Here is a 115343-nt window from a genome sequence, read left to right as displayed (position 1 = left end):
GCAGAGAACGTTTCCCGATTCGTGGCGTCATCGAATCTCGACGACGGTGCCCAACGGCAGGGTGAGCAGCAGGTCCATCGCGACATCCGGAACTCGAATGCATCCGTCGCTGGTCTCGGTGCCGAACGGCGTCTCGTCCGGCCAGCCGTGAATGGCGACGGTCGCGGGACCATCCGCATAGGTGTCGAGAACCTCGGAATGCGTGCCCAGCGGCAGGGTGTACCGACTGAATTCGCTGACCGTCTCCTCGATGGAGGCAAGGAGGAATGTGCGGCCGAGCGGAGTCGGGGCCTCGGAACTGCCGACCCCGACCGTCCACCGGCCGATCTCGGTGCCGGACTCGACGACGGCGAGGGAGAACTCGTCGACGTCCACGATGACCCGGAATGCGTTGGTCGCCTCGGTCACCGTTCCGTCGGCCGAGGTCACCCAGCCGGTCGAATTGCTCGGCCGCGACGGCAGCAGGACGTGGTACCAGTCGTCCTCCTGCTCGATGACCGGCAGCCAGGTCGGTGAGCCGAGCTGTGTGGCTGGCAGCCTCGCGATCACCTCGCCGTCCTGGGAGTCGTAGACGGGAAGTTCGTCCTCGGGATGGATCACGAGGTCGCCGCCGGAGTCGGCGGGAGCGGCGTCGCTCGGTGCCGAGTCGACGACGCCGAAGGTCGTGGCCTCGGGGAGGGCGGCCAGGCCTGCCAGATCGACGGTCTGCCTGGCGGGCGGGGGCGCCTCGGCTCCGTCGTCGGTCGCGTCTCGGCCGCAGCCGGTAGCGAGGAGGATCATGGTGCCTACTGCGCAGATCGCGAGCAGTCGATTCCGGAATGCGGTCTGGCCGCGTGCGGCGGTCGTCATCGTGGTGGCTGATTCCTTTCTTCGGACTCGGCGGGTGCGACTTGATTCCGTTGCACTTCGCGCCGATCGGCGCTGCCGCCGTTCGAGTGGCGTTCCGGTATTGCCTGCGCAGACCCGGCCGGTATCTGCTGCGCGGCGAAATCGATGCACCACTCGGCGATGTCGACTGCGTTCTCCGGAGCCGCAGGATCACGGTGCGGTGACCGGGCAGGACATCGCCAGGGAGCGAAACATCCCTCGGTCGCCGGATCAACCACGCGGCGTGTACGACGAGACGGGGGTGACCTGGGCCGACGATTCATCGTCGCAGGTGACGCGAAGTCGGCTATTTCACTCTTTGGGGCGACATTCCTCAAGTCCCGTCGGTGAAATTCGGTGAAAATTGACCCGATTCACTTCGACTGTCTGTTATCAAAATACCGGGTGTAACTCGATTCAGGTGACATCTCTCACTTGTTCGAGGGGTTGACCAGGGCGTCGACGATGCGGGTCCGGCTCCAGTGTGCCGTCGAGATCGAGCCACGGGCCGCTGCGCTGGCCGGACCGTCGATGCCGCCGGCGGCGGACGATCGCCCGCCGCGAAGGGCCTGACCTCCTGTCGAGGCCGTTCGGTGCGCGGTGGCGTCGTCGAGGCGTGTCGCGGATGTCGTTCCCACGATCTGGGCCGTCCGCCCTAGCCGCCCTGGACCGCACGGCGGTTCGCGTCGACCGCCCGGTCAGGCCTCCTGCGGCGGCGTGCCGCCGAGTCGGAGAGTGAGCTCCGCAGCCGTGCGAAGGACCTCCTCGGCGAGCTCCGGCCAGGTCTGACCGCAGGGGGACTCCTGCTCGCAGACGTGCCGGATCGTCACGCTGATCGAGGCCACCGGCCTGCCGCCGTGGTCGAACACCGCCGAGGCGACCGAGGCCCACGACTCGGTGATGTACCCGTCCTCGACCGCCCAGCCCTGCCTGCGCTCCGTCGCCAGCAGCCTGCGCAGACTCGGCAAGTCCCTCGGCCCGCGCCCGGTGCGCTGGACGAAGCTGGCGGTGCCGGGGAACAGCGCCCGCACCTGGGGGGCGGGCAGATGGGCGAGTATCGCGCGGCCCGAGGCGGTGAGTTCGGCGGGCAGCCGCACTCCTACGTCGGTGACCAGGGTCTGCGGCCGGGCGGGTTGTTCCTTGGACAGGTAGACGGCCTGCGCACCGTGCAGGACGCCGAGGTGCGCGTTGTGCCCGACCTGGTCGGCCAGCCGCCGCAGCAGCGGTCGGGCCAGCCGTTCCAGGGGATCGTGTCGGAGGTAGGCCGAGCCCAACTCGAAGGCCGCCACGCCGAGCCCGTATCGGCGCTCCTCCGGCAGATGACTGACGAAACCGGTGCGGATCAGCTCTTCGAGCAGGTGATACGTCGTCGAGCGCGGCAGATCGAGTGCCCTGGCGATCACTGCGGCCGAGGTCGGCGTGGCCCGGCGGGCGAGCAGGCCCAGCACGGCCAGCCCGCGACGCAGGGCGGGAACGTCACTGCTCTCTCCCATCCCGTCCCCCCGTGCTTGTGCCTCGTCGTGCTCGTTCACATCATCCGTCTGACTAGCGGCGACGCGACAGTCTGACATCTCAGACGGAGTCATGGCCTGTCGGCTTGGGTCGTGGCGCCGCACCCGCTGTGATGGGGAGATGACGCAACCGATTGCGGTGGGTGTCGAGCCGCTCACCCGCGAGCAGATCGTCGCCGTCGCCAGAACGGGCGCAGGCGTGCGACTCACCGAGGCGGCCCGCACGGCGGTGAACGCCGCCCGGGCGCATGTCGAGGCGCTGGCGGCGGCGCCGAGGCCCACCTACGGCGTCTCCACCGGCTTCGGTGCGCTGGCGACCCGGCACATCCCGCCGGACCGGCGGGCCGACCTCCAACGGTCGCTGGTGCGTTCCCATGCTGCGGGCGCGGGTGCTCCGGTGGAGCCCGAGGTCGTGCGGGCGATGATGCTGCTGCGGCTGGGCACGCTGGCCGCCGGGCACAGCGGCGTCCGGTCGGAGACGGTGGACGCGCTGGCGGCGCTGGTGAACTCGGGCCTGACCCCGGTGGTGCACGAGCACGGCTCGCTGGGCTGCTCCGGCGACCTCGCACCGCTGGCCGCCGTCGCATTGACGCTGCTGGGGGAGGGCGAGGTTCACGACGCGGCAGGCCGACGGCGGCCGACGGCCGAGGCGTTCGCCGAGCACGGGCTGCGCGCGGTCACGCTCCGGGAGAAGGAGGGCCTGGCACTGACCAACGGCACCGACGGGATGCTCGGGATGCTGGTGCTGGCCGCCGCCGACCTCGCCGCCGCCCTGGACGTCGCCGACGTCACCGCCGCGATGAGCGTCGAGGCGCTGCTGGCCACCGACCGCGTCTTCGCCCCCGAGCTCCAGACCCTGCGCCCGCATCCGGGCCAGGCCCGCTCGGCCGCCCGGCTGACCGCGCTGCTCGCCGACTCCGAGATCGTGGCCAGCCATCGCGGCCCCGACTGCAATCGGGTGCAGGACGCCTACTCGCTGCGCTGCGCCCCGCAGGTCCACGGCGCCGCTCGCGACACCCTGACCCACGCCGAGCTGGTCGCCGACCGGGAGCTGGCCTCGGTCATCGACAACCCGGTGGTGCTGGCCGACGGCCGGGTGGAGTCCAACGGCAACTTCCATGGCGCCCCGGTGGGCTACGTGCTCGACTTCCTGGCCGTGCCCGTCGCCGACGTCGCGAGCATGGCCGAGCGCCGCACCGACCGGCTGCTCGACGTGCACCGCTCCCACGGGCTGCCGCCGTTCCTGGCCGCCGATCCCGGTGTCGACTCCGGCTACATGATCGCCCAGTACACCCAGGCCGCCGTGGTCTCCGAACTGAAGCGCCTCGCGTCACCCGCTTCGGTGGACTCCATTCCCAGCTCGGGAATGCAGGAGGACCATGTGTCCATGGGCTGGTCGGCGGCCCGCAAGCTGCGCAGAGGACTGGACGGACTGCACACCGTCCTGGCCGTCGAGCTGCTCGCCGCCGCCCGCGCACTCGACCTGCGCGCACCGCTGCGGCCCTCCCCGGCGACCGGCGCCGCCGTCGCCCTGCTGCGCCGCCACGTCCCCGGCCCCGGACCCGACCGCCACCTGGCCCCCGACATCGCCGTCGCGCGGGAACTCGTGACCTCCGGCGCATTACTGGACGCCGTCACGCCGCATCTGACCTGACGTCGTCGATGCGCACCGAGCCGCACCACGTCTGAACAGCCGTTTCAGCCGTTCGTCGATAGGAGTTCTCTTCGTGACCACCGGACCTCGCACCGTCCGCGCCGCCCGAGGCACCACGCTGACCGCCAAGAGCTGGAACACCGAGGCGGCGCTGCGGATGCTGTGCAACAACCTTGATCCCGACGTGGCCGAGCGGCCCGACGACCTCGTGGTCTACGGCGGCACCGGCAAGGCCGCCAGAAACTGGGCGAGCTTCGACGCCATCACCCGCGAGCTGACCACCCTTGCCGACGACGAGACGCTGCTCGTCCAGTCCGGCAAGCCGGTCGGCGTGCTGCGCACCCATGAGTGGGCGCCTCGGGTGCTGATCGCCAACTCCAACCTGGTGGGCGACTGGGCGAACTGGCCGGAGTTCCGCAGGCTGGAGCACCTCGGCCTGACGATGTACGGGCAGATGACCGCAGGATCGTGGATCTACATCGGCACCCAGGGCATCCTGCAGGGGACCTACGAGACCTTCGCGGCCGTCGCGAACAAGCGGTTCGGCGGCAGCCTGGCGGGCACGCTCACCCTCACGGCCGGTCTGGGCGGGATGGGCGGCGCCCAGCCGCTGGCGGTGACGATGAATGACGGCGTCGCGCTGGTCGTGGAGGTCGATCCGGAGCGGGCCCGTCGCCGGGTGGAGACCCGATACCTCGACGAGATCGCCGAGGACGTCGACGACGCCGTGGCCAGGGTGCTCGCCGCCAAGCGTGCGCGCCGGGCGCTGTCGGTCGGTCTGATCGGCAACGCCGCCGAGGTCTTCCCCGAGCTGCTGCGTCGCGGTGTGGAGATCGACATCGTCACCGACCAGACCTCCGCGCACGACCCGCTGTCCTACCTGCCCAAGGGCGTCGAGCCTGCGGACTGGGCGGACTACGCCGAGCGCAAGCCGGAGGAGTTCACCGACCGGGCGCGGGCGTCGATGGTCGACCACGTCGCCGCGATGGTCGGTTTCCAGGAGGCGGGCGCGGAGGTCTTCGACTACGGCAACTCCCTCCGGGGCGAGGCCAGGATCGGCGGCTACGAGCGCGCCTTCGACTTCCCCGGCTTCGTTCCCGCCTACATCCGCCCGCTGTTCGCGGAGGGACGCGGTCCGTTCCGCTGGGCGGCCCTGTCCGGCGACCCGGCGGACATCCGGCGCACCGACGAGGCCATCCTGGAGCTGTTCCCGGACGACAAGCCGCTAGCCCGCTGGATTCGGATGGCTCAGGAGCGGGTCGAGTTCCAGGGGCTGCCCGCCCGAATCTGCTGGCTGGGCTACGGCGAACGTCATCTGGCGGGACTCCGGTTCAACGAGCTGGTCGCCTCCGGCGAGATCAGCGCGCCGCTGGTGCTGGGGCGGGACCACCTGGACTCCGGCTCGGTGGCCTCGCCGTACCGGGAGACCGAGGGCATGGCCGACGGCTCCGACGCGGTGGCCGACTGGCCGCTGCTCAACGCGCTGATCAACACGGCCTCGGGGGCCACCTGGGTGTCGATCCACCAGGGCGGCGGCGTCGGCATGGGCCGGTCCATTCACGCGGGCCAGGTGACGGTGGCCGACGGCACCGAGCTGGCCGCGCGCAAGATCGAGCGGGTGCTCACCAACGACCCGGGCATGGGCGTGCTGCGGCACGTCGACGCCGGATACGAGCGTGCCGAGCAGGTGGCGGCCGAACGCGGACTGCGCATCCCGCTGTCCGACGTCGAGTGATCCGCCCCGGTGCCCGCCTTCGCCTGCGGCGGGCGGGCACCGGGCTTCGCCTGCCGTGACGGCGACTCCGGGTGATCATGAATTTCCCGCCGTCGCGTCCGGTCCTTCTTGATCATCACTCTCCGGTGGTCGATTCCGTTGCGAAACTCCGCTCGGTCATCGTTGATCTTTATCGCCGCGCGCTTCGGTGACCTGCTTTCGTGATCCTCGGAATTCATCGACTCGGAATGCTCGACCCAATTATCTTGGATGGTGATCCAGGCTGCGGGGGTGTGATGGGTGGCGTAGGCGAAGCAGTGCGGACGCCGAACGAGGCGTCTACCGGTTCCTTCGTGCCCCGGGGAACTCCCGGAAACTCGCCAGGATCTCCATCTGGGGCGCGATCTTCGACTTCGAATGGGAGAGGACCGATGAGATGTCCGATCACTATGAGGTCTTCTTCGACGCGGCGGGTACCGGCCGTTCCCTCGAGGAGGTCGCTCGACTGGTGTCGACGGCCGTCGACATCCCACTCCAGCGTGACGACGACCCGGATCGGGAATACTGGGCGGAACGCGACGGCGTCTTCTTCGATCTCTACTCCGATCACGGGATGGAGGACGACGCGGGAATTCCCTTCGAACGTATGCCGTATTCACTCACACTGCGCAGCGGGACGTCGGGACTCGACCGGCAACGAGTGATCGCCGAGCAGGTCTTCGACCGATTGTGCGCCGAAGGGCTGCGGCCGGTCTATCTGGTCTGGGGCATCGAGAAGATCATCCGACACGCCGACTGACTCGACTTCCGCACGGTGGGCCGAGCGAGCGCGCCATGCCGTGATCCCGACAGGAGTCGTGTCCGATGCCGTGCCGAACGTCCCTGCCCGCAGCCTGCCCAGCAGGCTGACCGTCGAGGCAGACCGTGCCACGCGTCGCTCCTCCTCCGATCGCCGCCCGAACTCGTGAATCTTCTCCGTCAGATCTTCGTCATAACGGGCGAAGAGGCTCGTCCCATCAGCGGAACCCGCAGGATCTCCGGCCTCGCAGTCGAGCGCCCGAGGACCTGATCGCCGCGAGACGAACGGAGAACCCGCCGATGACCCAGCACGATCACGCGTTCCCCGCAGGCAGGAGAGCCTCCGACGTGATCGCAGGCCCGGCGCCGTCGCCCCGCGTCGCAGGCGACTCGTCCGGACGCGCCCGGCCCGGTCGTGCGGAGTTCGGCGTGGCCTCGGTGGGGCGGCCGGTGGGTCCGCAGGACTCCTCGGCGCGTCCGCTGCCGCCACGGCCGTTGCCACCCCGGCCGACCCCGCCGCGTCCCACGGCGCCGTGGCCGAGATCCGCCGCCGACGTCGAGCGCCGACGTCCGGCGCCGGGCACCGTCGACGAGGCGCTGGACGCGCTCACCCGACGTCGGTTCATCGCCTCTCGTGCGCCCGGCGATGACCAGGTGCCCTTCACCCTGCTCTACACCTACGGCTGGCCGGGACACGTCGACGCCGTCCACCTGCGTGCCGAGGACGACGCCACGGCCGTGCGCTTCCGGTCGTCGAGCTGCTGCGGTGCGGGACCGCCGCTGCTCGGCGAGGACGACCTGGTGTGGCGATGCGAAGGCGACTTCCTCACCGTGGTCGGCGAACTGATCGAGCTTCCCGAGCCGGGGGATCGCGGCGCACCCGAGCGTGCCCTGCGCGTCCCCAGCGGACTCTGGATTCCCCGGACCGCCGACGCGCTCACCTTTCACCGAGGGGCCGCCGCACCCGCAGGATGGGCTCCCCGGCCCGCCGAGGTCCGCTAGCAGACACCTCGGCACTCCAGGTCCGAGAACGCGCTGATCCCCGGCCGTTCGACCTCGGACTCTCCCTGGACCACTCCGAACGCGAGTCGGACCTGCCCCCGGTCCGGCCCGCGCGACCAGCAGGCTGCCGAACGGAGGTGACCACAGCGACAGTGATCGTCCGACAGGGATGAGCCTCGGCGGTCGCGGTCTCGCACCGAGCGCGCCTTCGGTGCGGGCCGCGCCCGCTGAGCACCCGACGCGGCCCGCGACGCCTCGTCGGCAGGCCGCCCAGCCGCCGCCTGCGCGCTTCCGACCGTGTATCGGCCGCTCACCGGGAGTCATGTGGTGTCGTAAGGGGGAAGTACCCGCCCCACTCGGGACCAGGAGGCCGCCACCATGTCCGGCTCGCCGCACCCAACGCCGCCGCCCGCCACTCCGCCGACGCGGGCCACCGCCACCGGTCTGCTGGCCGCCATCGCCGACGTCGGAACGGACCGACGCCGGGGCGGCTTCTCCCGGCACGGCTACGACGATGCCGAACTCGACCTGCGCGCGTGGTTCGTCGAACAGGCTCGACGACGTGATCTCGACGTCCGCACCGACCGCAACGGCAACATCTGGGCGTGGTGGGGCGAACCGGGACCGGACGCCGTCATCACCGGCAGCCACCTGGACTCCGTGCCAGGCGGCGGCGCGTTCGACGGGCCGTTGGGCGTGGTCAGCGCGCTGGCGGCGGTCGACGAACTGCGCGCTAAGGGCTTCACGCCGCGCAGGCCGTTGGCGATCGTCGTGTTCGCCGAGGAGGAGGGCGGCCGATTCGGCGTCGCCTGCCTCGGCTCACGGCTCCTCGCAGGCACCATCGACCCGGCGCAGGCCGCCGCGCTGCGCGACCCCGACGGCGTGAGCCTCGGCGAGGCGATGGCCGCCGCCGGAGTCGACCCGACCCGGCTCGGCCGGGACGACGAGGCACTGGCTCGGATCGGCTGCTTCGTCGAGCTGCACGTGGAGCAGGGGCGCGGACTGATCGATCATGCCGCGCCCGTCGGCGTCGCCTCGTCGATCCTGGCGCACGGCCGCTGGCGGTTCTCCTTCACCGGGGAGGGCAACCACGCGGGCGCCACGCCCATCGCCGATCGACGCGACCCGATGCTGCCCGCCGCCGGACTCGTGCTGGCCGCGCGTCGGATCGCCGCCGAGGTCGAGGGGGCCAGGGCGACCGTCGGCCGCCTGGTGCCTAATCCGGGCGGCACCAACGTGATCGCCTCCGCCGTCGATCTGTGGCTCGACGCCCGAGCCGAGGACGACGCCCGGACGAGGACCGTCGTCGAACGGATCCGGGACGCCGCGGCGGAGGTGGCCGAGGCCGAGGGCTGTGCGGTGCGGATCACCGAGGAGTCCTACGGCGACACCGTCCACTTCGACCCGGCCCTGCGGGACGACCTCGCCGCCGCGTTGGGCGGTGTCCCCGCGTTGCCGACCGGGGCAGGTCACGACGCGGGAGTCCTGGCCGCGCGGGTGCCCACGGCTATGCTCTTCGTGCGCAACCCGACGGGGGTGAGTCATGCCCCCGCCGAACATGCGGAACCCGAGGACTGCGAGGACGGCGTGCAGGCACTGACCACTGTCCTGGAGAAGCTCGCATGATGCGTTGCTGGGCGCCGTACGCACTGGTCGGCGGCGATGCTCCGCGCGTCGAGTGGGGCGTGCTGCTGGAGATCGCCGACGGCCGTTTCCACACCGTCCGTCCGGGGGTCGCGGCCCCGCCGGACGCGGCCCGGCTCAGCGGGCTCGCCGTCCCCGGGCTGGCCAACGCCCACTCGCATGCCTTCCATCGCGCGCTGCGCGGTCGGACGCACGTCGGCGGCGGGACCTTCTGGACGTGGCGCAAGCAGATGTACGCGCTGGCCGAGCGGCTCAACCCCGACAGCTACTACCGGCTGGCCCGTGCGGTCTACGGCGAGATGGTGCTGGCGGGTGTCACCAGCGTCGGTGAGTTCCACTACCTGCACCACGACATCGGCGGCATCCGCTACGACGACCCCAACGAGATGGGGCTGGCGCTGGTCGCCGCCGCCAGGGACGCCGGGCTGCGGATCACCCTGCTGGACACCTGTTACCTGGCGGGCGGCTTCGGCAAGCCGTTGGAGGGCGTCCAGCTGCGCTTCGGCGACGTCGACGCCGACGGGTGGGCGGTGCGAGCCGAGGCGCTGCTGGCCCAGCTCACCGATCGACCCGGCGTCGACCCCTATCGCGTGCGGATCGGCGCGGCCGTCCACTCGGTGCGCGGGGTGCCTGCCGAGGCGTTGAGCGTCGTCGCAGGCTGGTCACAGCGATTCCGCGCGCCGCTGCACGTCCATCTGTCGGAGCAGCGTGCCGAGAACGACGCCTGTCACGCGGCGCACGGCGTCACCCCCACCCAGCTCCTCGCCGACCACGGGGTGCTCGGTGAACTGACCACCGCCGTGCACGCCACGCATCTGAGCGTCCCCGACATCGCGCTGCTGGGCTCGACCGCCACCGGCGTCTGTCTGTGCCCCACCACCGAGCAGGACCTCGCCGACGGCATCGGCCTCGGCCGCAACCTGCTGGACTCGGGCTCGCCGCTGTCGCTCGGCAGCGACGGACACTCGATGATCGACATGTTCGCCGAGGCCAGGGCCGTGGAGATGCACGAGCGACTGCGGACCGAGACCCGAGGTCACTTCAGCGCCGAGGAGTTGTGGACCGCCGCGACGGCGGCGGGACACGCTTCCCTGGGATGGCCGTCCACCGGGGTGATCGAGACGGGGGCGCGCGCCGATCTGGTGACCATCGACCTCGACGGCGTCCACCTCGCGGGCATCGAGCCGAGTGCGGCGATCTTCGCCGCGACGGCCGCCGACGTCCGTGACGTGATCATCGAGGGCAGACAGATGGTGCAGGACCGCACCCACCTCACCCTCGGTGATCCGGCCGCCCTGATGCGCGAGGCGATCGAGGAGCTGCGGCGATGACCAGCACCCTGATCACCGGCATCGGCGAGCTGACCACCAACGACGACGAACTCGGCAGACTCGCCTCCTCCGCATTGGTGCTCGACGGCGACCGGGTCGCGTGGGTCGGCTCCGCCGCCGGGGCGCCCGAGGCCGACGAGCGTCTCGACGTGGCGGGTCGGGCCGTGCTGCCCGGCTGGGTGGACAGCCACACCCACCTCGTGTTCGCGGGCGATCGCACGGCGGAGTTCGAGGCCAGGATGGCGGGGGAGGCCTATCGGGCGGGCGGCATCGCCGTCACCGTGGCGGCGACCCGCGCGGCCACCGACGCGGAGCTGGCCGCCGGACTTCGGCGGCATCTGGCGGAGGCCGCCGCGCAGGGCACCACCTGCGTGGAGACCAAGACCGGCTACGGACTGACCGTCGCCGACGAGGTCCGAGCGGCCCGGATCGCGGCCGAGGCGGCCGACGAGGTCACGTTCCTCGGCGCGCACCTGGTGCCGCCGGGCGCCGACGCCGAGGAGTATCTCGACCTGGTGTGCGGCCCGATGCTCGCCGCCGTGGCGCCGCATGTCCGCTGGGCGGACGTGTTCTGCGAGACCGGCGCGTTCGACGAGGAGCAGTCGCGGCGGGTGCTACGGGCGGCGGCGGCACACGGCCTCGGCCTGCGGGTCCACGGCAACCAGCTCGGGCGCGGGCCCGGCGTGCGACTTGCGGTGGAGGTGGGCGCGGCCAGCGTCGACCACTGCACGCATCTCGCGGACTCCGATGTCGCGGCATTGGCCGACTCGGCGACGGTGGCGACCCTGCTGCCCGCCTGCGACCTGTCCACCCGGCAGCCGCTGCCGCCCGCCCGACGGCTGCTCGACGCGGGCGCGACGGTGGCGCTGGCCTCGAACTGCAATCCGGGGTCGTCCTACACGTCCTCGATGGCGTTCTGCGTCGCGACCTCGGTGTTGCAGATGGGACTGAGCGTCGAGGAGGCGGTGCGGGCCGCCACCTGGGGCGGCGCGCGGGCCCTGCGGCGCGAGACCGGTGACGGTGCGGTGGGCGTGCTGCGTCCCGGCGCCCGAGCCGACGTCCACGTCCTCGACGCGCCCTCGGTGACGCACCTGGCCTATCGGCCGGGAGTCCCGCTGACCCACGCCGTATGGCGGGCGGGCGAGCGGGTGCGCTGACCCGGCCGGGCGCTTGCCGTCGGTGAGCCGCCCGCCGCCCGCGAACGCCTGCGGAGATGTCTCGGCGACCTCGGGCGCACGAGAGATCGCCCCGCCGCCGTCTGTCGCAGACCGGAGCCGGGCGCCGTGCCGGTGCACTCGTGATCAGTTCGTGGGAGAGGCCTCGGAGCCCTGAGGTCGTCACGACCCCCCGTCTGCCGTCGCGTGATCCGAATGCGCCAAGATCGGACGCACGCGGAGAGTGAGGGGGCATGTCGTGACGGTGATGGAGGTGGTCGAACGGCTCCGGCGCGCGCATGAGCTGTTGGGTGAGGCATGGCGGGCCGTCGAGCGGGCGGAGGAGGCGCTCGTCGAGGGGGACTCGCTCTTCGCCGTCGTCACCACCGGTTCGACCCGGCCTGAGGTCGTGGGGGCTGCACAGTGCGCTGCGGCGGCGCTGGAGGATCTGCGACGCAGTACGGGGGCCATCGGCGGCGCTTAGGACATCCTCGATCGCTATTGCCTGGCCATCGCCGGGCACGGGATCGCCGGGCACCGGGTCGCCGACGACGCACTGACGGCGGCACGGCCGACGGGAGCCACCGAATCCGCCGACCCGGCACAAGTGACCGACACCGATGGCCGCAGCCACGATCCCGGTTCCGCAGCTCCCGTCGGCGACGCCGCCGCCCACTACGCCGACTGGGTCGCCGAACTCCGACTCCACGGCACCAGGATCAACCCGAAGAAGATCATCCGGATGACGCGTCTCCGCGACGGTCGCATCGCCTGGCTGGAGATCGGGTCGAAGACGGCGGGGCTCGCGCACATCCTCGAACCTGCGAAGGTCGACAACTTCGAAAGACTGGGCACCCCGCGAGAACGCATCGTGGATCTCGTGTTCACCGTGATCGAGCGTGGGAGGTTGATCGGCTATCACGGTGCGGACCGGCCCGTTTACGAGATCGTGATCGACGGCAGTACGCGCCGGGTGGCGGTCGACGTCTCGAAGAACGGATTCATCGTCGGTGCGCACCCTGTGGGACTGAGAAGGAAGGTTCGACCGAATCGTGACCGAAGGAACTTCCGTGAGCTATGACGTCACCCTGCTCGTGGGATACGGCGAATATCCCTTCTACTACGACCATCCGCGAGATGAGACCACCGACCACAGCATCGAGGAGGCGGGTGAGGACCTGGGGTTGAGTGCGGAGCTGGTTCGGGAGTTGTGGGTGTGGGACGACGAGTTCCAGCAGACCTATAACCCGATCGACGGACGCCGCTCGGCCTTCCCCGCCGCCGAGGCGGAACGGTCCTGGGTGGAGCGGGGCAGGGGGCTGGCTGAGCGGGTCGGGCGGGAGTCTGCGGTGATCGCGCGGATCGAGTATCGGGGTTTCGGCGGCGTCGCCCCCGGCACCTGCGTGTTCTGACGGCCCGTCGCGGAGACCATCTGGCGAGAGGCGTCGCCGCACCGGGCGAGGACGCCGACGCGCTCAGTCCTCGTCGTCGGAGTCGTCGCGGGCCAGATAGGTGGCCAGGCGCTCGACGGCGTCCTCGAATTCGGGGTTGCCGTCCACGAAGGCGCGGAGGCGGTCGGCAAGCCAGGACAGGGTGACCGACTCGTCACCGCGACGTTCCTCGAGTTCCTCGATGCCTCTGTCGGTGAAGTACAACGCTGCCTCCGGCAACGGGTGGGGGATACGGGGAATCGGTTCTGCGGCGTAGCAGAGCGGGCGGGCCGAACGACGCAGGCGCAGCCTGCCGGAGCCGCCACAGCCACCCGACAGCCGGACCGCACCGTGGTCAGGCGACTCGTCGACCGGCGAGGCAGTCACCTCGGCCGGACACAGAACCGGGCCGCGCCGAGGAGTGCCCGACGCGACCCGGTAAGCCTAGACCGGCGACTGATCAGCTCAGCGCGGTGTCCAGGATCTCCTTCTGCTCCACCTCGTGGACCTTGTTCGAGCCCGCCGACGGCGCGGCCATCGCCCGCCGCGACACGCGCTTGAGGCCCGACAGCCGCTCCGGAAGCAGATCCGGGAGGTTCAGGCCGAGGAACGGCCAGGCGCCCTGGTTGGCGGGCTCCTCCTGGACCCAGCGGATGTCCTGTGCGTTCGGGTACCGCTCCAGCGCCGCCGCCAGCTTGCGCCTCGGCACTGGGTAGAGCTGCTCCATCCGCAGGATCGCCGTGTCGGTGAGGCCCCGCTTGAGCCGCTCGGCGTTCAGCTCATAGGAGATCTTCCCGCTGCACAGCAGCACCCGCGTCACCGCGTTCGGGTCCTTCACCGTCGGGTCGTCCAGCACCGACTGGAACTTGCTGCCCTCGGTGAAGTCGGCGAGGTCGCTCACCGCCGCCTTCAGCCGCAGCAACTGCTTGGGCGTGAAGACCACCAGCGGCCGGTTCACCCCGTCGAGGGCGTGCCTGCGCAGCAGGTGGAAGTAGTTCGCGGGCGTCGACGGCATCGACACCGTCATCGAGCCCTCGGCGCAGAGTTGGAGGAACCGTTCGATTCGCCCGGAGGTGTGGTCCGGCCCCTGCCCCTCGTGGCCGTGCGGCAGCAGCAGCACCACGTCGGAACGCTGCCCCCACTTCGCCTCACCGGAGGAGATGAACTCGTCGATGATCGGCTGCGCGCCGTTGACGAAGTCGCCGAACTGCGCCTCCCACAGCACCAGGGCATCGGGGTTGGCCACCGAGTAGCCGTACTCGAAGCCCAGGGCCGCGAACTCCGACAGCGCCGAGTCGTAGGCCATGAACCGGGCCTGATCCTCGGCCAGGTTCTGGAGCGGGATGTACTCCGCGCCGCTCTTCTTGTCGATGATCGCGGCGTGCCGCTGTACGAAGGTGCCCCGGCGGGTGTCCTGACCCGAGAGCCGGACGAGCCTGCCTTCCTTGACCAGCGAGCCGAGCGCGAGCAACTCGGCGAACGCCCAGTCGACGGCGCCTTCGCGGGCCATCTTCCCGCGCCGCTCCAGCACCGGCTTCACCCTGGGATGCGGGGTGAAGCCCTCCGGCAGTTCGGTGTGGGCATCGGCGATCCGAATGATCGTCTCCGCGCTGACCGAGGTGTTGAGCTTGGCGGGCACGAGCTGCTCGGACTCCACCGAGGGGCTGGCGGTCGGTGGGTGCTTCTCCAGCTCCCGCACCTCGTTGAAGACGTACTCGAGCTGGCTGGCGTAGTCGCGCAGCGCCTTCTCCGCGTCCTCCACGGAGATGTCTCCCCGGCCGATCAGCGACTCGGTGTAGGTCTTGCGGACGCTGCGCATCGTGTCGATGACGCTGTACATCTTCGGCTGGGTCATCGAGGGGTCGTCGCCCTCGTTGTGGCCGCGACGCCGGTAGCAGACCATGTCGATCACGACGTCCTTGCCGAACGCCTGCCGGTACTCCACCGCCAGCTTCGCCGCCCAGACACACGCCTCGGGGTCGTCGCCGTTGACGTGGAACACGGGGGCGCCGATCATCTTCGCGACGTCCGTGGAGTACTGGCTGGACCGCGAGTGCTCCGGGGCGGTGGTGAAGCCGACCTGGTTGTTGATGATCACGTGCAGCGAGCCGCCGGTGCGGTAGCCGCGCAGCAACGACAGGTTCAGCGTCTCGGCCACCACACCCTGACCGGCGAACGCGGCGTCGCCGTGCAGCAGGACCGGGAGCACGGTGAACCCGTTCTCGCCCTTGTCGATCATGTCCTGCTTGGCGCGCACGATGCCTTCCAGCACCGGGTTCACCGCTTCGAGGTGCGAGGGGTTCGAGGTCAGCGACACCGTGGTCTCGCCGTCGCCGAACATCCGGAAGTACTTGCCCTCGGCGCCGAGGTGGTACTTCACGTCGCCGGAGCCGTGCGCCTGTCCGGGGTCGAGGTTGCCCTCGAACTCGCGGAAGATCTGCGCGATCGGCTTGCCGACCACGTTGGCCAGGACGTTGAGCCTGCCTCGGTGCGGCATGCCGATGACGACCTCGTCGAGCTCGTGCTCGGAGGCCTTGTCCAGGACCGCGTCCAGCAGCGGGATCACCGTCTCGCTGCCCTCCAGCGAGAACCGCTTCTGCCCGACGTACTTGGTCTGGAGGAAGGTCTCGAAGGCCTCGGCGGCGTTGAGCTTGGACAGGATGTACTTCTGCTCGGCGGCGTCGGGGTGGCGGTGCGGCACCTCGACGAGCTTCTGCAGCCACTCCCGCTCGTCCGGCTCCAGGATGTGCATGTACTCCACACCGACGGTGCGGCAGTAGGAGTCGCGCAGCACCCCGAGGACGTCCCGCAGCTTCATCCGCTCGCTGCCCGCGAAGCCGCCGACGGCGAACTCCCGGTCCAGGTCCCACAGCGTCAGCCCGTGCGACAGGATGTCCAGGTCGGGGTGGCGCCGCTGCCGGTAGTTCAGCGGGTCGGTGTTGGCCATCAGGTGGCCTCGGGTGCGATAGGCGTCGATCAGCTCCAGCACGCGGGCGGTCTTGTCGACGGCGCCCTCGGGGATGTCGCTGACCCAGCGCACCGGCTCGTACGGCAGCCGCAGCGACGTGAAGATGTCGTCGTAGAAGCCGTCCTCGCCGAGCAGCAGCTGGTGGACCCGCCGCAGGAAGTCGCCGGACTCGGCGCCCTGGATGATCCGGTGGTCATAGGTCGAGGTCAGCGTCATGATCTTGCTGATGCCGAGCTTGACCAGCGCCTTCTCGCTGCTGCCCTGGAATTCCGCCGGGTACTCCATCGCACCGACGCCGACGATCGTGCCCTGTCCCGCGGTCAGCCTCGGCACCGAGTGATTGGTGCCGATGGTGCCCGGGTTGGTCAGCGAGATCGTGGTGCCTGCGAAGTCGTCCGCCGTGAGCTTGCCGGTCCTGGCCTTGCGGATGATGTCCTCGTAGGCCTGCCAGAACTGCAGGAAGGTGGTGCCCTCGCAGCCCTTGATGGACGCGACCACCAGCGAACGCGAGCCGTCCTTGCCGGGCAGGTCGATGGCCAGGCCCAGGTTGACGTGCTCCGGGGTGACCACGGTCGGCTTGCCCGCGGTCTCGGCGTAGAAGCGGTTCATGCCGGGGAAGCTCTCCAGCGCCCGGACGATCGCGTAGCCGATGAGGTGGGTGAAGGAGACCTTGCCGCCCCGCGTCCGCTTCAGGTGATTGTTGATCACGATGCGGTTGTCGAACAGCAGCTTCGCGGGCACTGCCCGCACGCTCGTCGCGGTCGGGACCGTGAGCGACTGCTCCATGTTCTTGGCGATGGCTGCCGCAGCGCCGCGCAGCGGCTTGCGCTGCTCGCCCGCCGGCTTGTCGTCCTTGTCCTTGACCGGAGTCTTGGTCGCGGCCTTCTGCGGGGACGGCTTGCCGGTCGGCTGCGTCGCGGTCTGCGTGGAAGAGGCGGTAGTCGAGGTCGCTGTGCTCATCGTCTTCTGCGAGTCGGTGGCGGCGGGACTGCTCTTCGCCGCTGCGGGAGTCGTCGTCTTGGGGGTTGTCGTCGCGGGGGTTGCGGGCGCCGTCGTCGCGACCTGCTCTCGCTGTCCGTTCCGCTGTGCGGACGCGGCCTGCTGCCCGGTCTTCGTCTGGGTGGTGGTACCCGTCGATGAGGTCCCGCCGACCTGCTCGGCTGACTCTCGGCCGTCTCGTCCCGTCCGCTGGGTGGGCTTGTAGTCGGCGAAGAAGTCGTGCCACGCGGGGTCTACTGATGACGGGTTGGTGAGGAACTGCTCGTACATCTCCTCGACCAGCCACTCGTTAGGGCCGAACTGTGACGCAGGGGTGCTGCTGGACACGGCTCCCGTTCGCCTCGATCCGTCTGCTAGGGGTTATTGAGACACTGTTCCTAGGCTAATCCTCCCAAAGATGTGGTTGTTACAAGACTGGTGCATGCACCCGACGACTCCGTCACAGGATCGATCACTGTATCGATTCTGCACCGTCGACGTCTCACGGGGTGACTGACTGGTCTCGGTCCGCGACGGCGTTCGCCTTCCACAGCCTGGCGTACCGGCCGCCCCGATCGAGCAGCTCGTGATGCGTGCCTCGCTCGACGATCCGCCCCTGGTCGAACACGTAGATCCGGTCGGCCTTGGCCGCCGTCGCCAGTCGGTGTGCGACGACGAAGGTCGTCCTCGTCGCGGCCAGCCGGTCGTCGGCGGCGTGCACGACGGCCTCGGTGGCCGGGTCGAGCGCGGCCGTCGCCTCGTCCAACAGCAGCAGGTCGGGCTGGACGAGTTCCGTCCTGGCCAGCGAGACCAGCTGGCGCTGCCCTGCCGACAGGCTGCCGCCGCGTTCCCCGACCTCTTGGCGGAAGCCCCTCGGCAGCGACTCGATCATCGGCAGCGCGCCCACCGCCCGTGCCGCCGCCTCGATCTCGGCCTGCGTGGCGGCGGGCCGCCCGTAGCCGATGTTGTCCGCGACCGTCCCGCTGAACAGATGGGGCTCCTGCGGCACGACGCCGAGGTGACTGCGATAGTCGATCAGCCCGTGATCGCGGATGTCGACCCCGTCGACGAGGATGCGGCCCTCCTCCGTCTGGTAGAACCGCCCGAGCAGCTTGACCAGCGTCGACTTCCCCGCGCCGGTCGCGCCCACCAGCGCCACTCGCTCGCCGGGACGGACCCGCAGGGACACGCCGTCCAGTGCCTTGCGGTCCGCGCCGGGGTAGGCGAACCCGACGTCGACGAACTCCACCTCGCCCCGCAGCCGCTCGGGCACCGGCAGCGGCGTCGAGGGCTCCGGCACCGACGGCGGTGTTCGCAGCAGTTCGCGGATGCGCCGCAAACCCACCTTGGCCTGCTGATACAGGTCGAACACGCTGGACAGCTGCTGCACAGGGCCGAAGAGCAGCCGCAGGTACAGCAGGAACGCCAGCAGGATGCCGGGACTCAGGCTCCCCTCGGCCACCGCGAACGCGCCGACGCCCAGCACGGCCACCTGCGCCACGTCCGAGAGCAGCGCGACGAACGGGAAGAAGACCGCGATGTAGCGCTGCGCCCGCAGCCTGGTCGTCCGGTAGGTGTCGCTGCGGGCGGCGAAGTTCGCCGCCGAGCGCGACTCGCGGCTGAACGCCTGCGCCACCCGCACGCCCGAGACGTTCTCCTGCAGGTCGGCGTTCACGGCGCTGACCTGCTCCCTGGCCTGCGTGTAGGCCCGCGACGACAGTCGCTGGAAGATCACGGTCGCGAGGATCAGCACCGGCAGCGGCGCCAACGCCACGACGGCTAGGGACGGGTCGGTGATCAGCAGTGCGCCGATGATGCCGAACAGTGTGAGCAGACTCACCACCGCGCCGGCCAGTCCGGTCTGGAGGAACTGGGACAGGGCGTCGACGTCGGTGGTCATCCGCGTCATGATCCGACCGGCCTGCTCGCGCTCGTAGTAGTCCAGCCCGAGCCGTTGCAGATGAGCGAACGTCCGCACCCGCAGCAGATAGAGCAGGGTCTCGCCCGCCTTGGCGGCCACCACGGTCTGGAACGCCACGGTCAGCCAGGAGACCACCACGATCACCACCCCGCCCGCCGTCGCCCACCACAGGGCGGACGCGACGCGGTCGGTGACCCCGGAGTCGACGCCGTAGCGGAAGAGGCTCGGCAGGACCACCGAGGCGATCGCGTCCAGGCTCACCAGCAGGATCGCCAGCGCCAGCGGGCCCCGCACCGTCCGCAGCAGCCTGCGCAGTCGGAAGTTCGGGTCGGGCGCGGTGGGGTCCTCCTCCCGTAGCCGAGGCTCGTCCCGGACCGGCGGCAGCCGATCCACCTGGGCGAGCAGCTCCGGTGTCGGGACCATGCCGCCGAACAGGGACGACGAGCCGCCCGCCGCGCGCATCCCGCCCCGGACGGCGCCGCTCGACCGTCCGGCCGCACCCGAGGTCGAGAAGTCGGTTCCGGTGAGCTGGGCGGATCGGGCGGCCTCCTCGGGTTCGGTCTGCGGCCACAGGGCGGCGGTGACGCCCGGCGGGCTCTGACGGCTCGCCGTCTCCTGCCCGGCCCGCTCGGTGGTCGACCCGTCCCGCCCGGCCTGATCCGGGGCGGACTCGATCGCGGCGCCGTGGGCCAGCAGCGAGCGGAACAGCGGGCAGCGCGCGAGCAGCTCCTCCTCGGTGCCGACGTCGACCACGCGGCCGCGATCCAGCACCGCGATGCGGTCCGCGAGAGACAGGCTCGACCGGCGGTGGGCGATCAGCAGCGTCGTGCGCCCGGCCGTCACCGAGCGCAGCGTGTCGTGGATCGCCGCCTCCGTCACCGCGTCCACGGCGGACGTCGCGTCGTCGAGCACCAGGATTCTCGGATCGGTGAGCAGTGCGCGAGCCAGCGCGATGCGCTGACGCTGGCCGCCGGAGAGCGAGAGGCCGCGCTCACCCACCCGCGTCTCGTACCCGTCTGGCAGCTCCTCGATGAACCCCGCCGCCTCCGCCGCGAGCGCGGCGGCCCTGATCTCCGCGTCGGTGGCGTCCGGCCTGCCGTAGGCCAGGTTGGCGCGCACGGTGTCGGAGAAGAGGAACGCCTCCTCGAAGACCACGCCGATCGAGCCGCGCAGCGAGGCCGTCCGCAGCGCACGGACGTCCTGTTCCTCCCCCGGGGCGCCGATGCGGACCCGACCGTCGTGGACGTCGTAGAAACGAGGCAGGAGTAGGGAGACGGTGGACTTGCCCGACCCGGCCGGGCCGACCACCGCCAGCGTCTCGCCGGGTTCGATCCGCAGCGAGACGCCGTCCAGGACCGGATCCTTCCGGGTGTAGCCGAACCGGACGTCGCGGAGTTCGACGGCCAGCCCGCCCGCAGGCAGGTCCACCGCGTCCGGGGCCTCGGTGACGTCGGGCTGCGAGTCGATCAGCTCGTAGACCCGTTCCACCCCGGCCCTGGCGAGTTGGGCGCTGACCAGCAGGCTCGACAACATCCTGGCCGGGCCGACGAGGCCGACCATGTAGGTGGTGAAGGCGAGGAAGGTGCCGAGGGTGATGTCGCCGTTCATCGCCAGCCAGCCGCCGACGCCGAGCACGCCGACCTGGCCCAGTGCGGGCAGCGCGGCGAGGGTGGCCGCCGGGCGCGCGGTCAGCCTGGCGGCCCGCATCCGATCCCCGAACAGCCGCCGCGCGGTGCCCTCCAGCGTGGCGACCTCACGCCGTTCCTGGCCGAAGCTCTTCACCACCCGGACCCCGGTGACCGTCTCCTCGACCTGCTGCGCCACCTCGGATGCCCGCTGCTGTGCCGCCCAGGTGGCCGGATAGAGCACCCGTCTGGTGCGCAGGGACTCGATGAAGACCAGCGGCAGGACGACCAGCGCCAGCAGGGTCAGCAGCGGGGAGAGCCAGACCATCACGCCCAGCGAGACGACCGCGAACACCAGCGATCCGGTGGCCAGCGGGACCATCGACAGCAGCGAGTTCACCAGCTGGAGGTCCGAGATCGCCCGCGAGGCGATCTGTCCGGTGCGGATGCTGTCCTGGTTGCCGCCGTCGAAGCGGGTGACCGAGGCGAACACCGCCTGGCGGAGGTCGTGCTGCACGTTCAGCGCGAGCCTGCCCGCCTCGTAACGCCGAACGAAGGCGGTGCCGAACCGCAGAAGGCCGAACACGACCATCACGCCGAGGATCAGCCAGAGCCCGTCGGTGCGCCCCGCCACCGCCCCGTCGACCGCCTCGCGGGTGAGCAGGGGGATCAGTGCCTCAAGGCCGACTCCGACGACGGAGGCGATGAAGGACAGGAGCACGGTCCGGCGATGGCGCCAGCATGCGGTGCTCAACCGCCGCAGCCAACCGGGGTCTGCGGATCCGCTTCGGTTCTCCGAGGTGGCGCTCGGCGTGAGGGGAGGCACTGATCCAGATTAGGTCCAGACCGGTGCCTCCCACCCGTTCACCGCTCGTCATCACCCGTCCACGAGTCGCACCGGGGGCCGGGCGGCGAACCACGACGTCGATCACGAGGGGTCGACCCCGCCCGGCCCGGTCGACATCGAATCCGACGGACGCGGTTCACCGAGTCGACATCGGGATCAGCTGACGTCCCTACGGTTGTTCGCCAGCATCCCGAGCAGCAGGAACACGGCGCACCAGACGACGAACACGAGTCCGGAGACCCACCACTGCGACGCCATGTCCGTGAAGGCCTGTGCCTCCGGGACCTCGCTGTTCAGCTGATCCATGTCGCCCGCCTCCGGCACGCTCGCGAAGAGCTGCTGAAGACTCAGCGAGATCGCGAGACCGAAGAGCAGTGCCGAGGCCGAACCGCCCGGCAGGTAGTTGGCGACGCCGTCGACGCCCATCTCGGCGAAGAGGGTGGCGATCAGGCCCTCGCCGAGCAGGACGACGAGCACCAGGGTCAGCACCACGCCCGCCTGGTTGGTCATCAGCGCGCCGAGGCCGAGGCCGAGCACGGCCCACAACGCCATCACCACCACGGCGACCAGACTGATCAGCAGCCAGACGCCGATGTCGGGGAAGTCGCGGAAGCCGGAGCCGATGCCGGCGCCGAGCGAGCCGAGGATTACCGAGGTGAGCCCGTACAGGGCGCCCATCGCGGCGTAGACGATCACCTTCGCGGTGAGCACCAGACTGCGCGAGTCCGACACGAGGAACGTGGTGGTGATCGTCTTGTGGCGGAACTCGCCCGCCATGCCCAACGCACCGAAGATGCCTGCGAAGAGGCCGGTGGCCACCAGACCCGTCGTGAAGGTCATCGAGGTGAACAGGCTGGTGAAGCCGGAGATGCCTTCCAACTCCGCTTCCGGAACCTCGGTGGTGAGCGCCGAGCCGAACATGCTGCCCGCCGTGCCGCCCAACAGGGACAGCAGGAAGCAGAGCAGACCCGCCGGGATCAGCAGTCCCCACCACAGGTTGGTGGTGAAGATCTTGCGAATCTCAGACTGGATGAGCCTGTTCATCAGTGGTTACCCCCGGACCCGTCCGACTGCCCCTGGTCGCCGGGCGGCTGCTCGTACGGATTGTGCTGCGGCGGACCCGCCTGATACGGCCCCTCTTGCGGCGGACCCTGCTGGTACGGCCCCTCTTGCGGCGGACCCTGCTGGTACGTGCCCTCCTGCTGGTACGTGCCCTGCGGGCCGCCGGGCTGCTGATAGGGGTTCGGCTGATAGGGATTGGGCTGATAGGGATTGGCCGCCGGGAATCCACCGCTGCCCGGCGGTGGGCCCCAGCCGGGCGGGGGTGGCTGATGCGGCTGATGCGGCGGCGCACCGAAGCCGGGGGCGCCGGTGTACTGCCCGCTGGTCATCTCCAGGAACAGCGACTCCAGGTCGACGTGCTCCTCCTGGATGCCATAGATCGCGACGCCCGCCTTCAGCGCCAGGTCGGCGACCTGCTTCGGACTGACCCCGCTGACCGCGAGCCGCCCGTCCGGAGTGCTCTCGATGTTGCCGTGGCCTGCCTCCTGCAACGCGCCGACCAGCTTGTTGAGGTCGTCGGCCTGCACGAGGACGCGGCTGGGACGCTGGGCGCGGAGCTGGTCGATCGAGCCGTGGTACATCGACTGACCTCGGCTGATGATCACGACCTGATCGACGGTCTGCTCAACCTCGCGCAGCAGGTGGCTGGAGATCAACACCGTCCGACCGCGCGAGGCGAAGTCGCGGAGGAAGCCGCGCAGCCAGGCGATGCCCTCGGGGTCCAGACCGTTCGACGGCTCGTCGAGGATCAAGATCTGCGGATCGCCGAGCAGCGCGGTCGCCAGTGCGAGCCGCTGCCGCATTCCCAGCGAGAAGCCCTTGGTGTTGCGTCGCCCGGCCTGATGCAGGCCGACCAGACCGAGGACGTCGTTGACGACTCGGTCGGGCGCCCCGATCGCGGCGGCGAAGCTGCGCAGGTGATTGAGGGCTGTCCGCGTCGGATGGAAGCTCTGGGCCTCCAACACCGCGCCGACCACCCTGGCGGGATTGCCGAGCTGCTCGAAGGCACGCCCGTTCACGGTCGCCAGGCCCGCAGTCGGGCGCACGAGCCCGAGCAGCATGCGCAGCGTGGTCGTCTTGCCCGACCCGTTGGGGCCGAGGAAGCCGGTGACGGTGCCGGGCTCCACCGTGAAGCCCAGATTCTGTACCGCTGTGACCGGCCCGAACTGTTTGGTCAGGCCTTGCACAACGATTCGGCCGGTGCCGTCGTGCACATGTCCTCCCCTGACGTAGGGATGTCAGGCGTCATCCTGCCTCATCGGCCAGAACGGCATCGGACGCTTCGACAGAAACCGATCGGCGGGCTTCGAGATCGGGACGAGGAAGATCATCCGAATGCTGCCGTGGACCGGCTGACGGTCAGGGACCGTGCGGGGAGAGCCTGCGGATCAGCGGCGAGGTGCGCTCGACGACCTTCGCGCGATGAATCGGGCCCGCGGCCGCAGCCGAGAGGCTCCCGTGTGCGGTGTCGCCTGCGGAGGCGGAGGCGGCGTCGGCGGCGACCGTCCGGTCTGCCTCGACAGGCGGAACGGTGGTGCCCCCGACCTCGGCGATGCCGGGCGCGCCGTGGTTCGGCTCGTTCGGTGCGCCCCGGCCGGTCGTCTCATTCCCGGCGGCGGCCGTCTCGCGGCCTGCGGCGCGGGCGAACGTGCGCGACAGCGGTCGCCGTCGTTTCCCGTGCGTGTCGCCGTCACCGATCAGATGTCGGTGGGCCAGCAGCCAGACCTTGCACGGCCAGCGCCGCCGTCGCCAGCCGGACGGGCAGGCGCGGCAGCGGCCGTCCTCGTCCGGCTGATGCACGGTCAGCAGCAGCCGCCAGCCGTCTGCCAGCCGTTGCAGCTCGGCGCGGGCCAGTGGCGCCAGGATGTCGACGTCCTCGCGTTCCGCAGCCTCGTCGAGCATCGTGAGCCGGGCGAGCACCGCATGCCTGAGTGCCTTCTCCGTGGCGCTCATGGGCGACGATTCCCGGCCGTCCTGGCCGCGCGGTCCAGTGTGCTGCGCAGCCGCCGCGTCTGGCGGGCGGACATCACCGCGCCTGCGCCGGGCGGCGAGATGACGGCGATCTCGGAGCCCTCGACCAGTACCGTGACCGAGCGGTCTCGGCCGAACGGGTCGTGGCAGGCGACCCACCAGGCTCGCCCCTCGTCCGTGGGGTCGGTCTCGGTCGAAGGATCACCGGGCCGACCCTGCGCCGCGCGCCCCTCCTCGGCCCGGTCGGCCGTGTCGAGTCGGCAGCCGCAGTCGGCGTCGGGTTCGGCGTCGGGTTCGGCAGGCAGTGCCGCCGCAGGCGCCGCACCGGTCGCGGGCGACTGATTCGGCAGCGGCGAGGGCGCCTGTCCCCCGGTTGAGTTATCCACCACATCCATCGTCGGGACATCGGCGATGACACCCGGTTACTTCACCCCTGTGCAGAAAAATTCACCCGTTTGCCCTACTGATTCTGGGCTGAACGGGGCTTTCTCGGCCGAGATCACGATTTCCGCCCGGTCCGGCTCGGCTTTCGGGCTTCGGTGGGCTTAGACTGGTGTCGGCGGCTCGCTCCCGGTGACCCCCAGGCTGGTTGAGCGGGCCGCCCCTACGCGTTCCTCATCTCATCATCCGACCGCCGTCGCGGCTTTCGTCCGCAGGCGTTCCTCGACACCGCGCCGCCTGGCGGCTGATCGCCGCCGGGCCACGCGACCGTCGCGCCACGCTGTCGGGCCCGGCTGGCCCCACTGGCCCGGCTGGTCGTCTCGAGCCCGACGACGGCGACTCAGGTCCTCGACGTGCCGAGGACCTCGACGAGGTCGGTGCGCTCCATCGAGTGCGCCTCGGCCACCGCTTCGTTGATCAACGCCCCCTCGTGCACGGTCAGGCCGCCCGCCAGGGCCTGATCCGCCGCGCAGGCCGCCCGCCAGCCCTGATCTGCCAGCTTCGTCACGAAGGGCAGCGTGACGTTGGTGAGGGCGTGGGTGGAGGTGTGGGGGACGGCGCCGGGCATGTTGGTGACGCAGTAGAAGAGGGAGTCGTGCACACGGAAGGTGGGGTCGTCGTGGGTCGTCGGGCGGGAGTCGGCAAAGCAGCCGCCCTGGTCGATCGAGATGTCGACGAGGACGGAGCCGGGCCGCATCCGGGCGACGAGGTCGTTGTCGACGAGCTTGGGGGCCTTGGCGCCGGGGACCAGGACGGCGCCGATCACCAGGTCCGCCTCGGTCACGGCCTGGGCGACCGTGTAGCTGTTGGCGGTGATGGTGCGCAGCCTGCCCCGGTAGTCGCGGTCGATCTCGCGTAGCCGGGCGACGTTGGTGTCCAGCAGTTCGACGTCGGCCTGCAGACCGACGGCGATGCTCGCCGCATTGAGACCCGCGACCCCGGCCCCGATCACGACGACCCGTGCGGGCGGCACCCCCGGCACGCCGCTGGGCAGGATGCCCCGTCCGCCCGCCGGGCGCAGGAGGGCGTTGATGCCCACCATCGGGGCCAGCCTGCCCGCCACCTCCGACATCGGTGCGAGCAGCGGCAGCGTGCGGTCCGCGCTCTGCACGGTCTCATACGCGATGCCGGTCACCCCGGAGGCGAGCACGGCCTCGGTGAGCGAGCGGCTCCCGGCGAGATGCAGGTACGTGAACAGCACCTGATCGCGGCGCAGCCTCGGGTACTCCTCCGGGAGCGGCTCCTTGACCTTCAACACGAGCTCGCCCTGCGCCCAGACCTCCGCCGCGGAGTCGACGATCTTCGCCCCCGCCGCCGAGTAGTCCGCGTCGGCGATGCCCGAGCCACTGCCCGCCTGGCTCTCGACGAGCACCTCATGGCCTCGACCGGTCAGCTCATGGACGCCTGCCGGGGTGAGGGCGACCCGGTACTCGTGGTTCTTGATCTCACGGGGAACGGCGATCTTCATGGTCGATTCCTTCCATTCCGTCTCAAGCGGTGCGGGTGGCGATCCTGCGGCGGTGGCCGCAGCGTGCGGCCACGATGCCGCCTCGCCTGCCTGCGTGTCATCGTTCCCGCAGCACGGATGATCAGCGAATCCTTAGTCCTGGGCGGACAAGGGGCCGGATCCAGGTCGACCCCAATGACGCACCGTGAGTTGCGTCACCAGTGCGAGTCGCACCTCGGGGTCAGTCAGATCGATGTCGGTCACACCGTGGAGTCGTTTGAGCCGATAGCGCAGGGTGTTGGGATGGATGCCGAGTTCGGCGCCCGCCTTTCTCGGGTCTCCCGGATGCCGCAGCCAGGCGTACAGGGTCGCCAGATGATGGGTGCCGTGCCGAGCGTCCTGCGCCGCCAGCTCGCGCAGCGGGCCCAGCTCGTCGAGATCGACCCTGGCCGCCGCCGAGGCGAGCCGGTGCAGGACGAGCGCGGACCAGGACTCCTCCCAGACGGCGACCACCCCCGGCAGCAGCCCGGCGCGCAACAGGCCCAGCAGCTCAGCTGCCTGTTCCCGCGACCGTGACAGCTCGCCCGCCTCGACGGCTGTTCCCACCGCCAGCGCCACCGGGTTCGCGGGCTCCAGCGGCGAGTCGCGCAGGGCATCATGCCCGCTGCCGCCCGCCCGCTGGGCGATCACCGCGTAGAGCACCCCGCCGAGTTCCGCGACCACCGGGGCCCGGCCGATCCCCCTGACGAGGTGCTGTCGCATGGCCAGCCGCGCACCTTCTGCCGCAGGCGACCCCGGGGCCGCTGGCGTCGCCTGCGGGCCTGCCGCGTCGATCGCGACGACTCGATGCCGTCCGGAGTCGCAGCCCAGCTCGGCGGCCGCCGCCCGCCAGCCCTCGCCGCCGTGCAGCAGCAGCCGCACCTGCTCGGTGTGTCGTGCCGAGTCGGCGTCGACCGTGGCGCGCCACCGCAGCAGCCGCAGCGCCACCACCGGACCCGCGTCCGCGAAGGCCAGTGCACGCTCGGCCGTCACCGGACCCGGCACGACCGCCCACATCGAGCCGAGCAGCTCGCCGCCCATCCGGATCGGCACGATCAACCGGGGCAGCGTGCCGTCGGGCTGCGCGGGCACGAAGACCGTGCTGCGACCTCGGCTGAGCTTGCGGAAGACTCCTCGAGATCGGAACCTGGCCAGGACGTCGTTGGGCACCCGCCTGCCCATGATGGTGGCCACCCGCGCCGGGTCTGTCCGATCCTGCCGCGCCGAGTACGCCACCACCCTGGACTGAGCGTCCTCGATCGTGACCGGCGCGTCGACGATCGCCGCCACGACGTCGGCCAGGGTGAAGAGGTCGCCCGCCGCGGCGCCGTGATCGCCTCGGGGCTCGGCGACCTCGGAGTCCGACAACGCCGCCGCGTCCAGGACGGTGCGCAGCAGCCAGGTCACCTGAGCCCAGGCCGCATCGGAGGACACCTCCACCAGCGCGGTGCCCAACCGCTCGGCCAGCGCGCGCAGTTCCGGGTCTGCCGCGAGCGGCGGCTTGAGCAGCACCCCGGCGGCATGGTGTTCCGCGCAGGCTCGGACCAGGGCCGAGGCCCCGGCCGCCGCCGTCACCGCGACGCCCAGCAACAGCTCGCCGGCTCCCGGACTCGGCGCGTCGCCGGGCTCGACGATGACCACGTCCGCGACCTGGCGGCCGAGGCCGGTCGCCGACCTGGACCGCAACAGCGTGGCGCCCATCCGGTCCACCACACCCGATACCGTGATCATCCGGCCTCCCGCTTCGCCGCCACCAGCCGCCACACCCCGGCGGTGGCCTCGCGTCGGCCCCCACCCGGTCGCCGAGGCACCGCCGCCGACGACTGCCCCGGACCGTGGTCGGGGCGAGTGGTTCCCGGCGGGTGCGCAGGCAGTAGGAAACCAGGCCTGCGGTCGCCTCGGGGCCGAACCGCGACGATTCACCCGGCGCGGACGCGGTCGAGGACCCGTTCCGGGCCGGGAACGGCGGATTCGACCCGTCTCGGCTCGGAGAACGGCGCCTGCCCCGGCGCGGTCCGCGCCCGCAGCCCGCTGGTCCACTGCGACGGCGGCGGTGCCGGACGCGCGACCTACCTGGCGAGCAGGTCGCGAAGGGCACGGACCACCTCGGCGGGGCCCTCCTCGGCCATGAAGTGCCCGCAGGACACCGTCTCGTGCGTCAGGTCCGAGGACCAGGCACGCCAGCGGCTCACGGCGTCGAAGCCGAGCGCCGCTCCCCAGTCCTGTTGCAGCACGGTGACGGGCATCCGCAGCTGGTTGCCTGCCTCGCGGTCGGCCTCGTCGTGCTCGACGTCGACGGTCGCCGAAGCCCGATAGTCGGCGACGATGGAGGGGATCGCCGCGCGGGCTGCCGCGAGGTAGGCGGCACGGACGTCGGCGGGGATCGCCGTCGGATCGGTGGCCCACTCGTCGAGGAAGTGTCCGAAGAAGGCGTCCGCCGCGCCGCTGATCATGGCCTCCGGCAGGCCCGGCGGCTGCGCCATCAGGTAGAGGTGAAAGCCGACCGAGGCGGAGGCGCCGTGCATGACGTCCCACATGTCCAGCGTCGGCAGGACGTCCAGCGAGGCAAGGTGCGTGATCTTGTCGGGGTGGTCCAGCCCGGCGCGGATGGCGACCAGCGCACCCCGATCATGACCCGCCAGTGCGAAACGGTCCTGCCCGAGCGCCTCGGCGAGCGCGACGACGTCGGCGGCCATCGTGCGCTTGGAGTAGGTCTGCCCGTCGGTGTCGACGGGCTTGTCGCTGTCGCCGTAGCCGCGCAGGTCGGGACAGATCACCAGGTGATCGGCGGCCAGGTCGGCGGCGACGTGCCGCCACATCAGGTGAGTCTGGGGGAAGCCGTGCAGGAGCACGACGGGGCGACCCGAACCGCCCACGGCGACGTTGAGCGTCACCCCGTCGGCGACGGCCACCTGCTGCCGGGTGAAACCGGTGATCTGCGGTGTCATGTCGAATCCCTTCTAACCTGTTCGCTCGTACGAAGGCACCCTCTCGGCCCTCGATCAGCGGCCGATCAGCCGCGATCAGTGCCGGATCAGCCGCCGACCCGGCCGCCCCGCCGAGGGGCGCCGGGGCGGCTAGGTTGGGCGGCGATGGTGACTTTCGGGGTGCTCGGCCCGTTGGAGGCCGCGAACCAGCAGGGGCCGGTCGACCTCCGTGGCCTGCGGCATCGCGCGGTGCTGGCCCGGCTGCTCGTCGCCAGAGGCCGGACGGTTCCGGTCACCTGGCTCATCGACGATCTCTGGACCGACCCGCCCGCCGGGGCGCTCGGTGCCGTCCAGACCTTCGTGGGAGCGCTGCGCAAGGCCCTGGAGCCCCAGCGCCCCGCTCGGACCCCGTCCCGGCTGCTGGTCACGTCGTCGCCCGGTTATGCGCTGCGGGCCGAGCCGTCGGCGGTGGACGCCTGGCGTTTCGAGCGCGCAGTCGTCGAGTCCGCCGCGCTCCTCGCCGACGGCCGGGCCGCCGCGGCCCGCGTACTGCTGAACGAGGCGCTCGGACTCTGGCGAGGGCCTGCCTACGCCGAGTTCGCCGAGCAGGACTGGGCGCGTGGCGAGGCGAGCAGGCTCGGGGAACTGCGCCTGCTGGCCGTGGTCCGCCGCGCCGAGGCGGCCGTCGCCTCGGGTCGGGCCGCCGAGGCGGTGCCCGATCTCGATGCGCACGTCGCGGAGCATCCGCTGCGGGAGGACGGCTGGCGACTGCTCGCGCTGGCGTTGTATCGAGCAGGGCGCCAGGGCGATGCGCTGGCCGCGCTGCGCCGGGCCAGGGAGACGCTGCGCTCCGAACTCGGCGTGGACCCCGGCGAGGACCTGCGACGGCTGGAGTCGGACATCCTCGCCCAGGCGCCGCACCTCGACGCTCGGCCTCACGGGGCGGCTCGTCCCGGTCCTCCGTCACACCCCCGCACCTCGGCCCCGGCGGCGCCGCCGACCGAGGAGACACCCGGCCCCGGCCTGGCGTCCGTCGGCGAGCCGCATCCGGCCGAGCCTCCGTTCGTCGGCAGGTCCGCCGAGCTGGCCGAGCTGATCGCGACCTCGGCGGCCGTCGCCGAGACCGGCCTGCCGCGCCTCGTGCTGCTGTCCGGAGAGGCGGGCGCGGGCAAGACCGTGCTGGCCCGGGTGCTGACCGCCCGGCTCGCCGCCCTCGGCTGGACCCACGCCTGGGGTGCCAGTCCGGAGCAGCGCGGCGCCCCGTCGGCCTGGCCGTGGACGCAGGTGCGCGCGGGCCTCGTCCAGGCAGGGCACGGGGCCGCGTTCGGCGACGGCCCGGTGGCCGAGGCGGGCTCCGCCGTCGCGGATGCCGCTGCCCGCGCACACGCCGCCACCGGCCACGCCGAGCAGGCAGAACCCGACCCCGACGTCCTCGGCCTCGCCATCGGGGACCCGCCCGCCGCCTGGCCGTCGCCCCCGTCCGCGGCCGACGATCCCGTCTCGGCCCGATTTCATCGCCATCGCGCGATCGCCGCCTCGACCAACCGCATCGCCGCGAACGGACCGGTCCTGCTGGTCTTCGACGACCTGCACTGGGCGGACGAGGAAACCCTCGCCCTGCTGACCTCCTTCGCGGCTGATCGCGACCTCGGCCCGGTGCTGATCCTCGGCACGTACCGGTCGACCGAGATCACCGGCGCCCTGACCGAGGCGCTGGGCCGCGCCGCCCGCAGCGAACCGATCCGGATCTACCTCGGCGGGCTGACCGAACCACAGGTACGCGAGCTGATCTCGGCGGTCACCAGCCGCGAGCCGTCCGCCCGCGACGCGCAGCTGATTCATCGCCGCAGCTCCGGCAACCCGTTCTTCGTGCGCGAACTGATCCGCCTCTGGGAGGGCGACACCGGTGCGCAGGCAGGAGTCGGCGCGGACCCGAGAGATCGGGCGGCGCTCGCGGTGCCCGCAGGAGTGCGGGACGTCATCCGCCACCGGCTCACCAGACTTCCCGAGCAGGCGCGGACCCCGCTGCGGCAGGCCGCGATCATCGGGCTCGAGGTCGAACTCGACGTGCTGACCTCTCTCGTCGGGGACGAGCAGCTGGTCCTGGACTCGGTCGAGTCGGCGCTGCTGGCGGGCTTCCTCGTCGAGCTGGACGCCGACCGGGTGTGGTTCGCCCACGCGCTGGTCCGCGAGGCGCTCTACGAGGACGTTCCTCGTGCGCGCCGGGCAGCCTGGCATGCGGCCGTCGCCGAGATCATCGAGGCGACCCGCCCCGGCGCCGTGGAGACGATCGCCTATCACCTCCTGCGAGCGGGCGGCCGGGTGCCCGCAGCCCGGACGGCGCGGTACACCCGCGCCTCGGCGCTCCGGGCGGAGCAGCGTCTCGTGCCGCACGAGGCGGCCCGGTGGTGGCAGGAGACGGTCACCGCCCTGGACCGCGCGGACGGCGACCCCCGCGATCGACTCACGGCCGTCATGGGCCTCGTCAAGGCGATGGCGGTGACCGGCGACCTGGGGTCCTCCCGCAGGCACCGTGCCGAGGCGATCGACGTGGCGGAGCGCCTCGGCGATCCGCTGCTGACCGCAGAGGTGATCGGCTCCTTCGACGTGCCCGCGATCTGGACGGCCAACGACGACCCCGCGTTGTCGGCGTCGGTCACGGCCGCCGCCGAACGCACGCTGCCGGTCCTGCCCGCAGACCGGGTCGTCGAGCGGGCTCGCCTTCTGATCACCATCGCGATGGAGCGTCGCGCCGACGCCGGCCCACGCGGAGAGGAGGCGGCGCGGGAGGCCGAGACCATCGCCCGCCGTGTCGGCGATCCCGCTCTGCTCGCCTACGCCCTCAACGGCCGTTTCATGCAGGCCTTCCGCCGAGCGGGCCTGGCTCCGCAGCGCGCCGCGATGGGCGAGGAGCTGCTCGCGCTCGCGGCGAGCCACGACGGACTGGTGACCTTCGCGGTGCTCGGACACCTGATCCTCATCCAGGCCCGTGCCGCCCTCGCCGACCTCGACGCCGCCGACCGACACGCCGCCGAGGTCGATCGGCTCGCCGAGCGCTACGAACTCCCGCTCGTCGGCGTGTTCACCGAGTGGTACGCCGCCCTCCGGCTCGCGGTGACCGGCGAAGCGGCGGAGGCCGGGGCCGCCTACCGTGCCGCCGCCGCCCGGCTGACCGGCAGCGGGATGTCGGGCCTGGAAGACGGCCTGCTCCCGTTCGCCCTGCTCAGTCTCAGCGCCCCGGCCGTGCCGTCGGACCTCGCCGACGTCGACTGGGGCCCCTACGCGGGCTGGGCCCGCCCGCTGACCGCGTCCACCGACGGAACGCGGGGCGGTGCCGAGGGCTCTCGGACGCTCGACGTCGCAGGCAGGGTGCCGGACTCCCCACCCGATCTGCTGTTCGAGGCGCGTACCTGCCTGCACGCCATGATCGCGATCAGGGCAGCCGACCGGCCGACGATGGCACGGCTCTATGAACGACTGCTCCCGGCTGCAGGAGAACTCGCGGGGGCAGGCAGCGGGCTGCTCACCCTCGGCCCCACCGCACAACACCTCGGTCACCTCGCCGCCGCCCTGGGACAGGTCGAACGGGCAGCAGACCACTACCGACAGGCACACACGATCGCGACCCGCGCCCGATCACCGCGCTTCACCGCCGCCGCCCTCGCCGCGCTGAACCGCCTGAGAGCCTGTCCTTGATCCTCCTGGAGTCGTGAGCGGAGATCAGCGTGGCTGAGCTGCCAGGCGGAGGAAGGAGGCATAACGAAAGTGATGTTGACTGACGACAACGCCGCAGATCGCCGCTGCCTGCCCCGCGCAACAGGAAAGTGGGGATCGAAGACAGGCTCTGAGCGTCGGGACCTGAGCACGGGCCGACTCGGGCAGCGGCAGGCGGCGCCCAGCGCGCGACGTCGGCACCGCCTCGTGCGTGCTGCGCCGCTGCCGGGTCTGCGGTTGTCTCGTGATGCGGGTGTTCGGCCGGTGTGGACTCGCGGGTGGCGGCCGGCCGCATGATGCCGTCTCCCGCCGCCTGCGAATCCGGTGTGCCGTGCCCACGTCGTTCGCGGCGCGTCACCAGACCTCGTGCCCGGTCCGCCACCGCCTGCGGAGGCCACCGTCTGCGGAGGCCACCGTCTGCCCGGCGCGCGGCCGGTGCCTTCCGGCGCCGAGCCGACGGTTCGACCGGCGCCGGAAGCCCGCCGTCGCCGCTACGACTCCGCAGACCGCTCGATGGCGTCCTCGCGTCTCGAGGCCGCGCGTCGCCCTACCCGAGGGGAGATCAGATCAGGATGATCCAGCCCGCCCCGAGCAGCCCGAGTAGCACCGTCGCGAGCGTGAACAGCAGGGGGAGCCTGCCGCTGGGCAGCGGCTCGGCACGGTGCAGCCGCTCCGTCGTCCGGCGATAACGCCGCAGCGTCAGCACCAGGAGTGCGCCCACGCCTGCCGCGCACAGCGCCGCCAGCATCGACGCGGCAGGCACGCCGACGCCCGCCACCAGCCGGACCAGCGCGAGCGCCAGGATCACGAAGGCCAGTGCGGTCCGGCGCCAGGACAATGCCGTCCGCTCGGCCTGTGCGAGATCCCACACCTCGTCTCGAGGACGTGCGGTCATCGGTTCGCGACCAGCACGACGACGATGAACACGCCGAACACCAGCGTCACGCCCACCAACAGCACGCCCGCGGACAGGGCGGGCAGCGGCGCGCCCGTGCGCAGCGCCCGCTCGGCCGACATCCATCGGAGCAGTCCGAACACGCTCATCGCCATTCCGGTCAGCACGAGCCCGACGGCCAGCACCAGGTACGACGTCTGCTCCGGTGCGAGGACGTCCAGCCCGACACCGCCCGCCGTCAACGCCATCGCGGTCCGCAGCCAGGCGAGGAAGGTGCGCTCGTTGGCCAGGCTGAACCGGGGATCTGGCTCCGCGCCGACCCCGTACACCCGGCGGGGCCAACGCTGCCGCTGTCGTCCCATGCAGGTCACGGTAACGCCGCCTGCCCACTGCGCCCGCCTCGGACCGGGGCCTGCCGTGACGGCGGAGCCTGGTCGACTAGCGTGGCGGCAGTGAGTCACGAGGTGAGCGGGCCGGAGCGCGCCGTCAGCGTCTGGAGTCCGTCGCTCGTCTGGCTGCTGGCGGGCACGCTGGCGGTCTTCCCGAGTTTCTTCCTGCTGCTGTCGGTCGTCCCGCAGTACGCGACCGAGGGCGGCGCGGGTCCGTTCGGCGCGGGCGCGGGAACCGGTGTGTTCATGCTCGCCACCGTCGTTCTCCAGCTCTTCATGCCTCGGATGCTGGCTCGCTTCGGCTACCGGCGGATGCTCGCGGCGGGGGCGGTGCTGCTCGGCGCCCCGACGGCGCTGCTCGTGCTGTCCGCCGAGCTCGGCGTCATCCTGCTGGTCTCTGCGGTTCGCGGACTCGGGTTCGGAATCGTCACCGTGGCCTTCTCGGCGCTGGTCGCCGAACTGGTGCCGCCGTCGCGGCGGGGGCAGGGTGCCGGCCTGTACGGCGGTGCCGTGGGCATCGCAGGCGTCGCAGGGCTGCCGCTGGGCGTATTGCTGGCGGATCAGGCGGGCTATGCCTCGGTGTTCCTGCTGGCAGCCGTGCTGCCCTTGCTGTCTCTGGCGGCCCTGCCCGCGATGCGAGCGCCCGCACCCGCCGTCGACACCCGCCGACGCGGCGTGCTGCGCGGCCTGCTCGACGGCGATCTGCGTCGACCCTTCCAGCTGCTGCTCGCGTTCTCACTGGCCTCGGGCGCCGTGGTCACCTTCGTGCCGCTCGCTGCGGCCGACGTCGCCGGACTGGCCTCGCTGGCCCTGCTCGTCCAGCAGGTGTGTGCCGCAGGCTCGCGCTGGGTGGCCGGACTCGCCGGGGACCGATTCGGCAACGGACGCCTGCTCCTGCCTGCCGTGCTCGCCGGGGTGGCAGGGCTGGCCGTGACGGCGTGGACGGGCGGTCCGCTGCTGCTCATCGGCATGGTGCTCTTCGGTCTCGGGTTCGGGGTGGCGCAGAACGCGACGCTGGTGGTCATGTTCCACCGCGTCGACCGGCAGGAGTTCGGCTCGGTGAGCACGCAGTGGAACATCGCCTTCGACGCGGGAACCGGCCTCGGTGCCGCGATGATCGGGATCGTCGTGCAGTACGCGGGCTTCGCGGCGGGCTTCGCCGTGGCTGCGGCGCTGCTGCTGGCCACCGTCGGCGGCGCGATCCACGACCGCGCGGCGCGGTGAGCGGCCGCGGGTGACCGTTGCTGCGGCGACGCCTGCACGATGACGCCCGCCCGCACTCCGCTGAGCAGCTTCTCCCGGCCGGTACGGCCGTCGCCGGTGCAGGCTCGAGACGCCCGAGACCCGTGCCGGAACGCCGTCGGGCGGCCCCCGATAGGAGGCCGCCCGACAGCGGGTTCCACGTCGTCGCGTCAGAAGGCGAAGATCTCGCCGGTCTCGGCGGCGAGGACGCACTTGTTCGAGTACGTGCGCTCGATCGCGACCGGCTTGCCCTCGACGGTCCCCGTCGCGGTCACGGTGTGCGGCTGGTAGATCATCGTGCAGATCTCCTGGTTCGCGATGCCCTCGAACCGGTCTCCCACCAGCTTCAGATCGCTGCACGCCGTGGCGGGGTCGGGGTGGTTGCCGCCGTCCGGGTCGCAGGTGAGCACCGCGCTGCGGCGTCCGGTGGCGTCCTGATCGGCGGCGAGCGGGTCCTGGCTGATCGTCAGTGTCAGGGTGGTGGGAATCTGCGCGTCGGTCGTGTCCGCCGCCGGGGCGCCTCCGCTCGGGTCGGTGGCGCCGGTCAGCACGGAAGCGGCGGCGAACATCGCGCTCGCGACGAGGTGATGCCAAGACATGGTTGAGATCCTCCTGGGAACAGATCATGCCGACGGGGTAGGAAGGGTCTACCCGGTTGATCGCAGCAGTCGCCAGGAGCGCGACAATTATTGCCTTATCGGGTATCACTCGATAGTGAATCACCACTCAGCGTGCCGAGAATGGCCCGTGATCTCCCTGAGATTTCTGAATGGTGATCACTCGAAGTGGTGATCTGTCACGAGGAAATGATGCAGGAGAGCAGGTCGATCAGAGCGCGGTCGTCTCCGCGCTGAGCCAGTCGAGATAATCCTCGTCACCGCCGATGATCGGCGTCGCGATGATCTCGGGCACCTTGTAGTCATGCTGCGCGCGAATATGCGCCGTCACCGCGTCCAGGCGGGCCGTGGTCGTCTTGATGACGCACTGCCATTCCTCGTCGAAGGAGACCTGGTTGTTCCAGCGGTAGACGCTGCGGACCGGGCCGACGATCTGGACGCAGCCCGCGAGCCTCGCCTCGATGATCCCGGCCGCGAGGCGATCGGCTTTCTCCTGGCTGTCGATGGTCGTCACGACCTGGCAGTACACCGACGTCTCCGCGTCGTCCGGCGCCTGAGCGGGCCGGGTGTCAGGGGAGACCGTGGCCGAGGGGGAGGCAGGCTCGGGTATCGACATCGGGCTCAACTCGCTTCCGGGTTCGCGGTTCGCCAGGGCCCCTCTTCCTACCAAGCGAACGCCGCCACCGACAGCGCGAGACAGCGATAGGGCGCCGGATCGAGTCGATCCAGCGCCCTACCGGGTGGTTCGTCGTGCGAGCTGGCAGCGACGCGGACGGCGTCATCAGCTCTCGGGGCCTGTCTGTGAATCCCTGCTGTCGGAGTTGCGCGGGCAGGCGTGGCGAGCTGCGGCGTCGTCGGCCTGGCAGCTCGTCCACGCTGCTCCCCGCTCACGAGGGATCGGGACCAGAGACGGGCTCTCAGCGACCGGCGTGCGGCGCACCCTTGCCCGCGTGGCCGTGGTGGCCGTGGTGGTGCTTCTTGCCGTGGTCGTCGACGAGCACGGTCGTGTTGCCGATGTCGTCGGTCTGCGGCGCGTTGGTGCAGTCGTTGATCTGGGGCGAGAGCACCGGGATGATGACGCCGATGACGGCGGCGACGTTGTTGCCGCAGAGCGACACCGGAACGGCGCTGATCTGGTTGTCGTTGATCGCATTGACGCCGTCGCTGTCGACGGTGTCGGCGAACGCGGCCCCGCTGCCGAGCGACAGGACACCGAGGGCGGCGCCAGCCGCTGCGCTGACGATCCGTGCGGAAGTACGCATGGTGTGCACCTTTCGAAAACCAGAGGGTGAAGGGCGGTCGGCGCACGCGGCTGGATGCACGCGGTGCCGGTGTCCGGAGTTGGTCACGTGAAGATGTGCTGGTCAGGGGCTACCTGGCCGAGCGGGAGTGCGTCGAGAAAGCGACGCACTCCCGCCAATTCATCGAGACGACACTCAGTCCTTGAGGACGAGCTTGTTGAAGAGGTCGTCGGTCTGCGGCGCGTTGGTGCAGTCGCTGATCTGGGGCGAGAGCACCGGGACGATGACGCCGATGACGGCGGCGACGTTGTTGCCACAGGCCTGGATCGGCACGGCGCTGATCTGGTTGTCGTTGACCGCGTTGACGCCGTCGCTGTCGACGGTGTCGGCGAACGCGGGCGCACCCAGCATCATCGCGCCGAGGGTGGCGCCTGCGGCGGCGGTCAGGACGCGTGCGGAGGTACGCATAGGTGACACCTTTCTAAGGCGGTGAGGGGGAGGTGGTCCGCAGCCCGGCAGTGATTGGCCGCCCGGCTGCGGACCGGTGGTGTGACTGGTGAGCGTCAGACGGCGAGTCGAGTGCTTCTCAGCCGTCGCCACTCGGTGGAGCGGTTGTCTCAGATTGTGATCGGTGCGGAGTCGGGGTCAGCCGAGATCGGCGAGCCGCCCGCCCACACCGCAAGGTGATGCCTGCGACTCTCAGTCGACGATGAAGGTCTCGTTGAAGAGGTCGTCGATCTGCGGCGCGTTGGTGCAGTCGTTGATCTGGGGCGAGAGCACCGGGATGATGACGCCGATGACGGCGGCGACGTTGTTGCCGCAGAGCTGCACCGGAACGGCGCTGATCTGGTTGTCGTTGATCGCGTTGACGCCGTCGTTGTCGATCGAGTCGGCGAACGCGGGACCACCGAAGGCCAGCGCGCCCAGTGCGGCTGCGGCGGTGGCGCCTGCGAGGCGGGTAGAGGTACGCACGGTGTGTGCCTTCCGTCGTTGCATCTTTGACAAGAAACACTTTCCGAGAGCGATGTCCGGCGGTAAGTGCAATGAGCATTCTGCCCCATCAACCTCCCGATATTGACCGTCTGCGGGCCTGTAAGCCCATTTACACCTCATAGAGTGAATCAGCTTTGAATCGCTTTGCGGTCGGCCAGTCCCCTGGCTATGGGGACGGGTCGTGGTGGATCAGCCGGAAAAGGAAAAGGGAAACCAAGGCAGGGGTACACCGAAATGGTGTACCCCTGCCTTGGTGATATGAGGATGTGTGCCCCGCAGCCCGCCGTATTCGAGTGAACCGGCGGCGTGCGGGTCGTGATGAGCCGACGATACCCGGACCGAGATCGATCAGATGGGCAGCGTGCCGGTGATCGTCTGGGTGAGTCCGCCGAGCGGGGCGGCGGCCGCCGGGGCCTTGGGCGCAGGTGCGGGCAGGGGCTGCACCTGGGGCTCCTGGGGCTCCTGGGTCTTGGCGGGCAGCGTCAGCTCGCCACCGAACAGCTCGCCCAGCCCGGTGCCGCGCAGCGCGTTGATCTCGGGCTCCTTGTTCTTGTCGCGGACGTGGTGCACGACGGTGGGCTCCGGGGCGGCAGCCGGTGCCGCCTGGTTCTGCTGCGGGGCGTTCATGTCGCCCACCAGACCGCCGATCGGGTTCGTGCTGACGAGCGTGCCTGCCTGCTCCAGCGCGCCGGTGAGCGGAAGGGCGCGCGCCTCGTCTGCGACACCGCGCACCGCGTCGGTGACCGGCCGGTCGGCAGGCGCGGGCAGCGTGGTCGGGCCCTGCTCGCCCGCCAGTCCGCCGAGCAGGGCGGTCGGGTCCAGCTTCGCCTCGGTGAGGGTCTCGTTCACCGACAGCGCACGGGCGCTGTCGGTGACGCCCTGGACCGCGTCGGCGACCGGCCCGCCTGCGGGCGCGGGCGGCGCGGGTGCGGGTGCGGGCGCGAGTCCACCGAGCAGGCCCGCCGGATCGATGCCTGCCTGCCCGAGCAGGTCGCTCACCGGGTCGGCGGCCTGCGGACTGCGCGCGGGTTCCGCTGCGGGCGCGGCGGGGGGCTGCTCCGCGAGGGCAGGCGCGAGGAGCTTGTCAGTGAGGGCGCCGACCGGGGTCGCGATGCCGAGGTTGCCGAGGCCGCCGGTCTGCTCGCGCGGGGCACCGTCCGCCGGGGCGGCAGGCGCCGGGGGCTGCGCGGTCAGGCCGCCGAGGGGGTTGTCGCTCCCCAGCTGCAGATCGCTGGTCAGCGCGCCGACCTTGTCGGTGACCTCGCCGAGCGGGTCTGCCTGCCGGGCCGAGCCGAGGTCGGAGGTGACCTGGGTGAGCGTCTGGTCGGCCATCGGCCCCACGAGCGGCAGCTCGGACGTCTTCGGCAGCGTCGGCGCCGAGTTGATCGGCGTCTGGCTCACCGCGCCGGTGACCGGCCTGGTGATCCCGTTCGGGTCGACCGGCTGCCCGATGGTGTAGCCGCGAACGGCGTTGATCTCCAGGGCGGTGTCCGCCGCGGAGAAGCCCGAGTGGTTCTCGGGGCGCTCCCAGACCCTGGTCTGCAGCAGCGATCCCGAGGTGTTCTCGTCCAGCACGCCGGTGTTGTTCGGGGCGACGTCCAGCGAGATGTCCGGGCGGGTGGTCTGGAGGGCGGTGATCTCGTCCACCTCGTGACCCAGCGCGCTGCTGAGTCGGTTGACGCGATGGACGTCCAGGAGCGGGCCGGGCGTGACGAACTGGTCCGCCAGGGCCAGCGCGGTTCCCTCCAGGGTGTAGGCGGGCTGCACCAGCACGTTGCGGACGCCCACCTTGGCGGTGACGTCCGCGCAGGGCACGATCTCGCTGCCCGTGTGCTGGTAGGCGAACGCCTGGCAGCTGTGCAGGGGCAGCTCGGCGCCGATGTCCTTGGGCACGTCCGGCATGGCGGTTCGGCTGTCGGACTCCGTGGCCATGGCGGCGCCCGCGCCCATCGCGGCGAAGCCTGCGGCCATCACTGCGGCTTGCAGCGTGCGCGAGGTCTTGGAAGGCAAGGTGACTGTCTCCTTGATGTCGTGCGGGAGTCGTGCGGTCTGCCGGATCGCGTCGGCCGACGACTCAGACGGGGATGCGGGCTCCTGGAGTCCGCATGGAGTTGGCAGTCGCCGGTGCCGGGCGGGGAGGAGTCGGCCTGGCCTGCGAGGCAGCCGCAGTCCCGCCACCGGGCACCACACGTTCTCGGGGCATGATCGACCCGGCGGGGATCAAATCGGCAGTCCTGTTCGGCAAGTCCACCCGGAAGGGTTGCGTCTTTGGCTCGATCCGGTGATCTTCGCGAGGGTGTTCGACGGGTGAGGAATCCTGGCCGCCGCGTGCGGATTCGGGGTGCGGGGACGCTGGCGATCAACCGGCGGGGTGCAGCGGCCGGGACCGGTCGCAGGCGACGCGTCCTACCGATCGGTGGCGACTCGTCTCGCCGCCGTGTCGTCCGTCGTACCGCCTGCCGTGTCGCGTCCGGCGGCGGAGCCCGGCCGTGTCGCGCTCAGGCCGTGTCGCGCTCGGACGGTGTGGTGCTCGGCGGGCGTCGACGCAGTACCCGTCGAGGTGTGTCGAATCGTCCGCCCGACGTCCCGGCAGCCCGCGCCTGACCGGCGCTCACCCGGCCGGGGCGCAGGCCGCGTCCAGCGCCGCCAGGGCCATCGCGGCGAGCAGGGCGCGCATGGTGGGCAGATCGACGCCCGTCGCGCTGTGCGGCGTCGAGTTGAGCAGCCCGAACGTCGCATGAGTGGCTGCCAGCAGCCGGTCCCGCCCCGTCCGTGGCGACAGCCGGGCCAGTACGGTGACCCATTCCTCGACGTAGCGGCGTTGCAGCCTGCGCACCCGCCTGCGTTCGGCCTCCGGGACGTTGTCGAGTTCGCGGTCGTGGACGGTGATCAGCGCGGGCTGGGCGAGGGCGAAGTCGACGTGCCAGGCGATGAGGGCGTCTAGGGCCGCGCGCGGTCCGTCGGCCTGGGCAGCGCGGGCGCCGCCCTCGGTCAGCAGTCGTTCGCTGACCGCCAGCAGCATCTCGCCGAGCACCGCCTCCTTGTTGCGGAAGTGCCGGTAGAGCGCCGGACCGGAGACCCCGACCGCGCGCCCGAGATCCTCGATGGACACGCCGTGGTAGCCGCGAGCGGCGAAAAGCTCGGCTGCGGCGTCGAGAATCTCCTGACGCCGAGCCGAGGTGCGTCGTCGCGTCGCCGGGTGCTCCTCCGCCGGGGTCTGCCGCATCGGGTCAGAGTAGACGGGGGGAGTTAGCGGCCGTTAACATCCGGCGGAGGTTAGTGATGATTAACATCCCGTCGGCGTCTCGGCTCGCTGCGGGCCGATGCGAGGAGGCGAACGAGTGGACGCACCGGTGTTGTCCAGCGCCTGCGATCCGACCGCTGCCGCGTTTCACCGCAACGTCGCAGCGCACACGACGCTGGTCGACGACCTGAGTCGTCGGCTGGCCGCAGCGGCGAAGGGCGGTCCGGAACGCGCGAGGGCCCGGCATCTCGAACGCGGCAAGCTGCTGCCGCGCGAGCGGGTCGACACGCTGCTCGACCCCGGCTCCCGCTTCCTGGAGCTCTCGCCGCTGGCCGCGACGGGCCTGTATCAGGACGACGCCCCCGGCGCCGGCCTCATCGCGGGCGTCGGCCGGATCGAGGGCCGGGAATGCGTGGTGGTCGCCAACGACGCCACGGTCAAGGGCGGCACCTACTACCCGATGACGGTCAAGAAGCACCTGCGCGCGCAGGAGGTGGCGCTGCACAACCGCCTGCCCTGCGTGTATCTGGTCGACTCCGGCGGTGCCTTTCTGCCGAGACAGGACGAGGTCTTCCCGGACCGGGAGCACTTCGGCCGCATCTTCTACAACCAGGCGACGATGTCCGCCCAGGGCATTCCGCAGCTCTCCGCCGTGCTGGGCTCCTGCACGGCGGGCGGCGCCTACGTGCCCGCGATGAGCGATGAGAACGTGATCGTCCGAGGCCAGGGCACCATCTTCCTCGGCGGACCGCCGCTGGTGAAGGCCGCCACCGGCGAGGTGGTCACTTCGGAGGAGCTGGGCGGCGGCGACCTCCACTCTCGGGTCTCCGGGGTCACCGATCACCTCGCCGAGGACGACGCCCACGCGCTGCGCATCCTGCGCTCGATCGTGTCCACCCTCGGGCCGAGGACGCCCCGTCCCTGGGAGACGACGGCCGTCGAGGAGCCTGCCGTCGACCCCGCGGAGCTGTACGGGGCGGTGCCCGTCGACTCGCGGACGCCCTACGACGTCCGCGAGGTGATCGCCAGGATCGTGGACGGCAGCCGGTTCGCCGAGTTCAAGCGCGACTACGGGCCGACGCTGGTGACGGGGTTCGCCCGCATCCACGGCCATCCGGTCGGGGTGGTGGCCAACAACGGCATCCTCTTCGGCGAGTCGGCCTTGAAGGGCGCGCACTTCATCGAGCTGTGCGATCGACGGTCCGTGCCGCTGGTCTTCCTCCAGAACATCAGCGGTTTCATGGTCGGCAGGGAGTACGAGGCGGGCGGCATCGCCAAGCACGGCGCGAAGATGGTCACCGCCGTCGCGTGCGCGCGGGTCCCCAAGTTCACGGTCGTCATCGGCGGCTCGTTCGGCGCGGGCAACTACAGCATGTGCGGTCGAGCCTTCTCGCCCCGATTCCTGTGGATGTGGCCCAACGCCCGGATCTCGGTGATGGGCGGCGAGCAGGCGGCCTCGGTCCTGGCCACCGTCCGCCGAGACCAGCTGGCGGCCCGAGGCGAGGACTGGTCGGCCGAGGACGAGGAGTCCTTCAAGGCTCCGATCCGCTCGCAGTACGAGGAACAGGGCGATCCCTACTACGCGACCGCCCGGTTGTGGGACGACGGCGTGATCGACCCGGCCGACACGCGCACCGTGCTCGGCCTGGCCGTCTCCGCGGCGGCGAATGCCCCGCTGGAGCCGGTGAACTACGGCGTCTTCCGGATGTGACGGAACCGGTGCCTGCGGGCGAGTCTGCCTGCGGGCGGCGACGGTGTGACCGCCGCTGCAGGCGGCGGCCGACCACCATGCAGGCGGCCTCGGCCGTGACCGCCGGGAACCGGCCGCCCAGGACAGGAGGAGACCCACGTGTTCGAGTCCGTGCTGATCGCCAACCGGGGTGAGATCGCCGTGCGGGTGGCCCGCACGCTCACCGAGCTGGGCATCTTCTCTATCGGCGTCTACAGCGATGCCGACGTGCAGGCACGGCACGTCGGCGCGGTGGATCTCGCGCTGCGGCTGGGGCCCGCCTCCGCAGCGGAGAGCTATCTCCACATCGAGGCGGTCGTGGAGGCGGCCGTTCGCGCCGGCGCACAGGCCGTGCATCCCGGTTACGGCTTCCTCGCCGAGAACGCCGACTTCGCGCGGGCCTGCGCTGCGGCGGGTCTGGTCTTCATCGGGCCGTCGCCCGAGGTGATCGAGCTGATGGGCGACAAGATCCGGGCCAAGCAGGCCGTCGCCTCGGCCGGGGTGCCGGTGGTGGCCGGTCGCACCGAGGCGGGCCTGTCCGACGACGACCTGATCGATGCCGTCCACGAGCTGGGCTTTCCTGTCCTGCTCAAGCCGTCGGCGGGCGGCGGCGGCAAGGGGATGCGACTGGTCGTCGCGGCTGCCGGGCTGCGGGAGGCCGTCCGGGGTGCGCGGCGGGAGGCCGCGGCGGCCTTCGGCGACGACACGCTGCTCGTGGAGCGCTATATCGAGCGCCCGAGACACCTCGAGGTTCAGGTGCTCGCCGACCGGCACGGCACCGTGCTGGCGCTGGGCGAGCGGGAGTGCAGCCTCCAGCGCAGGCATCAGAAGATCATCGAGGAGGCGCCGTCGGCGCTGCTCGACGAGGCCGGTCGCCGGGAGTTCCTGGCCGATGCGGTCGCCGTCGCCGAGGCCTGCGACTACGTGGGCACAGGCACGGTGGAGTTCATCACCGACGTCGAGGGGCGCGGTCGCAGCTTCCTGGAGATGAACACCCGGCTTCAGGTGGAGCATCCGGTCACCGAGGCGGTCACCGGCGTGGACCTGGTCGAGTGGCAGCTCAGGGTGGCGGCGGGCGAGCGAATCGATCCCGATCTGGCGACGGGCGGCCCCGGCGGTCACTCGGTGGAGGCCCGGATCTACGCCGAGGACCCGGACCGGGGGTTCCTCCCGACCGGCGGACGGGTGCTCGATCTCGTCGAGCCGAGCGGGGCAGGCGTGCGGGTGGACTCCGGGTTGCGGTCCGGCGTCGAGGTCGGCGGGGACTACGACCCGATGCTCGCGAAGGTGATCGCCTGGGGACCGGACCGTGCCACGGCCCTGCGCAGGCTCGACGGCGCGCTCGGCCGGACCGGCGTCCTCGGGGTCACCACCAACGTGGCCTTCCTGCGGGCTCTGCTGGGCAGGCCCGAGGTGCGGGAGGGCGTGCTGGACACGGGGCTGGTGGAGCGGGTCGCCCCCGAGCTGGTCGAGTGTCGTCCGCCGGACGAGGTGCTGGTGGCGGCCGCGCTGGAACGGCAGCTCGCGGCGGAGCCCGCAGGCGGGATCGTCGATCCCTGGGAGATCCCGGACGGCTGGCGGACCGGGGAGCACGTGGCACGGCGCTGGTGGATCGGTCCGGTCGGCGGCGAGGAGGTCGAGGTGACGGTGCGCGGCCCTGCCGCCGCCGCCCGCGTCCGGGTGGGCTCCGGCGAGGCCGAGGGCTTCGGCGGCTCGAACCGTCGGGACGCCGAGCGCTCGAACGTCCCGGAGCGGCCTGCCGCCGCGCGGCTGGACGGCGAGGAGCTGGTCGTCGAGTACGACGGTCGCATCCTGCGATACCGGCGGGCGCGCAGCGGGCAGACCTGCTGGCTGGGGCGCGACGGCCGGGCCTGGGCGCTGATCGAGCGCACGCCGCTGGCGCTGTCGTCGGCGGGCTCCTCGGCGGCAGGCGATCCGGTCGTGCGCAGCCCCATGCCGGGCACGGTGCTGTCGGTCGCGGTCGCCGAGGGCGAGGAGGTCCGGATCGGTCAGCCGCTGCTGATCGTGGAGGCCATGAAGATGGAGCACACCGTCGTCGCCCCGGTCGAGGGGCGGGTCCACGACCTGCGGGTCCGTCCCGGAGTGCAGGTCGCCGTCGACGAGGCGCTCGCCGTCGTGACCCCGGCCGAGCCCGGCCGGGAATCCGCATGAGAAGGAGTGACCCGATGCTCGATCACCGGCTCGACGAGGAGTACGTGGCACTGCGGTCCACGGTGGCCGAGTTCGCCCGCGCGGAGGTGGCGCCGGTGATCGGCGGCTACTACGAGCGAGAGGAGTTCCCCTACCCGATCGTGGCGGGCATGGCGGACATGGGCCTGTTCGGCCTGCCGTTCCCGGAGGCCTACGGCGGGATGGGCGGTGACTACTTCGCGCTCTGCCTGGCCTTGGAGGAGCTGGCCAGGGTGGACTCCTCGGTGGCGATCACCCTGGAGGCCGGGGTGTCGCTCGGGGCGATGCCGATCTACCGCTTCGGCTCCGAGGAGCAGCGCAGGCGCTGGCTGCCCGAGCTGTGCGCGGGTCGCAGGCTGGCCGCCTTCGGACTCACCGAGGCCGACGGCGGGTCCGATGCGGGGGCGACCAGGACCACCGCCCGGCTCGACGGCGAGGAGTGGGTGATCAACGGGAGCAAGTCCTTCATCACCAACTCCGGCACCGACATCACCTCCCTGGTCACCGTCACCGCGGTCACCGGCAGGCGAGAGGACGGGCGCAAGGAGATCTCCGCGATCGCGGTGCCCTCGGGGACGCCCGGCTTCACGGTCGCTGGCAAGTACTCGAAGGTGGGGTGGAACGCCTCGGACACTCACGAGCTGTCCTTCACCGACGTCCGAGTCCCCGCCGAGAACCTCGTCGGCGAGCGGGGTCGGGGCTATGCGCAGTTCCTGCGCATTCTGGACGAGGGGCGGATCGCCATCGCCGCGCTCGGGGTCGGACTCGCCCAGGGCTGTGTGGACGAGAGCCTGCGGTACGCGGCCGAGCGGGAGGCCTTCGGCAGGACCATCGGCTCCTACCAGGCGATCCAGTTCAAGATCGCCGACATGGAGGTCCGGGCGCACACCGCGCGGCTGGCGTATTACCACGCGGCATCGCGGATGCTGCGTGGCGAGCCGTTCAAGAAGGAGGCGGCCGTCGCGAAGCTGGTCAGCTCCAACGCGGCGATGGACAACGCCAGGGAGGCGACCCAGATCTTCGGGGGGTACGGCTTCATGAACGAGACGCCGGTCGGTCGGTTCTACCGGGACGCGAAGATCCTGGAGATCGGCGAGGGCACCTCCGAGGTGCAGCGGATGCTGATCGCTCGCGAGCTGGGGATGGCGGCCTGATCGGTCGCTGGTCGTCATCGGCACGGGACGCGGGCGCCGGCGCGGGACTCTCGGGGACGCCCGCCCCGACCGCGCGGCGCCGAGCGCGGGACCGGCGCGGCCGGGCCGACCGGGATGGCCGATGTCGGGCGGGGGCCGCCCGCACCGACCTCGCGGTCCGCCCCCCGGCTCAGCCGAACGCCTCGGCGGGCACGGCACGCACCACATGACCCGCCGCCGTCGGCACCAGCTCGCACGCCCGGTCGACGTCGCCGTGCATGACGAGGACGCGAATGCTGGAGTCCTCGGTCACCACGATGTCCATGGCACACATTGACTCCGAGGTACGGGCCAGCCGGGCGGACCTGCCCTCGATCTCGGTGGAGGAGGCCTCGATGAGCCCGTCCAGCGTCCACTCGTCGATGCCGCGATAGGGATCGACGGAGACGGCGATGCCGTTCTCGAAGTCCGAGGCCATGTCGATGAGGATGCAGTCGCCTCGGCCTTCCTTCCCGTCTCGATAGCTCGCCTGCCCGGACATGCCCAGCTCCTGGATGAGCTCGTCGCTGACGAAGTCGCAGCTCGCGGTGCGTTCGAGGTTCGGGTTCGGCTCGAGGTCGGCGGGCGGGTCGGTGGACTCCTCGTCGGCCTCGGCGGAGGGGTCTGCGGAGTCCGTCGAGTCTGCCTGCTCCTCCGAGGGCTCTAGAAGGCTGCCCACCTCGGGCGGCGGCGGCGCCGAGTTCGCGACCGGGCTGGCCTGGCCTGACTCCGCAGTGGTGCAGCCCGCCAGCGCGAGCACGCCGACGACGAGCAGGCCTGCCGCTGCCAGAGGTGTCCTGTTCGTTCTCGTTGACGCTCTCCTGGTGACCACCTCGGCATTGTGCATGACCACCCTGATGAGGGGTCCGTTTTCGTGATGCCCGGTGTTCAGTCGTTGTCGGACGCGGCCTCGGCGGCGGTCTCGGCATCGTGGAGCAGTCGCTCGAAGACGCGCCGCAGGATCTGCGGATCGGGCTCGGGCAGCCCCACCAGGGCGCTCAGGTACAGGCCGTCGCCGACCAGTCGGATCGTCTCGGCGATCACCGGGTCGCCGATCCGCTCGACGAGGAGGTCGGCCCAGTTCCCGAACACCGCGCGGAGGATCTCGGCGGCCTCCCTGCCGATCTCCGAGCTGCGCAGGTTTGCGATCACCGACCAGTAGAGGCTCGCCTCCTGCTGATCGACGGGCACCGAGGTCTCCAGGAAGAAACGGACGGCGTCTAGGCCGTCCATCGCTCTGGCCTGCGTCAACTCCGCCGTTCCCTCGTCGGCGAGCCGGTGGACGAGTCCGGTCAGCAGATCGTTCTTCGAGTGAAAGTGATAGAGCAGCCCGCCCTTGGAGACCTCGGCGGCGGCGGCCACCGCGTCCAGGGTCACCGCGGACAGGCCGTGATTCAGGAGAAGGTCCTGCAACGCGTCGAGTATCCGGTCGCGGGTTCGGCTGCTCACCGGGTGAACTGTAGAGGACGCGGACCTGTGTACCGTCCGGACGGTACAGTTGTCGGCATGAGTAGCTCATCCGCCTCGCCTGCGAGTCCGGCGGGCCTGCCCGGCGGCCGGGCCTGGGCCGCGCTCGCCGTGCTGACCCTCCCGGTCCTGCTGGTCTCGATCGACAACACGGTGCTCGGCTTTGCGGTCCCCACGCTGAGCGAGGACCTGCGTCCCAGCGCATCGCAGCTGCTCTGGATCGTGGACGTCTACTCGTTCGTGCTGGCCGGACTGCTGGTCACGATGGGCGTGCTCGGCGATCGGCTCGGCAGGCGCCGCCTGCTGCTGATCGGCTCGGCCGGGTTCGGCCTCGCCTCACTGGCGGCGGCCTATGCCCAGAGCGCGGAGGTGCTCATCGCCGCACGGGCGGCGATGGGTTTCGCCGGGGCCACCCTCATGCCCGCGACCCTCTCGCTGATCCGCAACATCTTCGTCGACCGGCGGCGGCGCCGGGTCGCCATCGCGGTGTGGTCGGCAGCCTTCTCCGGTGGGGCGGCGCTCGGGCCGATCCTGGGCGGCTGGCTGCTGGAGCACTTCTGGTGGGGTTCGGTGTTCCTGCTGAACCTGCCGACGATGGCCGTGCTGCTCGCGATCGGTCCCTGGCTGATTCCCGAGTCCCGCGACCCCGCACCCGGCCGGTTCGACCCGCTCAGTGCGCTCTACTCCCTGCTCGCGCTGCTGCCCGCCGTCTACGGGCTCAAGAAGTCGGTCGAGTCCGGGATCTCGCCCATCGCCACGTTCGCCTTCGTGCTGGGCATCGGTTTCGCGATCGTCTTCGTGCGCAGGCAGCGACGGCTCGACACGCCGATGCTGGACGTCTCGCTCTTCACCGACCGCACGTTCTCCATCGCCGTGCTGACGAACCTGCTCTCGGTCTTCGTCCTGGTCGGCTGTCTGTTCCTCCTGACGCAGTACCTCCAGCTCGTCCTCGGTCTGCGGCCGATGCACGCGGGCCTGCTGCTCCTGCCCGGCCTCACCGCGGCGGTGGTCGGCTCGCTGCTGGCCACTCGACTGGTGCGGCGCTTCGCGATGGCCTCGCTGCTCGGGGTGGCGCTCGCCGTGTCCGGTCTGGGCACCCTGCTGCTCGCAGGCGTGTCCGTCGACACGGGACTGGTCGTCGCCACGGTCGCCTTCGGTCTGATCGGCCTCGGGGTCGGTGTCGCGGAGCTGCTCACCAACGACGCGATCCTGGCCTCGGTGCCCGCACGGCGGGCAGGCGCGGCCTCGGCGGTCTCGGAGACGGCGTACGAACTGGGCGCGGCGCTGGGCATCGCCGTGCTCGGCAGCGTGCTTGCCGCGGTCTACCGGAACGGACTCACCGAGGTACCCGGCGTCGATGCCGAACAGCTGTCCTCGGCCGCCGAGACCCTGGGCACCGCCATGGGCCTGGCCGCCGAACTCGCCGGGCCCGCAGGCGTCGCGCTGGCCCAGGCGGCGGCCGGGGCCTTCGTGGACGGCATGCGACTCACCAGCGTCATCGGAGCGGTGATCATGGTGACGGCGGCCGTGGTCTCCTGGCGGCTGATCCGCCGCGCAGCCCTGGATTCCGGGCGGCCGGAATCCGGCCCCGGCGAGTCCGGGAGCCGTCTTGACACCAACACCACCCAGTAGCAATGTTGGTTCATATAGTGCGTACTCTCCGCACTATATGAACGGAGGTTCGAGTGGCGCGGGTAGCGGGGTGTCTGGAGAACGAACACGCCTCGGCGATGGTCGACGGCAGGCCCGTCGCCGTCCTTGCGACGACCGACGACACCGGCAGACCACACAGCGCACTGATCTCCTGGTTCGTCCTGCTCGACAGCCACACCCTCGTCGCGGCTCTGGACGACCGCAGCCGACATTGTCGAAATCTGCGGGACGACCCGAGGTTCGCGATGCAGATCCTGGCCGACGACCTGGTCCTCGCGGTGAGCGGCAGAGCCGAGTTCCTCGCCGCCGAGCTGCCCTCCGCGCCGTTTCCCGCCTCCGTCGTCCGCCTGATGCTGGACGCGGTGGTGGACCAGCGGCAGCCGCAGATGCGGTTCCGAGGACCCGGTTACGAGTTCGACGCCGCCAAACGACATCGCGATGGCGTGGAGCGTCAGGTGCTCGCGGAGCTGGCCGCCACCGATTCTCGGCCGCCGTGGCCGATCCGTCGGGACGACTCCGCGTGATCATCGCAGGTTGCCGTCGCGGGCCCGCAGTACGAGCGGTCCGCCCGATCCCGGGAAAGGACTCCCAGCAATGAAGCTGAGCATCTTCTCGGTCACCGACCACTATCCGGCTCGTGACCGCAGCATCGCAGCCTTCTACGACCAGCTCCTGGACGAGATCTCCTACGCCGAGGAGCTCGGCTTCGCCAACTACTTCGTGGCCGAGCATCACTTTCACGAGTACGGCATCGTGCCTGCGCCTGCGGTGCTGCTCGCCGCCGCCGCACGGCAGACCAGCCGCATCGGACTCGGAGTCGCGGTCGCGGTGCTGCCGTTCCACGCGCCGATGGTGCTGGCCGAGGACTACGCGATGCTGGATCAGCTCTCCGGCGGACGGCTCGCCCTCGGTGTCGGCTCCGGCTACCTCCCGCACGAGTACGCGGGCTTCGGCCTTGACCAGGCGGAGAAGCGCACCCGGTTCGACGAGGCGCTGGAGATCCTGACCAGGGCGTGGACCGGTGAGCCGGTGCACTTCGACGGCCGGTACCACCGGCTGTCCGGGGTTCGTGCGGCCGTCACGCCGGTCGCGTCACCGCCGGTGTGGGTGGCGGTGATCCGGCCGGAGGCCGCCTACCACGTCGGCAGGCAGGGCCGGAACATCATGCTGATCCCGTATGCCTCCGCCGAGGACATCGATCACCTCGGCGAGGTCGTCACGGCCTACCGCAAGGGCTTCGCCGAGTCGGGCGCGACGGGGGAGGGCGATGTCGCCGTCGCCCTGCACACCTACGTCGGGGAGCGGACGGACGTCGAGGACGAGGTCGGGCCTGCACTCGCGCAGTACACCGACACTCGCCTCTATCACAAGAGCCACCGCAGCTATGCACAACTCGACGCGGCGCAGCTCGTGCTCTTCGGCGATGCCGAGCGCGTCGCGCATCGCATGGACCGACTGGAGGCGCTGGGCGTCACGCACCTGTTGGCGCTGGCCAACTTCGGTGCGCTGGCTCCGGAACTGGTGACCGCCTCGATGAAGCGCCTGGCCGGGCTCGCCTCGGCGCGGGGCGAGACGAGGTAGTCCCGACGGTCCTCCCATCGTGGACCGGGTGCCGCACGGGCCCGCCACCGACCGGGACGACCGCTGTGCGGCCGGGACCGGCGGCACGCCGCCGTCGGCAAGGAGCCCCGCCCCTCGACGGCGCGTGCAGCGACACGCGCCGCCGACGGGCCGCAGGCCGGAGCGCCCGAACCGGCGGCGGATCGCCGACACCATGGTCGGCGGCGGCCGCTCAGCCCGCGGCCATCGGTCGGTCGGCTTCCTGTCGGGTCAGGAAGGACTCGACGGCCGACACCAGGGCGATGGGGGTCTCGTCGGCGGCGTAGTGCCCCGCGTTGCCGAAGACCTCGACCCGCGCGTGCGGATGCCAGGCCAGCCAGGTCCCCCGGAGCACGTCGGCGCTCAGGGCCGGGTCGTGCTCGCCCGCGATGACCAGGATCGGGGTCGGGTCGCCGAGCACCGTCTCGTGGAAGTCGTGCCGTGCCCAGTCGAGGAGATAGCTCGCGAACGCCGAGACGGACGAGGCGGCCAGCGAATGACGCACCATCGCGTCGAGCCAGACGCCGGTGTGTCGATTGCCGGTGGTCAAGTCGATGATGGCTCGGCGATTGTCCGCGTTCTCGGCGGCGCCGGTGAAGAGCTGCCAGGCCTGATCGTCGAAGGGGACGCCGGAGGCGGGAACGGGGGAGATCCCGACGATGCCGGTCACCCGGCTCGCGTCGGCGGCCAGCACGGCGGCGGCGGCCTTGCCCCCCATCGAGTGTCCTAAGAGGGAGAACTCCGACCAGCCGAGGTGATCCGCCAGCGCGAGGACGTCGGAGGCGATCTCGGCCATCGTGTACTCGCCCGCCAGCTCGCTCGCCTCCCCGTAGCCCCGGACGTCGACGAAGGCGTAGCTGAACCGAGTGGTGTCGAGCAGCGGACGGATCGACCGGAAGGCGGTGCGATCGGAGAACCAGCCGTGCAGCGCGATCACGCGCTGCGGGCCGTCGCCGTGTACGTCATGGGGCAGGATCGTCACATCAGCTCCTCGCACTACGCCGCCATTCCGGCAGTTGATCACCGGTTGCGGACCAGCTTCGGGGTCTGACGGCGACCTGTCAACGGTGCGATCACCGTCGCCGTACCGCCGCAGCCCCCGGATCGGCGGTCCCCCGACAGGGGGTAAATCGGCGGGGTGGCCGGCGGCAGGCCGGTCGTTCGAGGGTTTCCGTGCTGGCGGCAGCCCTTGTCGGTCCGGCGGGCCTGGTCTCTCCTCGACGCTCTGCGGCCTCGATCAAGACACCCGTTCGTCGGTGCGGAATTCATCGCGGAAAACCTGCGGGACGACGGACGGCCCCGAGCTCAGAGCTGTCCGCTGGCGCTCATCGCCTCGGCGGTGCGCAACACCGAGGGTGCGATGACCGCCTCGTCGCCTCTGCCGATCGCGACGACGCCCACGCTGGCCACCGCCGGACCGTGCGGCGGACGAATGGGTGCGGCGATGCCCCAGGCGCCCTCCTGGAGTTCGCCGCTGGTCACCGAGTAGCCCAGCCGCCGTGCCTCGGTGATGGCCTCGCGCTCACCGGGCACCGGCGGTCTGCCCGCCAGGATCGCGATGCCGGAGGCGCCCCGTTCCGCCTCGTGACGTGCGCCGACCCGGTAGGCGACGTGGGTGATCGTCTTGGACGGTTCGGTCACGGCGACGACCACGCAGCTGTTCTGGCCGTCCAGAGCGGTGACGAAGGCCGTGGCCTGCGAGGTCTCGGCCAGCTCCCGCAGTTGGTGGGTGAAGGTCCTCCTGAGCTGTGGCAGCACCGAGGACGCCAGTTCCAGGACGCCGAGGGCGAGCTGGTAGCGCCCTTCGTCGGTCTTGGTCACCAGCCGGTTGGACTGCAGCGTGCCGATGAGCCGGTAGACGGCGGTGCGTTCGATGCCCAGCCGTCGGGACAGCTCGCCGTGCATCAGCCCGTCGGGGTGATCACGCAGTTCCCAGAGAATGCGCAGGCCGCTGTCGAGCGTCTTGGCCCCGCGCGGCGGCGCGGCGGACTCCTCCGATTCGGGTGATCGGGCGGGCTGGGCCGACCTGCGCACCGGTCACGACCTCTCACTGTCGGATGATCTTCGCTGATGAGATCAGGCGCCTCATTGTGCACTATCTACGCATTCGGCGGACCGGTGGCGGGCGGGGCCGCGGTTCGCCCCAGTTCGCGCAAGCCTGCCTGCTTCGTCAATTTTCAACCTATCGCCTTTCTGGCCACGGGCACTATGTGAACAGTTTGAGTAGAGTGTGCACTCTGTGGCATCCTTCTCTCAGGTTCCACCGGGTCCGATCGGGGTCGGGCGCGGCCGGAGTGCCGCATCGCTGGAAGGTGGTGGAGTGGCAGTGTCGATCACCCGAGCTCAGGCGATTCGACGGTATCCCGAGCTGTCGTCGCTGGCGAAGATCAAGGACGCGGGCTGGGACTTCCACGTCCTGGTCGATGACGTGGGCGAGCCGTCCTGTCTGGTCGGCTATCGCAGCAGGCGTCAGTTCATCGATGCGATATACGTGTACGACTCCACCGAGACCACCGCTATCCGCATGGTCGTCGACCGTCCCGGCGCGGCGGGCGGCATCCTCTGGCAGTCCTCCGGCGTTTTGGAGGACACGCTCTCCGAGCTGTTGGCGCTGCCCGCGCCAGGTGACCGGCACGCCCCGGTGCTCACTCGCCGGATGGGAACGCTGCTCGGCTTCGTCTGATCCGTCCGGCTCGTCTCGCTGTGGCGAATCCCGATTGCTCCTCCGCTGACGGGTCAGATCGGCACCGTCAGCCACGTCTTGTGCGGACTACGACGTCGCCGCCGACCACGGCGAAGCGCTCCGCACAACAAGTCCGGTCCGGCGACGATGTGCTGCCCCCACACGTCGCCGGACCGGATGTGATTCCAAGGTCACTTAAGCGGTTCGGTCGGCCTCACGCCGCAGTGCCTCCCCTGCCCCGGAGGTGGCTGCGAATCGCCAGCGGCGCCCCGGCCAGGTCCTCGTCGTTACACAGCAGTTTCACGTCGTAATACGGCGAGCCGTCTCGATCGTCATAATCGAGATGAATCGCGATCACATCCACCGGTTCGCCGAGCCATTCCTGAGCCTGGCGCAACCAGGCCGCTGTTCGCTCCAGGGCGGTGGGCAAGTCGTCGTCCCGGAATTCCACCGGGCGGTAGGGCACTCCTTGAACCTGGTCTCGCTCGTGCTCTGGCCTCGGCAGTGCGATCGCCAGGCCGGACTCGTCGAGTTCGAGGTGGATAGTTTCCTCACTCACTCCTGAAGCCTGTCTTAGTGTGTGCGACCAGGCAACTCCCACGGGTGTGATGACGCGCTCGCTTCGAGCGTCGCCGCAGCTCGACGGGGCTGCCCCGGATGCGATCTCGTCGAGGCGCGAGTATCCAGGGGGCATGCGGTCGATGTGGCGAGGCGCGATCTCCTTCGGGCTGGTCAATGTGGCTGTCCGGCTCTACGCCGCCACGGAGGACCATGATTACCATTTCTTCCAGTTGCACCGGAAAGATCATGGTCGGATTCGCTACAAGCGGGTATGCACCGTCTGTGGCGAGGAGGTCACCTTCGATGAGATCGCCAAAGGCTACGAGATGGACGACGGCAGGCTGGTCGTCCTGGAGCCCGAGGACTTCGCCCGGCTGCCGATCACCACAGAGCGGGCCATCCAGGTGCTGGAGTTCGTCCCGGTGGAGAGCGTGGACCCGATCTACTTCCAGCGCAGCTACCTGCTGGAACCCGAGAATCCCTCGGTGCGGCCCTACGTGCTGCTCCGGGATGCGCTGGAGCGGGTCGGCCGCCTCGCCGTCGTCAAGATCACCCTTCGGCAGCGCGAGACTCTGGCGATGCTGCGGGCCAGGGACGACGTGATCGTCCTGCACACCATGCTCTGGCCGGACGAGATTCGCCCCGCCGAGTTCGAGTTCCTCGGCCAGGAGGTGTCCGTCCGACCGCAGGAACTCGACATGGCCACCTCGCTGATCGAGAACATGACCGGAGAGTTCGATCCGACGGAGTTCTCCGACGACTACCAGCGGCTCCTCGGCGATCTGATCGAGGCCCGCGCGCAGGGTGTCGAGGTCCCGACCGGGCCGCCGGAGGAGCCTGCGGGCGGCGATGTCATCGACCTGATGACCGCGCTGGAGCGCAGCATCGCCCAGACCAAGACCGGGGACGAGCCTGCGGCGGAGAAGAAGCCCGCCCGCCGCCGCACGACCGCGCCGAAGCAGCCCGCAGGCGGTGGGAGGACGACGGCGAAGGCCGAGTCGGGCGGCCGGTCCAAGACGGGTTCGGCGAAGTCGAAGAGCGCGAGCGGCGCTAGGGCCGATTCGGCCGACACCGAGTCCAAGACCGCGCAGGGCGACAAGGCACGGTCCCCCCGGCGCAAGACCACCGGGCGCAAGCGCACCGCCTGACCCGGGGGCGGTCGGCGGCGTGCTGCGGTTCGGCTTCGCCTCGACGGGGCTCGGCTCGACGGGGGTCGGCCCGAATCCGTCCGATGCGGGCAGCCGGTGAAGGCCGTTCGCCGAGAGGCCGGGCGCGGGCTGTCGGCTCGGCAGGCAGCACGGGCCGGGCAGTACCGGCCGGGCAGCTCGGGCTCAGGCAGGCGACCAGTCGGTGTTCGCGCCGCAGAGCACCACGGCCGGGTGCTCACCGGGCACCAGCCCCGCCTGCCAGGCGGCGAAGGGCGCGGCGGCGGCAGGCTCCACGGCGATGCGGAACTCCTCCCAGAGCCGGTCCCGCGCGGCGAGGATCTGTTCGTCCGTGACCAGCTCGCAGCGCAGTGCCCCGGCTCGGCCCAATTCGCTGAGCACCGCGAAGGGCACCGCGCCGATCCGAGAGGCGCCGAGGCCGGAGGCGGCCACCGAGTCCACCTCGGCGTCCACCGGCCTGCCCTCCTCGATCGCGCGATGCACGGAACAGCAGCCGTCCGGTTCCACCGCCACTGTGCGGCGGTCGGGCGCCACCGCCGACACCGTCCCCGCCGCGAGTCCGCCGCCGCCCGCCGCGACGGCGATGACGTCCACCTCCGGCGCGTCCTCGACGATCTCCAGCGCGACGGTGCCCTGCCCCGCGACCACGGCCGGGTCGTCGAAGGCGGGCACGTACCGCGCGCCGGACTCGGCAGCGGCCTGCTGGGCGGCGCGGGCGGCATCGGCATAGGACGGGCCGAGCCGGACGAGTCGGGCGCCCAGCGCCTCGATGCGGCGGGCCTTGCCTGCGGGCACCGTCTCCGGCACGTAGACGTCGGCGGGCAGCTCTGCCAGCCGCGCGGCCATGGCGACGCCGAGGCCGTGATTGCCGCCCGACGCGGTGACGACCCTGGCGGGGCGCTCGCCGCTGAGCATGGCGTTCAACGCGCCGCGCAGCTTGAACGACCCGGTCTTCTGCAGGTGTTCCAGCTTCAGCACCAGCGGCCTGCCGTCGAGTTCGACCCGCATGATCGGAGTGCGGCGCGCGTGTGGCCGGATTCGGTCCGAGGCTTCTCGGACGGCCTCGCGAGCGAGTTCGGCTGTCTGGGTCGTGGGCGAGACGCTGAGAGTCACCCGTACCACTGTGCCATCCCGGTCCGGCCGGCCCACGCGGCCGGCGCCCTCGCGTCGGCGGTTCGGCCTGCTCCCCGTCGGCCGTCGCTCACCCCCGTGAGTGAGTCGGCCTGCGGCGGTGGCCACCGGCAGCGACGGCGACTCAGGCGAACCGGAAGAACACTCGGAAATCGAGTGATGCTCAATCGAGAGGGTGAACGAGAGTGACCGTCGGGCCGGTCGCCCGCTCGGGATCTCCCACGCCGGACGTCGGTGTCGGCGTCGGACTGTGTCGCCTCGCGGCCTGTCCGGTGGGGCTGCCCGCCGGGGGTCTGTTCGGCGGTCGAGACATCCGCGTCGTTGGGCCGCTCCGGTGCCCGAGCCACCCCCGGGATGCGAACGCTGCTCCGTTTCGCGCCAGGACTGCCGGAGGCGGACGCGGGACGACGCGGCGCGGCGCCGCCCCGCGTCCGCTCGTCGTCCCGCAACGGGGACGTCGGCGGGCGGGCCGTCGGCGATCCGTTCGGCGGTTCGCGGACGCCCGGGTGCGAGAACGCTAGGCCGCCTGGTGATCTTCGTCAATGGGTCTAGACCACCTGGCGGAGTCGGCTGAACGGACCGGCCCAGTCGGGTTGCCTCCCCGGCTGGGTGCCGGCCCGCGAAGGGCGACATCGGCCGAGGTGGTAGGCAGTGATCGTGACCAAGACACCGTGGCCCGCAGGCACCGCCACCGCGATCGGCTCGATGCCGGGGACGAACGCCGTGGAGGCCGCCCGGATCGTGCTCGGCGAGCTTCCGGACCTGCCGTACCTTCCGGAGCTCCCTGCCCGTGGCGTCGGCGCCGACCTGCTGGGCCGGACGGCGGCGCTGCTGGTCGCCATGCCGGTCGAGGTGGTCCCCTCCGGTTATCGGCTCGCCGCCCGCCCCGGCCTCGACCAGCGTCGGGCACACGACCTGATGCGCATGGACCTCGACGCGCTCGACGCCGTGCTTCAGGAGACGGGTGTCCGGCCTGCCCGCCTCAAGGTGCAGCTCGCCGGGCCGTGGACCTTCGGCGCGAGCGTGGAGCTGCCGCGAGGTCATCGCCTTCTCACCGACGCAGGCGCGCTGCGTGACCTGGTCGAGTCGCAGGTGGAGGGCCTCGCCGCGCACGTCCGTGAGCTGGCCGACCGCACCGGGGCGCAGATCGTCGTCCAGATCGACGAGCCCAGCCTGCCTGCGGTGATCGCCGGGCTGCTGCCGACACCGTCGGGCCTGAGCATGGTGCCCGCCGTCGCAGCGCCCGAGGCGCAGAACGTGCTCGCCGGGGTGGTCGAGGCCGCGCGGAAGGCCACCGGATCTCCCGTCCTGCTGCACTGCTGCGCGCCGGACGCACCGCTGGCCGTGTTGCGGGGCGCGGGCGCCGACGCCCTCGGAATCGACCTCACGCTGCCTGCGACGGAGTCGACCACGGCCCTGGACACGATCGGCGAGCTGTGGGACTCCGGTGCGACGCTGCTCCTGGGACTCGTGCCGGGGACCGAGCCGACTCGCCCCCCGACCCTGCGCGAGGCGGCCAGGCCTGCCCTGGAGCTGGTGGATCGGCTTGGCTTCCCCCGGTCGCTGCTGGCCACACAGGCGGTGCCGACACCGTCGTGCGGGTTCGCCGGGGCGACCCCGGAATGGACCCGGAAGGCGATGAACACCCTGGTGGATTTGGGTCGAGTGTTCGTCGAGCCGCCGGAGGACTGGTGATCGCGCGAGCGATCGGGAACGGACAGCACAATGGGCACTGTGAAGAGATTCCTTCGTCGGCTCTGGCCGGCGCGAACCGAGTCGGAGGCCCCCCTCGCCCAGGAGCCGCCCGCCGAGGGCGACGCCGGACGCGCGGCGGCGGAGTTCTGGGCCCGCTGGGAGCTGCTGCTCCCTGAGGTCAGTGCCGCTCTCGGCGACGGAGAGCCGGATCGCATCGAGAACCAGCTCTGCGCGTCGGTCGTCGCGCTGCACCCCGATCTGCACTTCTCCCTCGAACGCGGACACCGTGCCGTCTACGCGCTGGTGATCAGCGCCCAGGGCGACACGGCGCTGCGGCCGTACACCGACGCGTGGAAGGCCGCCGCGCCCTCGGACGACACCATCTGGGAGTACCACGACTCGGTGCCGCCGGTTCCCGACCCCAACGGCGTCACGGTCAACCTCGGCGAGCATCGACTGCCGCTGGCCCAGGTCCGGGTGGCCGCACTCGTGGACGAGGAGGCGGGCCTGGTGGACGTCGCCGTCTTCCATCCGCTGATGTCGGAGCTCGCGGACGCGGCGAAGGCGGCGATGACGTTTTTGCCGCTGGATGCCACCCTCGGCGAACGGCTGGCGGGCGATCGACTCGGCCGGGTGGAGACCGCCGAGCAGGAGCCCAGCGGGGCGATCGGCCTGCTGGAGCTGCGGACCCTGGTCGAGGAGCTGGACGAGGCCCTGCGACCTCAGGCGGAGGCGTCCGCCGAGGCGGCGGGGCCTGCGGCAGGCGAGGGCCAGGCAGACTCGCCCGAGTCGCAGCCTGCGCCGGACGCGGCGGACGCCACGACGGGGGAGCGGACCGGCGACGTCGGCGCTGCCGCGCAGGCGACCGAGGGCGCCGACGGCTCGTCGACGGCCGGCCCGGTCCTGGACGGCCTGGCGCCGGGTGACCCGGTGTCGGGCGGTGCGGACTCGGCCGAGCGGACGGGCGGCGGGACCGGCATCGACGATGCTGGTCCGGCGGATCTCGCAGGCGGCTCGGCGACGAGCGAGAAGGACGACCCCAGGAGCTGAACCGCCCCGGTCCGTCCGCCTGCCCGGCGAATCTCCGTTCCCGAGTGCGGTGTCGTTCGCCTGCCGGCCGCCCGTGAGTCGGGTGTCGTCCTGGACCGAGCACGGGCGGGCCGCCCGGAGACGGATCGCGTGACTCGCCCTGATTCGTTCGTCGTGCAGGCGGGCTCGCGCCAGGGACGGACGCCCCGGGGCGGGCCGCCTGCTCGTCGCGACAGCGGCCCGCGCAGCGCGGTCAGGCGGTGACGCGGTCGGGGGTGGGTCAGTCGTCGGCGGGACGGCGGTTGCGCGCGGTGCCCGTGGGGTCCGCCCCGCCCGAGGTGCCGTCGGCCGCAGGCCCGCCGGTGCGGCCGGGAATCGGCTCGATCCGGATTCTGGTGATCCGCCTGCCGTCCATCTCGGTGACGACGAAACGCCGTTCCAGCGCCTCCATCGAATCGCCCGGCGCGGGAATCCGACCGAGTCGGAACAGCAGGAAGCCCGCGAGGGTGGAGTAGGGCCCCTCCGGCAGCGTGAGGCCCGCACTCTCCAGCACCTCGTCGTGACGCAGCATTCCGTCGACCTCGATCACCCCGGCCCTGGCCTGCGCTCCTGGCCGCAGCTCGGGGTCGTACTCGTCCTGGATCTCGCCCACCAGCTCCTCGACCAGGTCCTCCAGGGTGACGATGCCGTCGGTGCCGCCGTACTCGTCGACGACCACGGCCAGATGCGATCCGGAACGCCGCAGCTGAGACAGGGCGGGCAGCAGTTCCTTGCTGCCGGGCAGCAGCGCGATCTCCCGGACGACGTCCCCGACCCGCAGCCCGTCGGCGCCCCGCTGGACGGCGGTGAGGACGTCGCGGACATGGACGAAGCCCAGGACGTCGTCGGCGGACTCGCCGATCACGGGATACCGGGAATGCGGCTGGTCGATGATCTCCCCGGCCGCCTCGATCAGCGGCACGGTGGCTTCGAGGAAGGTGACCTCGGTCCTGGGCACCATGACCTGGTTGACGGTGCGGTCGGTCGCTTCGAACACGTCCACCAGCACGCGCCGCTCCTCGGCGCTGAGCTGCCGGTGCGTGCTCACCATCTCGCGAAGCTCCTCCTCGGTGACCTCCTCGTTCTGCTGACGAGGGTCCAGGCCGAACAGCCGGACGACGAGGTTCGTCGAGTGGGACAGCAGCCAGATCACCGGTCGGGTGATTCCGGCGATGCGGTCCAGCACCGGCGCCACGAACAGCGACACGCCCTCGGACTTCTGCAGGGCCAGGCGTTTAGGCACGAGCTCGCCGAGGACCAGGGAGAAGTACGAGATGACGATGGTGATCAACACCAGCGACAACGTGCTGGACAGCCCCTCCGGCACGCCCCAGCCCACCAGGACGGGCTGGAGCTCGACGGCCAGCGTCGCGCCGCCGAACGCGGAGGCGAAGAAGCCCGCGATCGTGACGCCGATCTGCACCGAGGACAGGAAGCGGTTTGAGTCGCCGTGCAGCTTGGCGACCTTCTCGCCTCTCCGACCCTTGCCCGCCATCGCTCGGACCTGGCTGCCCCGCAGCGAGACGAGTGCGATCTCCGATGCCGCGAAGAAGCCGCCGATGAGGATGAACACCAGGATGAGGAGGATGTTGAGTAATGTGCCGTCCATTCGATCAGAATGCCGGGTCGAGCTCCACCTCGCCTCTTTCATTCTGTTTCGTCCGGGTCGACTCGTCAGCCTTCTCGGCGCCTTCGGTGCCTTCACCGAGCCCTTTCCCCGGCTCGCACGAAAGCCTTCGCCGGATGGACGGGGACGCGCCTGCACACTTCCGGGTGTGAGCTCGGCGGGCTGCGGCCTCGCGCGTCGGTGGTCGCGACTAGCCTGCCCCCGTGACCAGCGAATCAGCCGAGGAGACGGCCGCCTCGACCCAGGCTCAGAGCGTCGAGGACGTGCCCGCGCAGGCGAGGGAGAGACACGACCGACTCGCCGAGGAGGTCACGGGACATCAGTTCCGCTACTACGTGCGGGACGCGCCCACGATCTCCGACGGCGAGTTCGACCGCCTCCTCGGCGAGCTTGCCGAGCTGGAACGGCAGTACCCCGGTCTCGCGACCCCGGACTCCCCGACGCAGCGGGTGGGCGGCACCTTCTCCACCGAGTTCAACGCCGTCGACCACCTGGAGCGGATGCTCAGCCTCGACAACGCCTTCGAGGACGAGGAGCTGGCCTCCTGGGTCGACCGGGTGGAACGCGAGGTCGGCACCGAGGCCCACTACCTCAGCGAACTCAAGATCGATGGGCTGGCCATCAACCTGCTGTACGAGAACGGCCGACTGACCAGGGCGCTGACCAGGGGAGACGGTCGGACCGGTGAAGACGTCACGCTGAACATCCGCACCATGGACGATGTGCCGGAGCGGCTGCACGGCACCGAGGAGTTCCCGATTCCCGAACTCGTCGAGGTGCGCGGCGAGGTGTTCTTCGTGCTGGAGGAGTTCACCGAGCTGAACGCGGGCCTGGTCGCCGCCGGCCGGGCTCCCTTCGCCAACCCGCGCAATGCGGCGGCGGGCTCGCTGCGACAGAAGGACCCTCGGGTGACGGCCACCCGTCCGCTGCGGCTCATCTGCCACGGGCTGGGCAGGCGGACCGGCTTCCAGGCGGCGCGTCAGTCGGAGGCCTACGCCGCGTTGCGCGCGTGGGGGCTGCCCGTCTCCGGCCACACCAAGGTCCTCGGCTCGCTGACGGAGCTTCGAGAGCACATCGCCTACTGGGGCGAACATCGGCACGACGCCGAGCACGAGATCGACGGCGTGGTGTTCAAGGTCGACGAGGTGCCGCTGCAACGCAGGCTGGGCACCACCTCGCGGGCGCCGCGCTGGGCGATCGCCTACAAGTACCCGCCGGAGGAGGCCACCACCGAGCTGCGGGACATCCAGGTCAACGTGGGTCGCACCGGGCGGGTAACGCCGTTCGCGGTGATGGAGCCGGTGAAGGTGGCGGGTTCCACCGTGGCGATGGCCACCCTGCACAACGGCGACGAGGTCCGGCGCAAGGGAGTGCTCATCGGCGACCGCGTGGTGATCCGCAAGGCAGGCGACGTCATCCCCGAGGTGCTCGGACCGGTGGTGGACGCCAGGGACGGCTCCGAACGGGAGTTCGTGATGCCGACGCACTGCCCGGAGTGCGGCACCGAGCTGCGGCGGGAGAAGGAGGGCGACGTCGACATCCGCTGTCCGAACGCGCGGTCCTGCCCCGCGCAGCTCAGGGAGCGGTTGTTCCACCTGGCCGGCCGGGGCGCCTTCGACATCGAGGTCCTCGGCTACGAGGCGGCCTCGGCCCTGCTGACCTCGCGGGTGATCACCGACGAGGGTGACGTCTTCGAACTGACCGAGGACACCCTGCACCAGGCGGAGCTGTTCCGCACCAAGGCGGGCGAGCTGTCGGCCAACGGTCGGAAGCTGATCCGCAATCTGGCCGCCGCGAAGGAGCAGCCGCTGTGGCGGGTGCTGGTGGGACTGTCGATCCGCCACGTCGGACCGACGGCGGCCCGCGCCCTGGCCAGGGAGTTCGGCTCGCTGGAGCGGATCGACGACGCCGACGAGGCCGAGCTGGCGGCGGCCGACGGCGTCGGCCCCACCATCGCGACCGCCGTGCGCGAGTGGTTCGCCGTCGACTGGCACCGCGAGGTGGTCGACAAATGGCGTCGGGCGGGCGTGCGCATGGTGGACGAGCAGTACGACTCGGTCCCCCGCACGCTGGAGGGCCTGTCCATCGTGGTCACCGGCTCGTTGGAGGGCTTTTCTCGTGACGAGGCGAAGGAGGCCGTGATGGTGCGCGGCGGCAGGCCCGCCAGCGCGGTCTCCAAGAAGACCGCCTTCGTGGTCGTCGGCGAGGCCCCCGGCTCGAAGTACGACAAGGCGATGCAGCTCGGCGTCCCGGTGCTGGACGAGGCGGGCTTCCGCGTGCTGTTGACGGACGGGCCTGCGGCGGCCGGTCCGCTGGCCGAACGGCCTGCGCAGGAGGAGTCCGAGGCGGATGCGGCGGCCGAGGCGGCAGGCGGCGAGTCGTCGGGCCCGGCGAAGAAGCGGGCAGGCGCGAAACGTGCGGGCAAGGGTGCGAAGATCGCCGCGACAGTAGAGTCGGCCGATACTCAGGCCGGTGGGCAGCCCTCCGGTGCGGCCGAGGATGCCTCGCCTGCGGCCACGACCGAAGACGGAGGCGCGGAATGATGCTCAGGACAGGCCTGGATCTCGTCTTACGCCGGGCCGTCGCCGATGAGTACGCCGCGATCGGCGAGTTGACCGTCGCCGCCTACCGCGCGGACGGCTTCCTCGTGGGTGACGAGGACTACGCGGCCACCCTGCTCGACGTGGCCACCCGAGACCGCGAGGCGGAGGTCTTCGTGGCCGTCGACGACCTGGGCACGGTGCTCGGCGCCGTCACGGTCTGCCCGGCGGGCAGCACCTATGCCGAACTTGCCCGCGACGGTGAACTCGAGGTACGGATGCTCGCGGTGGCGCCTGCGGCCCGAGGCAGGGGAGTGGGTCATCGCCTGATGGCCGAGGTCCGTTCGCTCGCCCGGCAGCGGGGCATGACGCGCGTCGTGCTGTGCAGCCAGGAGCGGATGCAGGCTGCCCATCGCCTCTACCAACGATCCGGTTTCACCCGGCTGCCCGCCAGGGACTTCAGCGAGGCGGGGATCAGCCTGCTGTCCTTCTCGCTGGAGCTGGCGTCGGGGGAGTGACCGATTGATCGCTTCGGTCTGGTCTGAAACGTCCCAGCGGTGCAGTGTCGGCGTATGAGCCGCACCTACCTCGATCTTGACGACGAACCGGTTGCCGAGGCGATGAGACGGCACAACGTCGCCACGAAACGCGAAGCAGTGGATCTGGCGCTGCGGCGACTGGTCGAGCCGAGGATCGCCACCGAGGAACTGCTCGCCCTACGGGGTGTCGGATGGGACGGCGATCTCGACGAGATGCGTGCCGAGGCGCCCGAACACTGATAACGCCTGTCTGATCGACAGCTCAGTGTGGATCGATGTCCTGACCGACCGCCCCGGCGTCGCGCACGAGCGGTTCACCGAACCGGCGGCGGAGCCGGCCCAGATCGCCACGACTGATCCTGTGCTGATGGAACGGCGGGCCGGGGCGAACGGCCTGCGGCGGCTTGCGCATCGCATCAGTGCTCAATCGGCTGCGGCTGCTCGGCGTCGATCCGGCGATCGACTTTCACTATGCGGCTGATCTGTATCGGAACGTTCGGAGGTTCGGGCATACGATCCGATCGATGGTCGACTGCCTGATCGCGTCGGTCGCTATTCGGACCGAGGCGATCCTGGTGCACAAGGACCGTGACGTCGATCGGATCGCGGCGGTGGCCCCTGATCTGAGGACCGAGTCGCTGCTCGACTGAGCCGACGGTGGGCACCACCGGTTCAGCAGGTTCCGCGAGTGACGCGGAAGCCTCTGTCGTGATGCCGTTCACAGTGTTCGGTTCGCCTGCGGACACGGTCATCACGCGGTACGAGCAGGCGTCAGGCCTGACGGGACTGGAGGCTCAGAGCTTTTTCCCGATGTAGCCCACGCGGGCGGTCCGGTTCTCGGCCACCAGCCGGAAGTGGAGTCTTCCGGCGCCGGGAGTGAATCGAGCATGCTGGTCGAAGACCTGGCTTGTGCCGTCGACATCGGTGAAAGAGCAGAGCCGCTTGCGCTGCTCGGCTTCTGGGGAGATGAACGTCTGCCACGCTGGCTGCGGCCTGATCTCGGGATTCCAGTCGGAGACCGACTGCTGAACCTTGGCCAGCACTGTTCGGACGGGGTGTACCCAACAACGGTCCAACTTGGCGAGATCGTCCTCGACGCGTGGCAGGAACTCCACATCGGGAAAGTGCTCCGCGCGCAGTCGCCAGAGATCGTCACCGGTGAGAATCGTGGTGACGCCAGCCGTGCTCAACCAGTCTCGGTGTGTGGAGACATGGTCACAGTGGGATGCATGCCGAACCTGTACGGCGTCTTCAGTGAGTCTGCTCTCCTGCTCATCGATCGCGATTCGGGTGACTTCCACTCCCGATTCTGTCCAGGCATCGTCCACCGGCAGACTCACAGCGATACCGTCGCTGATGTCCGCAGCCGCCAGTCCGGCGGCCGGGCGCCCGAGATGGCGATAGTCGACTCGGGAAGCGATCTCCGGCGGCACGATGTCGGCGAAGGTGACCGGCGAGCGGTCCTGTCTTCGCCTCAGGAAGCGCCATTGATCCAGATTGCGGGTATCGGCTGCCCACTTGGCCATCGGGTAGCCAGGACAAAGCTCGATAGCGGGCAGCCTCTCAGGAGTCACCAGTGCGGCGCCCGGCCTGCGTTTGTTGATCTCGCGCACTACGTCGACGAGCTCGGCCATCGCCGCGTCCACGTCCTGCCGACGATTCGACGTCGTGCACGAGAGCTCGTTTAGACAGATCAGGATCGGCACGGCGTCGTCTCCGTTAGTCCAGAAGCTCGTCGAGCGAACGATCCCATTCGTCGAAGAACCCGTCCGGCCACTCGGTCAAGGCCCCGTTCGCCTTCAGTTCTGGAGTCCGCACCTGCGGGCCCTCCCTCGTCTGCTCGAAGTAGTGGAGCCGGACGTCTCCGGTGGAGAGCAGATCGCGCTTCACGGCGAGACGGACCGCGTTCAACACATGGTCGCTATGGGTCTCGACGATGAGTTGCGCTCCGTTCGCCACAGCGCGGCAGGCCAGCTCCGTCATCATCGACTGCCCCCGGGGGTGTAGATGCGCCTCGGGATTCTCCAGCATGATCAAGCTGCCTGGTACGGCGGTGAGACAGGCCACGATGATCGGAAGCGCGTAGGTGAGTCCGAAACCGACGTTCGTCGGGCGGTATGGGTTGCTGGAGGACAGGCCCGCGCCGCCGCCGAACTGGTAGGAGAGCCGCACACTGTCCGTGCCGTCGATTCCCGTGGCCGAGAGACTTGCACCGGGACAAAGATGACCGAGCCAGGCCTCGGCCTGACTCAACAGGGTTGTCGACGTCGTCGTAGGATGGCGGAGCCGAGGGCCTGCGATCGAATCATCCTGATGGTTCCGCAGATAATTGACCGTGTGCTCGCCCCGCGCGCCGAGTGAGCGTCGCCGTACCGCCGCATCATGAGAGCGCGGGTAACTCACTGCTGGGGAGATGCGGTCCGCTCGCAGATACTGGAATCCATCGGCAAACGGGCTCAGTCTGCGGTAGACCTCCTCCGCAGGACTGTGGGTGAGTTCCAGCAGGTCGTCCTCGGCTCCGTAGCCCGCCGACCATCGGTATGAGACGTTCGAGTCGTCGGCGAGGCCGATCTCGATCTCTCCTGCGCCGCTCCACGCCTCGTGCCGAACGTCCTGCCCCCTGCCCAACTCGACGAACTCACCGTTGAGGAGCAGGCCGAGATGCGTATCGTCCGAGCCGAGCACACCCGACGTGAAGGACTGCCGCAACAGGGCGATCGCCTGAAGGACGCTGCTCTTACCGGAGGAGTTGAGCCCCGAGAGCAACGTGAAGGGCCCCAGGGGCAGGGCCAGCGTGGCGAAGGCCTTGAAATGTCTCAGGGTGAGGTGGCGGAGCATCACGCGGTCCCGTCGTGTCGACGCAGCACTTCGTCGAACATCTGAAATCTCGCGCGCACCTTACCGACATCTCCGGTGCCGACTGAGATCGCCCGTTCGAAGACCGGGTCGGCGAGAAGCTCGACCACATCGTCATTCACGATGTTTTTTTTGGCGACCAGTGTGCTGCGCTGTGCGGGGGTTCGGCTTGCCAGGTTCACCGAGGTGGCCTCGAACAGGGCCTTGTTGATGGGATTGCGCCCACGCTGCCCGAGGGCCTGTTTGCGGAATGTGTGGTAGCTGAAGAGGTCATGGGCACAGGTCATTGCCGCGTCGAACTCGGCGGCCAGTCTCGATCGCTCGGCTTCCGTCTCCGAGTTCAACTCCCACATGGTCTTGCGCAGGAAGGCGTCGAAGTCCTGCTCCGAATACTCCTGTGGGTTGGCTCGCCGAAACGCGAGGAACCGGAGAGCCATCTCCCGGTCGGCCATCCGACTCGGGGAGACGCTGCGGGCTGTCGCGGTCAGGAACTTCGGGCTCTGGGCGAGAGCGGACAGCAGCGCGCGGGCCGCGCCGGGGATGAGGGCGTGGCGCAACTCCTGCTGGGACAGCACGAGTCCGCCGGTGTTGATCCGGCCGAAGACGTTGAACTTCACCTCTTCCGGCGTCGTGTGCCGGATGAGATGCAACACCACCTCGGTCTCCTCCAGCCGGGTCATCAGACGCCCAGGGAGCTGGTTGAAGCGAAAACCTTCATACTCCCGCAGATACTCCAGATCGGAGAGCCTGAGCGGGCTGATGTCGACGCTTGCGGGCTCGATGAACCTGGCGATGGTGGTCAGCCGCTGGATCCCGTCGACGATGGACCAGGTCTCGCCCTCGTTCTCGGCCGCGTAGAAGGTGGGCAGCGGGATTCGCAGCAGGAGCGACTCGATGAGCCTGCTCTGTGCCTTCTCTGTCCAGAGACCCGCTTTTCGCTGAAAGTCCGGCGCGAGATCGATGCTGCCTCGCTTGATCCGGGACAACAACAGCGACACGGTCGGCGTCCTGGTGACGACGTCGATTCGTTCAGGATCGAAGGGATGCTGAATCTCGTTCGGTTCCTCCAGCTCGACGCCGCTGTCCCGACCGGTCGCGTCGAGTTCTACGACGATCGAGGAGGGCGATACGGCGAGGCCGTCCGGCGTGGCGCGGTCCATGGGAGTCGACGAACCTCCTCGTACGGGGGCTTGGAGTCCGACTCGAGGTGAGTCGCGGGCTCGGAGCCCTCCTAGGCTAGTCGTCGAAGACCGCACCGTCGGTGCGTGCCGCGCGGTGCCCCCGCGCAATCCACCCCGCCTCAGCGCGGCAGCAGGCTGGAGACGATTCCGGTGAGGTGAGCAAGTCTCGCGACCTCGGAGGCGCGGAACATGGGGCCGCCCGGCCTGCCGACCAGCAGGGCACGCTCCGGCCTGCCCAACGGGGTGGCGGCGAGTTCGGTGCCCAGCTCCCGCCAGGTCTCGGGCACCCAGTCCTCCTCGCCGTCGAGCACGAGCGACTTGTGCAGGGGCATCCACGGCAGATTCATCGAGCGGGTCTCCGGTGCCGCCGCACTGGCGGCGAGTCGGAACGCGCCGTCGCCGTTCTCGGCGAACACCACGGCCCAGCCCGCGCGGATGATCCGGGGCACCCCCTCGGCGAACACGTCCAACCCTTGACGCGGGTTGGCGGCCACCTCCTCGATCAGTTCCAGCTCTCGGTAGGTGTCGAGCACGCCTGCATAGGGCCGCACGGCGTCGACCTCGACGCCGTCCACCGACTCGGCCGCTGTGATCAGCACGTCGGGGAGCCTGCCGGAGGGCAGCTCCACCACCAGGTCGTCGATGGCCAGTCCCGCGCCGCGCTCGACGACGTCGACGCTCAGGATGTCGGCACCCACCGTGCCCAGCGCGCTCGCGACCGCGCCCAGCTTTCCCGGCTGGTCGGGCAGTTGCACGCGGATCAGGAAGGACACGGGTCCCAACGCCTCCTGTTGCCTGCGCGGAACCTCGCCGTCCGCGCCACGACCGGCGGATCCCATTCGTTCATCGTGGTCCGAATCGGAGTCGATGACCATTCTCGACCTCACCTACGGCGCGGCCTCGACTTCTCGTGAAGCCGACTGCCGCACCACCGCCGTCGGCCGAAATCATGGCAGACCACACCGTCGGATAGATCGCCCGACCGAGTTCGATCAGAGTTTGGAACGAAATTTTCATCCGCAGGCTGGCGGAAGTCCACACCGTGACGGTCGGATGCGACCCGCGACGACCTGCGCGGGGCTGCCCAATAGACTCGCGAGGTCTCGCACACTCACCGCGACCAGGGGGGCTTTCCAGTGCCCAGCATCTCCCGTGACGAGGTCGCGCACCTCGCTCGGCTGGCCAGGCTGGCCGTGACCGACGACGAGTTGGACACGTTCGCGGGCCAGCTCGACGTCATTCTGCGGTCGGTCGCCCAGGTCGGGGAGGTCGCCGCCGACGACATCCCGCCGACCTCACACGCCGTGCCGGTCACCAACGTCTTCCGGGACGACGTGATCCGGCCGGGTCTCACCCGCCAGGAGGCACTCGGCGGCGCGCCCGCCGTCGAGGAGAACCGCTTCCGCGTCCCGCGCATCCTCGGGGAGGAGCAGTGAACAGCCCGTTGATCCGGCTCACCGCGGCCGAGCTGGCCGCCAGGATTCATGCCAGGGAGGTCACCTCGGTCGAGGTGACCCAGGCCCACCTGGACCGCATCCAGGCAGTCGACGGGCGGATCAACGCGTTCCTGCACGTCGACACCGAGGGCGCGCTCGCCGCCGCCCGCCAGGTGGACGAGGCCCTCGACGCGGGCACGGCACCGGTCTCGCCGCTCGCGGGGGTTCCGCTGGCGCTCAAGGACGTGCTGACCACCAAGGGCATCCCGACCACCTGTGGTTCGAAGATGCTGGAGGGCTGGCGCCCGCCGTATGACGCCACGGTGACGGCCCGGCTGCACGCGGCGGGCGTGATCGTGCTCGGCAAGACCAACATGGACGAGTTCGCCATGGGCTCCTCCACCGAGAACTCGGCGTACGGGGTGACCCGCAACCCGTGGGACACCGACCGCATCCCCGGCGGGTCGGGCGGCGGCTCGTCGGCCTCGCTGGCGGCCTTCGAGGCCCCGCTGGCGATCGGCACCGACACGGGCGGCTCGATCCGCCAGCCCGGCTCGGTGACCGGCACGGTCGGTGTGAAGCCCACCTACGGCGGAGTCTCCCGGCACGGGCTCGTCGCCTTCTCCTCCTCGCTCGACCAGGCAGGCCCCTGCGCGCGCACCGTCCTGGACGCCGCACTGCTGCACGAGGTGATCGCCGGACACGACCCGATGGACTCCACGTCGATCGACGCCCCGGTTCCGCCGGTCGTCGCGGCGGCCAGGCAGGGCGCCGCAGGCGATCTGCGCGGGGTCCGGGTCGGCGTGGTCCGCGAGTTCTCCGGTGACGGCTACCAGCCCGGCGTCCTGCGGTCCTTCGAGGCGGCGGTGAAGCAGCTCACCGCCCTCGGCGCAGACGTCGTCGAGGTCTCCTGCCCGCACTTCGACTACGCCCTGGGCGCCTACTACCTGATCGCGCCGAGCGAGTGCTCCTCCAACCTGGCCCGCTTCGACGCCATGCGCTACGGCCTGCGCGTCGGCGGCGACGACCCGAAGCTGGGCGCCGAGGAGGTCATGTCCCTGACGCGGGAGGCGGGCTTCGGTCCCGAGGTCAAGCGGCGGATCATGCTCGGCACCTACGCGCTGTCCTCCGGCTACTACGACGCCTACTACGGGCAGGCGCAGAAGGTCCGGACGCTGATCACCCGCGACTTCACCGCCGCGTTCGAGAACGTCGACGTGCTGGTCTCGCCGACCACGCCCACCACGGCGTTCCGCATCGGCGAGCGGGCCGACGACCCGATGGCGATGTACCTGGCCGACCTGTGCACCATCCCGGCGAACCTGGCGGGCAACGCGGCGCTGAGCGTCCCCAGCGGGCTCTCGGACGAGGACGGCCTGCCGGTCGGCCTCCAGATCATGGCGCCTGCCATGGCCGACGACCGGATGTACCGGGTCGCCGCCGCCTACGAGGTCGCCCGCAACGCGGCCGCCGACGGCGCCTTGATCGACCGCGTTCCCGACGTGGCGGTCTGACGGCCGTGACCGACGGGGGAGGGGGTGCCCGGTGCTGACCCGGATCGAGATCGACGGGTTCAAGTCCTTCGCCGACTTCGGCCTGGACCTCCCTCCCTTCCTGGTCGTCCTCGGCCAGAACGCGAGCGGCAAGTCGAATCTGTTCGACGCGGTGCAGCTCCTCCGCAGGTTGGTGAGCGCGCCGTCACTGTTCGACGCCTTCGCCGACACGCGGGGCGAGCTGTCGGAGCTGTTCCGCCGCTATGCGGGCGGCGCGCAGGCGGATCGGATGTCCTTTGCAGTGGAGGTGCTGCTGGAGCCGACGGCGGTCGACCCGTTCGGTGAGGACATCGAGGTGAGCCACACCCGGCTGCGCTATGAGCTGAAGATCGGACTGCACACCGACTCCGACGGCTTCCCGCGCGCGCGGGTGTTGGAGGAGGCTGTGCGCCCGTTGCCTGCGAAGCAGGACGAATGGCTTCGTGCGGTGCGGGCGTCTCCGGCGTTCAAGGCCGAGAAGCTCCGCTACTCGGGCCGGCGGACGGACTTCCTTACAACGAAGGACAACGGCCAGGGAAACCGGGTGTTCGCGATCTCCCAGGAGGGCAGGCAGGGGCGGGCTCGGCAGATTCCCGCGCACGCGGCCGAGGCGACCGTGCTGTCCAGTATCACCTCCGCAGCCGACTTCCCGACCTTGTTTGCGCTGCGCCGTGAGCTGGAGTCCTGGCGGTTCCTCCAGTTGGACCCGGCCGCGCTGCGTCAACCGAGCACTCAGGAACAGCGCGGGGACGTGCTCGGTGCCAACGGGGCCAATCTGGCGAAGGTGCTGCGCAGGATCGAACGGGTTACGCGGGACGAGTACGGCAGTGGGCTCGACGACATCGCGGCGGCGCTGGCGACCGTGGTGCGGGGATTCAGTGGCGTCGAGGTTCAGGAGGACGCGGCCCAGGGGCGGTGGGAGACGTACTTGACTACGCGCGACGAGGGGCGGGTCAGCGCACGGGTGGCATCGGACGGCACGCTACGGGTGTTGGCTCTGCTTGCCGCGCTGCACGACCCAGATCACCGGGGTTTGGTCTGCTTCGAGGAGCCGGAGAACGGGATCTTTCCCCAGCGGCTGCAGGCGCTACTGGGCCTTCTCAGAGGGCTGGTGACCGATCCGGCAGCCGACGACGGGCAGGGCGAGCCGTTGGTCCAGTTGATCGTGTCGAGCCATTCGCCCGTTGTACTCACAGCGCTGGATCGAGCCGATCTGATGGTCATGGATTGGACGACGCGCGTGAGTGAGTCAGGCGGTGGCCGGATCTCGCGGGTGCGTCGCCTCCTGCTCTCCGTTGATCAGAAGGCGATCGGCTTCAACGATCTCCCGGCGTTGACGGTTCCCGAACGGCGTGCCCTGCCGGGGATTGATCTCGATGAGGCGAAGCGGGTGCTGGAGAGTTGAGTAGACAGCTCGCCTCTGTGCTCTTGGTGGAGAGCACCAGTGATGATCATTTCCTGTCTGGTCTGGTTGGTCGAGTTCTTCAGGACATCGGCCTGTCGGCTCGTGGAGTGGACTTCGAGGTGGTGGAGCCGGTGAGCATCGTTCGTCGCGGAGACAGCCCGTTCACTTCGTTCGCCGAGCAGGTGAGCATCATGTACCCACTGCCGTCGCTCGTCTTCCTCCACTTCGACGCCTCTGGCTCTCCTGAACGTGAGGAGGCTCGCGCCTTCGGCCCTATGCGCCGTGCCTGGGAGTCGTACGAGCTTCCCGAGCGGGCAGTGAAACTGCTTCCGCTCGCGCCGGTGCGGGAGATGGAGAGCTGGGCCCTGGCCGATATCGACGAGGTCAACCGGTTCGCGGGTCGCGATGTGCGGCAGTCGGGCGTCTTCGAGAGTGAACTGCTCGACGAGGTTGAGCGGCTCAGCGACCCGAAGAAGACTCTCGCCGATGCGCTGCGTGCCAGCTCTGGCAGACGCGGCCGTAGACCGAAGATGGCCGCAGCTGTCCTTTTACAGGCGCTCGCCGAGCGCATTCGACTTGATCAACTCGGCCGGGTTCCCTCATTCGCCCGGTGGCGAGCCGATACCGTGGCGGCGCTGCACGAACTGGGGTTTCTCCGGTGAGCGCCGTTGCCACGAGCGGGACGGCGATCTCGCAGCGGTAGACAGCGGCTCGCAGTGGAAAGGTGTCGAGAAGATGAACGACGTGTCGAAGCTGAACAAGCTGTTCGGGCTGGTCGGAGTGATCAGCGGCGGCGCCGCCGCGTTCAGCCAGTTCCGCAAGGCCAGGAAGGACTCGGATCGGCTGGCGCTGGCCCATGCCCTGACCAACCTGGCCGTGACGGTCACCGGTGCCGCGCTGTTCGCGCGCAGCCTCAGGAAGGACGACCAGGAGTGACCGCAGTGGCCGATCTGATGGACTACGACGAGGTGCTCGCCACCTTCGATCCGGTGCTGGGGCTGGAGGTGCACGTCGAGCTGTCCACCCAGACGAAGATGTTCTGCGGTTGTCCCACCGAGTTCGGCGCCGAGCCGAACACCCAGGTGTGCCAGACCTGCCTGGGGATGCCGGGTGCGCTGCCGGTCGTCAACGGCAAGGCGGTGGAGTCGGCGATCCGCATCGGGCTCGCGCTGAACTGTGACATCGCGTCGTGGTGCCGGTTCGCCAGGAAGAACTACTTCTACCCTGACATGCCGAAGAACTTCCAGACCTCCCAGTACGACGAGCCGATCGCCTTCAACGGCTACCTCGACGTCGTGTTGGAGGACGGCGAGACGGTCCGGGTCGAGATCGAGCGCGCCCACATGGAGGAGGACACCGGGAAGTCGCTGCACGTCGGCGGCGCCACCGGTCGGATCCACGGGGCCGAGCACTCGCTGCTGGACTACAACCGGGCGGGCGTGCCGCTGGTGGAGATCGTCACCAAACCGATCGTCGGTGCCGGCGCGCGGGCGCCCGAGGTGGCCAAGGCGTACGTGGCGACGCTGCGGGATCTGCTGAAGTCGCTCGACGTCTCGGACGTGCGGATGGACCAGGGATCGCTGCGCTGCGACGCCAACGTCTCGCTCATGGCGAAGACCGCGACCGAGTTCGGCACCCGCACCGAGACGAAGAACGTGAACTCCCTGCGCAGCGTCGAGCGGGCCGTGCGGTACGAGATGCGGCGGCAGGCCGTGCTGCTCACGCAGGGCGGCTCGATTCGCCAGGAGACCCGGCACTTCGAGGAGGCCTCCGGCTCGACGCGGGCGGGCAGGCCGAAGGAGACCTCGGAGGACTACCGCTACTTCCCCGAGCCCGACCTGGTGCCGATCGCGCCGCCTGCGGAGTGGATCGAGGAACTGCGCGGGACGCTGCCGGAGCTGCCGAGCGAGCGGCGCAGGCGGATTCAGCAGGAGTGGTCGCTCTCCGACGCCGAGCTGCGGGACCTGGAGAACGCGGGTGCGGTGGCGCTGGTGGCCGCGACCGTCGCCGAGGGCGCCTCGCCGGACGAGGCCAGGTCGTGGTGGGTGTCCTACCTGCTCGCGCAGGCGAACCAGCGGCAGGTCGAGCTGGCCGAGCTGCCGGTGACGCCCGCCCAGGTGGCGCGGGTCGTGGCGCTGGTGACCGAGGGCGCACTGACGAACAAGCTGGCCCGGCAGGTCGTCGACGGCGTGCTCGCGGGTGAGGGCGAACCGGACGAGGTCGTCGCCGCCCGCGGCCTGAAGGTGGTCTCCGACGACTCCGCGCTGCAGACGGCGGTGGAGGCTGCGCTCGCCGCCAACCCCGACGTGGCCGAGAAGATCCGGGGCGGCAAGGTCGCTGCCGCAGGCGCGATCGTCGGTGCCGTGATGAAGGCGACCAAGGGGCAGGCCGACGCCAAGCGCGTCCGCGAACTGGTCCTGGCCGCAGCGGGCGTCGAGGGCTGATTCGGACGCCGGATCGGCGCGGCGGCCCTGTTGTCGAGGGGCTGCCGCGCGGGCTCTGCCGCGCGGGCTCTGCCGCGCGGGCTCTGCCGCGCGGGCTGACCAGCGCTGTCCTCGCTGCGCTGCGGCCGCGCACCGGTCGGCCCACCTCCGTGAAGGCCTACGCCACCACGGTGCGGACGAGCACCGCCGGAGGGCAGGCCTGCATTCCCGAGACGCCCCTGGCGTACCGGCCGCCGCCGCCTCCTGAGGCCGAGCGGACAGGACGACCTGCGGGCCTGCCTGCCGCGCCGGGCAGGCACCGCCGACGTCGCAACACGAGGCGTGTCAGGTCCGCGTGATGCGGGCTCCCCGGTTGCCTCGGCCGGGTTCCGACAACGGACCGGCGCCGCAGCGCGTCCCGCACGGAGCACACCCGACGCGCCTGTATCGGTGAGTCGGCCGCCGCATCAGCCGGCGTCGCCACCGCCGTCCGACCGCGACGGCGAAGGCCTCGGCTTGCCGCCTGGGGTCGGCAGATCTCGCTCGGCGCGGGGGCCTGCCCGAGAAGGCGGGCCTACCCGTGTCAACGGGCAGGCGCCTCGCGCCCCGCAGCGGCCCGCGCTTCTTTCGGATCTTCGTTCTATGCCTTGACGGCGGCGCGCTCGTCCTCTTCCGGCGGAGCTTCATGCCTGCGGATCCCGTCGAGAAGGAAGGTGGTACGGCGGTCGTAGTCGTCTCGTCGGGGGCGGGTTCCATGTTTGAGAGCGAGTGCGGTGTCGCGGATGAGCGCATGGAGGTCGTCTGCCGTGAACTCGGGCCGCAGCGCGCCGACGGCTCTACCTGCCGTGATGAGTTCATGGTTCATCTCGCCCGCCCGCTCGCAGATCTCCATGAGCTGCGGTGAATGGGGGTATTCCTGCAGCATGACGTCGTTGGCCGCGGGCTGGCGGTACTGGAGGTCGCGGATCCCGGTGATGTAGTACGCGATCCGTTCTGCGGTGTCCTCGATGGTTCGGGTGCGGTCGATGACGGCGTACAGCTTGTTCGCGACGACTTCTTCGATGACGGCTTCGATGAGGCCGATCCGTCCGCCGAACCGGTTGAAGATCGTGGCCTTGCTCACTCCCGCGACCTTGGCGACTTCTTCCAACGGCGCGGTCAGACCCCGGCTGTGAAAGGCGTCGATCGCGGCGCGACGGATCTGCTCGGTATTGCGCTTGGCGTCGGCACGTAGCCGAGGTTTCCCCGGCGCTTCATCGGCCATGCGTCCTCCCTGGCTCCCGCTGCCCCACCACCATAACTTGACCCGCACGGTCAGGTTGCCTACGGTCGTCGGCAGAGTCGAACCTGACCCGGTGGGTCAACTTGTCGTGCGGTGCGCCATCACGCAGAGGTGCGCAGAAAGGACATCAGCATGATCGTCGTCACCGGCGCCACCGGCGCCCTCAACGGTGCCACCGTCGAGCATCTTCTCCAGCGCAAGTCGGCCGACCGGATCGGCGTCAGCGCGCGAGACGTCGCCAAGGCGCAGCACTTCGCCGAACGCGGCGTGCGCGTGCGGCAGGGCTCCTACGATGACCCGGTCGCGCTGCGTGACTCCTTCGCCGGTGCCGACCAGGTGCTGCTGGTGTCCTCCAACGACCCGGCGGCCGACGTGGTAGGCCAGCACCGCACCGCGATCGAGGCCGCCGCCGCCGCTGGCGCCCGGCGAATCCTCTACACCAGTCAGCAGAGCGCCGTCGGCAGCCCGTACCTCCCGGCGGCCGTCCACGCGGCTACCGAGGCGATCCTCGCCGACTCGGGGGTCGCCTGGACCTCGTTGCGCTACGGCTTCTTCGGCAGCCTCGACCAGTTGCTCGGTCCTTGGCGGCAGACCGGCGTGATCGCCAGGCCCGCAGACGGCCCCATCCCGTGGACCGATCGCGCCGACCTGGCCGAGGCCGCGGCGGTCATCCTCGCGGGCGACCGTTCCTTCGACGGCCCTGTCACGCTCTCCGCGCCTGCCGTCACCCTCGATGACTTCGCCAGGTTCCTCACCGAACTGACCGGTCGTCCCATCAAACGCATCGTCGTGGATGACGAACAGTGGGTCACCGAGCAGATGGAGAACGGCACTCCCGAGTTCGTGGCCAGACTGACGCTCACCCTGTTCCAAGCCACCCGTAGCGGCTACTTCGCGGGACAGGAGCCGCTACTGGCCGAACTCCTCGGCCGCGAACCGCGCAGTGCTGCCGATCAGGTCGCAGGCACTCTCGCGACCTGACGGGTGATCGAGGGTCGCGATCACCGGCAGGTGATCGACGTGATGGGGGTTCACCTACCGCACCGGAATGCCGTGGACGGACCTGCCTCAACGCTTCGGCGCCTGGGAAGGCGTTCGCAACCGGCTGCGGAAGCGGGCTGTCGACCTCGGGGAGGCATCCGGGCAGCGGATCGGCAACCCGTCGGCCAAGGCGCAACTCCGCAGGCGAAGCGGAACCGCAGAGACGTCCTCTGATGTTCGACCGCACGGAGCAGCGCTACGCCCCTCGAACGATTCGCCGACCAGTTCGACCACCGGCTACGCGATACGCCGAGACCGCCACCATCTGCCGGGCCGCACTCCACAGCGCACCGGCATCGTCATGCACGTGATCCAGACCGAGCGACTAGTCGCGCCCGTTGCCGCTCCCGGTCATGAACCGGTCGATGAGCACCACGCGATCATCGCTGCTGGTCGGGTCGCCGCCGTTCTTGTTCTCGGTACCGACCCAGACGTAGTCGTCCATGCCGGGTGCCGCGCCGGAGAACCGACCGAAGGTGCCCTCCTCGCTGTACTGCGGCGGGCTGGTGAAGGTCAGGTCGGGGCTCAACTCCAGGTTGGCGATGGCCTCCTGATCGCTCAGGAAGACCATGACCATGTCCGAGTAGGCCGCGCAGCCCGCGACACCCGGCCGCTCCGGCCAGTTCCAGGATGCCTCCCCCAGCGGCGCACCGGGTTCGACGAGATACAACAGGTCGCGCTCCTCGCCGCGATCGGTGACCCAGATCGATGAGCCGTCCACCGCCTGACACAGGCCAGCCGGGGCGGTCAGCCCGCTGCTGATCACCGTCGTCGTCGGATCGGGGTTGTCCGGGGCGGGGGCGCCGGTCTCGTCGATCCGCAGCACCTTGCCCGCCTGCGAGTTCGGATCGGCCGCCGCCGCCGGATCGCCTGCCGTGCCGGTCGCCAGCAGCAGCGCGCCGCGTACGTCGTTGGTCAACGCGCCCGTCGGGTCGCGGGGCAGCCCGGTCAGCACCGGCTTCGGCTCGTCGCCCGCCGCGATCCGCACGACGCGGTTGTCCTCCGGCGTGCTCAGGTAGGCGTAGACCAGGCTGTCCTCGGCGTAGTACGGCGACAGCGCCAGGCCGAGGAGACCGCCCCCGCCCTCGCCTGCGTCCACGTCGATCGTGGCGAAGACCTCCGGCGAGTCCTTGTCCGCCGGGTCGAGACCCCACCGCACCCGCAGAATCCGGCCGGTCGTGCGTTCGGCGACCAGGGCCTGTTCGCCGTCGGGCAGCACGGCCACCGCGGACACCGGGTCGAGACAGGTCACGACCACGGCCGGGTCGTAGTCGGTGCAGCCCTCGGGCGGCGGGACCGGTGTGGCGGAGGTCTCGCGGCCCGGCTCGCCGCTGTTGCCGCCCTCGTCCGGAAAGCGCGGGGCGTTGTCGGGGGCCGCCATCGGCGGCGGTGCCACGTCCCAGTCGGCGCGGGTCAGCCGCTCCTGCTCGGAGAAGTCGGCGCAGCCCGCCGCGACGAGGCCGAGCGCGACGAACCCGGCCAGCGCGGCCCGACGCCTCCGCAGACCCCGGTTCGGTGAACTCGGCATCTTTCGAGCCTAGGCGCCGTGTCGTGAGCGAGGGGTGAGCGGTCCCATGTCGGCGGGCACGTGGTCCGACTCGTCGTCTAGGGCGCGTCGGACGGCGGCGGCCCGTTCCACCAGCAGCAGCGCCTCGGCGGCGACCTCCTCCGGGGCCTCCAGCGGGATGAAGTGCGAGGTGGGCAGGATGCGGACCCGCGCCTGCGGCAGGCGGCCCACTGCCTCGGTGAGCGCCCTTGCGTCGGACACGACGTCGTGCCGTCCCACCAGCGCCGTCACCGGGCACCGCAGCCCGGTGATGTCCAGCGCCGGCACGGAGCCGACCGCTCGCAGCAGCTCTGCATAGAAGGCCCAGTCGAGGTGCAGGAAGGGGCGCAGCACCTCGGCCAGCAGCGCGGGATCGCCTGCGGGCAGCAGGAGCCCGCTGTGCCGGAGCAGCGCTCCGAGCTGTCTCGGGGGCAGCCTCGGCAGGCCGGCGGCCAGCAACGGGGCCGCCAGCCGCATCGCGTCCAGCCCGCCGGACATGACTCCCTTGACCAGCCCTCGGCCGCGAAACGGTCCAGGACCCGGCCCGCCGCTCGTCAGCCCGAGGACGAGGTCGACGGCGGCTCCCCACGGGCCTCGGATCGTCGCCAGGAGGTCACCGGGCGGGCCGGCGATCATCATCAGGCCGGTCACCCGATCCGGGGCGTTCCTGGCGAGTTCGGCGGCGACGGTCGCCCCGGACGACCAGCCGATCACCGAGGCGCGGTCGATCCCTGCGGAGTCCAGCACGGCCAGTGCGTCGCCGACATGGTCGGTCAGCATGATCCGGCTCGGGTCGGTGGGTCGTGCCGAGCCGAACGTCCCCCGGTAGTGCCAGCCGAACGCGTGGAGGCCCGCATCGGGGGCGGTCAGCGCAGGCCAGGACTGGGCGGGCGCGCCGAGCGCCCCGCATACCAGCACCGGCGGGCCCGGCGTCGTGCTGTGCCAGCTCACCAGTGCGGTTCCGTCGGGCGAGACCGTGCTGCCTTCCTCCGTCATCACAGCGAAGTCTGCCCCATCCACGCCGCCGTGCCCGGTCGAAACGGCCCGAACCCGAGATTCGCTCACCATCCCGCGTGCGCACGGCCGGGCATCCGCCGAGACCAGGCCGGTCGGGCGGAGCCGGGCAGCGCGGCCGAGGTCTGCTCGACGAAGCCGACTGGGCAGCCGGCATCCCGGTCGAGCCTGCGAGGCGGGTTACCGTGGCGCCCGTGACGACGATCGTTCTTGTCCCCAACGAACAGGGCGTGCAGGCGCTGGCCGGGAACCCCGACGTGCGGGCGGTCCGGTACCAGCCCGACGAGCCCTTCCCCGCCGCGGCCGCCGAGGCCGAGGTCCTCGTGCCGATGTTCCTCTCCGCGGGCGCGGTGGGTGCGCTGGCCGAGAGTCTTCCGAGGCTGCGGCTCATCCAGCTCCTCTCGGCCGGTGCCGAGGCGTGGCTGCCGCGCACCCCGCCGGGCGTGCGGCTCTCGACCGCGCGCGGCGCCCACGGCGGCAGCACCGCGGAGTGGGCCCTCGCGGCGATCCTGGCGATCTATCGGGAGCTGCCCGCCTTCGAGCGCACCCGGCAGGAGCGCCGCTGGGATCAGCGCGGCACCGACACCCTGCAGGGCAAGCGGGTGCTGGTCCTCGGCGCGGGCGACCTCGGGCGGGAGATGCGGCGCAGGCTGGACGCCTCCGACGCGAGCACGACGTTCGTGGCCCGCACGGCACGGGACGGCGTCCACGGTCTCGCCGAGCTCCCCCGGCTGCTCCCGGACCATGACGTCGTCGTCGTGATGGTGCCGCTGACGGCGGAGACGACCGGGCTGGTGGACGCGGACTTCCTCGCGGCGATGCCCGATCAGGCGATCCTGGTCAACGCCGCCCGAGGTCCGGTCGTCGACACCGCCGCGCTGCTGGCCGAGCTGACCACGGGACGGCTGCGGGCCGCGCTGGACGTCACCGATCCCGAGCCGCTGCCAGAGGACCATCCGTTGTGGACGGTCGACGGGCTGCTGCTGACCCCGCACGTCGGCGGCAGCACGCAGGGCGGACAGGATCGGGCCTGGGCGGTCGCCGCGCGGCAGATCGGGCTGTTCGCCTCCGGTGCGGACCCGGAAAACCTCGTGCACGGGGAATACTGAACGGACCTCATCTGACCCGACGCCGAGGGTGTCGGGGTGATCCGGGCATTACCCTGTGAGGCGTGACGACGAACCTGGGCGACTCAGAGACCCGTCCGCTGCCCGGCTCGGCGGGCCACGAGGGCACCGATCCGGGTCCGGCCATCGGCCTGTTGCTGCTCCGGCTCGTCGTCGGCGGCCTGTTCATCGCCTCTGGCACCGAGAAGTTCTTCGGCTGGGCGGGGACACCGGGGCGGGCGGGCTTCGCCGAGAGCCTCGCCGAGTACGGCTTCACCCAGACCAGCCTGCTGGCGACCATGACGGCGGTCGTCGAGATCGCCGCCGGACTGCTGGTGATCATCGGCCTGCTGACCGCGCTCGCGGCCGTCCCGCTGCTCGGGATCTCGGTGGCGGGCGTCGTCTTCCGCTTCGACGAAGGCCTGTTCCTGGTCGGCACGGGCGGTTTCGCCTTCGAGCTGCTGCTCGCCGCCACGACGGCCGCCCTGGTCTTCGCCGGGCCCGGTCGCTTCGCGCTGGACAACGGCAGGCCCTACTTCCGCTTCCCGCTGCGCAGCGCGATCGTCTTCCTGGTGCTCGGCGGCATCATCACCGCCGTGGTGCTGTTCCTCTTCCGCTGACCGGCGCGCGGCGACGGGCCGACTCGGCCGATCCGGAGAACGGCGACGGCCGGACTGATCGGCGACAGACTCTCGCCTCCACGGCATCGGTGGCTCTACGCTGCCGGCCGTGACTAACTCCGACGACGGATTAGGCGGAGCCGCCGGACCATACGGCAGGCGGCGCGCCGATGATCACGATCATTTCGGGCTCGACGCAGCCGCCGCGAGGGTCTCCGCAGGGGCAGGCCGCGCGGGCCCGGACCAGGACTATGCGCCACAACAGCGTGCGGGCAGGCACGCGATGGCCGAATCGCATCACGGGGCGGAGCGGGCCCGCCGCCACGAGCCGGAACCGGACTACGACGAGGACCGCTACTCCGAGGCGGCAGGTGACCCGGGACGGGAGCCGGGCGCGGGCGTCGACCCCGACCTCGGCAGGCACATCGACCGGAATCAGGACTGGGACCGCGACGAGACCTGGGACCGAGACCAGGACCGAGACGCGGTTCGAGACCGGGATCGAGACGCGGTTCGAGACCGGGATGACGACTGGGACCGCGACTCCGACCGGGGCCGAGACACCGCCCGACAGCGCGACCGCCGCCGGGATGCCGGGCCCGAGGCTGACGGCGACTACGACGGCGACTACGACAACGAGTACGACGATTACGACGACTCGGTCGACCGGGCGCGGCTGACCGAGCCGGAGCCGCTCGACGGCTGGAACAAGCCCAGCCTGCCCGCCAATGCGGGAACCGACGTCGGCCTGCTGGTGCTCCGGCTGGTGCTCGGCGGCGTGTTCGTCGCGCACGGAGCGCAGAAGGTGTTCGGTCTCTTCGGCGGGCCGGGCATCGACGGCTTCGCCGCCTACCTGACGCAGTCGGGCTTCCAGCAGGCCGAGCTGTTGGCCTGGGTGACCGGCGTGACCGAACTGGCAGGCGGTGCCCTCGTCATCCTCGGGTTCGCCACCCCGCTCGCCGCAGCCGGTCTGCTCGCCGTCATGGCCAACGTGATCCTCCTCCGCTTCGCCGAGGGCTTCTTCCTCACCCCCGACGGCGGGTTCGAGCTCGAGGCCGTGCTGGCAGGCCTGGCCGCCGCACTGGTCTTCGCCGGACCCGGCCGGGCCGCCCTGGACAACGGCAGGCCGTGGTACCGACGCCCGATCATCACGGGTGTGAGCTGTCTCGTCGTGGCGGCCGGTGCTGCGGCGGCCGTCTACTTCCTCCTGCGCTAGAGACGTTGAACGCCTCCTCGCCGTCGGGCCTTGCGTTTCCGTCGGGGCAGGTCTCTCGTCGGCTTGACGGTGAGGAGGCGGTGCGGGTCCGCGCGATCTCGGTCGTGCGATGACGAACGAGTCCTCGCGCCTGCGGCGTCCTTCGCGGGTGTGCGACGTGATCGGCACCGGGCCGCGCCGAGCGTGTTGAAGGGCGCGCGGCCTTGCGGTCCTGGCCTTGCCGGACGCGGTACCGGTCGACCCGGCGCCTGCACCGTGGGGGACCGACCCGGCGGACTTCACCGCCATCGACCCTCGGGCGCTCGCAGACAGCCGGAGGTCTCGGCGTTCCGGCACAGCGCCGAAGCACGCCCTGCCGGTGTCGGCCGAGTCCTCGAATTTCGCGTCCGAGACCGGGGCGGGCGACGTAAGGTCGTCGCTGCCCGGACTCGCTCACCTCGCCGTTCGGAGGGGACGGTCTCGCACGGACGCCCCGCCGCGTGGCCCACCGGCCGTCGGTTCCGGGCGGCCACCCGATTCGCCGCGTGACCAGCGGGCTCGCCTCGTACTCGGTCGTGCTCGTCGCACGCGGCGCCGATCCCGTGCCCGCAGTCGTCTCGGTAGCGTCACGGTGACCCCGACGGACGAACCAGGGGAGAGCATGGAGCCCTTAGAACGCGAAGATCCGCAGGCCATCGGCCGCTACCGGCTGGTGGGCAGGCTCGGCTCCGGTGGGATGGGACGCGTCTACCTGGCGTTGTCCACGGACGGTCGGGTCGTCGCGATCAAAGTGATCCATCGCGAGCTGGTGGCCGATCCGATGTTCCGCAGCCGGTTCCGTCGGGAGGTCGACGCCGCTCGCCGGGTGAGCGGCGCCTACACGGCGGCGGTGATGGACGCCGATGCCGAGGCGGAGCTACCGTGGCTGGCCACGGTGTACGTGCCGGGTCCGTCGCTGCGGGACGCCGTCCGGACGCACGGTCCGCTGCCGGTCGCCTCGGTGCGCACCCTGGCCGTCGGACTGGCCGCCGCGCTGCGCGAGGTGCACCGCGCCGGGCTCGTCCACCGCGACCTCACCCCGGCCAACGTGCTGCTCACCGATGACGGGCCTCGGGTCATCGATTTCGGGATCACCAAGGCGATCGAGACCGGGACGGAGCTGACCGGAACCGGGGTGATCATCGGTTCGCCGGGGTTCATGTCGCCGGAGCAGGTCGAGGGCCGTGATCTGACCTCGGCCTCCGATGTCTTCTCCTTCGGTGCCGCCCTCTTCTTCGCCGCCGTCGGAACGGGTCCCTTCGGCAAGGTCTCCTCGGCCGCGTTGCTCTACCGGGTCGTGCACACCGAGCCGCTGATCGGCGAGCTGCCGTCGGAGCTGCGCCCGATCGTCGCACCCTGCCTGGCCAGGCAGCCCGAGCTGCGACCCACGCCGGAGCAGTTGCTGGATCTCCTCGGCTCGGTGCGCGGCGGGCTGTCCTGGCTGCCCGGACCGGTGCGCAGCCTCATCGAACAACAGAACGACCAGCTTCGCGTGCTCCGGGACGGCACAGAGCCGACCGGAGCCGAGGACGCCGACGTCACGGCCAGGGTCGACCGGGCGACCGCGTCGGGCGGCCACTCGCAGGGCACCCGGTCGCATCCGCAGGCTGGCCCTGGGCAGCCGCAGCCGGTCCCGCCGCCGTCGATGTGGGTGGACGGGGCGACACCCGTCGGGGGCGCCGCGCCCGGCTCCGGGGCGCCAGGCCCGGGCGGCGGCGCGCCGATGACGCCGGGGTCGGGATGGGGGCACGTCACGCCGCGCTTCGGGCCGAATCCGCACCCTTCGCCGATATTCGGCCCGCCCGGAATGAACCGGCCTCGGCGCTCGGCCAGATACGCCGCCCTCACCGCGTCACTGATCATCCTGGTGGCCGTCGTCGTGGTGAGCCTCATCGCGCTCACTGATCGCGGCGGCGCCGGAATGGCACAGGGCCCGGGCGACCCCTCCGTCCAGTCGTCTGCCGAGGAGCCTGCGTCGACGGAGGAGTCGCCCGCCGCCCCGCTGCCTGGAGACTTCGTCGGGGAGTGGACCGGCTACCTGACGTCCGAGGACAGCGAGGAGATCTACTCACACGTGGTGATCAACCTGGAAGACGGCGGCGTGGTCGGCGGCGCGGTCGGCACCGTGCTGCACTTCGAGTCCGGTTGCGATGCCGTTCTCGAGTTGACCGCCGTGATCGACGACGACACGGTGACCCTCGCCGAAGCCGTCGCGAACAGTCAGATCGAGGAGCACACCTGTCCCCAGCCCGAGACGACGACGCTGACGCTCGACAGGGGCCTGATGTACTACGAGACCACCGAGCCCGCCCTGGCCTCGGAGCTTTCCCTGTCGCTCGACGAGGTTCCCGAAGAGCTGCATGGTGCCTGGTCCGGCACCGTCGACGGGGCGCGGTATGGGGACTCCGAGACCGAGACGACCGCCGACGTGTCGATCGAGATCCTTGCCGGGTCGATCGACAACGCGGAGGTGTACGTCGAACTCACCGACGGGTGCCACCACGCCTCGGAGATCGTCTACGCGGACCCGTTCTGGCTTGCCGTCAGACAGATCAGGGTCGAGGGCGAGGGCTGTCCGACTGTGCCCGCGCGCGAGGTTCTGCGGACCTTCGACGGCGAGAGTCTGGACTATTTCGGTGCCGACCCCGAGCTACGCGGCCAGCTCGACCAGCAGTGACGACAGCGGTCTCGGAGGTCGAGATCCGGTCTCGATTCGGCCTCTCCTTTCGCCGTCGGCGGCCGGTTCGGGCGGCCACATCGCCGGTGCGGTCGGAACAGGACGCTCCGAGAAGGCATGATCGGTGTCTGACGGGCCGCGAACGAGAAGTCCCTTCGCGGGCGGGCGCGTTCGGGAACGCCGATCGGGGTCCGGACGTCAGTAGAGGGGATTCTCGTCGACGTCGGGGGCGCGACTGACGGCCCGGCCGCTGCGGCCGGTTCGTCAGGCGTGACGACGTTGACGGCGGCCGTCCGTGATCAGCAGGGACGAGGGTGGGAGAGACATGGAGTCCTTGGCGGAGGACGATCCGAGGACGATCGAGCGGTATCGCCTGTTCGGCAGGCTCGGGGCCGGGGGAATGGGCCGGGTGTACCTGGCGCTCTCCTCCGACGGTCGCACGGTCGCGATCAAGCTGATCCACCAGCATCTCGTCGTCGACCCGCTCTTCCGAGGCCGGTTCCGGCAGGAGGTGGCGGCGGCCCGGCTGGTGAACGGTGCGTACACCGCGCCGGTGATGGATGCCGACGCGGAGGCGACGGTGCCCTGGCTGGCCACCGTCTACGTGCCGGGGCCCTCGCTGCGGGGAGCGGTCGCCGAGACCGGCCCGCTGCCGGTGTCCGCCGTGCGCACCCTGGCGGCGGGGCTGGCCGCCGCGCTGCGCGAGGTGCACCGCGTCAACCTGATCCACCGCGACCTGACCCCGGCCAACGTGCTGCTCACCGAGGACGGCCCGCGCGTCATCGACTTCGGGATCACCCGGGCCGCCGACTCGACCGGCGGCCTCACCGCCACCGGGATGCTGGTGGGCTCGCCGGGCTTCCTGTCGCCGGAACAGGTCGAGGGCGACGAGCTCACGACGGCCTCGGACGTCTTCGCGCTGGGCGCCACCCTGTGTTTCGCCGCCTCGGGCACCGGCCCCTTCGGGACGGCGTCCTCGGCGACGCTGCTCTACCGGGTCGTGCACTCCGAACCGGAGCTGGACTCGCTGCCCGCCGAGGTGCGGGCGATCGTCGAACCCTGCCTCGCGAAGAACCCCGCCGACCGGCCCACCCCGGACGACCTGCTGGCCCAGATCGGCCCGGTCGACAGCGGGGACACCTGGTTACCCCGGTCGATCGTCGACCTGATCGCCGAGCAGCGGGAGCAGGTGCGCGGCCTGCGGGCCGATCTGTCGCCCGCGACGCCCGGCCAGGGCACGCCGGCCCCGGTCGCCCTCGCCGCCGGTGATGTCGTCGAGACCCAGGACGAGCCCGATGACCTGGACGCGCCGACGACCCGGTCGAAGGTGTCCTCCTCGCCCGCGAACCGAGTCCCGCACACCCTGGTGTCGGGCGTCGAACCGATGGTGGGGCGGGCCGTTCCCGAAGCTGCGGCCAGGCAGCCGGGTGGCAGGAGCCCGCACCACACCCGGCTCCAGCCGCATCCGGCCGACGCGATGTCGCAGGCGGGCTCGCCGCATTCCCCGTCCACCCAGTCCGGTTTCCATCCCGTGCCCAGGACCATGCATCCCACCGCGGCCTCGGCGTCCGGGCCGCTGCCTGCACCGGCACCGCCCCGGTCGTCGGGTCGTCGACGTGCGGCGGTGCTGACCGCGGTCGCGGCACTGCTGGTGGTCGTCGCCGTCGCCGCAGTCGCCTTCCTGCTCGGCCAGGGCCAGCGCGGCGGCCTGGCCGTGCCGGGCACCGGGTCGGCCCAGGACGATCGGGACAGCGGCGGCGGGACCGATCCGGTCGACGACGCCCCGGTCGATGACGCTGCGGTGGGGGAGGTCCCGGGAGCCTTCATCGGCGACTGGGCGGGTCTGGTCGAGACCGTCGACGGCGACTCACAGTCGGCGTTCGCCACCATCAGCCTCACCGGTGGGAACGTCGGCGGCAGTGTCGGCACCTTCACCCGGCCCGTCTCCGGATGTTCGGCGGCGCTCATCCTGGACGCCGCCACCGCCACCCGGCTCGAATTCCATGAGCGTGACCTGGAGACCGAGCACGACGACGAGGACTGCGCGGAGCCCGAGACGACGACCGTGGACCTGCTGGCCGACGGGACGATCCGCTACACGAGCGATGACCCGCAGCGGTCCGGAACCTTCGCGACCGCCCTCGACTCGCTCCCCGCAGGCTTCGCGGGCGAGTGGGCAGGCAGCGTGCTGCCCGCAGGCGAGGACGAGGACGAGGACGCCGAACCGGTGGACGTCGAGCTGACTCTGACCAACGGCGGGGCGGGCGAGGAGATCGGCGAGTTCCTGCGGCCGGAGGGCGGCTGCGCGGCGACGCTGACGTTCGAACACGCGGCCGAGGGACAGATCAGCCTCACCGAGGAGGACCAGGGCACCGCGAACGAGGGGTTCGAGTGCGTGGAGCCCAGGAGCACGGTGTTGACGCTGACCTCCGACGGCGGCCTGCGCTATCAGAGCTTCGACCCGGAACGGGCGGGGGTACTTGCGCCCAACTGACGCTGACGGCGATTCGGCCGGCGACGCGCATGCGGCACCCCGAGACACGCGTCGGCGGCCTCTGCGCCTGCGCCCGACGGCGGGGCGCGTGCGGCGAGTCGGGCTCAGCGGTTCTTGAGGGCGGCGAGGAAGGCGCCGAATGCCGTGGCCGGGAAGGTGAGTTCGGCGCCGTCGGGGTTCTTGGAGTCGCGGACGGCGACGGTCTGCCGGCTTAAGCGCATCTCGACGCAGTGGCCGTTGTTCGTACTGCGGGTGGACTTGATCCACTGTGCGTCGTGTGGCCGGCTGCTCGAAGACCTGCTGATCACGACAACTCCTTGGCGGCGTCCCGTATCAGGCGAAGGGATTCCTCGCGATCGAGTGCGCGCTCTTCTGCCTGGTGATAGGCCAGAGTGTACTCCCGGACGGTCATCGTGTGATCGATCAGCGCAGTGGACGTGATCGTCTCCTGCCATGCCAGCGTCGGCAGCCGTGGGCTCGCGAAACCTACGAGATGGAAGCTGGAGCCGTCGAGTGCGTCGAAGCCGCCCGCCGTGAAAGGGATCACGCGAACGTCCAGGTTCTCCGAATGTTGTTCCATGAGCGTCATGAGGTGTTCGAGCTGACCGTGGAGTACGGCAATGCCGCCGACGCGCTGCCGCAAGGTCGCCTCGCTGATCACGGCGGTCAGGTGCAGTGGATCGTCGCCAGCGAGTCGTTGCTGCCGCGTCTTCCTGGCGGTGACGCGCAGCTCCTCCTCGGACAACCGTAGGTTCGGCGCGGCGCCTCGGATGACGGCGCGGATGTACTCCTCGGTCTGCAACAGGCCGGGAATCAACCCGCCGCTGTAGGTCCGCACGCTCTCCGCGCCGTGCTCGTAGCCGAAGAACCGCAGGAGCTCATTGCTGAAGATCCCGGTGTACTTGTTCCACCAGCCGCGCTGTCCGCCGTGTTCGTGCAGCTTCCACAGCTCGGCCGTCTCGTCGGCGTCGAACTCGTATGCCTTGATCAGGCGGGTCAGCTTGTCCTTGGTGGCTCGGGTGCGGCCGCGTTCGATCTCCGAGACGTGTGCCTGAGTGCAGCGGGCCAGCCTGCCCGACTCGGTGGCGGTGAGCCCGAGGAGGTAGCGCCGTTCGCGCAGCCGGAGTCCCAGTTCCCAGATTGCGATGGTCGGCGACTCCGGTGCCATTCGTGTGCTCCCTGGCTTGGCGTGGATGGTGGTCGTCCAGAGCCAACCACCGGGTCGTCTCCTAGATCAATTACACGATTGAGTGAGTAACTATTTATATTAGTGCGAGTACTGTGACACGCATCGCAATCGAGATGAAGGGGAGTGTGCCGATGACACCGGATGACGATATGGCGATCCCGGCGGCGGCCGAGGAGCACCGGCCGTCGCCCAGCCGGGCGCGGCACTCGGGTCACCTCGCCGAGGAGGTGATCACGCGGGTGAACGAGCCGAGGAGGTTCGCCCTGCGGGAGCTGCGGGACGACATCGACGGCCCGGTGGTGTTCGCCTGGGGCCTGTCCATGGGGAGGCGGTCCGTGCTCTGCCATCCCGACGGCACCCTGTTCGCGACTTCGGGGCGCGCGGAGGACTCGGTCGGCCTCGGCACCGGCGCGGGACGTCGCGTCGAACTCGTCTGGCTGGAATGACCGTGTTACCGAGATGGGTCGCCAGCAGCGCGAAGGGCGGCTTCGTCGAACCGGAGTCCGTCGAAGCCGCCCCTCGGCTGTGTTCAGGCCTTGCTGTTCGTCACATCGGCTGACCGCATCTGGTGCAGCGCCACGTGCCTTTGACCTCGGAATACGTGTGGCCACCCGCACCTGCGGGACAAGACTCATCGGCCTTGATCATGGTGCCGCTTCCGCACAGATATCCCAGGTCTCGGTCTGGGTGGCCTGGACGCTGGAGTAGACGCTGCCACCTTTACGCGCCGCGCTGAGGTATGTCTTCTGGTCCGAGAGCATCAGGGCGTTCTTCGCCTGTGCCGCAGGATCGGCGTCCTTGGCCAGCATGATCCGGGTGCGACTGATCCAGTCCGAGACCTCCTCTGGGGAGTTCAGGACCACCTGGGGCTCCCTGGCGCGTCTGGCGTCCACGCCATCGCGCTTGCGGCCGCTATCAGTCAGCGCGTGCTTCTCCACGTATCCATGCCACATGGTGTATATCCTCAACTACTTGGCGTATGGAGGCAACGGCCATCCGTCGTGGGTTGACCACTGTTCAATCGATCGTCGAGTCCGATGGCCGCGACTGAACAGGCTGGTGGAGCGTGCCGACCTTCGCACCAAGCCCGCCCGCCTCACCGATTGACGTCGCGCACCGCGCCCATTGAGGCCGAGGTGGCCAGCTTCGCGTAGGCGCGCAACGCCGTGGATACGTGTCGCTGCCGGTCCACCGGCTGCCACGGCCGCTCGCTCGCGTCCATCTTGGCGCGGCGCTCGGCGAGGACCGCCGGGTCGACCAGCAGTTCCAACCGTCGCTCGCGGACGTCGATGACGATCCGGTCGCCGTCCTGCACCAGGCCGATGTCGCCGCCGTCGGCCGCCTCGGGGGAGACGTGCCCCACCGAGATGCCCGAGGAACCGCCGGAGAACCGGCCGTCGGTGATCAGCGCGCACTTCTTGCCCATGCCGGTGCCCTTGAGGAACGCGGTCGGATGCAGCATCTCCTGCATCCCCGGCCCGCCGGAGGGGCCCTCGTAGCGGACGACCAGCACCTCACCGGCCTGGATCGTCTTGCTCAGGATCGCCTCGACGGCCTGCTCCTGGCTCTCCACGACCCGCGCCGGGCCCTCGAAGTGCCACAGCTCCTCGTCGATGCCCGCCGTCTTGATCACGGCGCCGTCCACGGCGAGGTTCCCGCGCAGCACCGCCAGGCCGCCGTCGGCCGTGTAGGCGTGCGCGGCGTCCCGGATGCAGCCGCCCTCGGCGTCGACGTCGAGCGAGGACCAGCGGTTCTCCGTCGAGAAGGCCTCGGTGGTGCGCACGCCGCCCGGCGCGGCGTGGAACAGCTCGATCGCCTGCTCGGAGGCCTCGCCGCTGCGGATGTCCCATTCCCCGAGCCACTCGCGCAGCGAGGGGCTGTGCACCGAGCGGACGTCCTCGTTGAGCATCCCGCCCCGGTACAGCTCACCGAGGATCGCCGGAATGCCGCCCGCGCGATGCACGTCCTCCATGTGATAGTCCGAGTTCGGCGACACCTTCGACAAGCACGGCACCCGGCGGCTGATCGCCTCGATGTCGGCGAGCGAGAAGTCGATCTCGCCCTCCTGCGCGGCGGCCAGGACGTGCAGCACCGTGTTCGTGGAACCGCCCATCGCCATGTCCAGCGCCATGGCGTTCTCGAACGCGTCCTTGTTCGCCAGCGACCTCGGGAGCACCGAGTCGTCGTCCTGCTCGTACCAGCGCTTCGAGATCTCGACGACCGTGCGGCCCGCCGCCAGGAACAGCTCCCGCCGTGCGGCGTGCGTGGCCAGCGTCGAGCCGTTGCCCGGCAGGGCCAGCCCCAGCGCCTCGGTCAGGCAGTTCATCGAGTTCGCGGTGAACATCCCGGAGCAGGAACCGCAGGTCGGGCAGGCCGCCAGCTCGACCTGGCTGAGCCCGGCCTCGTCGACCTGGGAGTTGGCCGATGCGGAGATCGCGGTGATCAGGTCGGTCGGGGCCTGCGCGACGCCGTCGACCACCACCGCCTTGCCCGCCTCCATCGGCCCGCCGGAGACGAAGACCGTGGGGATGTTCAGCCGCATCGCGGCGTTCAGCATCCCCGGCGTGATCTTGTCGCAGTTGGAGATGCAGACGAGCGCGTCGGCCTGGTGTCCCTCGACCATGTACTCCACCGCGTCGGCGATCACCTCGCGCGAGGGCAGGGAGTACAACATCCCGCTGTGCCCCATGGCGATGCCGTCGTCCACCGCGATCGTGTGGAACTCGCGGGGCACCCCGCCCGCCTCGCGCACCGCACCCGCGACGACGTCACCGAGGTCCCGAAGGTGCACGTGACCGGGCACGAACTGCGTGTAGGAGTTGGCGATCGCCACGATCGGCTTGCCGAAGTCACCGTCGGTCATGCCGGTGGCGCGCCACAGCGCGCGGGCGCCGGTCGCGTTACGGCCGTGGGTGGTGATGCGTGAACGTAGCTGAGGCACGGCTTCTCCGAGGAGACGTGGTGGTGAGCTTCGAGAATCGCCACGGGTTCGGCGAATCGCCGCCAGGCCCTGGTGAGGGCCGCAGGCTCGGCGATGTACCCGAGCCTACCCCCGGCGAGGACGGCGGCCGGAAGCCCTGGTGAGAGGCATGATGCGCCCCCGGCGGCCCGAGACGCCTCCCAGTGCATTCGTGTTCGCGCAGGCAGGGGTGGCGCGTCTGGGCGCTCGGGGACGCGTAGCGGCGGGTGCGGCGCACGGCGGGGGAGTCGACCCTGAGCACGGCACGGTCCCCAGGCTCGACCTGCCGTCGCTACTCGGTTCGCTGCGCCGTCTGCTCCCTCGCAGGCTGCTCGGCTGCTGCCTGCTCCGGCGCCTGCTCGGCAGTTGCCTGCTCCGTCGTCGGGGCGGCGGGGGAATCCGGCCCGGTTGCCTCGGGGGCGCTCGCCTGCCCCTCGGGCGCGGCCTCGGCCTCGGCCTCGGGAACGGCGGTCTCCGGCCGGTCCGCCGCCGGGGCCGTCGTCTCGGGGGCCGTCGTCCCCGGGGCAGCCGCCTCCGGGCCAGTCGGCTCGGCCGCACTCGCCTCGCCCGCCGTCGGGTCGGGCAGCCGCCCGCCGCTCAGCGCGGCGAGTCTCGGCAGGTCACGCGGTCGGACGGTGGGCAGCCGGACCTCGCCGCCTTCCTCGCGCACCACGTGCACGGTCGAGTTCTTGGCCAGTCGGAGGCCGCGGACCTGCGACCAGTCGACGCGGGCGCCGCCGAAGACATCGCGCACCTGGATTCCCGTCGCGTCCACCGTGGTGCGGCGCCGGATCACCCACCAGGCCAGGCCGATCGGCAGGAGATAGACGAGCTGGAGACCCGGAGCCCCGAAGGCGAAGGGCGTCGCGCACCACGCGAGGGCCGCCGCGCCGAACAAGGCGATCGGGCTGATGCGGAAGAGCTCCCGCTGCTGCTGGTCGGGGGCCTGCCGCGCGGTCGTGTCGCTCATGCCGCCGATTTTCGCACCGGCGCCCGTCTCGTCAGACGAGGCGGTCCGTGGACGGTCTCTTTACCGCACCCACCTGCGGTGATGCCATTCTTCGCCACCCGGTCGTGTCCAATATCCGGGAAGTTCATCCCGTAGAGTTGACGCCCTCGTGCACAGGCGGTTACCGTACTCGGCGTGCTGCGACTGACGAACATTCTCGTACTTCCCTGGCGCGCCGACGCCTAGGGCTCCTCCAGCGTCGACGCGCCAACCCTCGAGCGGCTCCATGCCGCCGGGGGTTTTTTGTTGCCCGCCCCGCAACCGATACCCCACGAGGCAGATCGAATGACCAGCGCAACCTCGAAACCAGTCCCGGTCCCCTCGCCCGCCGATTACGCCAGGCCGAAGCCCGCCCCACCGCACGGGGTCCCCGTGCAGGTGACCGGCGCGCAATCGCTGGTCCGTTCGCTCGAATCGGTGGGCTGCGAGGTCGTCTTCGGCATTCCGGGCGGAACCATCCTCCCCGCCTACGATCCGCTTCTGGACTCGGAGAAGGTGCGTCACATCCTGGTGCGCCACGAGCAGGGCGCGGGACACGCGGCCACCGGCTACGCGCAGGCCACCGGCAAGGTCGGCGTGTGCATGGCGACCTCGGGTCCCGGGGCGACCAACCTCGTCACCCCGATCGCCGACGCGAACATGGACTCGGTTCCGCTGGTCGCGATCACCGGGCAGCAGTCGAGGGGCCTGATCGGCACCGACGCGTTCCAGGAAGCCGACATCTGCGGCATCACCCAGCCCGTCACCAAGCACAACTTCCTGGTCACCGACCCCGCCGACATCCCGAGAACGATCGCGGAGGCGTTCCACCTGGCGTCCACCGGCCGACCGGGCCCGGTGCTCGTCGACATCCCCAAGGACGTGCTTCAGGAGACCACCTCGTTCTCCTGGCCGCCGGAGCTGCGGCTGCCGGGCTACCGCCCGACCGCCCGACCGCACGGCAAGCAGATCCGCGAGGCAGCCCGGATGATCGCGGGCGCCCGCAGGCCGGTGCTCTACGTCGGCGGTGGCGTGCTCAAGGCGGGCGCGGTCGCCGAACTGCGCGAACTCGCGGAGGCGGCCGAGATCCCCGTGGTCACCACCCTGATGGCCAGGGGCGCCTTCCCCGACTCGCACCCGCTGCACCTGGGCATGCCCGGCATGCACGGCACGGTCGCGGCCGTGACGGCGATGCAGCGCGCCGACCTGCTGATCGCCCTCGGCGCGAGATTCGACGACCGGGTCACCGGTCAGCTCGCCACCTTCGCCCCCGAGGCACAGGTGATCCATGCCGACATCGATCCGGCGGAGATCTCCAAGAACCGGCGGGCCGACGTCCCGATCGTGGGCGACTGCAAGGACGTCATCGCCGAACTGATCTCGGCCCTGCGTCTGGAGCTGGAACGGGGCGAGCACACCGCCGCCGCGCCGTGGCTCGCGCAGGTCCAGGGCTGGCGCGAGAGCTTCCCGTTGGGCTACGAGTGGCCTTCCGACGGCTCGCTGTCGCCGCAGTACGTCATCGAGCGGATCGGCGACCTGGTCGGACCCGATGCCGTCTACACCGCGGGCGTCGGGCAGCATCAGATGTGGGCCGCGCAGTTCGTCAAGTACGAGAAGCCGGGAAGCTGGATCAACTCCGGCGGACTCGGCACCATGGGCTTCGCGGTTCCGGCCGCGATGGGCGCTGCGGTGGGCCGACCGGACACCCCGGTGTGGGCCATCGACGGCGACGGCTGCTTCCAGATGACCAATCAGGAGCTGGCCACCTGCGCCATCGAGGGGATTCCGATCAAGGTCGCCGTCATCAACAACGGCAACCTCGGCATGGTCCGGCAGTGGCAGAACCTCTTCTACTCAGGGAGGTACTCCAACACCGACCTGGGCACGCACAAGCGCATCCCCGACTTCGTGCTGCTCGCCGAGGCACTGGGCTGTGTCGGCCTGCGCTGCGAGAGCCGCGAGGACGTCGACGAGGTCGTGCGCAAGGCGATGGCCGTCGACGACCGACCCGTGGTGATCGACTTCGTGGTCGGCAAGGACGCCCAGGTCTGGCCGATGGTGGCCTCGGGCACCAGCAACGACGAGATCCAGGCGGCGCGGGGCATCCGCCCCGTCTTCGACGACGTCGAGTAAGTCAGGCTCACAGAGTCTGTCTTTGATCCCCCTGGCCCCGCGCAACAGGAAAGTGGGGATTGAAGACAGGCTCTTTAAGAGCTCCCGGACTTCTGGCGCGCGGCGGGCCGGAACACCCGGTCCGACCACGACACAGGGCGTGCGGACGGCGTCCGCACGCAGGCCGGGTCGCGGTCGCGGAACACCACCGGTGCGCACCGTGGTGTCGTGTCGGACGTCCGCGATGGGGGCAACGTCGTCCGGTCTTCGTCTCGCACGCACCTCACCAGGTCGCCTGCGGCGGAGGTCTCGGCGACGCGGAAGACTCGGCGACTAGCCGAGACGGTTCGATCAGGACAGGAGCAGGAGCGCATGAGTCGGCACACGCTCAGCGTGCTGGTGGAGAACAAACCGGGCGTCCTGGCCCGGATCTCGGGGCTGTTCTCTCGACGCAACTTCAACATCGAGTCGCTCGCGGTCGGCGAGACCGAGCACGCCGACGTCTCCAGGATGACGATCGTGGTGGCCGTCGACGAACTGCCGCTCGAACAGGTGACCAAGCAGCTCAACAAGCTCGTGAACGTCATCAAGATCGTGGAGCTCGATCCGGACGCCTCCGTTCAGCGCGAACTCCTGCTGGTCAAGGTCCGGGCGGACGCCACCGTGCGCAGCCAGGTGCTGGAGACGGTGCAGATGTTCCGTGCCAAGGTCGTCGACGTCTCGCCAGAGGCGGTCGCGATCGAGGCGACCGGCACAGCCGACAAGCTCGACGCCCTGCTGCGCATGTTGGAGCCCTACGGGATCAGGGAGATGGTGCGTTCGGGGATGGTCGCCGTCGGGCGGGGCGCCCGATCGATCACCGTCTCGGCGGCCCGCTGAGGAGCCGTTGGCCTTCGACAGGCGCGAGCCTGAGCAGAGATTCACTCCAGAGCAGATCCAGAGCAGATGAGGAAATGACAATGAGTGCCGAGATCTTCTACGACGACGACGCCGACCTGAGCGTGCTGCAGGCCAAGAAGGTCGCCGTCATCGGCTACGGCAGCCAGGGCCACGCGCACGCGCTGAGCCTGCGCGACTCCGGGGTCGACGTGCGCATCGGCCTGGCCGAGGGCTCGAAGTCGAAGGCGAAGGCGGAGGAGGAGGGCCTGCGGGTCCTCCCGACCGCCGAGGCCGCCGCCGAGGCCGACGTGATCATGATCCTGGCCCCGGACACCGCCCAGCGGACGATCTACACCGAGGACATCGCGCCGAACCTGAAGAAGGGCGACGCGCTGTTCTTCGGTCACGGCCTGAACATCCGCTACGGCCTGATCACCCCGCCCGCCGACGTCGACGTGGCGATGGTGGCGCCCAAGGGCCCCGGTCACCTGGTGCGCAGGCAGTTCGTCGACGGCAAGGGCGTGCCCGCGCTGATCGCCGTCGAGCAGGACGCCACCGGGAACGCGCAGGCGCTGGCCCTGTCCTGGGCCAAGGCCATCGGCGGCACGCGGGCGGGCGTCATCAAGACGACCTTCACCGAGGAGACCGAGACCGACCTCTTCGGCGAGCAGGTCGTGCTGTGCGGCGGTACCACCGCGCTGATTCAGAACGGGTTCGAGACCCTCACCGAGGCCGGCTACCAGCCGGAGGTGGCCTACTTCGAGGTGCTGCACGAGCTCAAGCTCATCGTGGACCTGCTCTACGAGGGCGGCATCGCCCGGATGCGCTACTCGATCTCCGACACCGCCGAGTTCGGCGACCTGACCAGGGGCCCCCGGATCATCTCGCCCTCGGTCAAGGAGGAGATGCGCAAGATCCTCGGCGAGATCCAGGACGGCACCTTCGCGCGCGAGCTGATCGCCGAGGAGGACGCAGGCCGTCCCACCTTCTCCAAGCTGCGCCAGGAGGGCGAGGCCCACCCAGTGGAGGAGGTCGGCAAGAAGCTGCGTGGGCTGATGTCCTGGGTGGACCGGCCGATCACCGAGACCGCCTGATCCACCGCAGGCGAGGGGCCTTTCGTGCCGACGTCAGCGCGCTGATGTCTCCTGCGTTGACGTCTCGCGTCCTGGCAGTGGCTCCGGCGAGATCGAACCGCCACTGCCAGGACGTCGTCGTCGATCCCCGGCGGCCGAATGGAGTCACGCCGAGCGGGACCGTTTGGCCCTGACCTCCGTAGCGAACGGACCGTTCGGCCCGATACAGGTGGCGGCGGGGTCGTCGAATCTGGTAATCGAGGGCGACGAGACCACGGTGTCGTGCGCTTCCTCTCGTGCCGCTGTCGCGGCGGTCGCCCGGGTCTCCGGAGCCGCGGCCGAGCCCTCACGGGCCCCGCCACCGGCAGCGATCACAGAGGTATACGGTTCGTCGCGCAAGGTGACGACAGTTCGCGCGGCAGCGTGGCCAAGGGCTGATCAGGGGAGAAAGATTGAGTGACGAGACAGCGTCGACGACACACGAGGTGCCGATCTACGACGACAAGGCTCACATCAGAGGCACCCTCGACATCTCCAGTGCCGAATGGATCACCAGCACCGAGGATGAGGACCAGAAGGGCGTCGAGATCGCCTTCGTCGAGGAGTACATCCTGATGCGCAACGGAGCCGAGCCGGAAGGCCCCGTGCTGGTCTTCACCCAGGCGGAATGGGATGCCTTCGTCGAGGGCGCCAAGGACGGCGAGTTCGACGAGCCGTGGTGAGCTCTGCCTGCCGACCGCTCTGATCGTCGCGATGCCGGGGCGTCGAGTCTGATCTCGTCCGCTCCCCGGCGCCGCGCGAGCCTGCGCAGGCCTTCGAGGCACCGGAGAAACCGACGCGTCTGAGCCCTGCGTCTCGGCCGTGGGCCTCTTCGAAGCCTCGCGCCGCCGGTGCGCCGCGCTGACCCGTTCGCGGCCCCGCCCCGTCGGGAGCACGCCGCAGCCGACCTCGTCTCGGCTTCGCAGCCCGTCGCAAGAACAGGCGGGCCGAAAGCGCAGCCCGCTGCCCTGCCGCCGGACCTGGCCGCCACGCGGCCCGTCTCTCCGGCACCTGGCGCGCCGGTCGCCGCCGCGCCGGGTCACCTCCGCACCGCGACTCGTCGCACCGGCTCGACGAGCCCGTCGCACGCCGCAGCCGCCGTCGCACCGTTCCGACCGGCAGGCCGCCCGGCTCGACACACCGACAGTGACGAGGAATCGCGGTATTCCTCGTCACGTCCTCGTCGCTTCTGCGTCACACCCGATCTGGCCCGGTCGCCGCCCGGTGCCTCGGATGCGCGGCTGCTCGTGGGCTGCGTGAACGCGCGGCCGGGGTGCGCGGCGTTCACTGCGTGGGCCGATCACCCTGCGGCCTGCGCTCGGCCGCGTCTCGAAGTATGAGAAACGTTTCACAAGCGTGGGACTAGACTGCTCGCTGGCGGTCGCCGCCAGGCAGCCGAGGACCGCAACAACCTTCCCTGGAGCAGCTCGTGACCAACACCAGTCGTCCCGTCGTCCTCATCGCCGAGAAGCTCGCACCCTCTGCGGTCGAGGTCTTCGGCGACGAGGTCGAGATCCGCTATGTCGACGGCACCGACCGGCCGGCTCTGCTGTCCGCCGTCGCCGAGGCGGACGCCCTGCTCGTCCGTTCCGCGACCAAGGTCGACGCCGAGGTGGTCGGCGCGGGCCTGCGGCTGAAGGTCGTGGCCAGAGCGGGCGTCGGTCTGGACAACGTCGACGTCCCGGCCGCCACCGAGCGCGGCGTCATGGTGGTCAACGCGCCCACCTCCAACATCGTCTCCGCCGCCGAGCACGCGGTGGCCCTGCTGCTCGCCGTCGCCCGCCACATCCCGGCGGCCGACGCGAGCCTGCGCGCCGGGCAGTGGAAGCGCAGCTCCTTCAGCGGAGTCGAGCTGCGCGGCAAGACCGTCGGCGTGGTCGGCCTCGGCAAGATCGGGCAGCTCTTCGCCCAGCGGATCGGCTCGTTCGAGACGAAGCTCATCGCCTACGACCCCTACGTGTCGCCCGCGCTGGCCGCGCAGCTGGGCATCGAGCTGGTCGACCTCGACGAGCTGCTGTCCAGGGCGGACGCGATCTCCATCCACCTGCCGAAGACCCCGGAGACCAAGGGGCTGATCGGGGCCGCCCAGCTCGCCAAGACCAAGCCCGGCGTCCTGCTGGTCAACGCCGCCCGTGGCGGACTCGTCGACGAGGCCGCGCTGGCCGAGGCCGTCAGCTCGGGTCAGGTCGGCGGTGCGGGCGTCGACGTCTACGCGACCGAGCCCACCACCGACAGCCCGCTGTTCGGGCTGCCCGGCGTGGTCGCGACGCCGCACCTCGGCGCGTCCACCGCCGAGGCCCAGGACCGCGCGGGTACGGACGTGGCCCGCTCTGTGCTGCTCGCGCTGCGCGGCGACTTCGTACCGGACGCGGTGAACGTCCAGACCGCAGGCGTCGTCGGCGAGCAGGTGCGGCCGTACCTGCCGCTCACCCAGAAGCTCGGGCTCGTGCTCGCCGCGCTGCTGCCCGCCACGCCCGCCTCGGTCACCGTGGAGGTGCGCGGCGAGCTGTCCACCGAGGACGTCAGCGTGCTGCCGTTGGCCGCGCTGCGCGGTGTCTTCTCCAAGGTGGTGGAGAGCCAGGTGACCTTCGTCAACGCGCCGAGGCTCGCCGAGGACCTCGGGGTGGCGGTGGACGTGCGCACCGAGAGCGAGAGCGCCAACCACCGCAGCCTCGTCACGGTGCGGGTGGTGCTGCCGGACGGCGGCACGGCCAGCGTCTCGGGAACCCTGACCGGACCGCGGCAGGTCGAGAAGCTCGTGGAGATCAACGGCAGGCACTTCGACCTGCGTGCCGAGGGCAATGTCCTGCTGCTCGAGTACCCGGATCGGCCCGGCGTGATGGGCACCGTCGGCACGCTGCTCGGCGAGGTCGGCATCAACATCGAGGCCGCGCAGATCAGCCAGACCACCGACGGCTCCGACGCGACGATGCTGCTGCGGGTGGATCGGCCGCTGACCGGTGGAGTGCTGGAGCCCATCGGCGCCGCCATCGGTGCGAGCACCGCGTACTCGGTCTCCTTCGACTGAGCCGGTCTCGGCTCGGAGCGTCACGACGCTGAAGCTGACGTGCGTGAATGGTCACGACGCTGAAGCCGATTCGCGTCGATGGAACGACGCTGAAGCCGATTCGCGTCGATGGAACGACGCGGTGTTCCCCCACACCGTCGCCGCCCTGCGCGGCGCGGGGGAACACCGCGTCGGCGTCTTCGGGCTCGGCGCCCGGCTCGATCTGTTCTGCTGCCGCGTCGCGGTGCCGCCACGACCGATTGATCCACTCCGGTGCAGGCGAGTGGCATTCAGGTGGGAAACAAACACCCTGAGTCATCGATTCGGTGAACCGCAGGCGGTTTCTGAGCAGAGAGCTGGGATTGCTTCATCCGAAAGGAGCAATCACAGCGTGCTGATCTCGCGTTAGGTTCCCATGAAGAAGGCCGGACCAGGCGCTGCGGCGACTGCGGCGCCGTGCCGAGCTGCCTTTCGTGTCCCTTCGATCGGAGCCCGCCACACCGGGCTCATCGCTTGAGGTTCCCCTGCCAGAGCCCCGCCGATCAGACTCTCGACTGATCAGGGACCCTGATCCAGGGGCCTGCCGCCCGGGACCGGGTCGTCCCGAACGGCAGGCCGGAGGCGCTTTGCGGCCTCGGCATGGTCGAAGACGGGTCTTTCAGTGAGGGCACACCAGTGAGTCGAAGTCGAAGAAGGGTCACCAGGTCCGCTGCGGCGGCACTGGCGGTCGTCCTGACCACCGCGGCGGTGGGCAGCGCGACGGCACAGGATCAACCGCTCGCACCGCCGCTGCCCACCGCCGACGCCTTGTCGACGGATGTCGGGCTGTCCGGCGTCGCACCGAGCCTGGCCGAGGCACAGGGTCGGATCGGCGTCTTCATCGAGCTGGAGAACGCCCCCGCCGTCGACGTGTTCGTCGAGGAGCAGGAGGCGGGCGCCAGCGACGAGGAGGCCAGCGTCGCCGCCGAGGAGGCCAGGGAGGCCACCCTCGAGACGGCCGACGTCGTCGTGGCGGAGCTGCTCGTCGCCGACCGGCAGACCGAGGTCCTCTACGAGACCGTGAACGCCGTTCCCGGCGTCGCCGTCCGCGCCGACGCCGAGTCGGTCCGCGAGCTGGTGGAACGCTCCGACGTCCGGTCGATCCGGCCGCTCGTCAGGCACGAGCTGGCCAACGCGAGCGCCGTGCAGCTCACCAATACCCTCCCGAGCTGGCAGCAGACCGGCCGCTACGGCGAGGACATGCGGATCGGGATCATCGACGACGGCGTCGACTACACCCACGCCACCTTCGGCGGCCCCGGCACGCCCGAGGCCTACGACGAGATCGATCGCACGACGATCGACCCGAGCTACTTCCCCACGGACAAGGTCGTCGGCGGCACCGACCTGGTCGGCGACGACTACGACGCCTCCAGCGACGACCCGGAGCTGAACCAGCCCCGGCCGGACGACAACCCGATCTCCTGCGGCACCCACGGCACCCACGTCGCGGGCACGGCGGCGGGCTTCGGCGTCAACGCCGACGGCAGCACCTTCGACGGCGACTACTCCGAACTGGACGACGAGACCGTCCGCGGCATGCGGATCGGGCCGGGCACGGCGCCGGGCGCCCTGATCTACTCGATCAAGGTCTTCGGCTGCGACGGCTCCACCGACGTCACCTCCGCAGGACTGGACTGGACGCTGGACCCCGACCGCGACGGTGACTTCACCGACCGGCTCGACGTGGTCAACCTGTCGCTGGGCAGCAACTTCGGCGCCCCCGACGACCCGGCCAGCCTGTTCGTCCGCAAGCTCAACCAGCACGGCGTCGTCACGGTGTTCTCCGGCGGCAACGGCGGGGACCTCTTCGACGTCGGCGGCTCGCCGGGCAACACCCCTGAGGCGCTGACCGTCGCGAGCAGCCGGGACGCCTCCGTGGTGCGCGACGGCGCCGAGGTCGTGGCACCGGAGTCCCTCGCGGGTCTCCAGCCGGGCCAGTACAGCCAGAGCTACCCCGACTACGCGGATCTGGACCTGACGGCCGAGGTCGTCCGGCTCACCGACGAGGCCAACCTCGACGGCTGTGACCCGCTGTCCGCAGCCGACGCCGCCTCGGTCGAAGGCAAGATCGCCTGGCTGGAGTGGGACGACGACGACACCACTCGACGCTGTGGTTCGGCGGGCCGCACCGACAACGCCTCCGACGCGGGCGCGGTCGGCGCGATCTTCTCCTCCGGGCTCGACCAGTTCAGCGCGGGCATCGCGGGCAACGACGTGATCCCGGTCATCCAGCTCACCGGCACCGCGGTCGACGAGGTCCGTCCCGCTCTGGAGGCGGGCACCCTGGAGATGCGGTTCGCGGGCGAGCTGCGCACCTCGGTGCCGACCGTCGACGAGGACCTCGTCGACACGCCCAGCTCCTTCACCTCGCGTGGCGGCCGAGGACCCGGCGTGAAGCCGGACCTCAGTGCACCCGGTGACACGATCGCCTCCGCCCTCTCCGGCAGCGGCGACGGCACGCTGGTGATCAGCGGTACGTCGATGGCCGCGCCGCACACCACCGGTATCGCCGCTCTGCTCCGCGAGGAGCACCCGGACTGGACCCCGGAGGAGATCAAGGCCGCGCTGATGAACACGGCGGGCGCCGACATCACCACCGGGCCGGACGGCATCGTGTACGCGCCGAACCGGGTCGGCTCCGGCCGGGTCGACGCCCTGGCGGCCCTGGACAACCAGGTGCTGGCCATGGTGGAGGACGACCCCGGTCAGGTCAGCGTCTCCTACGGCACCGTCGAGGTCGACGGGCCGATCGCCCAGACCAAGACGATCAAGCTGGTCAACAAGGGCGTCCGGCGGACGACGATGTCGGTCGCCTACCAGCCCGCCACCGAGATCCCCGGCGTCAGCTACGAGCTGGACCGCGACTCGGTGACGCTCAGCCCGCGTGGTGTCGCGAGGGTCACCGTGACGCTCACGATCACCGACCCGGCCGCGCTGCGCAAGACGGCCGACGCGACGCTGGAGAAGGAGCAGGGCGGCGAGGCACGGCAGTTCCTGGCCGACGCCTCCGGCCGGATCGTCTTCACCCCAGATTCCGGTTCCACGGTGCCGCTGCGGGTTCCGGTGCACTCCGCGCCGAAGCCCGTCGCCGACATCGAGGCGGCCTCCTGGCTGCGACTGCCGGAGGGCGCCGAGCAGGCGGTGCTGAACCTGCGCGGCCGAGGCATCTCGCAGGGCTCCGGCGACGAGGCCTACCGGTCGCTGATCAGCGTGCTGGAGCTCCACGCCACGAGCCCGGAGCTGCCCGAGTGCGCGGGTGACCAGGTGCTGGGCTGCACCATCAACCGGACGGCCAAGGGCGGTGACCTTCGACAGGTCGGGGCCACCTCCACGGCGCCGCTCGCCGTGCTTCAGGGCGACCCCGAGTCGGCGCTGCTCGCGTTCGGCATCACCACCTGGGCCGACTGGTACAACATCGGCAGCAACACGGTCCCGTTCGTCGACATCGACGTGACCGGCGACGGCGTGCCGGACTTCGAGACCTATGTGACGAAGTACACCGGCAGCGACGTCCTGGTGGCCGCGACGGTCGACCTCAACGCCGAGGGTGCCCCGGTGGTCGACGTGCAGCCGATCAACGGCCAGCTCGGCGACGTCGACACGAACGTCTTCGACACCAACGTGCTCGTCCTGCCGGTGGCCCTGACGGCACTGGGCATCGACCCCGCTGCGGAGTCGGCGCCGATCACCTACACGGTCGGCGTCAGCGGCTACTACGCCGCACCCGGCGACCCGGACGGGCTGATCGACTCGATCGACGAGCCGATCTCCTTCGACGCGGTGCGGCCGGGACTGTGGACGCAGGGCGGCGGCGACGCGGCGCTCTCCTACGAGGCACGGCCGGGCACCGCGCTGGTGGTCAACCGTGACCTGGAGACGGCGGTGGCCGACGGTCGGCTGCTCGTCCTGCATCACCACAACCATCGGGGAGACCGGGTGCAGGTGGTGCCGACCGGCAGCACCCCGCCCATCTTCGTCAACTGACTCCGTAAAGCCCAGGGGAGCCCCGTGAACCACGGGAGTCCTGAGTCGACGGAGTCCTGAGAGCCTGTCTTTGATCCCTCTGGAGTCGTGAGCGGGATCAGCGTGGCTGAGCTGCCAGGCGGAGGAAGGAGGCATAACGAAAGTTATGTTGACTGACGACAACGCCGCAGATCGCCGCGCTGGCCCCGCGCAACAGGAAAGTGGGGATTGAAGACAGGCTCTGAGTGCGACAGTGATGCCCCGGCCGGCGACGGTCGGGGCATCACTCGTTCTCGGCCTCGATCGGCTGGCAGGCCGGGGTTCCGTCGCGTCGCCGACGGTCGCCCTCCGCGCGGCGCGGACGCCCGCCGGCCCGCGCTCGTGCGGGTGGGGGATTGACGGCGCCCCTTAGGCTGTTCGAGTGATGTTCACTCGAATGGGCGTCCCGCAGTACGGGAAAGATCATCGCTGGCAGGCCGCCGCCATGTGGAGTACCGACGCGGGAGCGGTAGCCTGCTCGAACGAACTGGTCCCGTTCAGTGGGATCTGTACCAGGGAGGTGCACGGATGCGGCTCGCTGTGATCCCAGGCGACGGGATCGGGCCCGAGGTTATCGCCGAGGCATTGAAGGTGCTCGGTGAAGTTGTCCCAGACGCGGAGATCGTGCGTTACGACCTCGGTGCCGCTCGGTGGCACGCCACCGGCGAACTGCTGCCGGAGTCGGTGTTGGGGGAGCTGCGTCAGCACGACGCGATCCTGCTCGGGGCGGTCGGTGATCCGTCGGTGCCCAGTGGCATCCTCGAACGCGGACTCCTGCTACGCCTGCGTTTCGAACTCGACCACCATGTCAATCTGCGGCCCGCCCGGCTGTATCCGGGGGTGCGCAGCCCGCTGGCCGATCCCAGCGAGGTCGACATGCTCGTGGTGCGCGAGGGCACGGAGGGCCTCTACGCGGGCAACGGCGGTCTGCTCCGCAAGGACACGCCGCACGAGGTGGCCACCGAGGTCTCGATCAACACCTCGTTCGGGGTGGAACGAGTGGTGCGGGACGCCTTTGCCAGGGCGGCCGCCCGCCCGCGCAGGCATCTCACCCTCGTTCACAAGACCAACGTGCTCACCTACGCGGGTTCGCTGTGGTCTCGGATCGTGGAGGAGGTCTCCCTCCAGCACCCCGAGGTGACCGTCAGCTACCAGCACATCGATTCGGTGACCATCCACATGGTTACCGACCCGTCGCGATATGACGTGATCGTCACGGACAACCTGTTCGGCGACATCCTCACCGACCTCGTGGCGGCGATCACCGGCGGCATCGGACTCGCGGCCAGCGGCAATCTCGACATGACTCGACGCAACCCGAGCATGTTCGAGCCGGTGCACGGCAGCGCGCCGGACATCGCGGGTCAGGGAGTGGCGGACCCGACGGCCGCCGTGCTGTCGGTCGCGCTGCTGTTGGACCACCTCGGCATGTCGGAGGCGGCGAAGCGAATCGAGGCGTCGGTGGCGTTCGACCTGGCCACCAGGGATCACGCCTCGCCGGGCGCGACCTATGCGATCGGCGATCGGCTGGCCGCACTGGTCTCGTCGAACACCCGCCCGGAGCGGCCGGTCTCGCTGCCACCCTCAGCCTGATCCCCACCTGGCGACGGGGCCGTCCACCACGGTGGGCGACCCCGTTCGTATCTGGTCCCCTCGTCGGCGCTTCGCCCGGCTGCGGGGCCACGAACGGGTGAAGTTTCCCAGCATCCGGACTTCTGCGTCCGCACGGTTGGATTCCGTCGGCGGGTGTGGCACCATCGCCGCGTGGCTCATCACGGCATGATCATTATCGCGTAGCGCGTCGGGTAGTGCTCCCACCAGCACCCGACGCGCAGACCTCTCGCATCCGCGGGGGGTCTTTTTGTTTGTCCCCTCTTTCTCGAAGCCAGACTCGACACCGCCCGAGGAGTCCTTCGTGTTCCGCACCGTTCCGGCAGACACTCCGCTCGGCGACGCCTTCCACCTCTATGACACGACGCTGCGCGACGGCGCCCAGCGGGAGGGCATCTCCTACTCGGTGACCGACAAGCTGACCGTGGCGCGACAGCTGGACTCCCTCGGCGTCGGGTTCATCGAGGGCGGCTGGCCCGGTGCGCTGCCCAAGGACACCGAGTTCTTCGCCAGGGCGGCCGACGGCGAGCTGGAACTGCGGCACGCCGCCCTCGTCGCCTTCGGCTCGACCCGACGAGCCGGGATGACGGCCGCCGAGGACCCGCAGGTCCGCGCGCTGCTCGACTCGCGGGCGTCGGTGATCACGCTGGTCGCCAAGTCCGACCGCAGGCACATCGAGCGGGCGCTGCGCACCGACGTCGCCGAGAACTGCGCGATGGTCCGTGACACGGTGTCGCTGCTCGTCGCCGAGGGGCGTCGGGTCTTCGTCGACGCCGAGCACTTCTTCGACGGCTACGCCGCCGATCCCGACTGCGCGCTGCGGGTCCTGGAGGCGGCGGTGCTCGGCGGCGCCGACGTCGTGGTGCTGTGCGACACCAACGGCGGCAGCCTGCCGACCGGGCTGGCCGAGACGGTCACCGAGGTGAGCGCCCGCACCGGCTTCCGGCTGGGCATCCACTGCCAGGACGACACCGGCTGCGCCGTCGCCAACACCATCGCCGCCGTGCAGGCAGGCGTCACACACGTGCAGTGCACCGCGAACGGCTACGGCGAGCGGGCGGGCAACGCCGATCTCTTCCCGGTGATCGGCAACCTCGTCACCAAGCTCGACATGCCGGTGCTTCCCGAGGGCAGGCTGGTCGATCTGACCCGCGTGTCCCATGCCCTCGCCGAGATCGCCAACCTCGCCCCCGACCCCCACCAGGCGTATGTCGGGGCGTCGGCCTTCGCTCACAAGGCGGGGCTGCACGCGAGCGCGATCAAAGTCGACCCGGAGCTCTACAACCACATGGAGCCGGGCGATGTCGGGAACGGGATGCGGGTGCTGGTCACGGAGATGGCGGGCCGGGCCAGTCTCGAACTCAAGGGACGCGAGTTCGGGCTGGACCTGGCCGCCAGGCCGGAGGCGGTCGGTCGGGTGGTGCGCCGGGTCAAGGAACTGGAGGCAGGCGGCTGGTCCTTCGAGGCGGCGGACGCCTCCCTGGAGCTGCTGCTGCGTGCCGAACTGGCAGGCGGCCTGGAGACGGCGGCCGAGGAATCCGATTCCGCTGCCGCGCTGCGACCGTTCACCCTGGAGTCCTACCGCGTGGTGCTTGACCATCGGTCTGACGGCGAGGTGGTCGCCGAGGCCACTGTGCGGCTGCATGTCGAGGGCGAGCGGGTGATCGCGACGGCCGAGGGCACCGGCCCGGTCAACGCCCTGGACGCGGCGCTGCGGGCGGCCCTGACCCGGTATCTGCCCTGGCTGGCCGAGGTCCGGCTGCTCGACTACAAGGTGCGCATCCTCTCGGGCGAGCACGGCACCGACGCGGTGACCCGCGTGCTCGTCGACTCCGGCGACGGCGTCGACAAGTGGACCACGGTGGGTGTGCACGGCAACATCGTCGAGGCGAGCTGGTTGGCGCTGTGCGACGCGCTGGTCCATCGGGCCGCCCGGCAGGAGGCAGATTCGGTCCGGGCCTAGGTCGTACATCGGCTGCCGTTCCCGGCCGTCGTCCGAGGCGTGTACCGCGATCCGAGTGAGAGCGGCGTGATCCCGCCCGCAGTCCGTGAGCACCGGCGGTCACGGCCACGCGTCGATCGTCGGCGTCCGGGTGAAATCTGCCGGTTTCGCCCCCGAAGTCGATGTCGACCGAGTCTGCTGTCTCCTCGTTGATCACGACACCGAGACAACGGGGGCACGGGGAATGCAGGTTGACGAGGCGGCACTGGGGGCTGTCGCCACGAGCGCGGCGAGTATCGCGGACCTGGTCGAAGAGCTGGCACCACAGACCGTCGAGCGGGGCGCCGAGGCGGCAGGCGCCTCGCCCGGCTGGCGGTTCGCCGAGCAGACACCGGTCTGCACCGAGGTGTGGGAGACGAACCTCATCGGTTTCGCGGCGGAGATCCGCGAGGCGGGTGAGAAGATCGAGCAGTCGCTCCGCATCTACCGGATGAACGACGATGACGCGGCGAGCGATCTCGGCCGCGTCGAGGCAGAACTCCCGTCCGAATCCGGGCAGGGAGGACGCTGACATGCCGGATCTGTTGCAACTCCGCGATCTCGACCCGAGCCACTGGTCCGCGCTGGCGCAGGCATGGAACGACTGGTCGGACGACCTGGACCAGCAGCTCTCGGACCTGAACGGCGAGGTGATCGAGCGGATCGCCGACGACGAGGTGTGGCAGGGCTTCGCCGCCGAGGCAGCGGGGCGATACGTCGACGAGATCCGGCGCCGGGGAGTGCAGAGCGTGGACGACATCCGCAACGTGGCGGACGTGTACAAGCAGGCGGCCGACGACATCACCGGAATTCAGGACCGGCTCGCCTCGGTCCTCGCCTACGCGCACAGCAGCGGCTTGGAGCTCCGAGCGGACGGCGAGATCTGGATCGCCCCGTACGACACCACCGGATTGTCCGACGGCCAGAAGATCCACGAGCGCGAGGTGCGACACCGGGCGCGGGTGGACGTGCAGACCCAGATCGCGGAGCTGTTGACGGAGGCCGAGGACCTCGACAGCGACCTGACGGGTCGACTGGAGCACCACAGCGCCGTGCACAGCTCCGCGGCGGACATCGCCGCCATGCAGGAACGCATCGAGGAACAGGCCGCCCGCGCCGCCGAGCTGGCAGGCACCCGGCCGCTGACGCACGAGGAGGCCAGGGAACTCCGCGACCTGCTGGAGCACTACGCCGAGGACCCGGTGTTCGCCACCGAGTTCCTGGACTTGCTGGGGCCGGAGAGGACCTTGGAACTCGCCTCCGACATCACCGGAATCGGCAACCACCTCGGACACCCCGATCCCGAGCTGGCGAGACGTCTCCAGATCGAGCTGGGCGAGGCGCTGGCCACCGCGACCGACGCCCGCAGCGAACCCAACCTGGGCGAGCAGTGGTGGTCCGATCTCGCCGAGGCGGGCCGCGAGGAGGTCGTCCTGCCGGGATTCACTGGACCGGACGGCGTCTACGGCTACCAGTTCCTGGGCCCGCTGCTGAACTCAGGCGAGTACTCCTCGGAGTTCCTGGAGTTCATCGGGAACGATCTGATCGACTTCGAGAAGGAGAATCCTGAGGCCTGGAACACTCAGGAGGGCGTGCTCGGTGCACCGCTGCGCTTCAACTTCATCGACGACCAGACCGCCGGGCTCGACCCGATGTACGGGCTGATGCTCGCCCTGGACGAGAATCCGCAGGCCGCGAAGGACTTCTTCTCCAAGGACGGCGAAGACCGCGTCGAGTACTTCGCCGAGCGGGAGTGGATCCCCGACTCACTGACCAGGTCCGTCCCGGACGACCACGTGTCCGCAGGCTGGAGCAGCTTCGGCGACGCCCTGGAGGCCGCGACGCTGGAGGCGGGCCGGGACGAGGTCTCCCGAGAGATCCTCCGCGACTCCATCGGCGCCTTCGCCGACCGGTCGGACGGCATCCCGCACAACATGGGCGACACGATGACAAACATGATCAGTGCCGAGATCGCTTTTGTGAATGCGGATTCGATCGACAGCAGCACCAACCGGCACGCTGCCCATCGGGATGACATCCGTGCGGTGATCGGCGACCTGGCAAGTGATCCTGAGCAGTATGCCCAGATTCACGAAGCACAGCGGGTCTACACCGCGCTGCGCCTTGAGGAGATGGCATCGAGCTCCTTTGACCTAGGGACGCGTTATACGGATGTCGAGATGGCAGGTCGCGAAGCGGCCGTGATCTTTAACGCCTTGGACGGTGCACGGGCCGAAGCGGGCTATGCGGAGATGACCAGTGCGGACAACGAGTACAACAAGGCGTTGGAGGATCGAGCTGCCTTGACGGACCTCGTGTTGGGAAACATCGTTGGCGAGATCCCGGTCGCTGGAGGTCTCCTCGGGGATGGTGTGACCATGGTCCTCGATGACGTGGTCGAGAATTCGCGCCGAGATGACTTCTCTTCGGCGGAGGGGTGGGCTCAGGACCTATACCGTCAAGGTTCCACCGACGTAGAGAGTCTTGTGCTCGATGCGATGATTCGACATGAGATGTGGGCTCCGGATGCTCCGCCGCCTGCTGAGTTGATGATCGACGGCAAGGTGCCCGCATATTCGTCGCTTGATCCTGTGCAGAAGGGAGTTTTCGACGAATGGAGAAGATCTCCTGCTGGCGGAGAGATGCGGAGCGTGATTGATGAGATCAAGGTTTCCTATCATCTGGACACCTCGATCTCCTTTGGCGATGAATCAAGGTCGGGTGGATGATGCGACGCGTGAAGCATCTCGTTGCCATCGCAGCCGCAGTCGGCGTGGTGGGCGGCTGTTTCGGCTCTGGCGGCGCTGGCCAGAACCCTTCCGCAGAGCCGGAACTCAAACTGGTCTGCGACGATCTCCTGAGTGAGAACTCATGGGAGGAGATGGGTTTTCCGGGTGGCGGTCTGCCAGATGAATTCATCGAAGATGGTTATGAGTTCTCTTGCGGAACGAGTTACCGTAACCAGGTTGATGGGCAGTTCGCAATAGATTCCTCTTGGCCATTTCTTCGGGTTGATCTACCCAGGCTGGATCAATCCGGGTTTAGTTCGATCGTTTCTTTCGCAATGGGTGGACCGACGTATCAGGTCGTCGGGGTCGGGTCGACGGATGCCTTGTTGACCACTGGCAGTGCCACTATTCCCGTCGAATGTGCCGGAAATCCGGACGTCGGCGACTTCTGGCTTGACATCGGCTCTATTCAGTCAGGCAGGAGGAACGATGGATTTGTTTCGTCTGAAGATCTCGAGTATCGAGGGGCGATGCTGGCGGCTGGGATAGAGGCGGCAAACGATCTCGTCGATCGATGGGGGTGCGGCTCGGATCCGCTAGTCGCCCCTGCCGAGCTGCCGCCGCATCCCGTTCCGAACGCTGTCGAGGGAGCATCTGGTCTGTGCGGTCTGGCAGATCCCACGCTGATTCCGGCGCCTGCTTCGGGAATTCGACATACGGTCGAGTCGATCACGGGCGGTGTGGCGGAGGCGTGCCAGGTCTGGGACATCGACAAGCCGCAGGAGCCTGGTGAGAACCTGTCACTCATAGCGACTTTCGTGGTGGCGAGAGGTGTCATCGCGGAGACCGTGCAAGGCCGTGAAGACGACCTGTACAGGGGTACCGGGCTCGACCACACCTGTGGGGGCGAGCCGGTGCATTACCACCTCACTGGTTTCGGGGAGTTCGTCGACGACTCGCCCGACGGGGACCTTTTCACCGCACTCACCAGCGCCGCCGCCGAGCGGGACGGCTGCCCGCTGCCGTGATCCTGCTCTCCGGGCTGCTCGTACCGCCGACCCCGCTGACCTGCCCGTCTAGAGTGGTGCCGTCCGCCAGAAGCAGCATCGCAGGAGGTTGTCCGTGCGTATCGGCCGTATCGCCCACCCCCAGGGAGTGGCCTTCGTCTCGATCGAGGGGGAGCCGGACACGGACCAGGTCGCGGTCGAGATCGCGGAGCACCCGTTCGGCGACCCCACGTACACCGGCCGTCGCTGGCCGCTGGCCGACGTGCGGGTGCTCGCGCCGATCCTGCCGAGCAAGGTCATCTGCATCGGCAAGAACTATGCCGACCACGCGAGGGAGATGGGCGGCGAGCCGCCCGCCAACCCGGTGATCTTCATGAAGCCGTCGACCTCGGTGATCGGCCCCGGCGCGAGCATCCGGCTGCCCGCCGACTCGGCGCAGGTCGACTTCGAGGGCGAGCTGGCCGCGGTCATCGGCGCGCCCTGCCGCGACGTGTCCCCGGCCAAGGCCAAGGACGTGCTGCTGGGCTACACGATCGCCAACGATGTGACGGCGCGCGACCAGCAGAAGGCCGACGGCCAGTGGACTCGGGCCAAGGGGCACGACACCTTCTGCCCGCTCGGCCCGTGGATCGACACGACCGCCGATCCCGCCGACCTGCGCATCCGCACCGAACTCGACGGCGCGGTGCGGCAGGACTCCACCACCGCGAATCTGCTGCACGACGTTCCGACCCTGGTGGCCTGGATCTCGCGCGTCATGACGCTGCTGCCTGGTGACGTGATCCTCACGGGCACGCCTGCGGGCGTGGGTCCGATGACGGCGGGACAGACGGTCGCGATCACGGTGCAGGGCCTCGGCACGCTGCGCAACCCGGTCGTCCAGCGCTGACTCGTCCGGCGCTGACTCGTCCGGCCTCAGCGGGCCTGCACGCTCGGCCGACATGCACCGCCCCCGCGGCGGTCGCGCCGACCACGCCTGGTGTCTCGCGGACACCCGAGACACCAGGCTGACGCGCAGGCACGGCTCGACGACGCAGGCGGCCCTTCCCGCCGCCCGCCGGTTCTGGATGGCACTTCGTCGTCGAGACGGCACAGTCGTGTCCGCTCGAGCGCGCCCCATGCCTGCTGCCTCGGACCCCTTCCCTCCTCCGGTGTTCGCCGGGGTTCGACCTGCCGGAGCTTGGCGGGCGGCTCTCAGTCCGGCGTCGGACGACCCGACCGAGACGGCGGACGCCGGGCGAAAGGCGGCGCGTGTTCCGGCAGCGGACCGATTCCGACGAGCGTGGCGGGAATCGCCTGGAGGATCGGAATCCGGTTCAGCACGCGCAGCGGCAGGGGAAGCCGCCCGCTCCGGGGCTCCACCGGTGCCGTGTTCTCGAGGTCGATCCGGCGGAACAGCGCCCGGTGGACCAGCCGCTGCGCCGCCTGGATGATGACGGCCGGAATCCGGCGTCGCCTGCTGACCCTGGCGAGATCGCGGCTGTTCAGGGTGCTGCGCGAGAGCCCTGGCTCGATGATGCGGGCGGTGGCGACGGCGTCCTGGACGGCCAGGTTGATGCCGACTCCGCCGACGGGGGACATGGCGTGCGCCGCGTCGCCGATGCAGAGCAGGCCGGGCACATGCCAGCGCCGCAGCCGATCGAGGCGCACCAGCAGCGCCGAGACGTCGTCGAAGGAGGCGATCTCGGTCACCCGGTCGGCGAGCGTCGGCACCAGCCGTGCGATCCGGGTCTGGAACTTCTCGATGCCGCCCGCCCTCAGCCTGGCCTCGGTTCCCTTCGGAATGAGATAGCCGCACTGCGAGTACTCGCCCCTGTCGATCAAGACCAGGCCTTCACCAGGGCGGAACCGGGCCAGTAGGCCCGCCTGATCCGATTCTCGGCGGGACAGCCGGAACCACAGCACGTCCATCGGCACCCCGAACTCCCTCGGCCGTAGCCCGACGGAGTCGCGGACGGTGGACGATCGGCCGTCGCAGGCCACGACGAGGTCGGCGCGCAGTTCGCCTTCCCCCGACTCGTCCCGGTACCGGACGCCGCGCACGCGGCCGCCCGCCCGGATCACCCCGACGACCTCGGTGCGCATCCGCAGCTCGAAGGTCGGCTCCTCCTGGGCGGCGTCCTTCACGAGGTTGAGGAAGTCCCACTGGGGGACCAGGGCGATGTGCCCGTGTCGGCCGGGAATTCGTCGCAGATCACCGATCCTGGCCATTCCCTGGTCGACCAGCACCCGTGCCGCGTCGACCCTGCGCTGCGGCAGCTCGGCGAAGCGCTCTCCGAGGCCGAGTTCGTCCAGCAGGGTCAGGGTGGAGGGGTGCACGGTGTCACCACGGAAGTCACGGAGGAAGTCGCCGTGCTTCTCCAGCACCGTCACGGCGATCCCGGCCCTGGCCAGCAGCAGACCCAGCATCATGCCTGCCGGGCCGCCGCCGACCACGACGCAGGTGGCCTCGGTCCGGTGCCCGTCGGTGCTTGTCGTCGGCATCATCGCCTCCTATTTCAACGAGTGTTGAATAACATCAGGTTCCTCCCGGCCGGTGGTGCTGTCAACCCGGAACGGGATGGATAGGCTGATCGGGTTATGACTGAGCCTCAGACCAGCCCAGCGGCTGTCCGCGTCCGTTTCTGTCCGTCGCCGACCGGCACCCCGCATGTGGGCCTGATCCGGACCGCCCTGTTCAACTGGGCGTTCGCCAGGCACAACAAGGGCACCCTGGTGTTCCGCATCGAGGACACCGACGCGGCGCGGGACTCCGAGGAGTCCTATCTGGCTCTGCTGGACGCCATGCGCTGGCTGGGCCTGGACTGGGACGAGGGCCCCGAGGTCGGCGGCGAGTACGGCCCCTACCGGCAGAGCGAGCGACGCGAGCTGCACCTGGCCGTGGTCGAGAAGCTCCGCGCCGCAGGCGAGGTCTACGAGTCCTTCTCCACGCCGGAGGAGATCGAGGCGCGCCACCGCGCTGCGGGGCGTGACCCGAAGCTCGGCTACGACGGCGCGGACCGCGACCTCACGGAGGAGCGTCGCGCCGAACTGCGCGCCGAGGGCAGGCTGCCGGTGCTGCGACTGCGGATGCCCGACACCGACATCACCTTCGACGACCTCGTTCGCGGCGAGGTGACCTTCAAGGTGGGCTCCGTGCCGGACCCGGTGCTGGTCCGGGGTAACGGCGAGCCGCTCTACACGCTGGTCAACCCCGTCGACGACGCCATGATGAAGATCACTCACGTGCTGCGCGGCGAGGACCTGCTCTCCTCGACTCCCCGCCAGATCGCGCTGTACGAGGCGCTGCGGCGTATCGGGGTCGCCGAGCTGGTCCCGCAGTTCGGCCATCTGCCGCTGGTGCAGGGCGAGGGAAACCGCAAGCTCTCCAAGCGCGACCCGCAGTCGAACCT

General features: G+C 70.3%; 93 protein-coding genes and 1 pseudogene (1 of these 94 only partly in view). 53 read left to right on the top strand and 41 right to left on the bottom strand.

Going from position 1 to position 115343, the window contains the following annotated elements; translation table 11 throughout:
- Positions 1–27 precede the first annotated feature (27 nt).
- Positions 28–849 (bottom strand): L,D-transpeptidase, encoded by an 822-nt coding sequence (locus tag UA74_RS26545; protein ID WP_232237475.1) that lies wholly within the window; start codon positions 847–849, stop codon positions 28–30.
- A 716-nt stretch (positions 850–1565) separates the two neighbouring features.
- Positions 1566–2360, bottom strand: coding sequence for an IclR family transcriptional regulator (locus UA74_RS26530; protein ID WP_075742653.1), 795 nt, complete (start codon positions 2358–2360; stop codon positions 1566–1568).
- A 139-nt stretch (positions 2361–2499) separates the two neighbouring features.
- Here UA74_RS26530 and hutH point away from each other — a divergent pair, with 139 nt between their 5' ends.
- The 10 genes from hutH to UA74_RS26480 all read left to right on the top strand — a co-directional run bounded on the left by hutH (position 2500) and on the right by UA74_RS26480 (position 13087).
- Positions 2500–4032: a histidine ammonia-lyase gene (hutH, locus tag UA74_RS26525; protein ID WP_075742652.1), complete on the top strand. Its 1533-nt coding sequence runs from the start codon at positions 2500–2502 to the stop codon at positions 4030–4032.
- Positions 4033–4105: 73 nt separating this feature from the next.
- Positions 4106–5767, top strand: a complete 1662-nt coding sequence (hutU, locus tag UA74_RS26520; protein WP_075742651.1) for a urocanate hydratase — start codon at positions 4106–4108, stop codon at positions 5765–5767.
- A gap of 415 nt (positions 5768–6182) precedes the next feature.
- On the top strand, positions 6183–6545 hold the full coding sequence (locus tag UA74_RS26515) for a hypothetical protein (protein WP_075765672.1): 363 nt from the start codon (positions 6183–6185) through the stop codon (positions 6543–6545).
- 299 nt (positions 6546–6844) lie between these two features.
- Entirely contained in the window at positions 6845–7546 is a 702-nt protein-coding gene (locus UA74_RS26510; RefSeq protein ID WP_075742649.1) for a hypothetical protein, read from the top strand.
- Positions 7547–7924: 378 nt separating this feature from the next.
- The gene (locus tag UA74_RS26505; protein ID WP_075742648.1) at positions 7925–9172 is read left to right on the top strand and encodes an allantoate amidohydrolase; all 1248 of its coding nucleotides are present in this window, start codon (positions 7925–7927) and stop codon (positions 9170–9172) included.
- Positions 9172–10521 carry a formimidoylglutamate deiminase gene (locus UA74_RS26500; RefSeq protein WP_404800002.1) on the top strand — a complete coding sequence of 450 codons (1350 nt, stop codon included), beginning with the start codon at positions 9172–9174 and terminating at the stop codon, positions 10519–10521. The genes UA74_RS26505 and UA74_RS26500 overlap by 1 nt, the downstream gene beginning before the upstream one ends.
- Positions 10518–11678: an imidazolonepropionase gene (gene hutI, locus UA74_RS26495; RefSeq protein ID WP_075742646.1), complete on the top strand. Its 1161-nt coding sequence runs from the start codon at positions 10518–10520 to the stop codon at positions 11676–11678. Before UA74_RS26500 ends, hutI begins: the two co-directional genes overlap by 4 nt.
- A 256-nt stretch (positions 11679–11934) precedes the next feature.
- A complete protein-coding gene (locus tag UA74_RS26490; RefSeq protein WP_157434462.1) occupies positions 11935–12159 on the top strand; it encodes a hypothetical protein in 225 nt (74 codons plus the stop codon).
- Positions 12160–12282: 123 nt separating this feature from the next.
- Positions 12283–12756, top strand: a complete 474-nt coding sequence (locus UA74_RS26485) for a hypothetical protein (protein ID WP_083683668.1) — start codon at positions 12283–12285, stop codon at positions 12754–12756.
- Positions 12746–13087 (top strand): hypothetical protein, encoded by a 342-nt coding sequence (locus tag UA74_RS26480; RefSeq protein ID WP_075742644.1) that lies wholly within the window; start codon positions 12746–12748, stop codon positions 13085–13087. The genes UA74_RS26485 and UA74_RS26480 overlap by 11 nt, the downstream gene beginning before the upstream one ends.
- Before the next feature lie 63 nt (positions 13088–13150).
- Here the strand turns inward: UA74_RS26480 and UA74_RS26475 are convergent, their stop codons facing one another.
- From UA74_RS26475 to UA74_RS26430, 10 genes are all read right to left on the bottom strand, one after another.
- Positions 13151–13330, bottom strand: coding sequence for a DUF6104 family protein (locus UA74_RS26475; protein ID WP_075744266.1), 180 nt, complete (start codon positions 13328–13330; stop codon positions 13151–13153).
- Between the two features lie 235 nt (positions 13331–13565).
- The gene (locus tag UA74_RS26470; protein ID WP_075742643.1) at positions 13566–17399 is read right to left on the bottom strand and encodes a multifunctional oxoglutarate decarboxylase/oxoglutarate dehydrogenase thiamine pyrophosphate-binding subunit/dihydrolipoyllysine-residue succinyltransferase subunit; all 3834 of its coding nucleotides are present in this window, start codon (positions 17397–17399) and stop codon (positions 13566–13568) included.
- 154 nt (positions 17400–17553) lie between these two features.
- On the bottom strand, positions 17554–21360 hold the full coding sequence (locus UA74_RS26465) for an ABC transporter transmembrane domain-containing protein (protein WP_404800001.1): 3807 nt from the start codon (positions 21358–21360) through the stop codon (positions 17554–17556).
- 240 nt (positions 21361–21600) lie between these two features.
- Positions 21601–22488, bottom strand: coding sequence for an ABC transporter permease subunit (locus UA74_RS26460; protein WP_075742641.1), 888 nt, complete (start codon positions 22486–22488; stop codon positions 21601–21603).
- Positions 22488–23720, bottom strand: a complete 1233-nt coding sequence (locus UA74_RS26455) for an ATP-binding cassette domain-containing protein (RefSeq protein ID WP_075765670.1) — start codon at positions 23718–23720, stop codon at positions 22488–22490. Before UA74_RS26455 ends, UA74_RS26460 begins: the two co-directional genes overlap by 1 nt.
- A 145-nt stretch (positions 23721–23865) precedes the next feature.
- Positions 23866–24459 (bottom strand): hypothetical protein, encoded by a 594-nt coding sequence (locus UA74_RS33145; RefSeq protein WP_075742639.1) that lies wholly within the window; start codon positions 24457–24459, stop codon positions 23866–23868.
- Complete coding sequence (locus tag UA74_RS26445; RefSeq protein WP_157434461.1) at positions 24456–24863, bottom strand: hypothetical protein; 408 nt, start codon at positions 24861–24863, stop codon at positions 24456–24458. Before UA74_RS26445 ends, UA74_RS33145 begins: the two co-directional genes overlap by 4 nt.
- A 395-nt stretch (positions 24864–25258) precedes the next feature.
- Positions 25259–26386, bottom strand: a complete 1128-nt coding sequence (gene ald / locus UA74_RS26440) for an alanine dehydrogenase (RefSeq protein ID WP_075742638.1) — start codon at positions 26384–26386, stop codon at positions 25259–25261.
- A gap of 132 nt (positions 26387–26518) precedes the next feature.
- The gene (locus tag UA74_RS26435; RefSeq protein WP_075765668.1) at positions 26519–28135 is read right to left on the bottom strand and encodes a helix-turn-helix domain-containing protein; all 1617 of its coding nucleotides are present in this window, start codon (positions 28133–28135) and stop codon (positions 26519–26521) included.
- Positions 28136–28473: 338 nt separating this feature from the next.
- Positions 28474–29352, bottom strand: coding sequence for an alpha/beta fold hydrolase (locus UA74_RS26430; RefSeq protein ID WP_075742636.1), 879 nt, complete (start codon positions 29350–29352; stop codon positions 28474–28476).
- 144 nt (positions 29353–29496) lie between these two features.
- Here UA74_RS26430 and UA74_RS26425 point away from each other — a divergent pair, with 144 nt between their 5' ends.
- Positions 29497–33027, top strand: coding sequence for a BTAD domain-containing putative transcriptional regulator (locus UA74_RS26425; RefSeq protein WP_075765667.1), 3531 nt, complete (start codon positions 29497–29499; stop codon positions 33025–33027).
- A gap of 580 nt (positions 33028–33607) precedes the next feature.
- On the opposite strand, the gene UA74_RS26420 is transcribed toward UA74_RS26425, so the two are convergent.
- Together UA74_RS26420 and UA74_RS33140 are read right to left on the bottom strand one after the other, a co-directional pair.
- Entirely contained in the window at positions 33608–33940 is a 333-nt protein-coding gene (locus UA74_RS26420) for a YidH family protein (protein WP_075742634.1), read from the bottom strand.
- Positions 33937–34302, bottom strand: a complete 366-nt coding sequence (locus UA74_RS33140; protein WP_075742633.1) for a YidH family protein — start codon at positions 34300–34302, stop codon at positions 33937–33939. The genes UA74_RS26420 and UA74_RS33140 overlap by 4 nt, the downstream gene beginning before the upstream one ends.
- A 90-nt stretch (positions 34303–34392) precedes the next feature.
- Here UA74_RS33140 and UA74_RS26410 point away from each other — a divergent pair, with 90 nt between their 5' ends.
- Entirely contained in the window at positions 34393–35553 is a 1161-nt protein-coding gene (locus tag UA74_RS26410; protein WP_198042862.1) for an MFS transporter, read from the top strand.
- A 188-nt stretch (positions 35554–35741) separates the two neighbouring features.
- On the opposite strand, the gene UA74_RS26405 is transcribed toward UA74_RS26410, so the two are convergent.
- The 7 genes from UA74_RS26405 to UA74_RS26375 form a co-directional block, all read right to left on the bottom strand.
- Complete coding sequence (locus UA74_RS26405) at positions 35742–36170, bottom strand: SSI family serine proteinase inhibitor (RefSeq protein ID WP_083683663.1); 429 nt, start codon at positions 36168–36170, stop codon at positions 35742–35744.
- A 229-nt stretch (positions 36171–36399) separates the two neighbouring features.
- Positions 36400–36804, bottom strand: coding sequence for a divalent-cation tolerance protein CutA (gene cutA / locus UA74_RS26400; protein ID WP_083683662.1), 405 nt, complete (start codon positions 36802–36804; stop codon positions 36400–36402).
- Between the two features lie 301 nt (positions 36805–37105).
- A complete protein-coding gene (locus UA74_RS33845) occupies positions 37106–37537 on the bottom strand; it encodes a hypothetical protein (protein ID WP_232237472.1) in 432 nt (143 codons plus the stop codon).
- An 87-nt stretch (positions 37538–37624) separates the two neighbouring features.
- Positions 37625–37897 (bottom strand): hypothetical protein, encoded by a 273-nt coding sequence (locus tag UA74_RS26390; protein ID WP_232237470.1) that lies wholly within the window; start codon positions 37895–37897, stop codon positions 37625–37627.
- Between the two features lie 231 nt (positions 37898–38128).
- Complete coding sequence (locus UA74_RS26385; protein WP_232237469.1) at positions 38129–38425, bottom strand: hypothetical protein; 297 nt, start codon at positions 38423–38425, stop codon at positions 38129–38131.
- Between the two features lie 345 nt (positions 38426–38770).
- Positions 38771–40432, bottom strand: a complete 1662-nt coding sequence (locus UA74_RS26380) for a hypothetical protein (RefSeq protein ID WP_157434460.1) — start codon at positions 40430–40432, stop codon at positions 38771–38773.
- A gap of 601 nt (positions 40433–41033) precedes the next feature.
- Positions 41034–41648, bottom strand: a complete 615-nt coding sequence (locus UA74_RS26375; protein WP_075742630.1) for an SACE_7040 family transcriptional regulator — start codon at positions 41646–41648, stop codon at positions 41034–41036.
- A 115-nt stretch (positions 41649–41763) separates the two neighbouring features.
- On the opposite strand from UA74_RS26375, the gene UA74_RS26370 reads away from it, so the two are divergent.
- The 3 genes from UA74_RS26370 to UA74_RS26360 all read left to right on the top strand — a co-directional run bounded on the left by UA74_RS26370 (position 41764) and on the right by UA74_RS26360 (position 46739).
- On the top strand, positions 41764–43377 hold the full coding sequence (locus UA74_RS26370) for a carboxyl transferase domain-containing protein (RefSeq protein ID WP_075742629.1): 1614 nt from the start codon (positions 41764–41766) through the stop codon (positions 43375–43377).
- A gap of 138 nt (positions 43378–43515) precedes the next feature.
- Positions 43516–45567, top strand: coding sequence for an ATP-binding protein (locus UA74_RS26365; RefSeq protein WP_075765665.1), 2052 nt, complete (start codon positions 43516–43518; stop codon positions 45565–45567).
- A 14-nt stretch (positions 45568–45581) separates the two neighbouring features.
- Positions 45582–46739: an acyl-CoA dehydrogenase family protein gene (locus UA74_RS26360; RefSeq protein WP_075742627.1), complete on the top strand. Its 1158-nt coding sequence runs from the start codon at positions 45582–45584 to the stop codon at positions 46737–46739.
- A 169-nt stretch (positions 46740–46908) separates the two neighbouring features.
- On the opposite strand, the gene UA74_RS26355 is transcribed toward UA74_RS26360, so the two are convergent.
- Entirely contained in the window at positions 46909–47589 is a 681-nt protein-coding gene (locus UA74_RS26355) for a DUF3558 domain-containing protein (protein ID WP_198042860.1), read from the bottom strand.
- Between the two features lie 56 nt (positions 47590–47645).
- The gene (locus UA74_RS26350) at positions 47646–48206 is read right to left on the bottom strand and encodes a TetR/AcrR family transcriptional regulator (RefSeq protein WP_075742625.1); all 561 of its coding nucleotides are present in this window, start codon (positions 48204–48206) and stop codon (positions 47646–47648) included.
- A gap of 57 nt (positions 48207–48263) precedes the next feature.
- Between UA74_RS26350 and UA74_RS26345 the strand changes: the two genes are divergently transcribed.
- From UA74_RS26345 to UA74_RS26335, 3 genes are all read left to right on the top strand, one after another.
- Positions 48264–49856 (top strand): MFS transporter, encoded by a 1593-nt coding sequence (locus UA74_RS26345; RefSeq protein ID WP_075765661.1) that lies wholly within the window; start codon positions 48264–48266, stop codon positions 49854–49856.
- A gap of 53 nt (positions 49857–49909) precedes the next feature.
- Entirely contained in the window at positions 49910–50401 is a 492-nt protein-coding gene (locus UA74_RS26340; RefSeq protein WP_157434459.1) for a pyridoxamine 5'-phosphate oxidase family protein, read from the top strand.
- Positions 50402–50471: 70 nt separating this feature from the next.
- Complete coding sequence (locus UA74_RS26335) at positions 50472–51458, top strand: LLM class flavin-dependent oxidoreductase (protein ID WP_075742622.1); 987 nt, start codon at positions 50472–50474, stop codon at positions 51456–51458.
- 211 nt (positions 51459–51669) lie between these two features.
- Here UA74_RS26335 and UA74_RS26330 read toward each other — a convergent pair whose 3' ends face one another.
- Both UA74_RS26330 and UA74_RS26325 read right to left on the bottom strand, forming a co-directional pair.
- Positions 51670–52458, bottom strand: a complete 789-nt coding sequence (locus tag UA74_RS26330; protein WP_083683660.1) for an alpha/beta fold hydrolase — start codon at positions 52456–52458, stop codon at positions 51670–51672.
- Between the two features lie 323 nt (positions 52459–52781).
- Positions 52782–53510, bottom strand: a complete 729-nt coding sequence (locus tag UA74_RS26325) for an IclR family transcriptional regulator (protein ID WP_083683659.1) — start codon at positions 53508–53510, stop codon at positions 52782–52784.
- A 286-nt stretch (positions 53511–53796) separates the two neighbouring features.
- Here UA74_RS26325 and UA74_RS26320 point away from each other — a divergent pair, with 286 nt between their 5' ends.
- A complete protein-coding gene (locus UA74_RS26320; protein ID WP_157434458.1) occupies positions 53797–54159 on the top strand; it encodes a hypothetical protein in 363 nt (120 codons plus the stop codon).
- Positions 54160–54373: 214 nt separating this feature from the next.
- Here the strand turns inward: UA74_RS26320 and UA74_RS26315 are convergent, their stop codons facing one another.
- The gene (locus UA74_RS26315) at positions 54374–54718 is read right to left on the bottom strand and encodes a hypothetical protein (protein WP_075742621.1); all 345 of its coding nucleotides are present in this window, start codon (positions 54716–54718) and stop codon (positions 54374–54376) included.
- A gap of 133 nt (positions 54719–54851) precedes the next feature.
- Here UA74_RS26315 and ku point away from each other — a divergent pair, with 133 nt between their 5' ends.
- The gene (ku, locus tag UA74_RS26310) at positions 54852–55868 is read left to right on the top strand and encodes a non-homologous end joining protein Ku (RefSeq protein WP_075742620.1); all 1017 of its coding nucleotides are present in this window, start codon (positions 54852–54854) and stop codon (positions 55866–55868) included.
- A gap of 183 nt (positions 55869–56051) precedes the next feature.
- On the opposite strand, the gene UA74_RS33840 is transcribed toward ku, so the two are convergent.
- Positions 56052–56999, bottom strand: coding sequence for a serine/threonine dehydratase (locus UA74_RS33840; protein WP_075744256.1), 948 nt, complete (start codon positions 56997–56999; stop codon positions 56052–56054).
- A gap of 675 nt (positions 57000–57674) precedes the next feature.
- On the opposite strand from UA74_RS33840, the gene UA74_RS26300 reads away from it, so the two are divergent.
- Positions 57675–58712: a methionine synthase gene (locus UA74_RS26300; protein WP_075744255.1), complete on the top strand. Its 1038-nt coding sequence runs from the start codon at positions 57675–57677 to the stop codon at positions 58710–58712.
- Between the two features lie 30 nt (positions 58713–58742).
- Positions 58743–59423: pseudogene (locus UA74_RS26295) on the top strand (hypothetical protein); the annotation flags it as partial.
- Between the two features lie 598 nt (positions 59424–60021).
- On the opposite strand, the gene UA74_RS26290 reads toward UA74_RS26295, so the two are convergent.
- Positions 60022–61389 carry a hemolysin family protein gene (locus tag UA74_RS26290; RefSeq protein ID WP_075742619.1) on the bottom strand — a complete coding sequence of 456 codons (1368 nt, stop codon included), beginning with the start codon at positions 61387–61389 and terminating at the stop codon, positions 60022–60024.
- 221 nt (positions 61390–61610) lie between these two features.
- Here UA74_RS26290 and ligA point away from each other — a divergent pair, with 221 nt between their 5' ends.
- From ligA to UA74_RS34340, 4 genes are all read left to right on the top strand, one after another.
- The gene (ligA, locus tag UA74_RS26285; RefSeq protein ID WP_083683654.1) at positions 61611–63950 is read left to right on the top strand and encodes an NAD-dependent DNA ligase LigA; all 2340 of its coding nucleotides are present in this window, start codon (positions 61611–61613) and stop codon (positions 63948–63950) included.
- A complete protein-coding gene (locus UA74_RS26280) occupies positions 63947–64465 on the top strand; it encodes a GNAT family N-acetyltransferase (protein WP_232237467.1) in 519 nt (172 codons plus the stop codon). The genes ligA and UA74_RS26280 overlap by 4 nt, the downstream gene beginning before the upstream one ends.
- 54 nt (positions 64466–64519) lie before the next feature.
- The gene (locus UA74_RS26275) at positions 64520–64726 is read left to right on the top strand and encodes a type II toxin-antitoxin system VapB family antitoxin (RefSeq protein WP_075742618.1); all 207 of its coding nucleotides are present in this window, start codon (positions 64520–64522) and stop codon (positions 64724–64726) included.
- Between the two features lie 179 nt (positions 64727–64905).
- Positions 64906–65136, top strand: a complete 231-nt coding sequence (locus UA74_RS34340) for a PIN domain-containing protein (protein ID WP_083683653.1) — start codon at positions 64906–64908, stop codon at positions 65134–65136.
- A 144-nt stretch (positions 65137–65280) separates the two neighbouring features.
- Here the strand turns inward: UA74_RS34340 and UA74_RS26265 are convergent, their stop codons facing one another.
- From UA74_RS26265 to UA74_RS26250, 4 genes are all read right to left on the bottom strand, one after another.
- Positions 65281–66192 (bottom strand): hypothetical protein, encoded by a 912-nt coding sequence (locus UA74_RS26265; protein WP_075742617.1) that lies wholly within the window; start codon positions 66190–66192, stop codon positions 65281–65283.
- Positions 66193–66205: 13 nt separating this feature from the next.
- Positions 66206–67324, bottom strand: coding sequence for an AAA family ATPase (locus UA74_RS26260; RefSeq protein WP_075742616.1), 1119 nt, complete (start codon positions 67322–67324; stop codon positions 66206–66208).
- The gene (locus tag UA74_RS26255) at positions 67324–68502 is read right to left on the bottom strand and encodes a GmrSD restriction endonuclease domain-containing protein (RefSeq protein WP_083683651.1); all 1179 of its coding nucleotides are present in this window, start codon (positions 68500–68502) and stop codon (positions 67324–67326) included. The genes UA74_RS26260 and UA74_RS26255 overlap by 1 nt, the downstream gene beginning before the upstream one ends.
- A 140-nt stretch (positions 68503–68642) precedes the next feature.
- A complete protein-coding gene (locus UA74_RS26250; protein ID WP_075744252.1) occupies positions 68643–69296 on the bottom strand; it encodes an ACT domain-containing protein in 654 nt (217 codons plus the stop codon).
- Between the two features lie 363 nt (positions 69297–69659).
- Here UA74_RS26250 and gatC point away from each other — a divergent pair, with 363 nt between their 5' ends.
- From gatC to gatB, 6 genes are all read left to right on the top strand, one after another.
- Positions 69660–69959 carry an Asp-tRNA(Asn)/Glu-tRNA(Gln) amidotransferase subunit GatC gene (gatC, locus tag UA74_RS26245; protein ID WP_075742615.1) on the top strand — a complete coding sequence of 100 codons (300 nt, stop codon included), beginning with the start codon at positions 69660–69662 and terminating at the stop codon, positions 69957–69959.
- Positions 69956–71473 (top strand): Asp-tRNA(Asn)/Glu-tRNA(Gln) amidotransferase subunit GatA, encoded by a 1518-nt coding sequence (gene gatA / locus UA74_RS26240; protein ID WP_075742614.1) that lies wholly within the window; start codon positions 69956–69958, stop codon positions 71471–71473. Before gatC ends, gatA begins: the two co-directional genes overlap by 4 nt.
- Before the next feature lie 31 nt (positions 71474–71504).
- The gene (locus tag UA74_RS26235; RefSeq protein ID WP_075765659.1) at positions 71505–72896 is read left to right on the top strand and encodes an AAA family ATPase; all 1392 of its coding nucleotides are present in this window, start codon (positions 71505–71507) and stop codon (positions 72894–72896) included.
- 23 nt (positions 72897–72919) lie between these two features.
- Positions 72920–73558, top strand: coding sequence for a hypothetical protein (locus UA74_RS26230; RefSeq protein ID WP_157442333.1), 639 nt, complete (start codon positions 72920–72922; stop codon positions 73556–73558).
- A gap of 73 nt (positions 73559–73631) precedes the next feature.
- Positions 73632–73832: a hypothetical protein gene (locus UA74_RS26225; protein ID WP_075742611.1), complete on the top strand. Its 201-nt coding sequence runs from the start codon at positions 73632–73634 to the stop codon at positions 73830–73832.
- Positions 73829–75340, top strand: coding sequence for an Asp-tRNA(Asn)/Glu-tRNA(Gln) amidotransferase subunit GatB (gatB, locus tag UA74_RS26220; RefSeq protein WP_075742610.1), 1512 nt, complete (start codon positions 73829–73831; stop codon positions 75338–75340). The genes UA74_RS26225 and gatB overlap by 4 nt, the downstream gene beginning before the upstream one ends.
- Before the next feature lie 619 nt (positions 75341–75959).
- On the opposite strand, the gene UA74_RS26215 is transcribed toward gatB, so the two are convergent.
- Entirely contained in the window at positions 75960–76583 is a 624-nt protein-coding gene (locus UA74_RS26215) for a TetR/AcrR family transcriptional regulator (RefSeq protein ID WP_075742609.1), read from the bottom strand.
- Positions 76584–76733: 150 nt separating this feature from the next.
- On the opposite strand from UA74_RS26215, the gene UA74_RS26210 reads away from it, so the two are divergent.
- Positions 76734–77582, top strand: a complete 849-nt coding sequence (locus UA74_RS26210; RefSeq protein WP_075766342.1) for an NAD(P)H-binding protein — start codon at positions 76734–76736, stop codon at positions 77580–77582.
- Positions 77583–77967: 385 nt separating this feature from the next.
- Here UA74_RS26210 and UA74_RS26200 read toward each other — a convergent pair whose 3' ends face one another.
- Positions 77968–79170, bottom strand: a complete 1203-nt coding sequence (locus tag UA74_RS26200) for a PQQ-dependent sugar dehydrogenase (RefSeq protein ID WP_075742608.1) — start codon at positions 79168–79170, stop codon at positions 77968–77970.
- A 9-nt stretch (positions 79171–79179) separates the two neighbouring features.
- A complete protein-coding gene (locus UA74_RS26195) occupies positions 79180–80184 on the bottom strand; it encodes an alpha/beta fold hydrolase (RefSeq protein ID WP_075742607.1) in 1005 nt (334 codons plus the stop codon).
- Between the two features lie 212 nt (positions 80185–80396).
- Between UA74_RS26195 and UA74_RS26190 the strand changes: the two genes are divergently transcribed.
- The 5 genes from UA74_RS26190 to UA74_RS26170 all read left to right on the top strand — a co-directional run bounded on the left by UA74_RS26190 (position 80397) and on the right by UA74_RS26170 (position 88333).
- On the top strand, positions 80397–81311 hold the full coding sequence (locus UA74_RS26190; protein WP_075744250.1) for a 2-hydroxyacid dehydrogenase: 915 nt from the start codon (positions 80397–80399) through the stop codon (positions 81309–81311).
- A gap of 62 nt (positions 81312–81373) precedes the next feature.
- Positions 81374–81928 carry a DoxX family protein gene (locus UA74_RS26185; protein ID WP_075742606.1) on the top strand — a complete coding sequence of 185 codons (555 nt, stop codon included), beginning with the start codon at positions 81374–81376 and terminating at the stop codon, positions 81926–81928.
- Positions 81929–82037: 109 nt separating this feature from the next.
- Positions 82038–83144, top strand: coding sequence for a DoxX family protein (locus UA74_RS33135; RefSeq protein ID WP_232237466.1), 1107 nt, complete (start codon positions 82038–82040; stop codon positions 83142–83144).
- A 610-nt stretch (positions 83145–83754) separates the two neighbouring features.
- Complete coding sequence (locus UA74_RS26175; RefSeq protein WP_232237464.1) at positions 83755–85839, top strand: serine/threonine-protein kinase; 2085 nt, start codon at positions 83755–83757, stop codon at positions 85837–85839.
- 325 nt (positions 85840–86164) lie between these two features.
- Positions 86165–88333: a serine/threonine-protein kinase gene (locus UA74_RS26170; protein ID WP_075742603.1), complete on the top strand. Its 2169-nt coding sequence runs from the start codon at positions 86165–86167 to the stop codon at positions 88331–88333.
- 104 nt (positions 88334–88437) lie between these two features.
- Here the strand turns inward: UA74_RS26170 and UA74_RS26165 are convergent, their stop codons facing one another.
- Entirely contained in the window at positions 88438–88641 is a 204-nt protein-coding gene (locus UA74_RS26165) for a DUF397 domain-containing protein (RefSeq protein ID WP_232237462.1), read from the bottom strand.
- A complete protein-coding gene (locus UA74_RS26160; protein ID WP_075742602.1) occupies positions 88638–89501 on the bottom strand; it encodes a DUF5753 domain-containing protein in 864 nt (287 codons plus the stop codon). The genes UA74_RS26165 and UA74_RS26160 overlap by 4 nt, the downstream gene beginning before the upstream one ends.
- A gap of 152 nt (positions 89502–89653) precedes the next feature.
- On the opposite strand from UA74_RS26160, the gene UA74_RS26155 reads away from it, so the two are divergent.
- Positions 89654–89968 carry a hypothetical protein gene (locus UA74_RS26155; RefSeq protein ID WP_157434457.1) on the top strand — a complete coding sequence of 105 codons (315 nt, stop codon included), beginning with the start codon at positions 89654–89656 and terminating at the stop codon, positions 89966–89968.
- Between the two features lie 198 nt (positions 89969–90166).
- On the opposite strand, the gene UA74_RS26150 is transcribed toward UA74_RS26155, so the two are convergent.
- From UA74_RS26150 to UA74_RS26140, 3 genes are all read right to left on the bottom strand, one after another.
- Positions 90167–90475 carry a hypothetical protein gene (locus UA74_RS26150; protein ID WP_075742600.1) on the bottom strand — a complete coding sequence of 103 codons (309 nt, stop codon included), beginning with the start codon at positions 90473–90475 and terminating at the stop codon, positions 90167–90169.
- Positions 90476–90618: 143 nt separating this feature from the next.
- A complete protein-coding gene (gene ilvD / locus UA74_RS26145; protein WP_075742599.1) occupies positions 90619–92463 on the bottom strand; it encodes a dihydroxy-acid dehydratase in 1845 nt (614 codons plus the stop codon).
- A 310-nt stretch (positions 92464–92773) separates the two neighbouring features.
- A complete protein-coding gene (locus UA74_RS26140; protein ID WP_075742598.1) occupies positions 92774–93451 on the bottom strand; it encodes a PH domain-containing protein in 678 nt (225 codons plus the stop codon).
- A gap of 324 nt (positions 93452–93775) precedes the next feature.
- On the opposite strand from UA74_RS26140, the gene UA74_RS26135 reads away from it, so the two are divergent.
- From UA74_RS26135 to UA74_RS26080, 13 genes are all read left to right on the top strand, one after another.
- Entirely contained in the window at positions 93776–95602 is a 1827-nt protein-coding gene (locus UA74_RS26135; RefSeq protein WP_075742597.1) for an acetolactate synthase large subunit, read from the top strand.
- A 351-nt stretch (positions 95603–95953) separates the two neighbouring features.
- On the top strand, positions 95954–96460 hold the full coding sequence (gene ilvN / locus UA74_RS26130) for an acetolactate synthase small subunit (RefSeq protein WP_075742596.1): 507 nt from the start codon (positions 95954–95956) through the stop codon (positions 96458–96460).
- Positions 96461–96540: 80 nt separating this feature from the next.
- Positions 96541–97554: a ketol-acid reductoisomerase gene (ilvC, locus tag UA74_RS26125; RefSeq protein WP_075742595.1), complete on the top strand. Its 1014-nt coding sequence runs from the start codon at positions 96541–96543 to the stop codon at positions 97552–97554.
- Between the two features lie 431 nt (positions 97555–97985).
- Positions 97986–98255, top strand: a complete 270-nt coding sequence (locus UA74_RS26120; RefSeq protein ID WP_198042859.1) for a DUF397 domain-containing protein — start codon at positions 97986–97988, stop codon at positions 98253–98255.
- A gap of 746 nt (positions 98256–99001) precedes the next feature.
- Positions 99002–100600: a phosphoglycerate dehydrogenase gene (gene serA, locus UA74_RS26115; protein WP_075742594.1), complete on the top strand. Its 1599-nt coding sequence runs from the start codon at positions 99002–99004 to the stop codon at positions 100598–100600.
- A gap of 654 nt (positions 100601–101254) precedes the next feature.
- Positions 101255–104605, top strand: coding sequence for a S8 family peptidase (locus tag UA74_RS26110; protein ID WP_083683648.1), 3351 nt, complete (start codon positions 101255–101257; stop codon positions 104603–104605).
- A gap of 400 nt (positions 104606–105005) precedes the next feature.
- Entirely contained in the window at positions 105006–105167 is a 162-nt protein-coding gene (locus tag UA74_RS32465; protein WP_157434455.1) for a hypothetical protein, read from the top strand.
- On the top strand, positions 105152–106216 hold the full coding sequence (locus UA74_RS26105) for a 3-isopropylmalate dehydrogenase (RefSeq protein ID WP_075742593.1): 1065 nt from the start codon (positions 105152–105154) through the stop codon (positions 106214–106216). Before UA74_RS32465 ends, UA74_RS26105 begins: the two co-directional genes overlap by 16 nt.
- Before the next feature lie 322 nt (positions 106217–106538).
- The gene (gene cimA, locus UA74_RS26100) at positions 106539–108197 is read left to right on the top strand and encodes a citramalate synthase (protein WP_075742592.1); all 1659 of its coding nucleotides are present in this window, start codon (positions 106539–106541) and stop codon (positions 108195–108197) included.
- Between the two features lie 223 nt (positions 108198–108420).
- Positions 108421–108747 carry a hypothetical protein gene (locus tag UA74_RS26095; RefSeq protein ID WP_075742591.1) on the top strand — a complete coding sequence of 109 codons (327 nt, stop codon included), beginning with the start codon at positions 108421–108423 and terminating at the stop codon, positions 108745–108747.
- 1 nt (position 108748) lies between these two features.
- Positions 108749–110944 carry a DUF6571 family protein gene (locus tag UA74_RS26090; protein WP_075742590.1) on the top strand — a complete coding sequence of 732 codons (2196 nt, stop codon included), beginning with the start codon at positions 108749–108751 and terminating at the stop codon, positions 110942–110944.
- Positions 110945–110952: 8 nt separating this feature from the next.
- Positions 110953–111972 carry a hypothetical protein gene (locus UA74_RS32460; protein ID WP_157434454.1) on the top strand — a complete coding sequence of 340 codons (1020 nt, stop codon included), beginning with the start codon at positions 110953–110955 and terminating at the stop codon, positions 111970–111972.
- Positions 111973–112066: 94 nt separating this feature from the next.
- Positions 112067–112840: a fumarylacetoacetate hydrolase family protein gene (locus UA74_RS26080; protein ID WP_075742588.1), complete on the top strand. Its 774-nt coding sequence runs from the start codon at positions 112067–112069 to the stop codon at positions 112838–112840.
- 305 nt (positions 112841–113145) lie between these two features.
- On the opposite strand, the gene UA74_RS26075 is transcribed toward UA74_RS26080, so the two are convergent.
- On the bottom strand, positions 113146–114438 hold the full coding sequence (locus tag UA74_RS26075; protein ID WP_232237461.1) for an FAD-dependent oxidoreductase: 1293 nt from the start codon (positions 114436–114438) through the stop codon (positions 113146–113148).
- Between the two features lie 93 nt (positions 114439–114531).
- On the opposite strand from UA74_RS26075, the gene gltX reads away from it, so the two are divergent.
- A protein-coding gene (gltX, locus tag UA74_RS26070) for a glutamate--tRNA ligase (RefSeq protein WP_075742587.1) crosses the window boundary here: on the top strand, positions 114532–115343 show its 5' portion. 685 nt of this gene lie beyond the right edge of the window; only the first 812 of its 1497 coding nucleotides appear in the window; its start codon is at positions 114532–114534; its stop codon lies beyond the right edge, outside the window.

Origin of the sequence: Actinoalloteichus fjordicus (assembly GCF_001941625.1) — a bacterium.
In the GTDB taxonomy this organism is placed as follows: Bacteria; Actinomycetota; Actinomycetes; order Mycobacteriales; family Pseudonocardiaceae; genus Actinoalloteichus_A; species Actinoalloteichus_A fjordicus.
This window is presented reverse-complemented; position numbering and strand designations above follow the sequence as displayed.

Coding starts and splice junctions, on each gene's coding strand:
- UA74_RS26545 (WP_232237475.1), bottom strand. CDS start 849: ATGACGACCGCCGCACGCGGCCAGACCGCATTCCGGAATCGACTGCTC.
- UA74_RS26530 (WP_075742653.1), bottom strand. CDS start 2,360: ATGGGAGAGAGCAGTGACGTTCCCGCCCTGCGTCGCGGGCTGGCCGTG.
- hutH (WP_075742652.1), top strand. CDS start 2,500: ATGACGCAACCGATTGCGGTGGGTGTCGAGCCGCTCACCCGCGAGCAG.
- UA74_RS26515 (WP_075765672.1), top strand. CDS start 6,183: ATGTCCGATCACTATGAGGTCTTCTTCGACGCGGCGGGTACCGGCCGT.
- UA74_RS26510 (WP_075742649.1), top strand. CDS start 6,845: ATGACCCAGCACGATCACGCGTTCCCCGCAGGCAGGAGAGCCTCCGAC.
- UA74_RS26505 (WP_075742648.1), top strand. CDS start 7,925: ATGTCCGGCTCGCCGCACCCAACGCCGCCGCCCGCCACTCCGCCGACG.
- UA74_RS26500 (WP_404800002.1), top strand. CDS start 9,172: ATGCGTTGCTGGGCGCCGTACGCACTGGTCGGCGGCGATGCTCCGCGC.
- hutI (WP_075742646.1), top strand. CDS start 10,518: ATGACCAGCACCCTGATCACCGGCATCGGCGAGCTGACCACCAACGAC.
- UA74_RS26460 (WP_075742641.1), bottom strand. CDS start 22,488: ATGAACAGGCTCATCCAGTCTGAGATTCGCAAGATCTTCACCACCAAC.
- UA74_RS33145 (WP_075742639.1), bottom strand. CDS start 24,459: ATGAGCGCCACGGAGAAGGCACTCAGGCATGCGGTGCTCGCCCGGCTC.
- ald (WP_075742638.1), bottom strand. CDS start 26,386: ATGAAGATCGCCGTTCCCCGTGAGATCAAGAACCACGAGTACCGGGTC.
- UA74_RS26435 (WP_075765668.1), bottom strand. CDS start 28,135: ATGATCACGGTATCGGGTGTGGTGGACCGGATGGGCGCCACGCTGTTG.
- UA74_RS26430 (WP_075742636.1), bottom strand. CDS start 29,352: ATGACACCGCAGATCACCGGTTTCACCCGGCAGCAGGTGGCCGTCGCC.
- UA74_RS26425 (WP_075765667.1), top strand. CDS start 29,497: ATGGTGACTTTCGGGGTGCTCGGCCCGTTGGAGGCCGCGAACCAGCAG.
- UA74_RS26420 (WP_075742634.1), bottom strand. CDS start 33,940: ATGACCGCACGTCCTCGAGACGAGGTGTGGGATCTCGCACAGGCCGAG.
- UA74_RS33140 (WP_075742633.1), bottom strand. CDS start 34,302: ATGGGACGACAGCGGCAGCGTTGGCCCCGCCGGGTGTACGGGGTCGGC.
- UA74_RS26405 (WP_083683663.1), bottom strand. CDS start 36,170: ATGTCTTGGCATCACCTCGTCGCGAGCGCGATGTTCGCCGCCGCTTCC.
- cutA (WP_083683662.1), bottom strand. CDS start 36,804: ATGTCGATACCCGAGCCTGCCTCCCCCTCGGCCACGGTCTCCCCTGAC.
- UA74_RS26390 (WP_232237470.1), bottom strand. CDS start 37,897: ATGCGTACCTCCGCACGCGTCCTGACCGCCGCCGCAGGCGCCACCCTC.
- UA74_RS26385 (WP_232237469.1), bottom strand. CDS start 38,425: ATGCAACGACGGAAGGCACACACCGTGCGTACCTCTACCCGCCTCGCA.
- UA74_RS26375 (WP_075742630.1), bottom strand. CDS start 41,648: ATGCGGCAGACCCCGGCGGAGGAGCACCCGGCGACGCGACGACGCACC.
- UA74_RS26360 (WP_075742627.1), top strand. CDS start 45,582: ATGCTCGATCACCGGCTCGACGAGGAGTACGTGGCACTGCGGTCCACG.
- UA74_RS26345 (WP_075765661.1), top strand. CDS start 48,264: ATGAGTAGCTCATCCGCCTCGCCTGCGAGTCCGGCGGGCCTGCCCGGC.
- UA74_RS26335 (WP_075742622.1), top strand. CDS start 50,472: ATGAAGCTGAGCATCTTCTCGGTCACCGACCACTATCCGGCTCGTGAC.
- ku (WP_075742620.1), top strand. CDS start 54,852: ATGCGGTCGATGTGGCGAGGCGCGATCTCCTTCGGGCTGGTCAATGTG.
- UA74_RS26290 (WP_075742619.1), bottom strand. CDS start 61,389: ATGGACGGCACATTACTCAACATCCTCCTCATCCTGGTGTTCATCCTC.
- UA74_RS26280 (WP_232237467.1), top strand. CDS start 63,947: ATGATGCTCAGGACAGGCCTGGATCTCGTCTTACGCCGGGCCGTCGCC.
- UA74_RS26275 (WP_075742618.1), top strand. CDS start 64,520: ATGAGCCGCACCTACCTCGATCTTGACGACGAACCGGTTGCCGAGGCG.
- UA74_RS26260 (WP_075742616.1), bottom strand. CDS start 67,324: ATGCTCCGCCACCTCACCCTGAGACATTTCAAGGCCTTCGCCACGCTG.
- UA74_RS26255 (WP_083683651.1), bottom strand. CDS start 68,502: ATGGACCGCGCCACGCCGGACGGCCTCGCCGTATCGCCCTCCTCGATC.
- UA74_RS26225 (WP_075742611.1), top strand. CDS start 73,632: ATGAACGACGTGTCGAAGCTGAACAAGCTGTTCGGGCTGGTCGGAGTG.
- UA74_RS26215 (WP_075742609.1), bottom strand. CDS start 76,583: ATGGCCGATGAAGCGCCGGGGAAACCTCGGCTACGTGCCGACGCCAAG.
- UA74_RS26210 (WP_075766342.1), top strand. CDS start 76,734: ATGATCGTCGTCACCGGCGCCACCGGCGCCCTCAACGGTGCCACCGTC.
- UA74_RS26200 (WP_075742608.1), bottom strand. CDS start 79,170: ATGCCGAGTTCACCGAACCGGGGTCTGCGGAGGCGTCGGGCCGCGCTG.
- UA74_RS26195 (WP_075742607.1), bottom strand. CDS start 80,184: ATGACGGAGGAAGGCAGCACGGTCTCGCCCGACGGAACCGCACTGGTG.
- UA74_RS26170 (WP_075742603.1), top strand. CDS start 86,165: ATGGAGTCCTTGGCGGAGGACGATCCGAGGACGATCGAGCGGTATCGC.
- UA74_RS26160 (WP_075742602.1), bottom strand. CDS start 89,501: ATGGCACCGGAGTCGCCGACCATCGCAATCTGGGAACTGGGACTCCGG.
- UA74_RS26155 (WP_157434457.1), top strand. CDS start 89,654: ATGACACCGGATGACGATATGGCGATCCCGGCGGCGGCCGAGGAGCAC.
- UA74_RS26150 (WP_075742600.1), bottom strand. CDS start 90,475: ATGTGGCATGGATACGTGGAGAAGCACGCGCTGACTGATAGCGGCCGC.
- UA74_RS26140 (WP_075742598.1), bottom strand. CDS start 93,451: ATGAGCGACACGACCGCGCGGCAGGCCCCCGACCAGCAGCAGCGGGAG.
- UA74_RS26135 (WP_075742597.1), top strand. CDS start 93,776: ATGACCAGCGCAACCTCGAAACCAGTCCCGGTCCCCTCGCCCGCCGAT.
- ilvN (WP_075742596.1), top strand. CDS start 95,954: ATGAGTCGGCACACGCTCAGCGTGCTGGTGGAGAACAAACCGGGCGTC.
- ilvC (WP_075742595.1), top strand. CDS start 96,541: ATGAGTGCCGAGATCTTCTACGACGACGACGCCGACCTGAGCGTGCTG.
- UA74_RS26105 (WP_075742593.1), top strand. CDS start 105,152: ATGCGGCTCGCTGTGATCCCAGGCGACGGGATCGGGCCCGAGGTTATC.
- UA74_RS26095 (WP_075742591.1), top strand. CDS start 108,421: ATGCAGGTTGACGAGGCGGCACTGGGGGCTGTCGCCACGAGCGCGGCG.
- UA74_RS26090 (WP_075742590.1), top strand. CDS start 108,749: ATGCCGGATCTGTTGCAACTCCGCGATCTCGACCCGAGCCACTGGTCC.
- UA74_RS26075 (WP_232237461.1), bottom strand. CDS start 114,438: ATGATGCCGACGACAAGCACCGACGGGCACCGGACCGAGGCCACCTGC.